The sequence below is a fragment of the Psychrobacter urativorans genome (genome assembly GCF_904846675.1).
GTDB classification, from domain to species: Bacteria; Pseudomonadota; Gammaproteobacteria; order Pseudomonadales; family Moraxellaceae; genus Psychrobacter; species Psychrobacter urativorans_B.
This window is the reverse complement of the sequence record NZ_CAJHBT010000009.1, coordinates 1-94,531: the sequence shown is the minus strand read 5'-3', so window position 1 is coordinate 94,531 and position 94,531 is coordinate 1. Positions and strand designations below refer to the sequence as shown.

Sequence of the window (94,531 nt, the reverse complement as noted above, 5' to 3'; positions counted from 1 at the left end):
CTCTTTGTTGTGGTAAACAAGAGTTTAAGGCGTTGCTTATTTTTTTCAACTATTCCCTAATTCTATACAGACCCTAATAGTTATTTATACGGTGACATTATGAGTTCTTTAGAGCTAAAAGTTCCTCCTGTGCTACAAGTGCTGGTTATAGGTGCTGCGATGTATGGCGTATCCAAAACATCTCCAGCCTTAAAGTTTGCGCTTCCCGGTTCAGGTTGGTTAGGAGGCGGTCTTGCTATCATAGGTTTGGGTATTGGGGTAATGGGCGTCACTGAATTTAAGAAAGCCCAAACCACTGTGAATCCGCACACTCCTGAAAAGTCTGAGCATTTAGTAACCAGCGGAATCTATCAATACAGTCGCAATCCCATGTATGTAGGCTTGGTATTTATTTTGTTTGGCTGGGCGCTATACTTGTCTCACTTACTAGCGTTTGCTTTAATCCTCATTTTTATCAAATATATGAGTCGCTTTCAAATTCAGGCAGAAGAAAAGGTCATCACTAAAAAGTTTGGCGATGCATATCGAGCGTATCTAGCACGAGTACGTCGTTGGTTGTGAGGGCTAATAAGTTTGTTTAGATATTAAGAATTATTAGAGGATAAAAATGCAACTCGAAATCAACGTCATTGACGCTTTTACCGACACCCTTTTTAAAGGCAATTCAGCGGCTGTTATTATCACTGATAGCTGGTTGAGCGATGATTTGATGCAGTCTATTGCGATGGAAAACAACTTGTCTGAGACCGCTTTTTTAGTTGCCGATGAGTCAGATGTTTCAGATAACAAAGACCAGTCAGATGAAGTAGCTACTTATCATATCCGCTGGTTTTCACCACTGACTGAAATTGATTTTTGTGGTCATGCTACCCTAGCATCAGCTTTTGTTCTATTCAACAAGAACCCTAGTTTAACCACCATTAAGTTTTTAGCGAAAGCCGTCGGTACTTTGTCAGTCATACAAACGGACTCAGGCAAAATTCAAATGAATTTTCCCAATACTAAGCCTGAGAAGGTTGACAGTATTCCTGAGAGTTTATTAGCGGGCTTATCCATCGCTCCCGTCGAAGTCTATCGTAATGCGCAAGCCTATTTTGTCATTTATGATTCTGAGTCTGACGTGTTGTCAGTAGACCGTGATAATGAAGTACTTGAGCAGCTTGCACCTTTGGATGTGGTGGTAACCTGTAAGGCTCAATCAGAAAACTTTAATAAATACGATTTTATCTCTAGATATTTTTGGCCAGCGAATGGCGGCGGTGAAGATCCAGTGACCGGTTCAATTCATACAGGGCTTGCGCCATTGTGGGCCGAGCGTTTGGGTAACAATGAGTTGTTGGCTTATCAAGCATCAAGTCGCGGCGGGATACTCGATTGCGTCGTTGTAAATGATAGAGTGCTTATTTCCGGTAATGCGGTGCAATATCTCACAGGATTTATTACGGTTTAAGATTATAAATATCTATTTTTTAAAGATTGCTGTTATGTATTATAGAAGCCTTACTGAAGGAGTAAGTTGTTTTGCCTGAATTAAAGACTATTGGCCTTTTTATTCTTACGGCGCTGGCAGAGATTATCGGTTGCTATTTACCTTATCTTTGGCTACGAGAAGGCAAAACAATCTGGCTTCTTGTTCCAGGTATACTTAGTTTGATGGCTTTTGTATGGCTGTTGACCCTGCATCCCACTGCTGTAGGGAGAGTCTATGCGGCTTATGGCGGGGTGTATATTGCGATGGCAATTCTGTGGTTATGGACTGTTAATGGCATTCGGCCAACGATATGGGATGTAGTAGGGTCTGCGGTGGCGCTGTTAGGGATGGCTATTATTATGTTTGCGCCACGCAGTAGCTAGGTTATTAGTCCCAGCTCATTGGTCGAAGCCTATCAATTAAAAAATGCTAATTTAACCATTATGTTTGATTAGCATATTTATGCATTTAATATTAATGTTTTCCTAGGATGCTATTGTCATCTTTCTTCGATTTTTTAGCCGCTTTTTTCTCTTTTGCCGTTAATAATGGCTTCTTTTTTACATTCTTTTTACTGTCTTGACCTTTACTCATGATGCTGTCCTTTTATGTGAGATGTTAATAAGTATTAAAATCAGTATAGCCCTAAGGCTCAGCAGTAGATAGCTACTGCCCGCTAAATTGACGATAGCGTTGATAAGCGCTTACTTACGGATACATGATGATTTGCTATAATGAGGGCAACGAGCTGAACGTTAAGTTTGGCTATCGCTATTGTTGTTTATAATCGTTCCTCCTATTCAGTGCTATGTCGCACAATGATGCTCACTATTTTGGTTAATTAATTATTATGCGTATCCGTAAACTTTTTAAATTTGAAAACGCTCATATCGTCCGCAACTGTAGCTCTGAGCGCTGCAAACATTCTATTCATGGTCACAGCTATCAGATTGAGCTGATTCTTGAGGCGCAGCGCCTCGATCACGGGCAGATGGTTTATGATTTTGGGCTGTTAAAGTCTTCTATTAAAGATATTATTGACAGCTTTGATCATGCTATCTGCTTTTGGAGTCAAGACGACCCTGAATATATCGCTGCTTGTAAGAAGTTCAGTGCACGCTGGATAAGCTTGCCGGTCTCACCATCGGCTGAGCAGTTCTCTCGTGTGATATTCTTTTGGGCGCAACAGATTCTACAGCAAACCCAAATGCAAAATGGCGAAGCCGATGTCGCTGTCTATTCTGTAATTGCTCATGAAACTGCGACGGGTTATGCGCAGTGTTTTGCTGAGGACGTAGCCAATGAACAAATGGGTAAGCTAGAACTTGATGCCTTTGAATTTAGCTCGCAAGTTAGTAGTGAGTGGGATGACCCAGAGCTGTATGCTAAGTTGATTCGTGGTGAGCGCTTTATTAATCCAACTGTGACTATGCAGGTACAGCCTGATGTTTAATAGCAATAATGTTGATAATGAGCTTTCCAAAATTAATCAGAAGTCGGTAACCGTAACGCTGCATTCTGAAACAGATACTCAGGCTTTAGCTGAGCGATTAGCCAAGCTGCCGCTATCCGGTAGCGTATGGCTGGCAGGTGACTTAGGTGCCGGAAAAACCACTTTAACCCGCTATTGGCTACAAGCACTTGGTCATGTTGGCGCGGTGAAGAGTCCAACTTATACTTTAGTGGAGCCTTATAGTATCCAGCACAGTGATGGCACAGTTAAGCTGGTTTATCACGCTGACTTATATCGCCTGCAAGATCCAGAGGAGCTGTCTTTTATTGGCTTCGATGAGTATTTAGATGAGCCCGATGCGCTGGTAATTATTGAATGGGCAAGTCGTGCCGACAGTTATTTACCGCCGCCGACATTATTTATTGACATCATTCAAGGTAAAAATATTCAAGGTGACATTATCCAAAGTGACAATGGCCAAGTTAATAAAGAAATACGGCAAGTTGAGTTGCGCTTATCAAAAGTAGGGCAAGCGCACGGCTTAGATTTATCAACGCTAAAGGCTTAACTACTCAATAAGGGTTTAATTTTTTGCTAAAGATCATATCTAAAAATTATTGGTTTTTCAAAATATATGACTTTATATAATGCTAAATAAAAATGTTAGATAAAACTGCCAATACTCGTATCACGAAACTATCACCGCTGCTCATTAATCAATTGGCAGCGGGTGAGGTCGTAACGCGTCCGTCAGCTGTGGTAAAAGAGATGCTCGAGAATGCGATTGATGCTGGCGCGACCAATATTGAGGTGCACATTACCCAAGGTGGGATGGGCATGATCAAGGTGGTAGATAATGGGGTAGGTATTCACCCTGACGATATGGTGATGGCAATTACTCGTCATGCGACCAGTAAAGTTGCCGATATTGCTAATTTGCAGGGCATTACTACCTTAGGCTTTCGCGGTGAAGCGCTGGCAGCAACGGCAGCCGTTGCGCGTTTGACCCTTACTAGTAGTCATGATGACAGCGGCATTGGTCGTCAGCTGCAAGTCGCTGGCGTGTTAGCCGATGAGGCTAAGCTAATTCCTATTGTGCATAATCGCGGCACCACCGTTACGGTAAAGGATCTCTATTTTAACGTGCCCGCCCGCCGTGGTAATCTGAAGTCTATTGCTACCGAGTTTAATCATATTGAAACCATTGTTCGAGAAGTTGCGCTCGCACGTGCTGATGTGACGCTCAGTCTTTTTCATGATGGTAAAAGACGTTTATTATTATCAACAAGTTCCAGTGAAAATCTCGCGCTCAAAAATAATAACAAACGCTTACCGTTATCCCGACTTGAACAAGCGCTTGGGTCACCTTTGTCTGATAATGCCGTTGAAATAAGAGTAGATTTATCAAGTCTATTACAGCAATCAGCGATGTCAGCAACAGCTGGAGTGAATGAAAATATTGCTAAACAAATAACAGACAAGCAAGCGACTATCGGTGGTTGGTTGTGGCCTATGCATGATGACCAGCAGGCGTTACCGAAGCTATTATATGTTAATGGACGGCTGGTTAAAGAGCTGATAATTAGCAATCAGCTACGGCAACTGGCAACCAGTGCTCAGCTCAATGGGCTTGGTTATGCGCTATATTTTGAGCTACCGAGCAATTGGTTAAATATCAATGTCCATCCGACTAAGCAGCGGATAAAAATTAGCCCGTTGAATAATATCATGGCGCACTTGAGTCATACTATTGCTCTTAAGCTTAAAAGCGTCAGTATTCCTAAAGAGCTAGCCACAACTCATGTAGAAAGGATATCAGATAACGAGAAGCCACTTAGGGATATGCTACCTAAAGATGAGCTATTTGAATACCTGCCAATTAAAACCAGCTCTCTACGTCAGCAAGTGCAGGCACCAAAGCAGCCATATCAACTCTCAGCAACGCAACCGCCATCACGAAAAATATCAGCTTATAGTACTAAAAAGACAGCGGAACATCAGCAACTAGATGCGTTTAATTTAGTGGTTTCTTCTTTACCGCAGTGCTTAGCTGTTGTCAATAATTTGCCTGACAGTGATAAGGCGGTTAGTGATAAAGCAGTCGCCTCTGCTAGAAGCGCTGACGCTAATTTACCAGTATTACCTTGGTTATTGTTTCATGCTCAAGGACAATATTTGCTAATAAATTCCCAGGTATGGCAGCAAGGCTTACAAGATATTGCTGATAACCAAGTAAGCGTGCAGTCTCTCATTTCAGGCAGTATGTTGGACTGTGAGCTATTTGTTTCAGATAACGGTACAGCTAGTGCCGCGTCCATTGATAAGCAATTAGCGATAGTTAGAGGTCAGTTATCCGCACAAGACTTAGAGAAGTTTACGTTAGCTTTTACGAAGATGTTAAGTATGAAAGCTTTTAAAACCATAACTACTGAGCAATTAATAACACTAATGCTGTCTTCTTAGCCCATATAAAGACCATAATTTTTTGACTCAAATTAAACATATTAAAGCTAACTATAAGAATGAGTCACATAACAAGCCATCTATATAACCAGTAAGAGAAAATCTATGCCCCTGTCATCTGAGTCATTAACTGATAATAGTGTGGTGTGTTTAATGGCACCAACTGCCAGCGGTAAAACTGCGCTGGCTTATGAGCTCTATGACAGCGGACGCTATGAGCTAGTTTCAGTAGACTCAGCGCTGATTTATCGTGATATGAATATCGGTACTGCTAAGCCAACGGCTACTGAGCTTGAACGTTATCCGCATCATCTTGTCGATATTATTGATCCGACGCAAAGCTATAGCGTGGCTGAATTTGTTACTGATGTAGCAAAGCTTATTGATCGCTGCCATCAAAACGGCAAAATACCGCTACTGGTCGGCGGAACCATGATGTATTACATGGCGCTACTTGATGGCTTATCACCGGTACCGGATAGCAATGATGAGGTACGCCAGCAGGTTGAGGAGTGGCGACTAACTGAGGGTATTAGCACGCTGTACGATTATCTTGGCAATGTAGACCCTATTAGCCATCAACGACTGAAACCAGCAGACACTCAGCGTATCACTCGGGCAGTTGAGGTATATCTGCAAACTGATATGCCGCTCAGCGAATGGCAGCGTCAGCCTAAGCAGGCATTGGCACATAATCCTGCCCAGCGCTGGCACGCGCTAGCAGTGATGCCGGATCGTCCATGGTTACATGAACGTATTGCCCAGCGTTTGGATATCATGTGGAATGAGGGGTTGGTTGCCGAAGTGATGGACCTACTTATGCGCTATCCGCTGACGCCAAATATGCCTGCTATGCGCTGCGTTGGTTATCGGCAAGTATTAGAATATCTTGTTCACACTCAGCATCCGATATTCGAGGCGCCGCATTTGGATAAGGCACAGTTTTATGCCGTTTTTTCTCAACCTAATGAGACCAGTTCTTGTCAAACCAGCCAAAATAATACATCACGAAAGACCGCATCTACGTTTAAGCCTAACAATGAGACCAACACTGAGCATCAGGCGCTTGCTTGTCATCAAATGCAAAATAAGGCATTATATGCCACAAGGCAGCTGGCAAAACGTCAGTACACCTGGCTACGTAAGCTGACCCAACTGTCGAATGATGACTCAGATACGTCGATCTCATCTGAGTCATCCAGTCATACGAATAACAATATGATGATACAATCATTCATCACGATGGCGCAGGCAGGTGATTATTTGCGAATATAATTAGTTATAGGTAACGGTAAGCAGCTATCTATCGGACAATTAATAGATATTTTAAACAATAGCTTATTAGTTGCTGGTTTATATAAATGTTAACTTTATATAGATAATAACTGAGGTTCACAGTAAGTTTCTGCGTTAAAGATAATAGAAAAATAACTGACAATAAGTATCAAAGCCTAATTGTGATAGCTGTTATAATATTAAAATAATTCAAGCGGTCGTTTGAAAAGGTTATGAGCTATCATAAAACTAATAATTATTATTAAAATCATCTTAGAAACAGCCAGTTACATAATTTTCTAAAAAATTATTATAGTAACGATAAAGTAGAATTAATTAATAAGAGTGAGTGCTTGTTTAGATATGTTTCATAAATAAAAATTATTATTATATCTGACCATAACCATTATAATTGAACCAACACTCATAATATAACTATATACACTATTTAGGAGAGATTTCATGTCAAAAGGACAAACCCTACAAGATCCGTTCTTGAACTCGTTGCGTAAAGATCGCATTCCTGTGTCTATTTTTTTAGTTAATGGTATCAAGCTACAAGGTCAAATTGAATCATTTGATCAGTACGTGGTATTACTCAAAAACACCGTAAGCCAGATGGTCTATAAACATGCCATCTCAACTGTCGTACCAGCGCGTAATCCGCGTGTTAGCGGTACAACTGCGGCACCGGGCCAAATACAAGGCAGTACTTCAAGTTACCAAGGTGGCGGTTTTGAGCGTGGTAGTAATCCCAGCAATACGGGCAGCGGTTTTGAAGAGCGCGGCTTTGCGTCTAACCGCAGCAGTTTTAATCGTGGTGGTTTCGGTCAAGGTCAGGGCCAAGAGCACAGCTTTGAGCGGGGTAACTTTGGTCAAGAACGCAATTTTGAGCGTGGCGGATTTGGTCAGGACCGTGGTTTTGAAGGCCCAACAGACAACACTGACTCTCAAGATAAAGCAGATAATAATAGTGATAACAGTAATAACGATAGCTAAAGAATGTTAATGATAGCGGATAATATTTTTAAATAACGTTTTCTATCTTGTGTAATAGATGCTATCTAGACGTCGGTCATTACAAACTGGCTGTTATAAATGAGTTATTACAAGAAGACCTGCTACCACAGTGGGTCTTTTTGATTTGTGAGTAACTGAAACTGAAGGTTTTACTGTTTTGACTATCTTTTTTGATAGCACTGCCAGTAATTGTGATAGACATTGGTGTGTATAATGCGTTCACAAAGTATTGTGAGTTAGTTAATAGATGGGCTGAATAGATAGGATTGTGCGCTATATTATTAATATTGAGCATAATATAGTAAAATAGCTATAGTAAATTAAACACAATAAAATACGTTATCAATTAATAATAAGTTCAATAATAAATGTCGAGCCCGCCTATGAATAATAATCCGCGTAGTCTAACCCATGAACAATTTATCAGTACTGCCATTGACGCTATTAATACTGAAAAAGCAGCGTTGGCATTATTGACTGAGCAGATAGATGATCGATTTGCTCAGGCTTGCGATATTATTTTGGCTTGCAAGGGTCGGGTAGTCGTGACCGGAATGGGTAAGTCGGGACTAATCGGGCGTAAAATAGCGGCGACGTTTGCTTCTACCGGTACACCGTCATTCTTTATGCATCCAGGCGAGGCCGGTCATGGTGACTTAGGTATGCTGGTAGCAGGCGATGTGCTGCTGGCCATTTCAAACTCCGGCGAGTCCGATGAGATTAGGATGCTATTACCAGTGGTCAAGCGCTTGGGCATTCCACTGATTAGCATCAGCCGTGATAAGCGTGGTATGTTACCGCGTGCTGCTGATATCATATTGACCTTAGGCCAGTTTGAGGAAGCGTGCCCATTAAAGTTGGCACCGACTTCTAGTACCACTGCGACTTTAGCGCTTGGTGATGCGCTAGCCGTAGCCTTGCTACATGCGCGTAATTTTACCTCAGAGGATTTTGCGTTATCGCATCCTGCCGGAGCGCTTGGACGTCAGCTATTGACACGGGTTGAGGATTTGATGCATACCCTCTCAGAGAATCTACCTGTGGTCAATCAGCAAGCACCGCTACACAAAGCCTTGTTTACCATGACCAACGGGCGCTTGGGCATGACCGTAGTGATTGATGATGAGCAAAAAGTGGTTGGGGTCTTTACAGATGGTGATTTGCGTCGTGGTTTAGAGAAGCGTATTGATCTAGCGACACCGATGGGTAAGATAATGACCAGCAATCCGCGTCACATCAGCAAAACCATGCGTGCCTCAGATGCGCTAAGTGTGATGAACGAAAACGCGATCAGTCAGCTACTGGTGATGGATGAGCACGAACATTTAGAGGCGATTATCACTGTGCATGATTTACTGAATGCTGGGGTTAAATAAGCGGCGTAGCTGTTTATCTTTCAATCTTTTTATATCTTGATAATGTTATATTTTAAGACGGTTGTATTCTCATACTATAATACAGTTAATAAAATAATATAATTAATAAGAGACACATAATGCAAGACTTAATCAAAAAAGCCGGTCAAGTACAGCTCTTAGTGTTGGATGTCGATGGTATTTTGTCTAATGGTCAGATTATTTATGATGCCAATGGTGTTGAGACCAAAGCCTTTTCGGTACAAGATGGTGTGGGGGTTAAATCGTTAGCGCGTTACGGTATTTCGACCGCTATTATTACTGGTCGTAGTAGCCCTATGGTTAATAAACGTGCCGCTGAGATGGGTGTTGATTATGTCATACAAGGCCGTGATGATAAGCTGATCGCTTTAAATGAGTTGCTATCCACCCTTACTATTACGGCGGCTGACTGCGCTTATATGGGCGATGATTTGCCTGATATTAAAGCCATGCAAACCGTAGGCTTTGCTGCGACTGTACCTAATGCTCACTCAGAAGTCATTAAACGTTGCGATATGGTCACTACTCGTGCTGGCGGTTATGGCGCGGTGCGCGAAATATGTGACCTTATTCTAAAAGGTCACGGTCATTATAAAGACTTTATTGGCCACTATACGCTAGACATGCTAGATGATAATCAGGATGATTTGTCGTGAATACCCGTATTCTAATCGTCTTAGCATTAATTATTGCCGGTATTGCTGGCTGGTTCTTTCAGCAACAAGGTGATATAGCGCCGCCTGTTAGTATAGGAGCCTCAGACGTCGACTATGAAGCGACTGATATCAAGGCGGTACAGACCAATGAGCAAGGTGATACTGAGTATGAGCTTAACGCCGATTCGCTCACTCATAATCCAGTCACTAACCAAGATGAGATGTCAGGCATTACTATGAATTGGGAACCCTCAGACGAGCAGCGCTACCGAATTCAGGCCGGTAGTGCGGCTATTAATCAACAAACAGGTGAATTGCGTTTATCAGGCGGCTTTACTTTAATCAGTGAGGAAAAGGCGGATGCCGATATAGCGCCAATTAAAGTGATTGGTCAAACTCTTAAAGGCAATACCAAATCACGGCAAGTCTACAGTGATGAGCCCGTTAAAGTCGAGCAAGGAATGAACCGCTTTCAAGCATCCAGTATGAAAGCCAATTTGGAGACCGGTGAGTATGAATTTGGGCAAGTGGCTGTCAGCTTCACACCCGCCGAACGTAAAGATAAAGCGTTGTTTTAGTTGTTGTAAATTAAGCCATTATAACTGGGGCTTTGATTAATATTTATATGCTGCGCTTAATAATGATTTGTCTGACCTTATTATCTACTAATTATCACAAGAGTAATTATTTATGAAATTCGACTTTTTGCCTGCTATGCGCTCACTATCCACGCGCCGCATTCAAGTGCCGCATTATTTGCGCACAGTGTCGACGGTCATGCTGCTGGCATTACCGCTCTATAGTCATGCGTTGCCGTCAGATGCTAACCAATCTATTAAACTATTGGCAGATAAGGCAACCTATAGCGAGCGTACGGGCGTGACTAGCTATTCTGGCAATGTCATTATTACCCAAGGGTCGCTAAAACTGACTGCTGATAACATTACAGTGAATCTGTCCCAAGAGCGTAGCATTAATTCAGCGGTAGCAACGGGTCGTCCAGCGACGATGCAACAGATTGTCACCCAAGAAAAGGGTCTAGCAAAGGGACAAGCCAATAAGATTGACTATAATGCTGTGACCGGAATTGTCACCTTGACAGGCAATGCTAGATTGGTACAAAACGGCGCGAGTTTCGCTGGTAATGTCATTCGTTATAGCTTAAAAGCAGGTGACGTGGAAGCGACCGCTGGTGGTAATCAGCGCGTTGAGTTGGTATTCCCGCCCAATAATAATGCCAGTCAGCGCGGCATTCGGTAAATAATATCTTAATACTATTAGTCCGTTTATCAGTCCGTCACGTTTTCTAGTTGGATTTTGAGCCAATATCAAATTTTGTAATAGCATGAGTATGGTATGAGTGATAATAGTAATCTTAATAGCAGCGACAACAAGAATATAAGCAATACTGACGGTAAGCAGTCACCATCGCTAGTCTCTAACGCGCCGAAGTACGTGACGTTTCAAAGTGCGTCAAAGAAGTCAAATGTATTAAAAGAATCAAATACATCGAGCGAGTCAGATGCGTCAAGCACATCAAGTACTGAGCCAGTAGTGGCGCGCTTGGTCATGCGAAATTTGGGTAAACGCTATAGTAAGCGTTGGGTCGTCAAAGACGTCTCCTTCTCTGTCGAGCAAGGGCAAGTAGTGGGGCTGTTAGGTCCTAACGGTGCTGGCAAGACCACTAGCTTCTATATGGTGGTGGGTCTGGTCAATATGGACAAAGGCCGTGTCACTTTAGGCAAAATGGACCTATCAAAATATGCCATGCATGAGCGCGCGCGCGCTGGTATTGGCTATTTGCCGCAAGAAGCTTCTATTTTTCGTAAGCTGTCTATTGAGGACAATATCTTAGCTATTTTGCAAACCCGTAAAGATTTATCTGCCAGCGAGCAGCGCCAAGAGCTTGAAAAACTGATTGGTGAGTTCCATTTAGAACATGTTCGTCGGTCGCTAGGTATGGGTGTTTCAGGCGGTGAGCGCCGCCGTTGTGAGATTGCCCGCGCTTTAGCAGCCAATCCTAAGTTTATCTTATTAGATGAGCCTTTTGCTGGTGTTGATCCGATCTCTGTCGGTGATATTAAAGAGGTCATTTTAACCTTAAAAAATCGCGGCATTGGGGTGTTAATCACTGACCATAACGTTCGTGATACGCTAGCCATTTGCGAAAAAGCGTATATCGTCTCAGAAGGCGCTATTATCGCTGAGGGTACACCACAAGATGTTTTAGACAATGAATTGGTGAAAAGTGTTTATTTGGGTAAGGATTTTCAAGCATAAATGGCTAGTCTATTGTTAATATTCCTAGCCCTCTTGTGTGTTTTTCATTACTTAATCCTTATTGAAGCTAAGCACTTTGTTCATTAATCATTCTTTTTTCACAAGTTCGCATGTCTTGTCATATATACCATCGTCAACGTGAGTTGCCCTACATAAATTAAATCACCCCTATTTACATTCATACTCACACAAGCATGAACCAAAAACTTAATCTATAAGTTAACTTACTGTCCATAAAACAGTGACAGACGTGTCTAAAAAATTCGTATTATTATTTATAATTTATGACTAACCTATAATAGTTTATATTACTTATTATTAATTTTGATCTATAACCTGAATAAGGCTCGTATTTCATGGCAAAAAATAAAAGTAGCTATGTCTGCCAACATTGTGGCGCGCATTTTGGTAAATGGGTAGGGCAGTGCGCTGATTGTGGCGAATGGAACACCTTAGTCGAAGCCCCCAACGTCAGCATGCCGCATCATAATAAGAGTGCGCCCAAACCTCATGCCAGTCGCGCTGCGCCACGTAGTGCTAATGGTGGTGCGCCGACAGGTAACTATTCAGGAACGCACAGTGCGGTCATGCCACTTAATGCGGTCAGTGTGACCTTAGATGCGCGCATGCCGACAGGTATCAGCGAGTTTGATCGAGTATTAGGCGGTGGGTTGGTAGCTGGTTCTGTGGTACTAATCGGCGGCGACCCTGGTATCGGCAAGTCAACCATCTTGCTACAGACAGCCACTAATATGGCGCGTGCTGATTCATTGGCCGGTAGTGCCCTGTATGTGACCGGTGAAGAGTCCTTAGCGCAGGTTGCCATGCGTGCTAAGCGTTTAGATTTACCGGCGGATCGTTTGCGAGTATTGGCTGAGACCAATGTTGAAACTATTTGTGCGGCATTGACGCAAGAGCAGCCAGCCATCGCTATCATTGATTCGATTCAGACCATCTATACCGATGCGATTAATTCTGCACCGGGCGGAGTCAGTCAAATTCGTGAATCAGCAGCTATCTTAACCCGTTATGCCAAGCAAACTGGTACCGCACTATTTTTGGTCGGTCATGTAACTAAAGAGGGTACACTGGCAGGGCCACGAGTCCTCGAGCATATGGTAGATACGGTATTGTACTTTGAAGGCCAGTCTGACTCACGCTTCCGGATGATTCGGGCGGTCAAAAACCGTTTTGGTGCAGTCAACGAGCTGGGTATTTTTGGTATGACCGATATGGGGCTCAAAGAAGTTGCTAATCCTTCCGCTATATTCTTGAGTCGTTATGACAAGCCAGTAGCAGGATCAGTCGTAATGGTGAGCCGTGAAGGTACGCGTCCACTATTGGTTGAGGTGCAAGCATTGGTTGATGATTCTCAAGGCCAGCCAAGACGTATGGCACTTGGGCTTGATTTTCAGCGTTTGTCCATGCTCCTTGCAGTGATGCATCGCCATGGCGGTATCCATACCAGCGGTCAGGACGTTTATGTAAACGTCGTTGGTGGGGTAAAAGTGATGGAGACGGGTTCAGATTTAGCCGTATTATTAGCTTGTGCCTCCAGTATTAAAGAGAAGCCTCTACCATCGGCGCTAGCCGTATTTGGCGAAGTGGGCTTATCAGGTGAGATTCGTCCGGTACCTAACGGTCAAGAGCGTTTAAAAGAGGCAATGAAGCACGGATTTACTCATGCTATCGTGCCTAAGTCTAATGCACCTGCTGATAATAATGTGCAATTTAAGAATATCACCATCATTGCCGTAGAGCGATTAGATGATGCTATTCAAAGAGCGTTTGAGTTATAGCAGTCATAAACCAGTACTAGCAGTCAAAAATGAGAGCAATAAAAAGCGCCTTGCTACTATTTAGCAAGGCGCTTTTTTAGATTTTTAATTTATGTTTTTAGTAAACTCTAAAACAAATATACTTTTAAAACTATGGCCCTGAAACACGTTCAATTGAGACGTTACCAACACCTTCAGCCGTCATACCTAATTGCTTAGCAGCACCATAAGAGAGATCTAATACACGATTACCTGAGAACGGGCCACGGTCATTCACTTTTACTACTACCGATTTGCCATTGTTTTTATTGGTAACTTTAACATAACAGTTCAAAGGCAGTGAACGATGAGCAGCGGTTAAGCCGTTCATATCAAAGGTATCACCACTGGCAGTTTTGCGACCATGGAACTTACGACCATACCAAGAAGCGAGGCCAGTTTGTTTGAATTTGCTCACGGAATTAGAGGCTACAGCTGTTAAGCGCTCTAATACGTCTTCGTCATTAGATAGTTGGCTGGTATTATTGGCGAGCAATGAGCTGTTAAGCGCTAACGATGTCGGCTGCCGCGCAGATTTAACTAAGCTTGATGCATTATCATGCTGACGTGTAAGCTCACCGAGCACACGATCTATATGGGAGGCGTTATCTTGAGACAAAATCGCAAGGGTGGTTTTTGCTTCTGCTGCATGTGCACTGGAGGCCATTGCAGAGCCTGCAAATAAACACATTGACATTGTAAGTAAACCAGATAAACGCTTATTCATAAATACCTCTATACTTATACCTTAAAACCTAATCTTAAAACTCTCAGATTGAGCATGGCATCATTAGACCACTCTAACGATGCCATGCTCTAAAGCTTTTAACGTCACTCTATTGAATAAATAGTGAGTAACATTGAAGTAAGCTTCAATAGGTTCTAAAGTATGGATAATTTTTTCATTTCATCATCATAAGTTTGCAGACGGTAACGAAAATCTGCTGAGTCTCATGATATGCTTAAACGATAATTAATATAATCTTTCTTACAGAATATGTGATCTTAAAAATATGACAGTACTAAGCAATTAATGGATATTAATTCACTGAATCTTGACAGTCTGTTACAGTTTTTTGATGGTAGTAATTATTGACAAATCTTATCTAGTGAGTGATTTAATTAATATAATGCTTTGTTCGTAAAACGTTAATTAAGTAGTGCCTTTGAAAACCTAGTAACCCACTATACTAGTAAGCTACTACTTAAATATAGTTAAATGCTATCTTTCTTAGTAGCTATGTATTGGTTGTGTATCAAAAATACAGTAAAAGAGAATAACGCAATTTTTTATAAAAAACAAGCAGTAAATTAATTAGTAATTATTAATAATAGACGTAGCATTAGTGTATAAATTGGGTAACAATTGATATATTACAGTAACAATAACATATGGTTATAAAAAATTACTAACCATCGGTACGATATTTATGATTAAGTTGTTTAATAGTCTAAACCTACTGCTCACGCGTATGACCAACTGCTTATCGTAAAGTGACTTTATGTAGAATGACTTTATAATATTAAAAGAAATGCCGCTTTTATTTATTTATCCGTCCCTCTTATTTATTTACTCTAATTAAATAGAATGATTTATTCTATTTCTTATTCTAACCCTTTTTATTTGTGTGCAGCGCTCGCTTATTTCAAGTCTTGAACACAATTTCCTGGATACAACATAAGGCTTCTTAATTGGCAAACACTCTATTTACATCCACCTGACTATATATGAAATGTCATGCCGTATGGTTTAACAAGTCTCATAAATTAGAAGCCTAGATTAATTGATTCTATGAGTATGAATAGACATTAGCAAACCAAACCCAGCCATCAGAGTCACAACTGCAGTACCTCCATAGCTTATAAAGGGCAGCGGAACCCCAACGACTGGTAAAATGCCACTCACCATACCCACGTTGACAAATACGTAAACGAAAAACGACATTGTAATCGCCCCAGCTAGTAGGCGGCTATAAATATCTGGTTGGGCAAACGCGATATACAACGAGCGAATCAGTAAGCAAGCATAGATAAGTAGCAACAGTATCACGCCAAGTAGACCGAATTCTTCAGAGAAAGCAGCAATGATAAAGTCAGTATGACCTTCAGGTAAAAAGTGTAGATGTGATTGTGTGCCATCCAAATAGCCTTTACCAGTCAAGCCACCAGCGCCAATGGCAGTTTGGGATTGAATAATATTCCAGCCCGCACCTTGGGCATCAATTTCAGGATTAAATAGCGTCAATATCCGCATGCGCTGATATTCGTGTAATAAGAAGTACCATGCAAAGGTTCCAACAGGAACCATTAACGCTATAGCACCTGTAATCATCCACCACGATAACCCTGCCAAAAAAAGTACAAACAGGCCGCTGGCTGCCACTAATAGAGAGGTGCCAAGGTCAGGCTCTTTTGCAATCAGTACTACGGGCACTATGATAAGACTTAAAGTCACCGCGACACTGAACAGCGACGGCGGTAAATCGCGCTTGGACAAAAACCATGCGCACATCATCGGCATGCCAAGTTTCATAAACTCTGACGGCTGTACACTCCCAAATCCGGGCAAGTTAATCCAGCGTTGGGCTCCCATCCGTACCTCGCCGATGATATCAACCAGTACCAACAGCATCAATCCTAGAACATAAAATACAGGCGTAAAAGTACGATAGAGGCTTGGCGGTATTTGCGCTATTATGAACATCACCACCAATGCGACTCCATAACTGACCAATTGGCGGATAATCATATCGCTATCTTGAGCCGATGCACTATATAAAATCGTTAGGCCAATACAACAAATGGTCAGCAGCAATACGGTCAACCACGGATCAATATGAATGCGCTGCCATAGCGTTGGTTCATGATGGTGACCGAAATGGTGACTTTGGCGTGAAAAGCGATACTGGGGGTTAGAAGACATAGGCTAAAAGTGGCTTTAAAGGAATAGATTATAAAGGAGAGCAGCAGATTATAAAGAAAGAACAGATAAAAACTAGACGAAAAATAATGCTAAGGTAAGCTTTATCGATCTTTTATACATTGACCTAGTAATTAATTGAAATAAAGTAACATGCTAGTAATAAAGTAACGTGATTATAAAAAATTATGAGGATAAGTGTAAATAATAAACCTTCTATGCCTCAAAATAGGCGATAGTTTAGCCTGCTTATCCGAAATTTGATAGTATCGTTAAAATGTTCTTAGTAGTGACTGCCAGAAATGACAAAAGTAAATGACCGTGTGCATATGCATATTGATAAGTCTATCTTGACTTCCTTGGTGGCTACTGCTGTCAAACCTATTACCGTCAGACCTATCATCATCAAACCTATCATCATCAAACCTATAGTGGCGCTCTTCATTCTCAGTATGAGTAGTGTTAGCGTTCATGCGGCTATTTTAAGTCAGAGTAGTGAGCGACGTATTCAAGTTCGGCAGGACAGCAGCAGTGTTTATATTAATCGTGCCCCGATAGTAAATAAAAGTACTAGCAACGCTAACGTCAGAGGAGATAAGCTGACTAGCGATAGCATGCAGGGACTTATTCAACAAAAGCAGCGCGAATTTGAATTCGATGCCAAGCTGTCTATAGAAGAAAGCAAACGTGTCAATGTCAATAAACGCCCGTCCGTCTATAATGATACTTATAATACCGTCTACAGCACAGGCAATAATGACTATAGTAGTGTGGCCAGTATGGACTTTAATAGCTGGCTAAACAGCGATCGCTACCGCGCCCAACAGATTGCAAACTATCAGCGCTATTTAAGTACTCAAGTTGGGGCGCAAAATGTTCCCCCAATGCAACAACTACTCACCACCGCCCGTAGTTGGGAGAAATGTGGTTATGAACCCTATCAGCTGCCCCCGCAAGAGCTATGGTCCAATATTGTGCCTACTTTACGACTTTATAGTAACCTAAAAAACCAAGGTGTCTTGCCAGCAAGTACGGAGATTCGTTCAGTATATCGCAGTCCAGGGCTGAACGATTGCGCAGGCGGTGCCAATAGTAGCAAACACATGACCGCTGGTGCGATAGATATTTGGGTACCTGAATATGACGATAACCAATGGCGTCTCAGTAATATGCAAGATGGCCTTTGTCAGTTTTGGCAATATCAAGGTGAGACTTATGGCTTTGGGCTGGGGTTATATTCAACTGGCGCGATTCACTTAGATACCCAAGGCTATCGCAAATGGGGGTTTAATAATGCCAGCAGTAGCTCGCCATGCCGTTATTAACCAAGTACTTCAGACCGAGCATCTCAATTAAAATCCATCAATACAAACTGTATAACAGTAATCTGAGTAGAATAAAATCTATCAAATACAGATAAATATTGGCTAAAAATACAAGTTTAAAAACTGACAGACGGTTAAAAATCCGGATGAATAGATACATAGTTAATCAAAAAGTCTCAAATCTATGGAGAGTTATGCTTTAATGGTCACAAATTATTGTTCATTGCTATAGCTGACGCTCGTTGCTTCTTTTCTTATTTTGAAAGATTTAATATGGAAAAGAGCCGTCGAGTGAACTTAAGTGAGATTTATGAAAAATTTGTGGTCCGTATTAACGAAAACACATAATTTTCATCTAGGTAAATACATAATGGTGCCATTAAAGATGATGCATCTACTTCTATTGATTGGTGCGGTGTCAGCGCTATTGATTATCAATGCATGCAGTCGAAAAGAGTCTGCAGCTGACCAAGAAGTGGACTTACCCTACCCAGAAAAATAAACATATATGGCTGAGACTGAAGCCAATATTAAAAACTCTTATGCACGACTAGCAGCCAAGCGTGCAGATATCTGTCCAAAGATGTTACAAAAGGACGTCGATACAAATACTATTGAACGCATTGCAGAAGTTATGGTTGATGAGCATTGTGATTATTTCTTATATCCGCGTACAGGTCAGCAGATTGCTATTACGGTTAATAACAGTCAAATTGAGGCGCTATTAATTGTTCCTGCTGTGCATGACTTTGCTGATGGTGCCTATCAGGTTGCCTCTTATGACAAGCATGTGATTCGCCTGTCTTATTATGGGGCAGCCCATAAGCCTGAACGCCTACGCTATGATGTAGCAATTAGCCTCATCGACTAAACTATTAACCTTCAAATATCTTACCTGAACTGACTAATGGCATCCTTTTTAAGGCTTGGCTGTTTTGCTATCCCATGGATTGTCCTGTCCAACAGTCACAATCAAAAACTTATCCGGCTGTAGGGTGTCACGCATGGTTTGATTAACTGATGCGAGCTCTACTTTTTCAATACGGCTCATATAATCGGTCAGATAATCATCCGGTAACTGATAAAAATTCATCATGCCCAGCAAACCGTTAATGCCAGCATTACTGGCAAAGCCCATCGGAAAGCTATTCTTTAAGTTATCCGTCGTCAATTGCATCTCAGCACTAGTGATACCATTGTCCAAAGTATCATCTATTACTGCCACGCTAGCATCAATCGCCGAACGTGCTTTATCATTGCGGGTAGCAAAACCAATTTGATAAGGGCCACGCGCTAGCATCGGATTCATAGAGCCAGATATACCGTAAGTATAGCCAAGGTTTTGCCGAATTTCGGTCATCAGCCGCGCATTGAAATCACCGCCTGCCAATACATCATTGCCGACTGCAAAGTTGGTTTGCTGTTGCTGGGCTTTGGGGTCAGTGGCGCGTTTCTCGCCCAGTTGTCCCATTAGTACGGTGGTTTGGGTGCTGGGGAAGGGGATATGAATATGCTGAGCTTTGGTCAGCGCTTTGGGTTCAGGTAGGACCGCCGCCGCTTTACCGGTTGCTAAGTCAGCAGTAAGATCTTCGGCCAGTTTTTTGGCTTGAGTAAGGGTTAAGTTACCAGTCATAGCTAGTGATGCATTGGCGGCAACTAAGTAGCGCTTTTGGAAGTTTGTTAAGTCCTTTTTCTGAATACTAGGGACGGTCTCAAGAGTGCCAGAAGAGGGGTGGGCGTAAGGGTGTGTGCCATATAATGCTTTGCTAAAAGCCAGGCTGGCAAGACTACCAGGGTCTTGTTTTTGCTGCTGTAATCCCACTAATAACCGTGCTTTGTTACGGGCTAAAATTTGGGTGTCAAAGCTTGACTCGGTAAGCATTTGAGTCATTAAATCAATAGCTGATAATAGGTGTTCGTCATCAGATAAACTACGCAGTGAGACGATAAACATGTCTTTATAAGCACTGCTATTTAAATTAACACCCAAAGTTTCGATTGCCCGTGTAAAGTCATCTTCATCCAAGCGTTTGGTGCCTTGGGTGAGCATAGTAGCGGTCATATTAGCAATGCCAAAACCATCCGCACGTATATCACCATCGTGGGCACTGCCAGCATTAAAACGTAGGTCAATATCGACAATAGGCAAAGCCTCAGCACGCACAAAAGAGACTGGCACACCAGACTTGGTTCGGAAATGTTGAATTTTCGGTACGGTCACTTGTAGAGGTTTGACGTTATCAAGGCTGCGCAGTTTTGATAGCGCCACGATAGGTGCATTGGCATCGATGTCGGCTGTGGACGCACGATTTTCCGTCATATCCGCATCAGCGTAAGCAGGAACAATCGATGCTGTTAATCCTGTGGCTAATCCAATAGCCATACTTACGCTTAGATACAATAGCCGTGTCGATTTAGGCTTTATAGATTGAGCTAACTCTACTATGCTGGCTGCAGAGTATGTAGAGGTTCTTGTTAAATGAGATATAGAAGTCTTATGTGTCATGATTGTCTTCTTAATAAAGGGCTTCTTAATAAAGAGCTTTTTGATAAAAGGTTCACAAAAAATTGCTGAGTGCCAAATAGGTGAAGTGTTTAACTAAAGCTCATTTTTTACTTATTTGTCTTCGGGGCTTTAGCTTTACTCGTTTTGTCTGCGGGCGGTACCACATACATTACCGTCAGGTTGTCTTTGACCAGATATTTTTTACTAGCGGCTTTAATATCAGCGACAGTCACGCTATCAAGTTTGGCAGGTAAAGTCGCAAGTAGCCTATCATCAAGACCGATAGATTGTAGCGAGCCAATCATTTGCGCTTGTCCCTCCATACTGTCTTGGGCATAGATTAGACCAGTGACAGTATTGGTCTTGGCACGACTGATTTCATCACCGGCAATCGGGTCAGTGGCAAGTTTATTAATTTCAGTGATGATAGCTTGTTGCGCTTGCTCTAAGCTCACGCCTTCACGGGGGGTCGCTTGGATCAAGAACAGCCCATCACCTCTATCTAATAAATCATAAGAGGTGCCGACGGTGGTCAATAAACCTTGTTCACGAATGAGTCTTTTCTCTAAGCGTGCAGATAGGCCACCATCTAATACGTCTTGTGCTAAAGATAAAGCATAAGCTTGTTTTTCATCGTTATTTGGAGAAGTCAGTAGGCCAGGCACGTTATAACCCATCAATAATACCGGCACTTGTACCGCCTGCTCGGAGCTGACTTGTTGATAGCCCCGGAATCCTTGTTGAAGGACGGCAGGGCGTGTAGGTAGTTTGCTAGTTGGTAATTCGTCAAAGTAGCGTTTCACTTGTGCTAATACCTCTTGCGGCTCAACGTCGCCGACAATGACCAAGGTGGCATTATTAGGGGCATACCAAGTGTTATACCAGTCTTTTAATTCTGGCAGGGTAATAGACTCAAGCTCGCTCATAGGTCCAATGACGGATTCACCTTTAGGACTATCAGGCAAGGCCAGTAAGCGAAACGACTCGTAAGCTTTTGCAAGCGGGTTGTCATCAGTACGCTGGCGGCGCTCCTCCATGACCACTTGATGCTCTTTGGCAAATTCTTTGGCATCAAAACGTAAATTTTTCATACGGTCGGCTTCAAGCTCTAGCGCTAATGGCAACCGATTTGCCGGAAACAGCTCGTAGTAGCCGGTATAGTCGTAGCTGGTAAAGGCATTATTAACGCCGCCAAATTTAGCAATCAAGCGCTCAAAATCATCGCTTGACACGTCAGCTGTGCCTTTAAACATCATGTGCTCAAGTAAATGTGAGATACCACCTTTATCGAGCGGTTCATCCGCCGACCCGACCCGATACCAGATTTGAGTCATCACCACTGGTGCGCGGTGGTCTTCTTTAACGATAATCTTTAGACCATTGTCCAACTGATATTCATGGCGACCCGACAAATCTATCGCTAGTGCTGATGGTTTGTTGGCTGAACCTGATGTTTTTGACACTGTTTCGACTGAAGTCGTGTTAGGTTGCGCATTTTGCTGAAAGTTACTGGTTTGGCAAGCGCTGATGGTGGTGGCAACTGCTAAAGCGCAAGCAACATGCAGCATTATAGATGATGACATAGGATTTTCTACTTATAAAAATGACGACTAAATACAGTAATTTCAAATATAAAAAGCTGTTGAGTATAACAAGCAGCTAAATATAGCAATGGGCAACGTTATATAGAATTTTTTATATCAGAAATTAAAATGGCGGTGGGTTCAAGCGCTTGCAGAGTGTTACAACCTACCGCTGAAAAAGACAAAGCCGCGATAATGAGCGTGAAGGTTATCTTAGTCGCTTTTTCATGCCTGACTTTTTTATGCGTAGCTTTCTTATGCTTAGTGTTCTCATAAGTGGCATTGCTTGATTGGTGATTAAACTTCAATAAATGCTGAGGTTCTAAGAAACGTGATTGCATTGAGGACAACATAATAGACCCTACTTATATAAAATAATTATTGAATGTACTGGCATTAAATCTTGCCATAAAAGCTAAAGAAGGTCATAAAGACTTATGTGTGCCAACCATGACACTAGCAGTCGGTTTAAACTCGTGAGTGGTACTACAGCCTGTAGACGATATGGCCATTGTCGCCACCAACAGAGCCAAGCTTATGCTGGCAAGTTTTTTATTACAAGTAAATATCGATAACATAAGTTTTCCCAATAAAAGACTGCTAGACGATGTTCAAATAATTTGAATAAGAAATGTTTGAATAAGAATAGGCGAAGTTTAGCATGTTCAAGGTCATATATTTGTGTCCAAACCTTAAGATAAGCTTTCTTACGCTCTTTCTTATCAGCTTTCATATGAACTTTAGGAAGGATTGTCATGCCTATCTATCAGGTAACTGAGCGGCCGCCAAATTATGCTAAACTAGGCTAAAAATGAGTGCCAATACCGATATCGCTAATTATGCGACTATAGGCTGATATAAATGGCACCATACACATTTTACTGACAGTGCTAACTTTTAGGCGAACTTATGAATAATCCAAATAATAGCAATCGCGTGGTCATTAATTTAGATGGCGGCCTTGATGATTTAGATGACGATGATATTACCTTACCCAGCATGCCAGCGCAATCGGTGTCCATTATCGACGAGCCTGAGCCAAAATCGGACTCTAAGCCCGAAACTGAAACGTCTCACCAAGAAAAAGCCCAAGAGAATAAAGAGGGCATTACAGCCAATAAAGAGGTATCCAGCGCTAATGCCGCAGAAAGTATAGCTTTAGGTTCACCGATTGTATCACCAGAAGTCAAAAATGAGACTGAAAGCACACCGCCTAATGCCAGTGAATCAAAGAACCAGCCACAACATCAATCACAGCAACAGACAAGTAATGAGTCTGCGCAGACGACTATACCAAAAATGCCTTTGCAGGCGCAGCTAGGCGATAGTCCAAGCGTGAGCCCTAAAAGCCAAGCTGCCGAGCCATCTATACTAGTAGAAGAAGAGCAGCCAGAACAACAAGAACCTGAAGGTGAGGCGCAAGGTCGTCAAAAAGGCAGCTGGTTTAACCGTATGAAAACGGGGTTAACGAAGTCGCGTAAGAATCTAGCAGAAGGCATGGTCAGTATTCTGATTGGTGGTAAAGAGATTGATGATGAACTGTTGGAGGAAGTTGAGGACCAGTTGTTGGTCGCGGATATTGGCGTTAATGCAACCAATCGTATTATTAAGAGCTTAACTGAGCAGACTACCCGCGGCGACTTAATTTACGCCCATTCATTATATAAAGCCCTGCAAACTGAGCTGGTCGACATTTTAACACCAAAAGTTGCACCACTTGTCATTGATACCAGTAAAAAACCTTTCGTTATTTTAGTAGTTGGGGTCAATGGTGTGGGCAAAACTACGACTATTGGCAAACTTGCCAAGCGCTTGCAGGGTGAAGGTAAGTCGGTGATGCTTGCTGCCGGTGATACATTCCGCGCTGCTGCCACCGAACAGCTGCAAATTTGGGGCGAGCGTAATGATATTCCGGTCATCGCTCAAGGTCATGGCTCAGACAGTGCTTCGGTTATCTTCGATGCGATGCAGTCTGCCAAAGCCAAAAATATTGATGTTCTAATAGCCGATACAGCTGGGCGTTTGCAAAATAAAACCCATCTGATGGCGGAGCTAGAAAAAGTGGTACGTGTCATGCATAAAGCTGATCCCACTGCGCCGCATGAAGGCATGATTGTGCTCGATGCGGGCACAGGTCAAAATGCCATTAACCAAGTTGAGCTATTTAATAAGGTCGTACCGTTAACGGGTATCACCATTACTAAATTAGACGGCACGGCTAAAGGCGGTGTAGTATTTAATATTGCAGAAACCACCGATGTGCCTATTCGTTATATCGGCGTTGGTGAGTCGATTGATGATCTGCGTGCCTTTAGTCCGAAGCAATTCGTCGCGGCATTGTTTGAGACTGATGATAAGTAAAATTTTAATTGAGGCAGTATTATGATTGTGACCAGTGTAGCGTTATCGGATAGTGCTCAACTCAATTCATCATTTACTAATATCTCAATTTTACTGGCTAGCCATACGATAGCTGGTACACCAAAGCTTATTTGCTGTACGTGGTTACAAGCTAATGAGAGCTGGCAGGACAGTATAAAATTGAGCGCTTTAGTGAAACGCTATAATCTTAATAGTTTTAAGGTTCAATTTATAACAGCGGATCAGTTGGATGATAGCGATTCTGAACAGCAGTTACTGTTAGCAGCAGTTGCTCAATTACAGCAATACTTACGAGGAAAGCGTCAAAATTTTGATTTACCACTTGATACCTCTTTAGGTACGCCATTTCAGCAAAAAGTTTGGCAAGCTTTACTAGGTATCAATCATGGTGAGACTATCAGCTATAAAACACTAGCAGAGCGCGTTAATAGTCCAAAAGGCTATCGTGCAGTAGCCAATGCCAATGGAAAAAACCCATTGAGTATTATAATTCCCTGTCATCGGGTGATTGCCAGTGATGGTAAGCTGGGCGGTTATACCGGCGGGTTAAATAAGAAAGAGTGTTTACTAGCGCTTGAAGGTGTTGAATGTAAATCGTGAGGTTGAACAGCTCAACTTTAAGGAACCCAATAAAAAAGCCAAACACCAAATTGCATTTGGCTTTTTTATTAGGTAATAGGTTTTTATTGAGATTTAGCTTATAAGTTTTTCTTATAAATCATCAGAGTATAAAACTCAGTTATTGCTCAAGCTCTGCCATGACTGAATCTGAGAAATTTACATTACTATAAACTTCTTGCACATCATCTATGTCCTCTAACATATCAATCATTTTCATGACTTTTTCGGCATCATCTATGTTATCAATCTCAGCCGTGGTTGCCGGCGCCATAGTCACTTCAGCATTGTTAGAGACCAATCCGGCCGCATTGAGCGCATCTTTAACGTGCCCAAAGCTGTCCACTTCAGTAATGACTAACAGGGTCTCACCATCGTTTTCGATATCTAGCGCACCAGCATCTAACGCCGCGAGCATCACTTCATCCTCTAAGCTGATATCGTTAAAGCTAATTTCACCGCGCTTAGTAAAAAGATAAGCGACTGAGCCTGAGGTACCAAGATTGCCCTCGTGCTTGGTAAAAGCATGACGGACCTCACTCACGGTTCGGTTGAGGTTGTCAGTCATGGTTTCGACTAATACTGCTACACCGCCAACTCCATAGCCTTCGTAGCTAACTTCTTCCATATTATCATTATCACCGCCGCCAGTACCGCGAGCAACCGCACGATTGATCGTGTCTCTAGTCATATTAACGGACAGTGCTTTTTCGATAACGGCACGAAGACGCGGATTTTTATCGGGATCGGCATCACCTTGCTTGGCAGCTGAGACAATTTCACGGATAATCTTGGTAAATACTTTACCTCTTACCGCATCCTGACGGGCTTTGCGATGTTTGATATTTGCCCACTTCGAATGACCTGCCATATTATGTCCTTAGGTTTTTTACTATTTATCACACTAATAAAACAGCTGTTAATAACAGTCGTTTATAGTGATTTTTATGCCTTTTATTTTGCGATTGGCATGCTTGTTCACCGTCATAAGCTTACGCGTAAATTAATTATTTGTATGTCGTTAAGAACGGTTTTTTGCTACACTATGACAACCTGAGTGTCGTCATGATTGCCATAAGTGCATAATATTATAAACCACTTCTGTGCAATTTGACTAATCGTCACTGACTCATACCACTTTAAAACAACCAATCCTATGAAATTATCGACTTTACGAACCTACTGAGTCTATGAAGCAACTGACTGCTGAAACCATTACCCACCTCCGCAAGCGCATTCATATCATTATTGAAGGCACAGATACCCGTTTGGGTAAGCTTTTTGATGTGACATTATTGATTGCGATCTTGACCAGTGTAGGCGTAGTGATGCTCGATAGTGTGTTATACATGCGTTTGCAGTATGGCACGCTGTTTTTTTATGCCGAATGGTTTTTTACCATTTTATTTACTATTGAATATGTTTTAAGACTGTTTTCAGCGCCTAACCGCTTGCGTTATATTTTTAGCTTCTTTGGGGTGGTGGATTTATTATCTGTATTACCCAGTTATTTAAGCTTGATGTTTGTAGGCGTACAATATCTATTGGTTGTTCGCATTTTGCGAATATTACGCGTGTTTCGGGTACTTGGGCTTAAAGCTTACATGCAGCAAGCGGGATTTTTGGCCTCTGCCCTTAGAACTAGCCAGCAAAAAATTATTGTGTTTTTCTTATCTTTGGTACTGTTAGTCACTATCTTTGGCGCAGTTATCTATGTGGTTGAAGGGGCAGAAAATGGATTCACTAGCATACCGGTGTCTATTTATTGGGCGGTTGTGACTGTAACCACAACTGGCTATGGCGATATGTCACCTAAAACCCCGATTGGACAAGCGATTGCGTCTATGGTGATGATAGCTGGTTACTCCATTATTGCTGTACCGACGGGTATTTTTACTGCTGAGCTGGCGCGTAATATGCGTCCACAACTCAATCCCATTGCTTGTCCGAATTGTGGTAAGTTTGGCCATGCAGTGGGTGCAACCTTCTGCGATCGCTGCGGCCATGCGCTGCATGTATAAGGGCTACTAGTAGGAATACTTCTCTAAATTATTATAGATATAACTGTCTATTAAATTGAGCGTTTGTTAATTGAAGCTCTCGTTAACTCAGGCATTTATTGATTTAAGTATTCAGCGACTAACGGTGATAAATCAATCTCCACACCTAAATTAACTAAGTTCCAGTACTGTCCTGAAACGGTTCGGTCAAGCATCATGGTGGTCGCTGAGGGCTGAAATTGACCAAAGTATTTAAGCGAGGTGCGCATCTGAGCAATGGCTTCATGGTGCACTTGACTGGTGGCAAAATCAAATGCGCCTTCTTGATAAGGCGGAATAGATAAAGGTTTGAGACCAATAGCCAGCCATTTTTGATAAAACTCACCTGGAATATCAGTATTGTCATCACGGCGTACATCTAGGGCAATTAGGTCTTGCTCGAGTGCGGTTACATCCCCCTTAATAGCGTGCTGGGCAAAGCGGCGAAACAGCTGTACTTCACTATCACTATAGCTACGAACGCCGCCAAAGTCATAGGCGATCACGCTACCGTCAGGAAGAAAGGCAAAGTTGCCTGGATGTGGGTCACAGTGCATTCGATATAATCCGAACAGCTGACCGGCGCTAAAATGAAATAACTGTTTGGCAATTTTTTGTTTAATATCATTATCCCACGTTGCCGCGACAGTTAGGGTCTCGCCCATCTCTTCAGTCAAGCTCAAAACGCGCTTGGATGAGTGACTACTGATGACTCTTGGGATGATGAGACCGTCATCTCTAGAATGAAACGCGCCGAATACCCGCAAGTTCTGTGCCTCTTTTGTATAATCAAGCTCGTCATGTAGGCTTTGGCGAATCTCATTGAATAGCTGGTCTTGTAACGTGCGGCTCATATTGAGCACACCTGCTATTTTTAGTGCCATGCGCACCTGTTTTAAATCGCTATCGCAGTTCTCATCGACATCTGGATATTGGACTTTAACCACTACCTTTTGTCCAGAGGGCAGGGTAGCTTTGTGAACTTGACCAATAGAGGCGGCAGCAAAAGGCATCTCTTCAAACTCGGTAAATAGCTCATTAATAGGGGCTTTTAGCTCGCGCTCAACTTGGGTGCGTATCTGCGAATAAGGCATCGGCGGCGCGTCTTTTTGTAGTTTTTCTAACGCCGTTGCCACTTCAGGTGGAAAGACATCTTTATACTGTGAGGCAATTTGACCCACTTTCATTACCGCGCCTTTCATCTCACCTAATGTCTCGGCAATTTGGATGCCGACGTCTTGCATCATCTCCGAGCGCGCTTGCAGACGTTTTTCTTCGTCACTAGAGAGGTGCTTTAATGAATTCTTTGCCGCCTTGCCTGCAATACTTGCAGTCATACCAGCCAACTTCATAAAGCGTTTTCCGGACGATTTTGCCATTCATATCACCGTATATTATTGATAATGTATTGAGTTGTTGATGTATTAATGATTGCTATTATTGGTTCAAAACTGCTCTTGTCATTTATTCTTAATAAAGTATTTATATTTTAATCAAGCCTTACCTATTTAACCAGTATGCTTAAGTTACTAAAGTTATCAGGCCTTTTGAATTAATAGGATACTGGCTTTCAGTTTTTTAAATGCCATTTATATAAGTTTTAGTCATGCAATGCTTAGTTAGTTTTTAATTGCTTGAATTTCAATTATCTAATATTATTTGATAGGTATTAACCAGCCAATAATCCAGCGCTATCTGATAACCTAGATGTCCCAAACCACAAATGACTCCAACGGCCACATCGCTCAAATAAGAAAGATGCCGAAATGACTCACGCGTATGAACATTAGACAAATGCACTTCGATAAATGGCTTTTGAGTAGCAAGTAGCGCATCACGCAGCGCTACGGATGTATGGGTAAAGGCAGCAGGATTAATAATAATGGCATCAACTTGTTCACTAGCGTCCGCTAATAAGCCATAATGCTGAATATCATCAATCAGTTTGCCCTCATGGTTGGACTGAATGCAAATAAGCTCAATATCATGCTCAGCTGCTCGGGCTGTTAACCGTGCCTCAATATCAGCAAGGGTAGTGTGACCATAAATTTCAGGCTCACGCTTACCAAGTAGATTAAGATTCACCCCATTTACGAGTAGCAATTTGCGAGTAAGAGACGGGTCTATATTAGGCAATACTGACGGCTTTTGTGATAAGGGTTGAGAAGATGCGCTCATAGTTTTCTCTGTAATTATAAAGAATATAAGTATTTTTTAAAATTGCATTATTAAAAGAGACTTATATTCTTTATATGGAGTCATTGTCATTAGATTGTTAGTAATAGGCTCATAAAAAATGTTATTTTCCGAGTTTGATTTAATAATGCCTATGATATTCATTTAACTACCACCTTTATGATAACAGTTTGCCTGCCGTTTTATAAAAAAATTACAGAAAGTGCCATATTGTCGTTAAAAATCGTGTCAAAAGCCTTTATGTTACCAAAAACCCGTGCTATGATATTTTTTAAGCGATTCATATTGCAAGCTTGTTACTGATATGCTTGCAAGTAGCTTTTATTTAAATAACTGGTATTTAAGTCACTCTAGTATAAGTAATCGTTAGATACGTAATTTTTATTTATATAATGGGTCTTAAATTCTGATTTCATGACTTTACTTAGACTCCGTTTATATGCAATGTTGCAAAGGAATTTGGGGCTAAGCACATTTTTTAGGAAATACTATTATGTCAGCTCGTGAACAAGGTATCGTTAAATGGTTTAATGACTCAAAAGGTTTTGGTTTCATTCAACGTGACAGCGGCGAAGATATTTTTGTCCATTTTCGTGCCATTCAAGGTGATGGCTATCGCTCATTGCAAGATGGTGAAAAAGTAGAGTTTAGCGTTACTGAAGGTGAAAAAGGTCTTCAAGCTGAAGAAGTCAGAAAAGTAGAAGAGTAAGTCATTCAGTCATTATTGCTGTTTAGCGTTAATGACTGGGCAAACTACTGATATACTATTGAGTCAAGCCTGTCTTATCTTACCGATATTGATATTATTGTAATGTCTTCGGTAGCATACAGATATTAGGCTTGGCTTTTTTACGTTTGATAGCTTTCTATATTTAATTGCCAAGCGGTCACTACAAAAGGATAATTCTTTGAGTACTTTCACCACATTTACTGACTTGCCCCTCTCAGCGTCAACTTTACGAGCGATAAATGACTTAGGCTTTAACGAGCTGACCGCCATCCAAGCGCAAATATTGCCGCATACCTTAGCGCATCAAGACGCTATTGGACAGGCGCAAACGGGTACTGGCAAGACGGCAACATTCTTGCTGACGATTATGGAAGCACTGCTCACGCGTCCTTTTGCTACCGATGAAGAACGTTATTTAGCTGAGCCGCGTGCCGTTGTGATGGCACCTACTCGCGAGCTTGCCCAGCAGATATTTGATGATTGTATCGAATTGACCAAATATACCTCGTTACATAGTGTCTGCATTATGGGCGGTACTAATTATGAGACCCAGCAGCATGAGCTTGAACGTCAATATGTAGATATTTTGATTGCTACTCCCGGACGTCTGATTGACCTCATGAATAAGGGCATGGTGTATCTTGATCGCGTTGAAGTATTGGTATTAGATGAAGCAGACCGTATGCTAGATATGGGCTTTATCCCTGATATTAAGCGTCTGGTCGGTCGTATGCCGCCCAATACAGACCGTCAAAGCTTATTGTTTTCTGCAACCTTTAATCAAGATGTGATGAATCTAGCGTATCGCTGGTTACATGAGCCTCAGTTTGTTGAAATTGAGCCGGAACATAAGACCAGTGATCTGGTAGACCAGCATTTTTATCTACTCACAGAAAGCCAAAAGTTAGAAGCGCTAGAACGTATTATTTCTGATACGGCGGTGAATAAAGTTATTGTCTTTGCTAATCGTAAGGATCAGGTCAAGCGTCTTTATCATAAACTGCGTCAAGCCCATAACATTGTGATGCTATCAGGGGATGTGATTCAGCAAAAACGTGAAAAATATTTACAGCGTTTCAAAGACGGTCATGCGTCAATATTGGTAGCGACCGATGTCGCAGGGCGCGGTATCCATGTTGACGATATCAGTCATGTGATTAATTATACCTTGCCAGACCAACCGGATGATTATGTACACCGTATTGGCCGCACGGGTCGCGCTGGACAAACGGGTATTAGCATTAGCTTTGTGAGTGAAGATGACGCTTTCAATATACCTGCGTTAGAGAAGCATTTAGATACTAAGTTTACGCTTGAGCAGTGGCAACAGTAGTCGCTATAACTCAAATATCAGGTTTAAAATAAAAGCCCTCGACATTGTGATTGATGTTGAGGGTTTTGTTGTTTTTGCTGACCGTATATTTTTAAAGAGAGGGCGCTGATCGCCGTTATTACTGAGTAGGTTCCATGGTAGCGGCAGGGTCATCGCCTATGTTATGGTCTTTTGGCATATTGCCCACATCGTGATTTGTGGACGTATTCGGCTCATTTAGCATAGCCGAATGGTTGCTATGATCCATTTGCATATCACCACCACCGTGTCCACTATTCCCGCCATGCATGCTAGTCATAGCGATAGGGACGACAATAACCGCAAGTCCTGATAGCACCATAATAGCGCCATTCATTTGCCGCAAGCGCAAGCGCCCGATTTGATTGCGCATCCAGCTGACTGTTCCATGGGTAGCAACTAACATCGGCACCGTGCCCAAACCAAAGGCAAACATTAGCACTGCACCTGTTAAGGGGTCATGACCAACGACTGCGATCAGTAGCGCGCCATAAACCAGCCCGCAAGGTAAAAATCCCCATAATAAACCCGCCGTTAATGCCCGCGGGAAAGTAGTAAGTGGGAAGACTTTTTTGCGTAGTGGCGCTAATACTTGCCAAAAGCGCATACCGAAGCGTTCAAGCTTGGTTAAAAATGGCGCGCCAAGCATTGTCATGCCCACAAACACTAAGACTAAGCCCAGTAGAATACGCGGGATATTATTACCTACCATCATAGGAGCTAGGACAGTCGTACCGATTAAACCCGCAATTAATCCTAAAGAGGCGTAACTGAGTAAGCGCCCAAGATGATAAGTGGCAATCAAAGCTCGACGCTTGGCGGGGCTGGCGTCTTTCATCGACAAGCCGAAAGCTGCTACCAAACCGCCACACATACCTAAGCAATGCGGGGAACCAAAAAATCCCATCAATAATGCCGCAACGAGTAAGGCTGTGGTCATGGGAAGCATCTCCTAGAATGAATGAAACTGTCTATCTATGCTATCTGTGTATTATATGCTAGCTCTCTGGCTTATCAGTAAGCTTCACTTATCGGTAAGCTTCTTACTCTCACTAACGCTATCAGCACTATTAATATCAGCCATATCAGTAGTCTGAGCATCTGTAGTACTATCTGTCTCGTTTTGTGAAGAGGTTTGAGACGAGGGTTGGTTTGCCTGTTTCGGGATATGATTAGGATCATGAGCTTGGATGGTTTGCCGGCGCTCTTGGCGGTCATCTAAGATAATACGCTGCGAGGCGTTGTCCAAATCTTCAAATTGATTGGATTTTACCGCATAACGTACTGCCCAAATAGCGACCACAAAGAGCATTAAACTCAATGGAATTAATAAAAATATACTGAGCATGATAGACCTCTTGGCGGGCGATTTTCGTATAAGCAGTGCGCCTATTATACGCTGTTTAGCCACATAATGAATGATTAGTACACATATCAGTCATGAGTAAATTGATGGTAGGTATAAGTAGGCTTTAATGGAAATATTTAATCAAAGCGTTTAATTAAAAGTCTTCACGCTTTTGCCTCTGGGCGTTAGTAGTTGCTCCGTGGTGACATCTTTAGCACGGCGACAGTCTGACTGCGGTCGCAGTACATCGCGTAGATAGGCGGCAACTTCATATACTGCGCGGCGTGAATGGCTTAAGTTTTGAGCAGGTTCCATCCAATCACGCTTGACGGGTAATGGGGCGTTAATCGGGGTGCTATTGATGTTACTTAACGCAAACTGCCGACGAGCACGAGCCATATGATAGCTGTCAGTAATAAGGTAGATATGATGTAAGGGAATGCGCTTGGCAGTAAAGCGTGCATTTTCGCAAGTGTTCATGCTTGCATTCTCACTAATAATCCCATCGATGCCATGCTCAAGAAGCCATTGCCCAAACCAAGGCGCTTCAGCCCCGCTCAATACTACAGGCAGTGGTAGATCATGGTAAGCAGCCGCTGCGGTACGAACACGATTGAGACTATATCCGTTTAAGATGATGTTATTTTCATGATCATTGGTAAGGCCGCCACCAAGAATCACATATGCGGTAGGCGATGAGCTCATCGCTGGCCCAGTCATAGTCGGCAGCGGTAAATGGTTCAAAATATAAACAACAGTACGCGAAAATACTGGGGTGAATAAACTAATCAGCACCACGATAATAATGGCTGAGCCGAGCACAAAAGTAATATTAATAATACGAAATACTTTAATCGTACGCTCAGCTGAGCGCAGATAATAACGCCAAAAGCGCTTAGACCACCGCCGTTTAAACCACATACTTGCCATGCCCAATCGACCCATTGGCGTTAACCCAAACTGGCTCACGCGCTAAGGTGATCGAAAATTTTTCATAAACGCAGCTGGCAATATGGTTTTGAGCGTTGGCGACATCCTCTTGAGTGGCGTGGCAGGGGTTGTGATTGGTCAAGACCAGCGCTTGTTGGTTATGAGTGAACACCGGAGCGATGCCGCCGCCTTTTAATCCTACCTGTTCAATAAGCCAGCCTGCCGCAACTTTAATGGTAGCATCCGGCATAGGGTAGCCAACAATGTTAGGATAAGAGGTTTGCAGCGAGCTAAATTGGGTTTGATTGATAATAGGGTTTTGAAAAAAACTACCACAATTGGGCAATTGCTTAGGGTCTGGTAGTTTTTGCTGGCGGATATCGATAATTGCTTGCATCACATCCGCTGGCGTCGGTTGCTGGCGTCCGTGCTGCTCAGCATAAGTCTGTGCAACTGTTTTTACATCGCCGTAACTTGCCAAAATTTTAGTCGCGTCAGTATGTAAACGAAAGCCCACGCGACTAATTAGCCACATATTAGGCGTCCGTTTAAAAATACTATCACGATAGCCAAATTCGCAATCTGTGGCCGATAAATGATGCCAAGTATTACTGGGCAAATGATAAGCGCGGACATATTGTAGGCAGTCATCCAACTGCACACCATACGCCCCAATGTTTTGGACAGGAGCGGCACCGGTTAATCCAGGTATCAGCGCCAAATTCTCCAATCCGTACCAGCCTTGAGCGACAGTATGCACGACTAGATCATGCCAGTTCTCACCAGCCATAACTTCGATATCTATATAATCTTGCGTCTGTGCAATAATGTCAATACCACGCATCTGGGGGCGCAATACAGTAGCATGCAGCTTTTCTGGCAGGAGCACATTACTGCCGCCTGACAATACAAATAATGGCTTACGCTCATCAACGCTCGCTAAATAAGCCGCCATGAAATCATCGAGCTGCGCCTCATCCGTTAAGGTCACAACGGTGTCCGCCACGCAAGCTAGTGCCATAGTATTCGCACGCGATAAATCACACGCTAGATTATATGATGAGCTATGTTCAACACTGAAAGTAGGGCGCAAAGCTGGAGTCATAAAACGGCCTATTTGGCGAATAAATAAGAAGTCGATAGTATTTAATCGGTAAGGTGATTAAGCCATAAAGCACAATAATTATAAAGTATTTAGACTACATGATACTTAAATTACAGTAAAATTAAATAGTTTCAAAAGTGAGATAATAATCAATACAGAGAATATTATAAATGATGCCCAGTATAAAAGTAGGTGAACTAACTAAATTTTATTAGACTACCGCGTTTGGCTTTACACTCGCAAGTAGTCGTCAAAAATAAGTGGTAGTTAAAGAACGAACAGTCGCTAAAGAACCGAAAACCTAAGTGGTTTTCCAGCTTTTAATCCAAGCTTGCGAGCTGGACTCAATACGTTCAATCACTTCCTCAAAAGCATGACTATCGCCTTGATAGGGGTCGGGTACATCATCGCCGGCATAGGTTGGGTCTTCTTCACTAAATAATGACAGTTTGGCCAAAGTATTATCCGTATTTGTAATGCCATCTTTAATGACTTGTAGGTCGGCTAGGTTCTGTGCGTCCATAGCCAAAATCAAATCAAAGTTACGAAAGTCATCTGCAGTCACTTGGCGTGCTTTTAGCTTACTGATGTTGTATCCGTGTGCTTTTGCATGACGCTGCGCCCGCTCATCGGGTGCATGACCAATATGCCAGTCCCCTGTACCTGCTGAGTCTACCTTCATAGCAAGCCCCGCAATAGCTGCTTGCTGACGGAAAATTTCTTCGGCGGTCGGTGATCTGCAAATATTGCCCAAACAAACCAACAATACAGACGATGGAGTAGACGCTTTAATCAGCATAGTATGACCTTTCATGACAGCAAAAAAAACATGCCATAAGAAACCAGCACTGATAGTGCGGCTTATTAGCATGCAAGTAGTTAAGTAAATCAGCTCTCAGCGTAACGGTTAATAAGGTGCTTGGCAAGAGTCTAAACCAAATAACAGGGTCATTCATTGAATTGATCCTGTTGTCTAGCTTACCACTAATACTGAGCTTACCTAATATTTAGATAAACTCTTCTTTTTCTTTAATCCTGATTGCTTTTGAAACGCTGCAAATCACGACGCTCTTTCTTATTGGGCTTATTATCAGGACGGGCAAGATTGGCGAGTTTACGCTGCTCGCTATGATAAGCGCGACGCTCAATGCTATCATCAGTCTCTGTATAGAGCACTTGAGCGGCACTGGCATTGCCGCGCTGGAGGGTCAGTGCCTCGACGATGACGGTTTTTTCAGTCATAGCAGTGGCGGAGCCTTGCCTAATGTTAAGCTCATCGCCAATAGCGACCTCTTTACTGGTCTTGACGCGACTGCCCGCATAATGCACACGTCCACTTTCGATGGCTTCTTTAGCAAGGGTGCGGGTGCGATAAAAACGCGCGGCCCACAGCCATTTATCAATGCGCATACGCACGGCATTAGGTTGACTGTGACTAGGCTGATTGTGATTCTTATTATGTTTACTCATTAAAAACTCACTGATATCAATAACGTAAGACAATAATGGTGGTTTTTTTATCAATTAAAAGAGCGGTGCACTATCAAAACATTGAATAAATCGCATATTTCTTTGTACTGCCATGAGTTACTTGCACCACTGCTGTTCACAAGGAATACCGTCATTATTGCCATCCATTTTGGTATTAGGATAATGTTGTACGAAATAGGTTGCTTCTGCACATGACGTCATTTGTGAACAGCGCTCTCACCATCACAGGTGAAGCTTTACAAGCCTATTAAATCTATTACTACTTTAAAAAAAACTGATAACCAATATTGTCATTGATAGTCGTACACTCATAGCCGATATCGAGTAGCGCATCTTGTAGCAGGCGTGAATTGCTCTCAGAGGCTTGTAGACCTACCAATACTCGACCTTCAGCAGCGCCATGATTGCGATAATGGAACAGGGTAATATTGAAGTCATCGCCCAATTTCTCTAAAAAGGTTAATAGCGCACCCGGTCTTTCAGGGAAAGTTATTTTTAATAATTGCTCGTTTTCTACATGAGCATGACCACCAATCAAATGACGAATATGAGATTTGGCGATATCATCCTCGGTTAAATCATGTGCCGGATAGCCATCTGCTGCTAATTGCTTGCTAATCGTTTGACGCTCTTTATCGCCTTCTTTTAAGGCAATACCAACAAAGATAGCCGCAGGATCCATCGAATCTGGTGATAGTTGGTTGTCTGCACGGTAGTTAAATTCGGTGATATTACGGCCGTGTAGGCTACGGCAGAAGTCTAAGAATGCCCCCGTCTTTTCAGGAATAGTCACTGCAAAGATAGCTTCTTTTTTCTCGCCAATCTCAGTACGTTCAGCGATATAACGCAAGCGGTCAAAGTTCATATTAGCGCCACAAATGATGCCGACGCAATTTTTATCTTGTAGATTATTGGCTTTGATATATTTTTTCATACCAGCAACAGATAGCGCCCCAGCTGGCTCAACGATACTGCGATTTTCTTCAAACACATCTTTGATAGCGGCGCAGACTTCATCATTGGTACAAGTAATCACTTCCGGCTCGACAATAGGTCCTGAGTGATCGCTTTTTCGGGTACGGATAACGTCAAACGGTAACTCGCCAATTTGTGCTACGGCCACTCCATCAACGAACAAGCCGACTTGTTCCAGTTTTACCCGCTCGCCAGCTTTAAGAGCCGCTTGTAGACAGGCAGATTGCTCAGCTTCTACTGCGATGACTTTCACGTGAGGCGCCACTTCGCCTAGGAATGCGGCAATGCCTGAGATAAGACCGCCGCCGCCTACTGCCACGAAGACATAATCCATATTGCGCCATTGCTGGGTCAGCTCAAGTCCAATGGTACCTTGGCCGGCGATGACCAGCTCATCGTCGTATGGCGGAATAAAGGTTAAACCTTCACGCTCAGCGCGGTCGATGGCGTAGCGGTTGGCCTCATCAAAGCTATCGCCATGCAAATCGACATTGCCGCCTAAGGCCTTGACGGCATCAACTTTAATATCAGGCGTGGTGGTCGGCATGACGATAACGTTCTTTAAAGACAGTTTCCGTGCAGAATAAGCCACGCCTTGCGCGTGATTGCCGGCGGAGGCACAGATAACACCATGCGCCTTTTGTTCGTCGCTTAATTGACTGATACGGTTATAAGCCCCGCGTAATTTAAACGAAAAAACCGGTTGCAAGTCTTCGCGCTTAAGACGAATATCATTAGCAAAACGCTGGGTCAGTTTGGGTGCAGGCTCAAGTGGGGTTTGAATGGCGACGTCATAAACGGTGGCTTGCAAAATGGCTCGTACCCAGTGTGACAGCATAATGACTCCTAATATAAGTAATTAATAAACAGATAATGAATGAGTATAAAAGTGAAATAGATTAGCCTATGCTGATTTTTGGCATCTTGCAAGACGCAAATGCAATATTTAATATCATTTGCGCTGGGTAATCTGCTTTATAGCTTGCTTTGTAATAAAAGTTACTTATAAATAGAGTTTAAATAGCGACTAAATAGTGCCTAAATAATAACTATATGGCAACCAAACAGTGTCTCAATTAAAATCAGCATCACGCTGACATCCGTCATAGCCAGCGGTTAGCGATATCAGTTATAATAGCCACGCATTTTACCTCTTTTATAGTGATAAGTTTACCTTGCCAAGGATTTATAATGAGCGATCAGCACGCACAAAAGCAAGCCGCTGCCAAGGCCGCATTACGTTATATCGAAGACGATATGATACTAGGCGTAGGAACGGGCAGTACCGTGAACTGCCTAATTGAGTTATTGCCCAGCCTCAGGCTTGCCGGTGCAGTTGCCAGCTCACAAGTCACTGAAGATAAGCTTCGCGCCCTTGGAATAGAGATAGTCGATTTAAACTTTGCGGGTACACTGGATGTTTATATTGATGGCGCGGATGAAGTGAATGCAAATCTGCAATTGATTAAAGGCGGCGGCGGGGCACTCACTCGTGAAAAAATCGTTGCTGCGGCTTCTAATAAATTTATATGTATGGTCGATGACAGCAAAATGGTTGAGCTCCTTGGGCGCAAATTCCCAGTACCTATTGAGGTGTTACCACAAGCACGCTCTTATGTGGCGCGCCAATTAGCACAGTTGGGCGGCGAACCGGTCTATCGTGAAGGCTTTGTCACCGATTATGGCAATGTTATTTTGGATACTTATGATTTGGATGTTAGCAATCCACTTGAGCTTGAGCAACAATTAAATAATATTGTTGGCGTAGTCTGTAATGGGATCTTTGCGGCTAACCAAGCGGATATTTTATTAAAAGCCAGTATTGCTGGGGTTGATACTCTAGCGCGTTAATTTTTTATTAATAATCTAAACTGCAAGATATTTAAACAATAAAAAAGGCAGATTACATAAGTAATCTGCCTTTTTGACGCTATTATTTTAGAATAATAGTGTTTTCACAATATCTTTAGGTAGGCAATTTAATCTTATCTTTTAATAAAAACTCCATTAAGGCTTTTTGCGCATGTAGACGGTTCTCGGCTTCATCCCAAACTACCGAGCGTGGATCATCAAGCATGTCATGGGAGATCTCTTCGCCGCGATGGGCTGGCAAGCAATGCATAAACACCACTTCTGGATCAGCTTTGTCTAGTAATGACGGCGTGACTTGATAAGGTGCAAATCGGCGCGCACGGGTGCTCTGTTCGGACTCTTGACCCATACTGGCCCAAACGTCGGTAACGATAAGATTTGAGTCTTTTGCCGCCTCTTGTACATCTGGGACCAAGCTCACGCAATGAGAGAAATGCTCCATTAGTTTTGGATCAGGCTCAAAGCCATAAGGGGCAGCCACGCGTAATTGGAAGCCAAATTGATTGGCAGCTTGCATGTAAGATGCGCACATATTATTGCCGTCACCAACCCAAGTGACAATCTTATTTTCGATACTACCGCGATGCTCATAATAGGTTTGCATATCAGCAAGCAGCTGGCAAGGGTGAAATTCATCAGTTAAGGCATTGATAATGGGTACGTTGGAATATTCTGCAAAGGTTTCAACTTTTTCGTGGCCAAAGGTGCGAATCATAATAATGTCAACCATGCTAGAGATAACTCGAGCTGAGTCCTCAAGCGGCTCACCGCGACCAAGCTGAGTGTCATTTGGCGATAAAAATATAGCGCTACCACCAAATTGGCCCATGCCAGTCTCGAAAGAGATACGGGTACGAGTTGATGATTTTTCAAAAATCATACCCAGCGTACGGCCAACAAAGGGCTGATAAACCTCGCCGGCATGCTGCATTTTACGCAATTCGCTAGCGCGTTTGATAAGATTTTCTAGTTCTTGTTTGGTTAAATCAGATAAGGTTAAAAAATGGCGCAAACTCATAGCAATCCTAGCAGGCAAGCAAAATAAACGAAACGTTATCAGCCGTCAGTGGCAGGGTGGAACGCTCATGTCTAAATAGCCATGCCGTGGTGACAACAAACTTTTAGTATAGCGCAATTACGAGCAATGTAAACGTCAGATTGCACCAAAATAAATATAGCTCTCGACCACTTAAAGGATGGTTGCAACTAAGCGTGGCAACTAAACTTAGATACGTTTTGGACGAGCGCTCAATCGGCACAGTAGCTCATAGCCAATAGTACCGGCATGGGCAGCTACTTCGTCAACGTGCGGCATAGTGCCCCACAGGATCACTTTACTATTTAGGGCAATATCTGTAGGAACATCACTCACATCAATGACAATCATATCCATTGCCACTTGGCCGCGGATAGGGCATATAAAGCTTTGCTCACTTGCTTCATCGATGAGGCAAACATAAGCGCCTTCATTGAATAGGCGCGGATAGCCATCACCATAGCCGATACTGATGAGGGCAATCCTAGTCTCTTTAGGAGCAGTCCAGCGGCTGCCATAGCCGATAGCGTCGCCCACGTTAAGCGTCTGCAAGGCTATGATTTGTGCGCTAAAATCCATTGCTGGTTGTAAGTCTAAGTCAGTAGCACATTTATAATTAACTGGCGAGCTGCCATATAACATAATGCCGGGGCGTACCCAATCGTAATGGTAGTCAGTAAAATTGACAATACCGGCCGAATTACATAGTGAGCCTTTAATATCAGAATAGACAGTCTCTTGCAATATCTTTAGCATGCTAGAGAAACGCTGTATTTGGACAGTATTTAAGGGATGGTCACGGTCATTAGCATTAGCAAAATGAGTGGTTAGAATCAGCTGATAACCTGCAGCATGTAATTGTTCCGCTACTGGTACGATAGTATTATCATCAAAACCCAGACGGTTCATGCCAGTATTGTATTTTAGCCATACCTGCCGCGTTGGGCTATCTACCTTTGGTATATTATCAAGCGCCCATTGTAGCTGCGGTGCATGGTGAATCACGCAGCTACAATCATAGTCGATAGCCTGTTGCCACTCATCAGCGCAAAACACCCCTTCAATTAAGCCAATTATTTTATCCCAACCCAATTGCCTTGCCTCCAACGCTTCAGAAAAAGTAGCAACACCCAGCCCATCTGCTTGCTGCAATGCTGGCAGGACAGCCTTGACCCCATGACCATAGGCGTTGGCCTTGACCATGGCCAAAACTTTGGCGTTAGGAGCGCGTTGTTTGACTTGATTTAAATTATGAGTGATAGCGGCAGGATGGATGGTAATCGTAGCGGTGCGCATAGTTGACTTCTTGGTTGGCAGGGTGGTAGAGCTCTTGATGAGTCAAAGCTATTCTCGTTAACAGCGATTTACTATCAGGAGCAGCTTCTTATTAATTGCGTTCTTAAATGCTTGATGAAATATGCTTTGAGTACTTTATTAAACTTAAAATGCTTCGTTAAAGGTCGGTCATCAGTGAGCATTACTCATCATCAAAACTAGCGCCTTGATAATATTCAGGGGTTAAGTTAGTAAAGCGCGTAAACTGTCCTTCAAAAGCCAAGCGTAAGGTGCCGATAGGACCATTACGCTGCTTACCTATAATAATTTCAGCGATGCCTTTGTGGTCTGAGTTTTCATTATAAACTTCGTCGCGGTAGATAAACATAATCAAATCGGCATCCTGCTCGATGGCACCAGACTCACGCAAATCTGACATAATAGGACGCTTATTCGGACGGTTCTCCAAGCTACGGTTAAGCTGCGATAGCGCAATCACTGGGCATTCAAGCTCACGCGCTAGGGCTTTAAGGCTACGTGAAATCTCCGAGATTTCTCCCACACGGTTAGTATCAAGACCCGGAACCTTCATTAATTGTAGATAATCGACAATGATAGCGCCTAACTTACCGTCATGGTTTTTGGCGATACGGCGGCAACGAGAACGCAATTCTGATGGTGGTAGGGCGGTACTGTCATCAATATATAGCTGCTTAGATTGCAAATGTTGAATAGCGTTCATCATCTTGGCCCATTCATCTTCATTCATTTGGCCTGAGCGCAGATGGGTTTGATTAATCGCGCCCCATGATGACAATAGACGCATGACGATTGATTCCGCTGGCATCTCCATCGAAAACACCACCACCGGCAAGTCTTCATTAAATAAAATACCTTCTGCCAAGTTCATCGCAAAAGTAGTTTTACCCATAGAAGGACGTGCCGCGACAATAACCAAATCGCCTGCTTGTAGACCTTGAGTTTTATTATTAAGCTCAGCAAAAGGGGTTTGTAGACCAATCATGCCATCAGGGTTAGATTTAAGCTCTTGAATCTTATCAATAACGTTGGTCAATACTGAGGTGATGCCAACGGGCCCGCGCTGCTCAGCACGCTTATTATGCTGCTCATTGATGCTAAAAACTTTGGCCTCAACGCTATCTAAAATATCACTCACTGACTGGTCTTTCGGGTTATAAGCTAAAGTCAGCATGTCATTGCCAGTGGTGATTAGCTGGCGTAAGGTTGATAACTCACGCACACGCTGAGCATAGGCGGTCAGGTTAAATAGAGTCGCAGGGCTTTGGCTTAAAATATCGGCTAAGTAGCTGTCACCGCCAGCGCTTTTGAGCAGTTTTTGAGCTTCAAGCCAATCATGAACCATTACCGTATCATACGGCTCGTTTACTGCTGCTAGGTGGGCAATAGCTGCAAAAATATGCTGATGGCGTCCGGCATAAAAGTCGTCATTGGTGACAATGTCAGCAATCTTGTCATACGCTTCTTCAATACTCATCAAAGAAGCCAACAATGCTTTTTCGATATCAATATTATGCGGTGGTTGCTGATTGAGTAAGTCGTCAGTTTTTTCGGTGTCTGCCATGAGTGCCTAATTTATGTATAAGTCAGTATTTTATAAGTCGGTATTCAAAACTTAATATAAGAAAAGTAATCATTTTCGGTCAAGAATGTGTTGTTTGTCTACGATTGGTGTACTAAAACGTATCTTAAATTTTAGTAGATTGATGCTACAATCAGAAGCGGAAGTCTACCACATTATGGCTGTTCTGAGTTCTGTTATGCCAAATTTCTGTATAACAATCAGTCAGCTCACGCGCTTGAATTACCAATTCAGATACGAATTACAAAATTAAAATTTAAATAAAAAACACAATAAAAACCGATATTTACCCTACTAATAAGGATGTTTATATTATGCAAAAACTACCGTTACTGATTACTACTGGCGAACCTGCCGGCATTGGCATGGACGTGGTATTGCTTTTAGCACAAGAAGGCAAGTTACAAGATTTTGCACGGCCTATTTGGGTAACGGCGGATGCTATTGCTCTGCAAGACCGTGCGGATAAATTAATGGCAGCAGGTATATTAACAACCTGTCCACAGTGGCAAACTGTCGAAGACATTACTGAGCTAACCACTGCCAATGATAGTGATAGCGATAAACTAAATAACGATAAAGTAAATAGCGATGCGTCAAATAGCGCCTTTATAGTACTGAGTATTCCTTGCCCAGCGCCGGTCGTTGCCGGACAGATTGATATCAATAATTCAGCGATGGTCGCTAAGCAGTTAGAAGTCGCGCATCAGCTAGCGGCAAGTAACACAGTAGCGGCTATTGTCACCGGTCCATTACAGAAATCGGCACTGATTGATGCTGATATTAAGCTGTTAAATGGCACCATGTTTAGCGGTCATACTGAGTTTTTTATGCAGCAAAGTGGCTGTGATAAAGTAGTAATGATGCTGGCTAATGAAGCGATGAAAGTGGCGTTAGTAACCACCCATTTAGCCCTCAAAGACGTTCCTGCGGCTATTACCAAAGAAAATGTCCGGCAGACGGTACAAATTGTACTGGATGATATGCAGTCAAAGTTTGGTCTGACGCATCCACGCATTTTAGTTTGTGGTCTTAACCCGCATGCAGGCGAAGGTGGGCACTTAGGCATGGAAGAGATTGATATCATCAATCCGGTCTTGCAGGAGTTTATAGCAGCGGGGGCGGATATATCAGAGGCGATGCCAGCGGATACACTATTTACACCAAGGCATCTTAACGAGTGTGATGGCGTTATTGCCATGTTCCATGACCAAGGTCTACCGGTCTTAAAGTCTCACGGTTTCGGTGATACGGTTAATTTAACCTTAGGTTTGCCTTATATTCGTACTTCAGTCGATCATGGGACGGCTCTTGATTTAGCAGGTCGCGGCGGTGCGAGTGCTACTAGCTTATACCAAGCTTTAGTGATGGCCGATGAGATGGCCAATAAAGCACTGCTGCCAGCATAAAAGTTGCCATTATTAATAGGCATCTAGCGTCATCAATAGTTATAGCCTGTTAAGCAGGTTTTTATTAAAGGCTATAAAGAATTAATCCCATTGCTAAATACAGCCTGATTATTAGCTGTGGTATAATTTAACGTTAATAATAATTAAGAACTTTTTATGTCCATAAATTCGTTTGACGCTAAGACACTCGCTGCCAGTTTGCGAACAGCCAAACACCAACCACGAAAACGCTTTGGTCAAAACTTCTTACATGACGGCAGCATTATCCGCCAAATTGTTGATAGTATTCGCCTAAACCGTGATGATAATCTGATAGAAATTGGTCCCGGTATGGGCGCTTTGACTGAGCCGCTACTGGCTGAAGTTGATGCTATGACTGTAGTTGAGCTGGATCGTGATTTGGCCGATAGCTTGCGTATTCGTATCGGCGCCAACAGCCATCCCAATTTTACGATTGTCAAAGCTAATGCTATGCATGTCGATTATCGTGAGTTTTATAGCCCCGAGCGCGGTAAGCTGCGGGTGGTAGGTAATCTACCTTACAATATCTCCACCCCGATATTGTTTCATTTGCTCAGTTATGCCGATGTCATCGAAGACATGCATTTTATGCTGCAAAAAGAAGTGGTCGAGCGTATTACAGCTGATGTGGGCAGCAAGATCTATGGGCGCCTATCAGTTATTATGCAGTATCATTGCGATACTGATTATTTGTTGACGGTGCCTAGAGGCGCGTTCAATCCGCCGCCGAAAGTTACCAGTGCAGTCTTTCGTCTGATGCCGCATATCAACAAGCCAGTGGTCGCAGAAGATGAAGAGTACTTTGCCCTTGTGGTGCGTGAGACTTTCAATCATCGCCGTAAGACCCTACGTGCTATCTTCAAGAAATCAACCTTACTGCCAACCCTCAGCGAAGATGATTTTGCTGCTTGTGGTATTGATCCACAAGCCCGTCCAGAAACGCTAAGCGTCAGTGACTTTGTGGCGTTAAGCAATCAGGCTCAGCAAGTAGGAGTCTAATTTTTAACGCTATAACTTGAGTTTTTAAACATAAATACCAGTCCTATATTTCAATAATAAGAAACAATTGAGTGATTATGATTTTTCGTCAACAATATGTCATCGGCGACTTACAAGGTTGTTATGGCGCGTATCGTCAGTTACTTAAAACATTGAATTTTGATCCCAGCCAAGATAAATTATGGTTTGCCGGTGATTTGGTCGCGCGCGGGGAGGATTCGTTGAATACCTTGCGCGATGTCAAGGCGCTGTGTGAGCAAGGGGCGGCAGCAACCGTCCTTGGCAACCATGATTTAAACTTGCTGGCGGTATGGCGCGGTGCGACTAAGATACGCAAAAAAGACAAGACCGCGCCGATTTTTGCAGCGGATGATACAGAAGAGCTATTGGAATGGTTACGCTATCAGCCAATACTGGCTTATCCTGATGCGCATACGGTGTTGGTACATGCCGGTATTCCGCCGCATTGGAGTTTAGATGATGCCGCAGATTATGCGCATCAGTTAGAAACACAGCTGCAAAGCAGTTTGTATCAGCTTGATAGAATGCTGCCGCATTTATATCGCAAAACAGCAGATGATTGGCATGAGGGTATTAATGGTTTTGACAAGATACGGGCCATTGCCAATTATTTTACTCGCATGCGCTTATGTAAGCAGGATGGTACGCTAGAGTTTACGTTCAACTCCAGCCTTAATGATGCGATGCCGGATGACTTTTTACCATGGTTTGAATGGCAAGTACCACGTGAGCGTAAGATATTATTCGGCCATTGGGCAGCGCTAAAAGGCAACGTTGATTTGCCTTATGCACGAGCGATCGATGGCGGCTGCGTTTGGGGTAATCATCTATTGGCGTATCGCTTAAGTGATGGCAAAGTCATCACCTCAAGCGCAAAATGTCCTAAGCCATAGATAAGCTGAAGTTATCCTATCTAACCTTATTGGTCGCTCAATACTATCCAAATTAATTGGGCAGTTTGGGCGGCTTTTTAGGTTTTGGTAAGGGAGTCTTGGCATCTCCAGCAGCTTTGCTGTCGGGGTTTGAGGTATAAATACTATTGTCTGAGCTATGATTTTTGCCACCACCAATCGCTCCTAGCGTCTTAGTGGTTTTATCATATTGAATGTCATCGCTGTAGGGGACGCTATTTAGCTCTTCATCTATTAGCCCATCGTCTAGGTCGACTACCTTTTTGGGTGCACCATTAGATAACGTGGTATGGCTTGCTTGCCCTGCACTGGCTTCATCATTTTGAGGTTGGTTGCCGTAATAGATGTCCGTTGCGCTCGCTTTCATAGATTCAGGGAGTACTTTGACATCCGATAAGCGGCGCACTACATAATTACTGGGCAGCGGTTTGCCACCTTTTTGCGCAGAGTTGTCCTCAAAAATCATATGACCTCTGCTATCAATACGCGCATATTTCATTGGCTTATTACGCGGCCAAAAAAAGTCTGAGGGATGGGTAATAACATGGCTAAAAATAAGCTTGGTCAAACGGCTCCATTCAAAGACACGCACTTCTTTAGAGCGCAGCGCCACGAGCAATGCCAGAGAAAAGCTCACCATTAAGTTCACCATACCAATCAGCGCCACCCCAAGAATGGACAATAAAATTAACGGCCAGCTCATTTGCGTGGAGGATAAGTTGAATAAGCCATGTGCTAAGTTGGCTGAAGCAAAGGCAATATGGCGAATATCAATCGGCAACCCAAACAAGAAGCCAATAGTGGCGGTACTGCCTAAAAAGACCCCAAAAATAAAGTTACCCATAATAGCGCCAAGATTGGCTTCTATAAAGCCGCATAAGCGCTGCAGCCAGGCTTCAGGCAATAGGATTTTTAGCAGACGATGCCGACGTATACGCGCACCAATTTGGTTATAAATGGCTAAATTATCATAGTAGCCCGCAATAAGACCGGATAAGAATAAATAGACCCCAGCGATAGCAGCATGCGGCAGTGCTAATGAGCGGAAAGGGTCAAGGTCATGGAGCAAATGCGCTGCCTTATCAGTATTAATCATCGGTGCACCGGTATATTGTAAAAATGCATAAGAGATAATCAATGCGACCGGTATAGCGAGCATAATGTTGCCCATAATAGCGATAAACTGCGTACGTAAAATATCCACTACCAACTCAGACAGTTTAGTAAGCTGATGCGACTTTTTACCAGAGCCCTCAGATATAGTTGAAGCTATAGCGGCCGCGGTCATCGCTGGCTGTTTAGTAGCGACAGTACCGTGGATAACATGGATAAACACAAAGCCCAACCCATAAATCATACTATTCACAAAAGCGCGAACCATCGGCGCAATGGCTAACTCATAGGCCAATATCTTAGTGGTCGCCATAAAGGCAATAACAAAGCCGCCGATAGACGCCTTTTTAAACATCTGCTGATAGCCAGATCTATCCGTGCTGATATAGTGTTCACCAACGCGGCTGGCATTTTCGGTCACTTTTCGTGACAACAGCTTAGTATTATTATCAATCAGATAGCCAATACTATAACGACGATTGGCAGTAACCACTAGCGTTTGAATCAGCTCAATGATGGCGCCATCACGCCTAGGGCCATCGACAGAAACCAGCTTGGTCAAGATGCGCACGCGTTGCAAGCTTTGATCAAGGCGTAGCATCATGTTGGTTAAACGTATGGAGATACCCGTTTTATAAATACGCTTGCGCACTGTGGCGACGATGTCTTCACATTGCTCAAGCATGACCAATAGGGGTGCTGAGCTAACGGCTTGCTCAGGGATAATATCAGTCAAATTATCCAACTCGTGCGCTTGCCGATATTGATTGACGAATAAGACCGCTTCCTGATTTTGTGCGACAAAAGCCGCTGAATAATTAAGTATTTGCGGATAAGATTCCATCAAGTCTGGATGCAGACCAATACCACTAATACGATAAGATAAAATAATAATCGCGTTCAAAATATTGTTTTTAGCGGTGGCAACTAAATTTAAACGTTCTTCTTCAACTTTGAGTAATTCAACCAGTGCATCCCACTTGTCTTTATCTATGCTCGCCAGCCAGCGCTCATCAGAGCGTTTATCGAATAAATAACCAATCAGCTCAACCACCGAATCATCTTGGGGTAATAACGGTAAAAACCGGTGACCGATTAAGCGCCGAAAACTACTAAAAAATCCTTCATCTGACATGATACCGGTATCGGTATACAAGGCAATTTGGCGATATTGAGTAATGAGCGTTAATACAAAGCTAGCCAGCCCGTCCGCATACTCTGGGTGCTGCTGCAAAATATTAATGAGTGTCTGAATATTTTTATTGGCAAGCACCAGCTCCTTATCATTGACTCGAAGCTCATCAATTAAGCGTTTGAGCACTGACGGATCAGGCACATCACTTAAGGCAGTTATCTGCTGTAAAATGCGTTTTATCTCTGGCACACTGTAGCCTTTATTGTTATTTGAATGGGTATGACTCGCACAGAATTGATGCCAATAAAACCAATTGAAGAATTGGTTAAATAGCGCTCAAGGATAACTATTAATTAATAAGTATTTTTTATAGCTAAGTGTTTTATGAGCGAGAAGGGACGCGCAGGCAATAACTGTATAGTTTGAGGTATTTTAATCTGAACCGCATATTGATAATCAATTATTTTGTTAGTAGTTGTTTTTTGGCAAAAAAAAGGACAGTAACGAGACTGTCCTTCTTGATATTTTATTATTAATACGGTAATGAATAACTATTTAAAATGCTAAACAGAGGCACCAAAGTAATCAAGATCGAAGTTCATCATCGGATCACTACCCGCTTTTACCATTTGCGCATGAGCGTCAATACGCGGCAAGATACGACCGACGAAGTAATCCGCAAGCTTGGCTTTATTGGTATAAAACTCGCCCTCTTTACCGTCAGCGGCTTCTACCATCATGGCGAACATGTACGAGTAGCATAGATAGCCGAACGCATGCATGTAGTCGACTGCACAGCCATTGATTTCACTTTTACGGACACTAATATTAGCAAGGACAGTTTTAGTCAACTCTTCAACAGTATCGGTCGCCTCTAAGGTGGCTTGCTTGATACCGTGGTTCGCTTGCATCGCATTAACAAAATCTCGAATTTCACCTAAGAAATTGGTGATGTATTTACCATCGTTACGAGCAACTTTACGGCCTAATAAGTCAAGCGCCTGAATACCATTTGCGCCTTCATAAATCTGTGCGATACGGGTATCACGTACGATTTGCTCCATGCCCCATTCTCGAATATAACCATGACCACCAAAGACTTGCTGGCAATCGATAGTGGCCTCTAAACCTTTATCAGTTAAAAAGGCTTTGGCAACGGGCGTTAATAAGGCCACACGAGCAGCGGCAATTTGCGCAGCTTCTGGGTCCGTGCTGAATTTTTCGGTATCGAGTTGCTTGGCGACATACATCGCAAAGCAACGTGCCGCCTCAGAGTTGGCCTTGGCATTCAACAGCATCCGGCGCACATCAGCATGATAAATAATAGCATCCGCGGGCTTTTCAGGGCTTTGAATTTGGGTATCGCTACGACCTTGACCACGATCCATGGCATAGAGCGCCGCATTTTGATAGGCCAGCTCAGAGCCACCCAGACCTTGTAGACCCATAGTCACGCGTTCATAGTTCATCATAATAAACATGGTTGATAGACCGGTATTTTCAGTTCCAACCATCCAACCTTTAGCCCCATCGAAATTCATGACGCAAGTGGCTGACGCTTTGATGCCCATTTTATGCTCAATAGAGCCTGCTGCTAGCGTATTGCGCTCGCCTAAGCTGCCGTCTTCATTGACCAAGAATTTTGGAACGATGAATAGGGAAATACCCTTGGAGCCTTCTGGCGCATCTGGGGTTTTTGCCAATACCAAATGAATAATATTTTCTGTTAAATCGTGCTCACCGCCGGTAATGAAAATTTTGGTACCAGAGATATTAAAGCTGCCATCATTATTAGGCACGGCTTTGGTTTTAATAATACCCAAATCAGTACCGGCATGAGGCTCAGTTAAGCACATCGTACCTGACCATTCGCCCGAATACATTTTTTCTAGATAGGTTTGCTTTTGCTCCTCTGAAGCCGCCGCATTTAGGCACAGGGTTGCGCCAACAGTGAGGTTGGGGTAGAGAGCAAAAGATTGGTTGGTGGTGTAAATCATCTCTTCGGTCAGCATAGTGACCATTTTTGGGAACCCTTGACCGCCGTATTCAGGATTACCCCCAAGGCCAACCCAGCCTGACTCAGCATATTGCTTATAGGCGTCTTTAAAGCCTTCAGGAGTGGTTACCACACCGTCACCTTGATAGGTTGCGCCTTCTTCATCACCGCTGCGGTTAATAGGCAGCATGACGTTCTTAGACAACTTTGCCATTTCTTCTAAAATCATATCGACCGTTTCCATGTCAACATGAGACAAATTATCATTATTTTTCCAGAACTCATGGGCTTTAAAAACATCCGTTAATATGAAGCGCATGTCATTGAGGGGAGCATTATAAATAGACATAAATATTCCTTTGATCCAAATGAATAAGAATTAAGTTTGTTAGGTTTTTCAATTGTTTTATTGGTTTAATATTAATAATTGATAGCTAAAGTTTAGCAAATTTGCAGATAGGCTTGTGTATCTCTTCGTGAATTGTGCGTGCACCGAAAGTTACTATTCATTGCAAGAGCACTAATAAAGCGGTCATCAATCAAAATCGGCAACATACCGAAGCATGTTGCCGATTAAAGCTACTTTTATTAAAATTACCGTGATTAGCATTTTGCTAAATTAAGAGTTGAGACCTTCAGTTAAAACGCAAATTGATCAACGTCCATGCTCATGTACGGCTCAACGCCAGTAGCGATACGCTGTACGTGAGTGGTAGTGCGCGGTAATAATTTGGCAAAATAGAACTGTGCTGTTTTCACTTTGGCATCATAGAATGCATGTTCGCTGCTACCATTGGCGATTTCAGTTTGAGCAATCAATGCCATACGCGCCCAAAGGTAAGCAAGGGTGACGTAGCCACTAAAGTACATGTAATCAACAGCTGCGCCGCCTACCGCTTCAGGGTTTTCAGTCGCCTGCATACCGATACGGGCAGTGAGGTCGCCCCATTCTTTCAGGTGCTTGGCAAGTGGACGGATGAATTGTCCCATCTCATCTTTGTCTTTATTGTCTTCACAGAATTTCTGGATAATCTGTACGAAGTTTGCGAGTAGCTTACCTTGTGAACCTAAAACTTTACGACCCAATAAATCTAGCGCTTGAATTTCAGTAGTACCTTCGTATAAGCAGGCAATACGGGTATCACGGACGTTTTGTTCCATGCCCCATTCACTGATATAACCATGACCACCATAAACTTGGATGCCGTGATTGGCAGCTTCTAAACCTGTTTCGGTTAAGAAGGCTTTGGCAATAGGGGTCAATAATGATAGCATTTGATCCGCAAATTCAAGGTCATCACCTTCGCCTTTAGCAACGGTATCTGCAAAATGGGCAAGGTAATATACCAATGCACGACCACCTTCAGCAAAGGCTTTTTCGGTCAATAGCATGTTACGTACGGCTGGATGAACGATGATAGGGTCAGCGACTTTATTCGGTGCTTTAGCGCCTGATAGCGAGCGCATGGCTAAACGGTCTTTGGCATAAGATAATGAGCCTTGGAACGCATATTCAGCGGCGGTTAAGCCTTGAACGGCCGTACCGATACGCGCGACGTTCATGAAGGTGAACATACATTGTAGACCACGGTTTTCAGGGCCGATTAGATAGCCGGTAGCGCCGTCGAAGTTCATTACGCAGGTAGCGGAGGCTTTAATGCCCATTTTGTGTTCGATAGAGCCACACGTTACTTTATTAACATCACTTAAGCTGCTGTCTTCATTGACCATTACTTTCGGTACGATGAATAGCGAGATACCTTTGGTACCAGCAGGAGCACCGGGTAGGCGGGCTAACACAATATGAATAATGTTATCGGTTAAGTCATGTTCACCGGCTGAAATAAATATTTTCTGACCGGTAATGCTATAGCTACCATCATCGTTAGGTTCGGCTTTGGTACGGATAATACCCAAGTCCGAGCCGGCATGCGCTTCAGTAAGACACATCGTGCCTGACCATTCGCCAGTGACCATTTTTTCTAAATAGATGTCTTTTTGGGCGTCAGTACCGTGATGCTCGATGGTTTGAATCGCGCCATGCGATAATCCAGGATACATAGAGAACGACCAGTTAGCAGTGCCCACCATCTCGTTAATAACGGTCGATAATGAAAACGGCATATTTTGACCGCCGAACTCTTCTTCAGCAGACAGTGCAGGGAAGCCCAGTTCACAGTACTGCTGATAAGCTTCTTTAAAACCTTTTGGCGTGGTGACTGTACCATTGTCGAACTGGCAGCCTTCCGCATCACCGCTTTGGTTAAGAGGTGACAGCTCATTTTCAGCAAAGCTTGCAGCCATCTCAAACAGGCTGTCCATCAATTCGCGATCCGCTTCTTGAAATTTTGGAAGACGCTTGTAGTGACTTTCGCTATCAAGTAGCTCATGCATGACGAATTGGATATCACGTAGAGGCGCTTTGTATTGCATAACTTCCTGTCCTTTTTTGAATATAGTGTCTAGTATGACCGATTATTAATCTTGCAAACACCCATTTTTAAGCGCCTATCTTGAGGTACTTTAATTCAAGCAGTTTTCTTAATGGAGAGTGCAAAGTTCACAAAAGTCATATTTACCTATAAAAGATAGGCGCTCACAGGGAATTATACAAGTTTGGGGATGAGACTGATAAGTCATGAACCTCTCTTGCATCCTATCGTTAATAAATACTAATAGATAATATGTTATCGCTATAAATAAGCAAAAAGTAATTTTATTAGTAAGTTATACGCAGTCTTGCTAACTGATAGTAAACACTTGGTGGAAGGCCGCATGACAGTTGAGCATTTGTCCATAGTGCGCTCTTGCTCAGATAAAAACAGCCGTATAGATACCAAACGGTCGGTTAAGTATAAAGACTCTGTGATAGCCAAGTATCCGCTCATAGGCTGCATTAACGGAAATATAGCACAAATTAGCATCTAATATAGAGATGGCATTCTTAATACACTCGCATAATTGAGTAAGTAATTACTGCTTAATGGAGTCGGAAATCAAGGTAAAAGTGCACACAATATCGGCACAGAAAAAGTCAAGACAAGTGCTACAAAGTTAAAAAAGATGCTGACGGTAAAGATAAAGGAAATAGCAATAGTAAAATAAAGGGTCGTATTTCTTATGGTAAGGTGTATTAGGTGCTCTTATCTTGTTTTATTTTTATATAGGTGCGTGCTTAACGTTTAGTAGTAGATGATTAATACCGGATTAGGTTATGAGCGCATGCAGAGTAGCGAGTGCGACTACCGGTGCGGTTTCGGTACGCAGCACTCGTGCCCCTATTTGCCATGGTGCAAAACCTGTGTGCTCAGCTTGCGTGCACTCCTCATCACTAAGCCCACCTTCAGGACCTATTAACAACTCAATGTAGGGTTTGTCTTCTGCTAATACTGATAATAATGCTGCTGGCATCAAGGGCTGATCTGCGACTGGAACGCTCATCATTAGGCGCAAATCCACTTGGTCATTGAGAACTTGATAATATGGGTCTGTACTAAGGGTTGCCATAATAGGACTGACCGCCATGCCCGTGTTTAAACTGTCTTTATCTATACCTGGCTTATTTAGAGAGGGTAGCCAAGTCGCCATTGGTAATGGCGCAAGAATAAGAGGCGGGCGGTTTAAGCCGCATTGCTCACAGGCTGCTATAGCGACTTGTTGCCAATGCAGCAGTTTTTTTCCCACTTGCGCAGGCTTGAGGGATACCTCGCCATGTTGGCTACTGAGCAGTTGAATGGCGGTTACCCCAAGTTCAGTTGCTTTTTGGATAGCGTAATCCATGCGCTCACCACGGCTCATCACCAAGGCAATTTTGCTAATGATAGGTGCGCTCCGATCGTCGCTCATATGCGCTAATAATGTCACGGTCGCTTGCTTTTTACTGATGGTTTGCAAGCGAACGTGGTACTCACCCCCAAAGCCATCAAATAAAACGCCCTCATCACCGATATTTGCCCGCAGTACACGGCACCAATGATGGACAATACTGTCGGTTAACGCCACATCACCACCTATTGGCAAGGTGCCTAATCTTGGCAGATAAGAGTACTCGGCTCGATTATCATTGATATTGTCATCATCACTGCTGGTAGCATAAAAAAAACGGCGCATGATAAGTGATTCCTAATGATTGAATAATAGACAGTTTTAGAGTTAAAAAAATGATACTTAACTATGAAAGTAAATCATGTTAGCTATAATGAGGCTATTGTATAATAAATGACACACAAAATAAAAATCAGAATAAAGTTTAGTCTCGATACAGGTAATAGTGTAAAAGAGAGGTGAGAATTTGGACCATAAAAAAACTGGCGTTCTTTGGAACGCCAGTTTATTAAGTAACAATAAGCGTGATAAGTCCTTACCCTTAAAGTTTGTACAATAAAGGTTTATATATTCTATGTTCCAAGTCCCAAAGCTTCAACCAAGCGTTTATTTGGTTCAACCTTATTCATGCTATAAAAGTGCATGGCCGGAACACCCTCGGCAATTAAACGCTCACACAAGCGATAAACCACATCAAAGCCAAACTCGCGAATGGCCTTACGGTCGTCACCAAAGTCAGCAAGCTGCTTACGCACATAACGTGGTATATCAGCGCCACAGCCGTCGGCAAAGCGTACCAAATTGCTAGAGTTAGTAATCGGCATGATGCCGGCGACTAGCTGTTGCTCAGTGGTATCAATGCCGCGCTGCTCTAAAGCATCACGCAAGTATAAATAGCTGTCGGCATTATAAAAGAACTGGGTAATCGCCGCGTTCGCGCCCGCATCAAACTTGCTTACCAAGTTATCAATATCGAATAAAAAACTACGCGCTTGTGGATGCATTTCAGGGTAAGCGGCCACTTCAATATTAAAATGATCGCCTGAATGCTCACGAATGAACTTGACCAAATCGACCGCGAATGGCAGCTGACCCATTCCTACTTGCCCTGAGGGTAAGTCACCACGCAGGGCTACTAAGCGTTTGATACCTAAGCCTTTATAATGCGTTAGTAGCTCAGATATTTCGTCTTTATCATCACCAATGCAGGATATATGTGGGGTGATTTCAGTCTCACCGCGATTGCATAACGCTTGCACGATCTCTAAAGTGCGGCTACGCGTTGAGCCACCAGCACCATAAGTTACCGAAAAATACGCGGGGGAGAGTTTATTAAGCTCGTCAAAAGTATTGAGTAACTTCTCATGTCCCTGCTCAGACTTGGTAGGGAAAAACTCAAAAGAAAAAGCAGGCTTACTCACAATCACGCTCCTCAGTACTCATATTAGTATTTATAGGTATCAGGTTTGAACGGACCTTCGACAGGAACGCCTAGGTATTCAGCTTGCTTGTCAGTTAGCTTGGTTAATGTACCGTTAAAGCCTGCAACCATCGCAGCAGCAACTTCTTCGTCGAGCTTCTTCGGCAATACTTTGACGTATAAGTTGTCAGTACGCTTATCGGTTGGCAATTCAGCAAACTTCTCTTCAAACAGGTACATCTGTGCCAATACTTGGTTCGCAAATGAGCCGTCCATTACCCGTGATGGGTGACCAGTAGCATTACCCAAGTTCACCAAACGACCTTCCGCCAATAAAATCAGGTAATCATTCACATCGTCTGAGCGGAAGATTTGATGAACTTGTGGCTTAACTTCAACCCAGCGCCAGTTTTCACGCATAAACTGGGTGTCGATTTCAGTATCAAAGTGACCTATATTACAGACTACTGCACCAGGTTTTAGGGCCGCCAGCATGTTTTTGTCACAGACATGATAGTTACCGGTAGTCGTGACAATCATGTCGGTATCTTCAAGCAGGCGGGTGTTGATGTTTTCCGCGCCGCCAGTATTGTCGCCATTGATGTACGGTGATAATACTTCATAACCATCCATACAAGCCTGCATAGCACAGATAGGATCAACTTCTGATACCCGAACAATCATCCCTTCTTGACGTAAACTCTGTGCTGAGCCTTTGCCCACATCGCCATAACCGATCACTAAAGCGCGACGACCCGCAAGGAACATATCTGTACCGCGTTTGATCGCATCGTTTAAGCTATGACGGCAGCCGTATTTATTGTCATTTTTAGACTTAGTGACCGCGTCATTAACGTTGATAGCAGGGACTTTTAGGGTGCCTTTATTCAACATCTCAATTAAGCGATGCACGCCGGTAGTGGTCTCTTCTGAGATACCGTTGATGCTATCAAGCATTTGCTCATATTCATTATGAATCAGTGCGGTTAAGTCGCCGCCATCATCCAAAATTAAGTTAGCATCCCAAAGTTTACCGGATTCTTCACCACCAACGTGGACTTGTTGACGTAGGCACCACTCGTACTCTGCCTCAGTTTCGCCTTTCCAAGCGAAGACAGGAATGCCTGCAGCAGCAATCGCAGCAGCAGCGTGGTCTTGAGTTGAGAAGATATTGCATGACGTCCAACGTACTTCTGCACCAAGCGCCACTAAGGTCTCGATAAGCACCGCAGTCTGAATGGTCATGTGGATACTGCCGACGATTTTTGCGCCTTTAAGCGGTTGATCCACTTCATAGCGACGACGCAGACCCATAAGGGCAGGCATTTCGGCTTCGGCAAGGGTGATTTCACGGCGGCCGTAATCAGCTAAGCTAATATCAGCGACTTTATAGTCAGTGAAAGAGGGGTCGATCGTATGGGCAGATGGGGTAGTAGACACTGCGTCCATAATATGCTCCTATCAGTGGTTAACGTATGATAAAAAGAATAAAAACGCAGGTGCCGTTGTTTGTGCTGTTTAATGCTAAAATCATTCGTATTAAACAGTTTACCGAGCCTAACATGACGAATTAATCAGCATAGCTTGTTCATAAATCTCAAACGTAACTATTAATTCATATGGCGCAACACCTCTCGGAGGTCGTTATTGTAATGTATGGGACGCGGATTGTCACCTATTGGCTGCGGTAAATGCTAGGCGCTCATACGAATTAATTTTTTGAATAGTTAAAGTTCAATTAATGGACATAAAAAAAGATCATCAATTGATGACCTTTTTTTTAATAATACAAATTTTACTTAATGTAGAATAATCTTAGAACCAGTTATAGGTTAATGAGGTAAAAAAGTTAGTACCTTCAGTATTGTAACCTGGTGCTGTCACATATTTTTCGTTAGTGATATTGTTTAAGCGCGCAGTCATAGTCAGATTAGGATTTAACTGATAGTTACCACTTATGTTAAACAATCCATAATTTTCAACGAATTGTGATTTAGTATTGGAAACATTATAATAATAATCACCTACATATTGATATTCAGCCCGAATATCTAAGCTTGGCAGGCGATAACCGGCATAAACTAAGCCTTTATGTTCAGGGCGAATAGCTAAGAAGTTACCGTCGTCGCTGCCACCACTATTGTCTTTAGCTTTCTGATAGTCGTAGCTACCCCCCAATAAATAATTATCGATTACCCAGTCTGAAGTTAACGATAGACCTTCGATTTTGGCTTCATCAATATTTTTAATACTACCGTAAGGATTTTCAGGCGTAGGAATGCCATCACTAGCTATTAAGTCTTCTACTTCGTTACGATAACCAGTTAAGCGCGTAAGCTGAAGTAACGTTTCATATTCAACAAAAGCTTCATAGTTATCACTGCTTTCAGGTTTCAGATCAGAATCTCCACCGTAACCTGGGTATATATCATTAAATGTAGGCGCACGAAAACCCTTAGCGTAGCTAGCACCAGCACGAAGGTTGGGGTTAATATGATACGCACCACCTAAATTGTAAGTCGTTTTATCACCATATTGTGAGTTATCATCGAAGCGGACGTTAGCTTGCGCATCAAACTGATTACTAGCTACAACATAGCCTAAAAATGCACTGGTTACATCGCGATCATCAACTTTATATGCGTCAGAATCAAGGCTTTGGCTAAGATACTCTAGTCCATAGATGCCTTGGCCAATAGGCAATATATGTTGACCAACCAAGCTAACTTGGTCTTGCTTGGTGTTATAAAAACTAGGATTGCTATCGTAGTCATCGCTCTTATCAATAGAATGACCGTATTGTAGCTTTACCGAAGAGCCTGGTAGATAGCGCCAATCAACAAATACTTGCGCAGAACCGTTTTCTTGATCCGAGTATGCATCTACCATACTATCATCAAACTCAGTAGTTGACTTACTGTACAAGGCGCTAACACCTGTAGTCCATTGCTCATTAATACGCTGAGTTAAGGCGACACTAAAATTATTACTTTCAAAGCCATCGTCATCTTTATTGTAACCATACGCCCCTGGTAAGGTGGCATTGATACCATCGGTTTCATTGTGACTGGCTGAAAGGCTTAGCGCTGTACCATTGCTATTATTAAGTTGGGCACTAGCGCCGTATAAGTATTGGTTATGCGAGCCGACACCCGCGGTCACAGAAAAGTTGCTTTTCTCAACGTTGGACCCTTTGGTGAAGACTTGGATGACACCGCCCATAGCGTCTGCGCCATAAATACTGGATCCTGAAGCACCATATAAGATTTCGATACGATCGATTTGATCAGCAGGCAGTAAGCTAAGGGTAGCACCGCCGCTAGTTAACGAGCTATAACGTATACCATCGATAAGTACTAAGATTTGCTTATTATCATAGCCACGCATATAAAAGTTAGATAGGGCACCGGGGCCCCCATTAGTATACTGACTAATACCTGGCTGACGCTTAAGTACTTCAAGAGCGCTTTGACCTTGATAACGTTGCAATTCCTCACTATCAACAACCCGTGTCTGAGCAATAGTATTACTAACCTTAGTCGGTGTACGCGTGGCAGTCACCACGACTTTATCAAGCTCAACTTGTGGCAGTTCGTTATCACTGATGACGTTTATGTCCGCGCTGGCAGACGTGGCAGCTGTTGCGCTAGCAGCAAATACGCCAAGCGCGCTTAAAATACGCAATCGAAGATAGGTGGTCGAAGACGAACGTGATAAAACCATAATCAATCCCAAAGTTACCCTGTTAAAAAATTATAAAAGCGAAAATTAAGACGCCAAAAGTTACAAAAAAAGTAGACAATCTAAACAGCGCTCATTATCCATAAAAGTGATACAGTTATGAACTGTTTTAGCTTAATATTTCTTCACGGTAAGATGAGTAAGTTTCATGACAGCAGTGATTTATTCAATTATTCGTTATAGTGCACAGCGGTTGTCAATAATTGTTATTATAGCGCCAGCTATTTTTATTTCATTGGTCAGTGGTTTGGTATCAGCCCGTCGAATGCTGACGATAAGATTTTAAATTTAATTTGAATAAAGCTAAGAGGTTTGTTTTGTCTATTAAGCGTTATCTGAGTCCTACTGGCTCGTCTCCCTTCTTCATCTCACGATTTATAGCAGCATTGCTACTGGCATTGCTGTTCAGTCTAGTTTCTCCTAATGCCGTATTTGCTGCTGAAGGCGGTGTGCTGGGTATCGGTGGTGGCAATGGCGATCAGGATGAGAGTACAAGTGAGCCGGCTGCGGACTCGTTCGGACGCGATACGCCGCGTAATACAGTGCAAGGTTTCATTAGTGCGCTTAGTGATAATGACAATCTGCTGGCTAGCAATTATCTTAATCTGTCCAAATCTGATAATCCAACCACTGCCGTGCGCCAGTTTAAACTAGCCCTAGATGCGGGTGGGCGTTTTCAGCCAGATTTGCAGCTTAACAATACTCCTGAGGGTAACTTAACTGACCAGCTGCCACCCAGCCAAGAAAAAGTCGGTAATATCAGTATTGATGATAAGAGCGTGCCGCTGTTATTAGAGCGGGTAGTCTCCAAAAAAGGCGAGCAGTACTGGCAGTTCTCAAGTGAGACCATCCGCTCTATTCCGGAAGTGTTAGAAAATACTAAGCCGACCCTAATATCGCGATATACCTCTGATACGCTGGATAATAAAAAGCTGTTTGGCTATCAATTGACTGACTTAGTCGCAGCAGTGACGCTAACCATTGCTAGCTTTGTGCTGACCTATGTGCTGGTATGGTTATGGTATAACTTGTTAAAACTGGCCTATCCACGGGTACGCGGTATGCCGCTGCCATTACCGAATAAAGTGATATTGCCGCTTTCTATCGTCATCATGGCGCTGATTTTATCAGAAATCATGGTCTATGCTGGCGTGACAGTCACGCTACGGGAACCAGTCAATCGCTTTACTGAGATTACCTCATGGGTAGCGATGACTTGGTTATTGCTACGAGTCATTGACGCAATTTTTACCCGCGCTGTGAATTTAAGCTATAAGAAGAACTATACTGAGCGCGTCTCTATATTAGGTCTGATGCGCAAAGTAGTTAAAGCACTGCTATTGATATTTGCCATTATTGTTATCTTTGGCAATTTAGGCTTTGACTTAACCACTGGTATTGCAGCGCTTGGGGTTGGTGGTTTGGCCTTAGCTCTTGGTGCGCAAAAAACCATCGAAAACCTCGTTGGTAGCGTAGTAGTAGTGGCAGATTCGCCAGTCCGGATAGGAGATTATTGTCAGTTTGGTACTCAAGCGGGTACGGTCATTGATATTGGTATTCGTTCATCACGGGTGCGTACACTGACACGCACCATAGTGACTGTCCCTAACGGTGACTTTTCATCTATGCAGATTGAGAATTTTACTTCACGGGATATGTTTCGATTTTTTCACCAGTTATATCTTAAGCGTACCGCTGATATCGAAGTGGTATTTAAGATGGTGCAGGACTTAGATAAGCTTTTAGATGAGCACCCTCTCACCAACCAAGAATGGAATCAAGTCAATATCTTAGAGCTACGTCAAGACTGTTATGTGATTCAATTACAGGCCTATTTGAATGCTATTGATATTGTAGATTTTTATAACAAACAGAACGAGGTACTCGTTGATGTTCTACAGAAAGTAAAAAAATATAATGTCGAGCATGCCCTGCCTACTCAGCAGTTGATTATTGATCAAAGCGAGCTGGAGCACCATTCAGAAAACAGTAATGAAGACAAGACCGCTGACGATGCTGATTATAATAGACTCGATGCTGATGCCAGTAGCGTTACTAGTACGGATACTAGCTCCGACAGTAATAGTAAGCAGCACGTTGACACTACTAATTTAAGTGAAGATGCCGACAGCAAGGGTGCTAAAGTAGCTGATAAGCGACCACATCAATCAGACAAAAAGAAAAGTGTTTTGAATAAATCTAAAAAAAATATCAATCTTAGATTAACAAAACGTAAATTCAAGCATTTCAAACGTATCAATAAACATAATAGTAAAAAAAATAGCCTCTCTATATGGAACCAACCATGGTGTTAATTTTATTCGCAACCAGTCGCATAATAAATTATAGAGAGCCTCAAATCAGTCAGTCATTCACGCCCATCCATCATACAGGTACAGCCTCTTTATCATTCATCTGACCATAATGTGCCCATAGTAGTAAACTTGCGGCGCTAAGATGCGGCGACCAATCATGGCTCGCTATTTTTAACTGTTTGGGAGTTGGGCGTTCTTTTAAATCTAATAAATCCATCGCAGCCACTTTAACGGCCAAATCATCGACAGCGAGGACATCAGCGCGTCCTAATGATAATAGCAAATACATTTCAGCCGTCCAGCGACCAATCCCAACAACGGCTGTGAGTATATCCACCACATCTACATCTGTCATTGTTGCCAGCGCCTTAAAATCTATATCATGTTCAACTAATGAGCGCGTATAACGGATTTTTTGTCTAGACAAACCGTGCGCCTTTAATGTGTCATCTTCTGCTTGCATAATTGCTTGTGGAGAAGTTAAGTCGCTATCAACCAGTCGTTGCCAAATACTGCTCGCCGCCGCAACGGACAATTGCTGTCCTACCATCGCGCGCATCAATTGCTTAAAGCCACCGGCATTGCGGCGTAAATCGGGTGTTCCAACTTGTTCATAGATAGCAGCAAACTTCGGCTCGATAGCAATCAGTGCCTTAATATGGGCGGTTAGTTCTTCTTGGTTTTCAATTGTTTGTACGCTCATAAGTGTCTCATTTAATATCAGGGTATTATTTGATAAGCTATCAGTTGTTTTGATATTCCAAGCAAATTTAGGAATAAAAAAGGACTACATTTCAGTAGTCCTTTGTTATTTAAGTAATCAATTTATAAATAACAAACTTACAAGTTACTCAGCATCAGGCTTATTCTTTTTTAACAGTACCAATACGGCACCATTACCACCGTCTTTTGGCGGAGCAGAACAAAATGCCAATACTTCTGGCAGCTGACGTAACCAACCATTGACACAAGTCTTAAGGATAGCCTCACTACCTTTACCATGGACGATTTTTACCATCGTTTCATTGTTTTGCTTGGCTTGGCTTAGCAGTTGAGTCATCGCCTCGCGAGCCTGTTCAATCGTGCAACCATGAATATCTACTGCATCATACCAACGCAGTTTACCTTGCTTTAACTGAGTAAAGATCTTATTTTGCAGAGTAGGATTCTTATAAGATAAGTAAGCTTCACCAGCGACAGGATTAAGCAGCGCTTGCATGTCTGACAGACCCGCACCTAATTCTGCAGCGTCACTACCTTGTGCAGCGGCACGTTTTGATAAGGTCGCTGCATCAGGTTTTTTGGCTTTTGCTGCATTAGCAGGCGAGCGCACGTTTTTATCATCGAGCTGATTGACGCCATGCATCGCTTGCATGAACAATACTTTGTCATCATCGATATGGTTGCTATCTAGCTGTTTAACCGTTTTTTTGACTTGTTTTTGGCTAAGCAAAGAAACCGGTTCCGTTGGTTTTTGATTGTCGCCATCAGGGGATGTGGTATCGCGACCTTTGCTGAGTTGTCCTTTAAGCTCTTGGAGCTGGTCTTGCATGTCTTTTGAGAATAGAGAATTTGCCATAAGAGTTAACGTGTCTGTTTATTGAGTGGTTTATTGAGTAAGATTAGCCAAAAAATAAATTAGCTTATTTCGTAATACTTTACGCGCTTGCAGGTACGCTCGCAAGTAAGGATTGTAACGCTTGTCCTGGGTGATCGGTCTTCATAAACTGCTCGCCAATTAAAAAATGTCGAATATTATGACCTAGCATTAAGCGAATATCGTCCGCGCTATGAATACCACTTTCGGTAACGATAAGCGCTTGTGATGGATTGGCGTTATTCGTGTCATTGTTGGAATCATTGTTATTGTTAGCAGTATTGTCGTCGGCCGCTAGTGCTTGTAATAAAGTGTTTTTTAAATCAAGCGTAGTCTGCAAGTCGACCTCAAAAGTGTTTAGGTTGCGGTTATTGATACCATAAATGTTATGTGTTGAGCGCGGTAGCTGTAAGGCACGTTCAAGCTCGTCTGCTGTATGCACTTCAATCAACACATCCATGCCTAAACTGATGCTTAGCGCATGCAATTCTTGTACTTGCGTGTCATCTAAGCAAGCCATAATAATCAATATACAGTCGGCACCCATTAAGTATGATTGATAAATTTGATAGACATCAATCATAAAGTCTTTGCGCAATATCGGTAGCTTGCAGGCGTCGCGTGCTTGGATAAGGTAACTGCCATCCCCTTGAAAATAATCACGATCGGTCAATACCGATAAGCAGCTGGCTCCAGCTTGCTCATATTGCTCAGCAAAAGCGGCAGGTTCAAAGTTATGATTGATAATACCTTTGGAGGGTGAGGCTTTTTTAATCTCAGCGATAATACCAATATCAGCGCCGCGCAGGGCGGCCGCAAAGCCGCGACGTGGACGGGTATCAGTGGCAACTTGTGCTTGCAACATCTCAAGTGACAGCACACTGCGTGCGGCGTCCACTTCATCACGTTTGGTGGCGACAATACGCTGTAATACGGATGGAATACCCGTGTGTGTTTCTAATTTAGTATTGTTGGCATGGTTAGCATTTAGGCTTGTAGTCATGAATATATCCGGCTATCAGTCAGTTTAATGGGGCAGTCATCAGTGTCTTATATTGCTTATAAAGTGAGATGACAGTGAATTGAGTAGCCGTCAGCTTAAGCAGGAGCAGCCAGCAGTTGGGTGTAATTAGCTAATGATTCAAGTTTGGTCAGCGCGGCGCCATTTGCGATAACTTTCTGTGCTTGGCTGACACCATCAGGATAAGTGCTGGCAAGTCCTGAGGTATAAATCGCGGCACCGGCGTTGAGGGCAATCATGTCGCGCGCTTTGAGTACCGCGCGCTCAGTAGTATCGCTACCTGATAACGCGGCGCGTATGAGCTTAAGGCTTTGCTCAGGGGAATCTACATCAAGTCCGATGAGAGTTTGGGATTCAATACCGGCATCTTCTGGCATTAGCTCATAGACTGATATCTCACCGTTTTTTAGTTCCGCCACGGTGGTTGAGGTGGCAAGGCTGATTTCATCTAGACCATCTTTTGCACCGACTACCATCACATGGCGGGCGCCTAAGTTTTTCATGACTTTCGCTAGCGGTTCGCATAGCTGCGCGGTAAAGACGCCAATGACCAAGTTTGGAACCCCAGCAGGGTTGGTTAGTGGCCCTAAAATATTAAAAATCGTCCGTGCTTTAAGCTCACGGCGCACCGGATTGGCGTAACGCATCGCGCTATGATGATTGGGCGCAAATAAAAAGCCAATGCCTTGGTTCTCGATGCAATCAAGCGCTTGCAGTGGTGTCAGTGCCAAACTAATACCGGCTTTCTCAAGTAAGTCTGAGCTGCCGGATCTGGTAGACACCCCTCGGTTGCCGTGTTTGGCAACCTGGGCACCAGCCGCCGCCGCTACCAAAGCTGAGGCAGTGGACACATTAAATAAATTGGCACCATCACCGCCAGTACCGACGATATCAACGAGATAGTCGCAAGCATTGGGCGCAATATTGGCTGCCAAATCGCGCATAGCACTAGCGGCAGCGGTAATCTCATCAATAGATTCGCCTTTCATTCGCAGACCGGTCAATATAGCACCCATCATGGCATTGCTACATTTTCCTTGCATAATAATCAGCATGACTTGATGCATCTCGTCAAATGTTAAATCAATATGCTGAAATATTCTATCTAAGGCGCTGGTCAGTAACTTATGAATTTGCTCATCGGAGAGCTGGGTAATATTTTTATTAGTCTCTTTAGTGGTGTTTTTAGTAATAGTTTCAGCAGTTGTTATGCTCTGGTCATCCTGTAGGCTAGCCGTGGTCATCAATATCTCACTTATTATTATTTTTTATCATTAGGGTTTAAAATTTTAGTTCAGAAAACTATAAGCAATTAGCTTACTTGTGGCAACTCATCTGTGGTCAATACCGCCAAGTTATGAATCTGCAAGAAATTGTTGAGCAGCTGGTAGCCGTCTTCACTTAAGATAGATTCAGGATGAAACTGCACACTTTCAATTGCAAATTCTTTATGGCGAAAGCCCATAATCTCTTCAATACTACCGTCTGTATTTTGCGTCCATGCAGTCACTTCTAAACAAGCAGGCAGGCAAGTTTTGTCAATCACCAAAGAGTGATAGCGCGTGGCTTGGCTTGGGTTAGGCAAGTCCACAAACACGCCCTGATTATTGTGATAAATAGCAGATAAGCGTCCGTGCATCACTGCGCCCGCTTTGATGACTTGACCGCCAAATGCTTGGCCAATTGCCTGATGACCCAAGCAAATACCCAATATAGGTATCACTCCTTTAAAAGTATCAATCACTTCTAGCGAAATACCAGCGCGGTCTGGATCACAAGGGCCAGGGCCTATGACAATGATATCAGGAGCAAGGGTTTTAATATCATCGATTGTGATCTGATCATTACGCCAAACGGTGATGTCCTGTTGCAATTCACCGAAGTACTGTACGATATTGTACGTAAAGCTGTCGTAATTATCGATCATCAGAATCATTATGGTTTCAACCTATTATTGTGGTTTTGGTTTGGATATCTTACCATTATTTCGCTATCTATCAAATACAGCGTACACCTAAGCTAAACGATAATGGGTTATTACTTTTTTCTAATAAATGTTATCTTTAAGCAATTAAAGAATATAGCAAGTTTAACCACCATTACTAGCAGTTATATAGGCCATATTTCCAAAAACCTAATGCAGATACCATAACAGTTCAGCATTATTGGTCAGATATTGTTAAAATAGCGCTAGCGTTGACCAAGCTTGTAAACTGTTTAGGAAAAAGATAAGTCAATAAGTTGGCAAATCGCTACCAAAGCATCATAAGTCGTTTTGATAACGAGCACAGCAACTTCCAATCGCCATAACATGATAACCACGAAGGAAACGATTCATGTCGAATAAATTACTAGATCTTATCCAATCCTCTAATGCCAAATGGGTTGATTTTCGCTTTACCGATACCCGTGGTAAAGAACACCACATTAGCTTTCCTGCCTCTACCGTCGACGAAGAAGTGATGGAAGATGGCAAAATGTTTGATGGCTCATCAATCGCTGGTTGGAAAGGTATTGAAGCGTCAGATATGATTTTGCGTCCTGACCCGCAGACTGCATTTCTTGACCCATTCTTTGATGCAGTTACCGTCGTCGTCACCTGTGACATCATCGAGCCAGCAACGCTCCAAGGGTATGAGCGTGACCCACGCTCTATCGCTCGCCGTGCTGAAGAATACTTAAAGTCAACCGGTATCGGTGATACGGCCTATTTCGGTCCTGAGCCAGAGTTCTTTGTATTTGACGACGTAAAATGGTCGATCGAGATGTCAGGCGTTAGCCACAAAATCACTGCTGAAGAAGCGCCTTGGTCTACTAACACTGACTACGAATGGGGCAACATGGGGCATCGTCCACGCGTTAAGGGTGCTTACATGCCCGTACCGCCAATTGATAGTGCTCAAGATATGCGCACGGTCATGTGTGAGCGTCTAGAAGAAATTATTGGCGAAGGCAGCATTGAGGTGCACCATCACGAAGTGGCTCCTTGTCAGTCGGAGATCGGGGTAGCGTTCAACACCTTGGTATTAAAAGCGGATGAGGTACAACAGCTAAAATATGTAGTACACAACGTCGCGCATCAGTTTGGCAAAACGGCAACCTTTATGCCAAAGCCTGTCGTAGGTGATAATGGTTCGGGGATGCATGTTCATATGTCTATCTCAAAAGATGGTGTAAATACCTTCTCTGGTGACGAATATGCCGGTCTGTCTGAGACGGCACTATACTTCATCGGTGGTATCATCAAGCATGCGCGTGCATTAAACGCAATTACCAACCCTGCGACCAATAGCTATAAGCGTCTGGTACCGCATTACGAAGCGCCCATTAAACTGGCATACTCGGCATCTAACCGTTCAGCATCTATTCGTATTCCACACGTCAGCAGCCCAAAAGGCGTTCGCGTCGAAGCTCGTTTCCCTGATCCAGCGGCCAATCCCTATTTAGCATTTGCAGCATTATTGATGGCAGGCCTTGACGGTATTCAAAACAAAATACATCCAGGCGAGGCGGCTGATAAAAACTTATACGATTTGCCACCTGAAGAAGAAGCACAAATCCCAACTGTCGCTGAAAGCTTAGAAGTGGCGCTACAAGCCTTAAAAGATGATCATGAGTTCCTATTAAAAGGCGATGTCTTCACTAAAGAGATGCTAGAGGCCTATATAGCGTTGAAAGAAGAAGAAGTACAGCGCCTTAATATTACTGTGCATCCGGTTGAGTTTGACTTGTACTATAGCTGCTAATATCTAGCTAAATTCTCGAGACTTATCAAGTAATAAAAACCAGCTAAGCGGGTCTTGGTTGGTTTTTTATGGTAGTTAGCAAGATAGTAATTTTAAGATAAAAATAATATATTTGTCCTTTTATAAACATAACGGTTATTACCTTAAAAAAATCGCATAATAGTGGTTATAACTATGTGTCTATTAACAATGCATCTATCAACAATGTGCAACGACTAGGTTGACTTATTATGACTCTATTTTCCATAAGCTCACGCTTGGCCAAGCGAATAACGGCTATGCATAATAATGGTGTGCTGCTAAAAATCAGGATATTGACAGGCTTATTAATAAGTGCAGCAAGTCTTTATGCGCCATTACTCAACGCGGCACCTATTTATAAAATTATTGATGAACAGACAGGTCGAATAACTTTTACCGACAATGCGCAAAAGTATGAGCAGCAAGCTGGCAAGCAGATTAGCCAAATGGGGATTACTACTGAAACAACTGGCCCTACAAACAGTAGCGCTAGCAACGCAGTCGCCAGTAATACACAAACAGCACCAGCCCCGCTGGCCACTCAAACTCCCAAAGCGGTGCAAGTTAATTATCAATTGACTATGACGGAACCAAGCGAGGAGCGCGCTTATCGTCGGCCAGCACAAAATATTGTGGTAAACGTCCAGCTAAGGCCCGCGCTACAAACGGGCGATACGGTAAGTATTTATTTGGATGACAATCAGGTGGCGCAAGGTTTAAACGCGTCTATTGCAACAATAGATGTCTTACCAGGTGCGCATAGCGTCAAAGCGGTGGTTAGGAATGAGAAAGGACTGGCTATTAAAGAAGTCGAACGTACTGTTTACGTTATTCAAAATACCGCAACTTTGCAAAACAATAAGAAAATTGGACAACAGTTATTGGCTTATCAGCAACTGCCATGGCACCAAAAGGTTTTGCTAAAATTACGTCAAGACAATATTAATAATCAGCTAGAGCAAAAACAATAAGTACGAAAAAAACATGCAAAAGTAGTAGGCTCAAACACGCGTAAAAAGGGACAAATGCGATATTTAGCAATTGTCCTTTTATTATATTTTCAACAGCTTAAATAAAACACTATGAGCTTACTTAGACAGCTCAATCGTTCCATTAGCAGTGACCGAGATGGAGCTATTGCCAGACTCGAAACTTTGGTTTGGCACTGAATCTTCCATGGTTGGTGCTTCCACCCTCATGCTGCTATACATAGGACGTGGATAGTTGTTACCGGTATTGAGATTGACAGTAACGACACGATAGCCGCGGGCATCCCATGCGCGGGTTAAGTTTTTTGCTTGCTGTTGAAAGGCGCGGGAAGCATCGGTCATTAGCTTTTGCTCAAGGGCGTCTTTTTTAATGTCCGATACGCCAAAGTTTAGGTTCTCCATTACTAAGGTTTCTTGCAAAGCAGCGATCAGTTGGCTGGTCGCCACAAAGTCGGTACTTTTTAGATCTATATTGGCCTGACCCGTCCAACCAATGATTTTGTCATTTTTATCATAGCGTGGATAGGTGCGCTGTTGTCCGGTGTTGACTATGACACTAGGGTAGCGCTTGGCGATGACTAAAGCTTTATTTATTGAAGTATTAAGATTGATTGCTAGAGTTTTGGCATCGGTGGCTTGCAGTTTTTTATACAGGCTGGCGCGCACTTCATCATTTGGCACTTCTTCTTTGACTTCCGTTTGGAAGCTTAATTGATCATAGCCAGTTGGTTCAGCGTGTGCGCTGCCCATCATTGCCGTAAGTAGACATGTAGCGCTAGAAGCGATAGCTGCCTTGTTAAGTAGCGTATTTTTCATCGTAAAGTCCTTAGTAAAAAAAGATCAAGTAAAGGTGGCCGGTTCTGCTGTGAAGGTTTTGCCATTAGGTTACGGGGTTATACAACTAAAATTTGGTTTATATAAGCTATGATACTAACAATTTTGCGATAGGGGTTGTAATAATGCAAAAACCTTGTATAATTTGCAACTGGTGGCTCCATTGGTAGCCTCGCAACATTGAATTATGAAACCCGCCAGGACCGGAAGGTAGCAACGGTAATAGTTCTAATGTGTGCCGAGGATGTGCTTTTGGAGTCGCTTTTTTTTGCCTAAAATTTGGCAATAAAGATTAAAACCCTTGACTGGTATATTAAAGCCCTTAATCGAAGAGGCTTTTTTTTGGTCAATATTTTACTCGATCTTCAAAGTCAATCGTTTAATACAACGCGGCAGGATAGCGTGCAAATAGCTTATAATAGTTATCAGCTATGGCTCAGTACCTTGCATACCGTGATATTACACGATACGATAATCAGTCAAGTTGAATACAACTGTTTAACAGTCCTTGCAGAGCGCTGGCTCAGTATACGGCAGCTTTTCGATTGACCATTTCGATTATTAAGGCATTTAACAATAAAGACTTTGAGTCTTTATTCCATCGTTAAGTAAGTCGTCATAAATAAGTGATTGTAAATAATCAGGATAGTAGCTACCCATGAGCGATACCCAAGACCATGTACTCTTAAAGCAACGGCAAATGCAACAGCGCCAAATTTTGGCGATGATGGGCATCGGACAATGGGTACAGCCGGATTCGCCAACCATGAATATAGCAGATATTCCGGCTGTAGAAACAGATTCAAGTATCTATATTAATAACCATACTGATAATTATTCTGTAAAAGAGCAGCCGCCTAGCGATCAGCAACCGACGACATTACAACCGGTATCTATAGACGCTGCTACTGACGAGAATTATCCAGACTATGATTTAGCAGCTACTCAACCGTTTTCTAGCACGAATGATATCGAAAAGCGGGCTTATGCTGACGATATCACTTCATCACCCCTGCCAACGCCAGTAACATCACCATCATCCGCCGTATCGCAAACAATAGAGCCACTTCTAGAAAACCTTAGTGTTAAAGCGATTTCTAATCCAGTGACCGTTGCTCCATTTGATTTGCAAGCGGGGCGTTACGGCGACTGGGTGTTGTTGGCTGATATTCAGGCATTGACTAATGACAGCCAAAAGCTATGGCAAAACATCACTCAAGCGTTATCTGTCTCTTGTGAGACCAGCTCTTTTCCCATTTGCACAGGTATGGATACTGTCGAGCTTGCAAATGCCAGTCTTGCTGGTTATATTTTTAAGATTGGTAGAAGTGAAGAGGTTCGAGTGGCGGTATTGACGCCGTTACCAGAAGGATTGACCCATCCTAACTTTGCTACTGTACCCACACTAGATGAAATGCTCGCTGATGCCAGTCTTAAGCGTCAGTTATGGCAACAGCTGTCGAGTCCGTAATAACAGCTACACGATACAATGGTCTAACGGATTACTGATTGATTGAAGTAAGCGAATCAATTACAGTAAGATAAATGATTTATATAAACTAAATAATCATAAAAAATGTATATGGCGAGCATCTCCCTTAGTAGTTACCTATTTATAGATTAATATCTATATTTTGTTTAGGCACTGTGCTAATTTAAAATATTACAATTGTTGAGGTGTGTTAACTGTTGAGATTTATTTAAATTATTACCGTTTTTTATTACTACTTTGTATTTAGGATAATAACCATGACCACTCCAGATTCTCCACATCGTCTACCCAACTTTTCTGCAGGACCTGCCACTATACCCACGCCGGTGCTAGCTCGCGCTCAAGATGAAATGCTTGACTGGCAAGGTCGCGGCTTATCGGTGATGGAGATGAGTCACCGCAGCAAGGATTATATGGCCATTACTAAAAAGGCTGAAACCCAGTTACGCTCATTAATGGACATTCCAGATAACTATAAAGTGCTGTTTTTACAAGGCGGCGCAAGTTTGCAGTTTTCAGCCATTCCATTGAACTTATTAAATGGCGGTCGCGGCGACTATCTGACCACAGGGGCGTGGTCAGGTAAGGCAATTAAAGAGGCTGAGCGTTATGCTGCGCTGGGACTGGGTGAGGTTAATCTAGTTGCGACTGGCAAAGGCAATAACTTTACCGATGTGCCCGCGCAAAGTGATTGGAATCTCAGTGATAATGCTGCTTACTTCCATTATTGTACCAATGAAACTATTCATGGTTTGCAAATATTTGAGCCACCACAAGTTGATGCGCCAATTATCGCCGATATGTCGTCATCTATTCTGTCTCAACCAATAGATGTCTCTAAGTTTGGAATGATTTACGCTGGGGCTCAAAAGAATATCGGTCCTGCAGGCTTAGTCATTGTGATTATTCGTGAGAATTTATTGGGGCAAGCCAGCGATTGGTGTCCCCTAATTCTTAATTATGAGCACCAAGCAGAAAAAGAATCGATGTCGAATACGCCAGCGACTTACTCTTGGTATTTGGCCGGTTTAGTCTTTGACTGGTTAGAAGAGCAAGGCGGGGTTGCCGCTATTGGCAAAATAAATCAGCAAAAAGCAGCACTATTATATGAAACGATTGATAATAGTACCTTTTATAATAATCCAGTTGCCCACAAGCATCGCTCTATCATGAACGTTCCGTTTACCTTAGCGGATAGTACTCTTGATAAAGAGTTTTTGGCGCAGTCGGAAGCCGCCGGTCTCCTGAATCTAAAAGGTCACCGTGATGTCGGTGGCATGCGGGCCAGCATTTACAACGCTGTGCCACTTGAATGGGTACAACAGCTAGTGAGATTTATGCAAGAATTTGAAAAAAAGCACGGTTAAATTGCACACAATTAACTCGTTATACTTATCTCGTCATAAAGTATAGTAAGTTGAATGTTAAGTCCCAACTATCGATATTATGATTAAGACAAGTGCTTGTGTACTTGTCTTAATTTTTTGCTAAAGATACTTGCTTAGTGGCTTACTAGAGTTTTATTTATTAAAAATTTATTGGATATTAATGTTAAGGAGATAGTTTTGAAAACATCAGCTGCAAATATCGCGCACACTATAATGACAGCATACTGCTCAAAAAGTAGTGTGCTATTAATGGGTGCATTATTGGTCAGTCATGCACAGGCGGCGACCCAACATGTGGTGGAGTCAGGGGAGACAGTAAAAGATATTTCAGCACGTTATGATATTACAAAAACAGAGTTAATCGATGCCAATGGTGCAATCTTAGGGGTTAGTGGCGTAGAAAAAGGCCAAGTGTTAGAGATACCAGATAAAGATAAGCGCCATAACCTACATCGAATTAAATCCGGAGATAGTTTAAGTAGTCTCGCTAAACAATATAATATCGACCTTACTGAGCTGGCACGTGTTAATAATTTAAGCCCGCAATCGGGACTATTGATTGATACTACCCTCGTTATTCCTGTGAGTAAAAATTCTGCTAGCCCTGATGTGAAGTTAGCAGCAGTAAAGGAAGCAGTGACACCTCCGCCCATCACAGATATTAGCGAAGACCTAACTAAAACAACCGCGCCTGTTAAAGTTAAGGCAGTAAAGAATGTTCAAGCAGCAGAAGTAACGCCTGTTGTTCCAGCTAAAGCACCTACCATACAGCCTAAGACAGCACCTAGCGTTCAAGTTAAAACCAAACCCAAACCGACTAGCACCCCTGCATCTACGACTGCGCATGACGATAGTAAAAACTTGAATACTAAAAGTGAAGAAAATCACTTGGTCAAGTATGGGGAAACTCTAGCAAAAATCGCCAATAAATATCAAATAGATGTGAATACCTTGGCACAAGCAAACGATATGAAAGTGAGCGATACCTTATATTTTGGTAGGTCTTTAACCGTTCCCGCGGTGGCAAATAAAGCAAATAATAAAGCGACAACGACCGGTAAAGCGGCGAGCGCTGCAGCACCGATAGTGGCATCTAAAACAACAGTACCTAGAAAATATAAAGTACAGCCGGGTGATACACTAACAGGTATCGCTAATAAGTTTAAGTTAGACTTTAGGACGATAGCAAAACTAAGCGGCATAGAATACTCTGCGCCTCTAGAGATTGGACAACTATTAACGTTGCCCGGTGAAACTGTAAAAAAGACAAGCCCTAATCCCTATAATAAAAAGCTATGATAAAGAATGGCCTACTAAATACAGCTTTATTAAGTATAGCCATCGGCTGGATGCCAGTCGGTATGGCAGCGCCAATTACGACCACAGCATTTGGGCATAATAGTACTGCTGAGTATGTTGATGCGCATCATATGCCCTATGCCAACCCCAATGCACCAACGGGCGGTACGTTATCGCTTGATGCGCGCGGCACTTTTAATGCGGCCAATAAGTGGATGACCACTGGTGTGGCAATGATTGGTACTGATTATCTATACGATACTCTGATGACCAGCTCTTTAAACGAAGCCTTCACCATGTATCCACAGCTGGCGAGTAGTGTCACTTATGATCCTGACGATAGCAGTTGGATTATTTATCATATCGATCCCGCCGCTCGCTTTTGGGATGGCACGCCGGTTACCAGCGCCGATGTTAAGGCAACTTATGATGCCTTATTGACTAAAGGACCGATGTTTATTCGTAGCTATTTGGGTGATATTAAAGAGATACAGACCCTTGATAAGCAGCGAGTAAAATTCGTATTTGCCTCTGATGACAATAAAGAAATTCTACTCACAGTCGGTCAATTTCCAGTCTTTTCCAAGTCCTCTATTGATACCAGTTTTGAGAAAATTAGCTTGACCCCGCTTATGGGAAGTGGCCCTTATCAGCTCGGACACGTTGATGCTGGACGTTCAGTCAGCTATGTACGTGACCCTAATTATTGGGGCCGTGATTTAATGATTAATCGCGGTCGTTATAATTTTAATATGATTAAGTTCGTCTATTATCAAAGCGATGAGATTGCCTTTGAAGGTTTTAAGTCGGGTCAATACCGCTTTCGTCCCGAAAATAAAGCCGCTAATTGGGCGACTGGTTATAACTTCCGTGCCGTCAAAGCTGGAATGATTAATAAAGAGTCTATAAGCAGTCAAAATCCAGTGCCGATGCAAGGTCTGGTTATGAATATGCGTCGGCCAATATTCCAAGATATTCGGGTGCGCGAGGCCTTAACCGCCGCTTATGACTTTGAATGGATGAATAAGACTTTATTTCATGGGCAATATGAGCGCTTGCAAAGCTTCTTTTATGGCTCAGAGTTAGCCGCGACTGGCACCCCATCAGCGCAAGAGATGCAAGTACTAACACCTTTATTAGCTGAGCTCGAGCCGATGCAACGGCAAGCAGTGTTGGAGGATTGGCAATTACCAACCAGTGATGGCGGCGGTTTTAATCGTGAAGGATTATTAAAGGCGCGGCAATTATTGTTAGATGCCGGATTCTATTATAAAGATATGCACCTTTATCAGCCTGATGGTAAGTCTGCTAAAATTGAAATGCTGATGACCGGTGATACAATGGGCCGTGTATTGTTACCTTATCTGCGTAATTTGCAGCGGTTAGGTTTTGATGCCACCTTACGCCAAGTCGATGGGCCGCAATATGCAGAACGCAAGCGCCGTTTTGATTATGATATGACTGTCGATGTGTTCGCTCAAAGTCTGTCTCCTGGGGCCGAACAAGCGACATTTTGGGGGAGCACTGCAGCCGATGAAGTCGGTAATTACAATACTATCGGTATCAAAAATGCAGCGATTGATAAGGTAATTACTGCGCTCGGTGATGCTGAGAGCCGTGATGAGATTATTCTATATACGCAGGTGCTTGATCGATTGCTGCGCGCCGGTCACTATTTGGTACCGCTATACGGCAGGTCTGAGACTACAGTAGCTTACTGGAATCAATACCGACATACCGAAAAACTACCTACCAATGCCGTTGGCGTTGATTATTGGTGGGTTGACAAAGAAGCTGAAGCGCGTGTTGATAAGTATCTGCGAAAATAAGCGGTTGGCTTAATAGCCTGCTATATTATAGGTATAGTTTTTATAGACATGACTTTTATAAATATCATTTTTCATAAAGATGGCTTTTAATAAATAAAACCTCTAATAAGGATTTAGCATGAGTATTCGTATCCATCCCGTCAAAGCGTTTAATGACAATTATATTTGGACATTAATCAATGAGAGCAATAAGCAAGCCATTGTGATAGATCCTGGCCAAGCTGCGCCAGTTATCGAGTATCTAGAAGCACAGGGGCTGGAGTTGACCTCAATTTGGACGACTCATCACCATCATGATCATATTGGCGGCGTGGCTGAACTGCAAGAGCATTTTCCAATGACTCACCTTGTTGCGCACAGTGAACATAACGTTGATGAAGATCAGACCATTAAAGATGGTAGTACCGTTAGCGCTTGGGGCTGCTCCGCTCAAGTTTGGGATGTCTCAGGTCATACCGCCAGTCATATGGCCTATATTTTAGATGTTGATGGGCTTAAGCATTGCTTTTGCGGCGATACCTTATTTAGTGGGGGCTGTGGTCGTGTCTTTACCGGCACAATTGAGCAGCTATATGAAAGCTTTAAGCGTTTAAATAGTTTGCCTGTTGATGCCTTACTGTATCCAGCGCATGAGTATACGGCCAGTAACATGCGCTTTGGACTATCTATCGAACCTGAAAATGATGACATACAGCAAGCCCTGTTACAGGCCGAAGAAAAAACAGCAGAGGGGATACCGACTTTACCAGTAACTTTAGAACATGAGCGTGCGGTCAACGTATTTTTACGTGCGGATAAAGCCAGTGTGATAGCAGGGGTAGAGTCTAAGGTGAAGCTTGAGGATGACAAACCATTAACGGTATTTGCAGCATTGCGTACGCTTAAGAATAATTTTTAATGGCTATTGTTTTATTTTTGATCGTCATTTTTAATCACTACTTTTAATTGCCAATTTTAGCTATTGCCATGTTTTTTACTTTAGGAAGTCGCCATCATGGGTCGTTATATCTTAAAGAGGTTGCTACTGATATTACCGACGCTATTTTTAATATTGCTGGCGAACTTTGTGGTTGTACAAGCGGCCCCCGGTGGTCCCGTTGAGCAGCAATTAGCACTGATAGAACAAGGTGCTAAAGACAATGCGCTCAATGCTAACATTGGCGCGGGTAGTGCCGGCGCTAATAATAGTACCTATCAAGGTACACGTGGTCTATCAGAGGAGATGGTGGCAGTTATCAAAGCTCAATATGGCTTTGATAAATCGGCTCCTGAACGCTTTTGGTTAATGTTAAAAAACTATGCGCGCCTAGATTTTGGTGAGTCGTTCTTTAAAGGACAGTCAGTTACAGATTTGATAGTAGAGAAGCTACCGGTATCGATATCGCTTGGGCTGTGGAGTACGCTGCTTATTTATCTGATTGCCATTCCGTTAGGTGTTTATAAAGCCATGCATCATGGCTCGGCTGTTGATAAAGCGACTGCTATGCTGCTAGCGGTAGGGCATGCGATACCGGTTTTTGTATTTGCGGTGATTTTATTGGTATTTTTTGCAGGTGGCAGTTATTGGCACATCTTTCCGCTACAAGGACTGACCTCAGAGAATTTCGATCAATTATCTGTTATCGGTAAGGTTAAAGATTACTTTTGGCATTTAGCGCTACCGCTGCTGGCAAGTACCGTTGGCGGTTTTGCGAGTCTGACTTATTTGACTAAGTTTAGCTTTTTAGAGGAATTAGGTAAGCAATATGTACTGACTGCGCGTGCCAAAGGCTTAGGCGAGCGCCAAGTATTGTATGGTCATGTATTTCGTAATGCCATGCTGATTATTATCGCCGGTATTCCAGCCGCTATCGTCGGAATATTTTTTGCCAGCAATTTTTTGATTGAGATTATCTTTAAGCTTGATGGCTTAGGGCTGTTAGGTTTTGAAGCCATTCAACAGCGTGATTATCCGGTGATATTTGGCACGCTGTTTATCTTTACCTTAGTTGGATTGTTATTGCAGCTTATTAGTGATTTAAGTTATCACTTAATTGATCCGCGCATTGATTTTGAGGGGCGCTAATGTCAAGCCATCATACGCCTTCTACTAACTCCATAGATAATCAGCTCCTTGATTCTGAATTGCCTAATCCTAAGTCGCCTTACGCGGCTGATTCCCCTCTATCCAAATCAAAAAAACGCCGTCTAAATCCTATTTGGCAGGCACGTCTTAATCGCTTTCGTCGTAATCGTCTTGGCATGATATCGTTAATTATCTTTGCGCTAGTCTTTGTGATTTGTATGGCTGTTAATGTGATTGCCAATGACAAACCATTATTAGTCCAATACGACGGCGAGTATTATTTTCCAGTAATGAAAGCTTATCCAGAGACTACCTTTGGTGGTATATTTGAGACTGAAACTAATTATAAAGATCCTGCGGTACAAGCACTAATTAACGCTGAGGGTTATTATTTAATGCCGTTTATTCCATTTGCCGATCAGACGCCCAACGTTGAATTGGGTATTCCTTATCCAGCCGCACCCAATAGCCAAAATTGGTTAGGCACCGATGATATGGGGCGCGATGTGCTGGCAAGAATACTCTATGGCTTGCGGTTATCTTTGATCTTTGGGTTAGCACTAACCATAGCTGGGGCGATTATCGGTATTATCATTGGTGCCATTCAAGGTTATTATGGTGGTTGGGTTGATTTAGCCGGTCAGCGCTTTATGGAAGTGTGGGGCGGGATGCCGCAGCTGTTTATGATTATTATTTTGGTCAGTCTATTTAGCCCCAGCATCACCGTCCTATTTGCATTGATGTTGTTATTTAGTTGGATGGGCTTAGTGGGCTTAGTGCGGGCAGAATTTTTGCGTGCCCGTAATTTTGATTATGTTCGCGCCGCTCGTAATTTAGGGGTTTCTGACACTCAAATTATGCTTCGGCATATTTTACCTAATGCGTTGGCATCAAGCTTATCGCAGTTGCCCTTTATTTTAACTGCCAATATTATTGCACTGACCTCACTAGATTTCTTAGGATATGGGCTACCGCCTGGTTCACCCTCTCTTGGGGAGTTGATGGTACAAGGGAAAAATAATCTTGATGCACCGTGGCTCGCCTTATCCGGATTCTTTAGTTTGACTCTGATTCTATCGTTGCTTATCTTTATTGGTGAAGCGCTGCGCGATGCATTTGATCCGAGGTGCTCTTAATATGACAACGACCAACATCAATGCCAATCACAACACTGTGATGCAAAATAATAGCTTGTCGCAAAACAATATTAATAAGCTCGACACTAATAAGCCCAAAGCTGCAATAATTTTAATGGTTGATAATTTAAGTGTTGTCACGCGTACAGGGGTGGTTTTGGTTGATAACTTGTCCTATCAGCTGCGACAAGGCGAGACCTTAGCTATTGTTGGTGAGTCCGGTTCCGGTAAGTCGATTGCCAGTTTGGCATTATTGGGCTTACTGCCCGAAAGTCTCGTTATTACTGGCGATGTGCAGCTGGCAGGGTTATTAAATAAAAAATCACCAAGTAAAACTCTATCAAATAAAACATCGCCAGATAAAATAGGCATGACCAGATTACCGATAGCTAATGATAGCGCACGCAATAAATTGTTAAAAATAATTCGTGGTCAGCGTATCGGCATGGTATTTCAAGAACCGATGACGGCGCTCAATCCACTACATACCGTCGCCAAGCAAATTGCTGAGTCGCTGCGACTAAGCGGCACACCCAAAAAGCAATGGCGTGCGCAAAGCATTACCCTATTAAACGATGTCAATATTACTGACCCTGCTGATAAGTTAAATCGTTATCCGCATGAACTGTCAGGCGGGCAGCGCCAAAGAGTAATGATTGCGATGGCGTTGGCACAACAACCTGATATTTTAATTGCCGATGAGCCAACAACCGCGCTTGATGTTACCTTGCAGCATGAGATTTTAGCACTGCTGGATAATCTTAAGCGTGAGCATAATATGGCGATGATTTTAATTAGCCATGACCTTAACCTTGTGCGTCGTTATAGCGATAACATTATCGTTATGCGTCAAGGGCAGACCATTGAGCAAGGTGATACGGCTACGATTTTTGCTAATCCAAAAGCCAATTATACGCGTACCTTGATGCAGCAAGACTTTGGTACAGCGCTTAGTATAAAAGGTATTCCTTCTCAAAATAAGCAACTGCCAGTACTGCAAGTAAGTGGTTTACAAGTAAAGTTTGCCGTAGAAAAAACCTTATTTGGCAGTACCAAACGCTGGTTTGATGCGGTAAAATATTTGGATATGAGTTTACAGGCAGGGCAGGCACTAGGTATTGTTGGCGAATCCGGCTCTGGTAAAACCACTATTGCGCTAGCGTTAAGTCAGCTACTCAGTAATCAGGCGCAGGTTAACGGTCAGATAATGATTAATGGTCAAGATATTACGGCATTGTCTAAAAATGAGCTGCGCAAATTCCGTGCTCAAATTCAGATGGTATTCCAAGATCCATTTGCCAGTATTAATCCACGCATGACGGTATTGCAGATTATCGAGGAAGGTCTACTGGTACAAGGTGTTGATAAAGCGACACGTCAGCAAGCGGTTATTGATAGCTTTGAGACTGTACATTTACCTAGCGAGTTTGCGCAGCGTTATCCTCATGAGTTATCCGGTGGTCAGCGCCAGCGAGTAGCGCTTGCTCGAGCTTTGGTTATGCAGCCAAGTCTGCTTATTTTGGATGAACCAACTTCTGCGCTTGATAGTACCACGCAAATGACAGTGGTTAATTTACTGCGTGAAATTCAAGAAAAACTCCAAATTAGCTATGTCTTTATCAGCCATGATTTAAAAGTCGTGCGCGCTTTATGCCAGCACATTATGGTACTAAAAGACGGTATATGCGTGGAGTCCGGAGCTACTGAAACACTCTTTAATCATCCACAGCATCCGTATGCCCAGCGCTTATTGCAGGCGAGTACTATATAACCCTATTACTTACTTTGCTTTCCCTAAGCTAAATATTTTGCAAGTAGCAGCCTATTAAATAATGGTTTATGATAAGCAATAAATACTGATTATTTTACATAAAAGCAGACCATGATTTTTATAAGCCATAATATCAGCCTCGATGATCATGAGGTAGAACTTAACGCCATACGTGCTCAAGGTGCCGGCGGTCAAAACGTCAACAAAGTATCCTCTGCCATTCATCTACGCTTTAATATTAGAGCGTCAAGTTTGAGCGACTCTCAAAAACAGCGTTTATTAACCAGCAAAGACAGCCGAATTAATAAAGAAGGCGTGCTGATTATTAAAGCGCAGCAATTTCGTACCCAAGAAAAAAACAAGACCGATGCCTTTGAGCGCCTGCAGCAATTTATAATAAATGCTACCCACGTTAATAAAACCCGCAGACTCAGTAAACCGAGTAAGAACGCCCGGCGCAAACGTATGGACCAAAAAACGCAGCGAGGCAGGACAAAATCGTTGCGAGGTAAAGTTGATTTCTGATTTTACTGGTTCTGTTTCTAATGGTTTTAAGTCTATTTTCATTACCAAAAATCCCCCATTATCAAAAATCCACTTTAAATGCTGCTATTCGCTTGGTAACTTGCCACGCCATCCTTATATTACCAAGATTGCTATATAGTTAAATGTTTATACACCTAAGTCTTCACACCCATTTTCGGGCTAATCGTGCTGTATTGGCACTTGTTTTTATTTTTTATTGGATTTTATGAAACACAACCTCGAGGCGGGCACGGACTCTATCCGCACTCAATATATTCGAGTGTTCTTGATGGGTATTAGTGCATTCATAGTGAATACCACAGAATTTGTCCCTGTGGCCCTGTTAAGCGATATTGCCCAAGATTTTTCAATTACTACTGCAGAGACCGGTTGGATGCTAACGCTGTATGCATGGATTGTCGCTGCCATGTCATTACCGCTGATGCTGCTTACAGGTAAGCTTGAGCGCAAGCGCTTGCTATTGGCACTGTTCGCCGTATTTATTGCCAGCCATGCCTTGTCCGTTTTTGCGTGGAGTTTTCAAGTATTGCTGATCAGTCGCGTTGGTATTGCTTTATCACATGCGATATTTTGGTCGATTACAGCGGCGATAATACTCCGCGTTGCGCCTGAAGGTAAAAAGGCTCTAGCACTTAGTGTGCTTGCTACTGGTACGTCATTAGCGATGGTGCTGGGTGTTCCCTTAGGACGACTGATTGGTCAATGGTTTGGCTGGCGAGCTACCTTTGGCGGTATTGGGGTAATTGCCTTTGTGGTGTTTATTTTACAAGCCAAGCTGTTGCCAACATTGCCAAGTATGTTCGAGGGGTCTGCCAAAAAAGTTCCAGAATTACTTAAAAATCCATTATTGGTTGGTCTGTATCTGTTCTGCTTTTTGGTTTTTACGGCTCATTATTCCGCTTACTCTTATATCGAACCTTTTATGCGTCAGGTGGGCTCAATCAGTGAAAACTTGGCTACCTTCGTGCTACTGCTGTTCGGTGGGGCAGGATTGATTGGCAGTTTTATATTCAGTCGTTGGGGAGATAAATCTAATACGATGTTAATATTGGTATCGATAGTACTGATACTCCTGTCGCTGGTCACGCTATCGTTGGCAGTTACCTCAATATGGACGCTTAGCCTAAACTCATTACTATGGGGCGCAGCACTCATGCTGCTTATCATCTCCATTCAAGCGCGGGTCATTATGATTGATCTTAAGGCTCAAGATATGGTGATGTCGATGTTCTCTGGCGTTATTAACTTAGGCATTGGCACCGGTGCCTTGCTCGGTGGCTATGCCGTCACGCATATCTCGCTGTCGAGTGTGGGGTTCGTTGGTGCTGCTGTCGCTAGTGTAGCGCTGCTACTTATGATGTTTATGATAAAACGTTTTTCTGCATTACGTTAAGCGGAAAGGTTGAGCTTTTCATCGTCAAATACACTTAAAAATTAACCAAAAAAAGGACGCATAAGCATCCTTTTTTGTTTTTAACTGATGTTTTAAATTTTAATATTTTAAAAAGCGGGTTGGCGTTTAGGTACTGCGTTCAAGAACTCATTGCGTGCTTGGTTATCATGCACATATTCGCCTAGCATCGCCGTACTTCGAGTCGTTGAATGCTGCTTATTGACTCCGCGCATCATCATGCACATGTGAGCGGCATCCATCACCACGGCGACGCCACGACAACCAGTCACATCCATAATAGTTTGCGCTACTTGCTCGCTAAGGTTCTCTTGAATCTGCAAACGACGGGCAAACATATCGACGATTCGAGCAAATTTCGACAGCCCAAGTACTTGCCCGTTAGGCAGATAACCAATATGAGCAATACCGTGAAAGGGTAGCATATGGTGCTCACACAATGAATAAAATTCAATGTTCTGTACCAATACTAGCTCGCGATTGGTGGATGGAAATACCGCATCATTGACCACTTCATCTAAACTCTGATGATAGCCTTGGGTTAAATGCGCAAAGGCTTTTGCCGCGCGCATGGGGGTATCTCCAAGACCAGGACGTTCTAGATCTTCGCCAGTTGAGTTAATCAATTGACGATAGGACTCAATGTTTTGTTGATAATCTGAAGTTATTATTGGGGTATTACTCATAAGTTTGGCAGCCATCCAAAATGTGGGTATAGCTTAACGCTGAATCCTATTTTGTAAAGGATTTTGTGAGAAGAGTGCAAGCTGGGAGGGCTGTGATTATACTTGAAAGTTGCTCAATTTCATACTGATATAGAGAATTCTTAATGGTTTAATGACGCTTAACCTATAATTAATAGCCAATAGTTTACGACTGTTTACTTAATTTGATTCGTGTATAATAAGACATCTTTTCATTCCTCCATTCTGCAGCTTATCTCAATCAATGCTGCAGCGATTTTAATTATCACATCGAATCTATAAATTACATTCGATCGGTCAACAAGGACATATTATGCTACTTCAAGGACAACGTTTTGTCGTCACCGGCATTGCCAGCAAACTCTCTATCGCCTGGGCTATCGCCGAAGCATTGCACCGTGAAGGGGCATCTTTAATTCTAACCTATCCGAATGATAAGATTAAAAAACGGGTGGATATGGCAGCAGAAAAGTTCGAAGCGGACTTGGTACTTGAGTGTGATGTGGCCTCTGATGACTCTATTGCCACTTGCTTTGAGCAAGTCACTGCTCATTGGGGCGACGGTATTGATGGCGTGGTGCACGCGATTGGCTTTGCCCCGATGGATCAGCTTAATGGCGACTTCACCAGTGCCACTACTCGCGAAGGCAGTCAGATTGCCCATGATATCTCAAGCTATAGCTTTGTTGCTTTAGCAAAAGAGGCACGAGAGCTGCTGGCAATGCGTCATGGTTCTATGTTGACTTTGACTTATGAAGGTAGCATTTCTGTATTGCCAAATTACAACGTAATGGGCATGGCAAAAGCCAGTCTTGAGGCCAGCGTTCGTTACTTAGCAACTTCAATGGGCGGAGAAGGTATTCGCGTGAATGCTATCTCAGCCGGTCCTATTCGCACCCTTGCAGCGAGTGGCATTAAGTCATTCCGTAAAATGCTCGATATCAGTGAAAAAATTGCGCCATTACAGCGTAATATTAGCCAAATGGAAGTGGGTAATGCCGCGTTGTTCTTGTTGTCGCCATGGGCATCGGGTATTACTGGTGAAATTATGTTCGTCGATGCTGGTTTTAATACCGTTGCTATCAGTGAGCAGTTAATGATGCTGGATGAGCCAAAAGAGTAGTATAAATTATTCACTTAAACGGTTAATAGTGAGTGAATAGCTATGGATTTACCATTAACTAAGCACTGACGTTTAAGCGCTTGTTGTTATAGATATCAGGAAGGCAGCCAAAAGGCTGTCTTTTTTGGTTATACTATGGGCTTTTTTTGCTGACAAGCTCATAGGTGGCGGAATCATGATAACGAGACTTCCGAGTTGGATACTGTGGGGCGGGGCGGTGCTGGCCTTTAGCGCTGGCTGTGTCAATACCGCCGCATTGATGGGTTTTACCAATCTATCGGTCTCACATGTCACCGGTAACGTCAGCTTGTTTTCAGCAGCTGTGGCTCATTTTGATGGGCCCAGTATTTTATATATTGGCGCATCACTGTTAGCATTTTTGGCTGGGGCAATATTAAGTGGTTTTGTCATTGGTCAGACGTCATTAAAGCTGGGCAGACGTTACGGTAGCGCGTTGTATATTGAAGCGGCATTATTGCTCACCAGCTATTTTTTATATCAGCAGCACGATTACTTGGGACAATTAGCAGCGGCAATGGCTTGCGGGCTACAAAATGCGATGGTGGCAACTTATAGCGGGGCCGTGATTCGCACCACCCACCTAACTGGTTTGACCTCAGATATGGGCGCAGCTATTGGCAACTGGCTGGCGGGACGAACCATTAGTAAGCCAACCCTCGGCTTTCAAGCTATTATTTGGTACTGCTTTTGCGGTGGCGGGGCAGTAGGTGCATTCTTGTACGTGAGAGTCGGCTACGGAGCGCTATTTGTACCGATTGCTATTGTGTTGACAGCTGCTTTTATTTATAACTATGCCTCTGATAACCTACCAGAAAAGCGGCAGCCTAGACGCAAAAAGCGTTCATCAACTAGATAAACGCTTTTTGCGTTACTCGTATAAGTGTAAATACTCTATTTTTAAAGGTAGAGTACAGCTGGGCTATCATTAACGGCTACTTATCTTCTTCTTCATGATCTTCGTGCTCATGCATAGCCTGCATCATATCAAGAGCGCATTCATCAGTGCGTTGTTGGTCTTTTTCGGCAAGATCATCTTGATTGATATCCTTCGGTGCCATTTTGGTCGTTGAATCAATTTTATTGCGCGCCATAAGATACTCCAGTTTGTTGTTATCAGGTTTAATGTAGAGGTTTGTCAGTAGTCGTTCATAAGCCACTACTCATTAAAGTTGTTTTATTGAAGCTATATTTAAAGCTTATACTAAGTATGGAATAGCATTTTGGTCTTGTACAGGGAGCAATGAGGCTCATTTGGTATTGATATGTAATGAGCTCTCTGTTTAACTGACAGATTGAGAAATGAATACTTATCGCTGACTACTGATAAATTAATAACTATTTCTATATCAAGTGTACAGAAAAATCAAGTGTATAACAAAATTTTTGGCAGAAAAGCCTCTACTACGATAGCGATTTATTGGTGCCAAAGACAACTTTAGAGTGATCATTTACCGCTAAAACCTGCTATTTAATTTATATATTTTTCTATCCTTCTCTCTCAGCACAATCGCAATAAGGACACTTTATGTCAGAGCAAAAACTAGACAGCCATCTTCCCAATGGTGGCAATGAGTATTTATTTACCGACACCTTTCCGAAGGGGACGGGTAAAGGGTTGATAGTGGTTGCGATTGCCGCGATTATCAGTGTGATCATTTATAATGTGTTACCGTTCGATATCAATGCTAATAAAGGCTTAGCCTTGCTGTTTTTTATCGGTACGCTATGGCTGACCGAAGCGGTGCATGTGACCATCACGGCGCTGTTGGTAGTGATTGTGGGCGCGCTAATTAGCATACCAGACTTTGATGCCAAAATCGGTTTACAAAGCTTCGCCAGCCCCATCATTTATTTGTTCTTTGGGGGTTTTGCTTTAGCAGCGGCTTTGCACGTGCAGCAATTAGATAAGAAGATTGCGCTCAAGATTCTATCGATGTCAGGCGGTAAGCTTAGTACGGCGGTATTCTTGATATTTGGGGTAACTGCATTTTTATCAATGTGGATATCGAATACGGCTACTGCTGCAATGATGTTGCCGTTAGCACTGGGTATCTTAACGCAAGTTGACCGCGAAAAAGACCGTGGCACTTTTGTGTTCGTGCTATTGGGTATCGCTTATTCTGCTAGCCTAGGTGGTTTAGGGACTATCGTTGGTTCACCGCCTAATGCGATTGCTGCTAAGGCACTTGATATCGCTTTTATTGATTGGATGAAGTTTGGTGTTCCGATTATGTTGGTGCTGCTGCCAGTCATAATAGGCGCTATGTATTTAGTTCTTAAGCCCAACCTTAATCGTAAAGTGACGCTTGCTCAAGATGAGGCTATTGCATGGACAAAGCCGCGCATAGTGACGATTATTGTCTTTATTGTGACAGCGCTGAGCTGGATATTTTCCAAAAAAATCGGTGCGGCATTTGATATTACAGATACTGATGCGGTTATCGCGCTTTCAGCCGCCGCCGCTGTGGTGAGCTTAGGCTTAGTGTCATGGAAAGAAGTTTCTGATAATACCGATTGGGGCGTACTCATGCTGTTTGGTGGTGGTATCGCCTTGTCAACAGTGTTAAAAGTCTCAGGCGCATCGCTGGTACTAGGTATGACGGTTGCAAATGCCTTGTCTGCTGCACCGATTATCGTGGTTATGATTGCCGTATCGGGCTTTATTATTTTCTTGACCGAGTTTGCCTCAAATACAGCCTCAGCCGCCTTGTTAGTACCGGTGTTTGCTGCTATCGCTGAGCAAATGGGCTTGCCAACAGAAGTGTTAGTCTTGGTCATTGGTATCGGTGCATCGTGTGCCTTTATGCTGCCTGTCGCCACACCGCCAAATGCGATTGTCTTTGGTACTGGCCTTATTAAGCAGTCAGAGATGATACGTGTCGGCGTTATTCTTAATATCATTTGTACGGTTATAGTTGGGCTATGGGCGTATTTCTTCTTACTGTAGTATTGCAGCCATAAATATAAAAACCCGATGTCTGTACAGTAGCTGGACATCGGGTTTTTTATGCAAAAACGAGAGCAAGTAAAACGGTTTTAATTAAAAACTATCCAGCATAATCAACCCAAATCCAACCATTCTCTAACCATTCCATCGCCTCGTCGAGGTCAATCCCTTCCATGTCATCAAGGGTCAAATGCGCGCCGTTCGCTAAGCGCAGCAATAGTGCTGTTGCCGTATCGTCGAGCCCATCGAGCCGCTGACCATTGGCGTATAGAGTTATACCTTCATTCGTTTGGTTGTACAGTAAGCGGTTGCTATAGTCTGCTTGTAGCGTGGCGCCATTAGTTAAAGCTGCTATCATCTCATCGGTATTCACTGTCTCTTCAGGTATGAGGACATCATATTGACGCTTGCTCACCACTTCACATACCGCTTCGCGGATAATATCAGCACCGCGGTCCGACTGTAGTAATTGTAATAATTGCTGAGTGATGGCATCAATACTTTCAGTCTGTAACTCACCTGAAGCTTGCGGCTCTTGCGGCAAAATCATTGGTATAAACAAGGTGCTATCATTAGTGGCCACATCAGCAAGGCTATCGATAACTTGCATCAGATTAGGACGACGGCAGCCGAAAGAGAAGGTCAGACAGTCATCTTGTGCCAGTCCGAAATGAGACAGTTTAGGTGGTACATACAGCACATCACCGGCCTCTAAAATTTCATCAAAGATAATCTCACCCATATCATCAAAAATACGAATCGGCTCGCCTTCGACAAACTCAGTCTGTTCATCACAAAATTTGCCTAGTTGCCAACGGCGCTGTCCATAGCCTTGCGCTAAGAATACATCATAATCGTCATAATGCTTACCAACTGAGCCGCCTTTAGGTGCATATGAGACCATAATATCATCACGTTGCCACTGTGGAATAAAGTCAAAAGCCTGCCATAACTGACCCAGCTCAGGCGACCACTGTTCTAAATTTTGTACCAATACCGTCCACTGCTCAGGTAAATTATCGAAGTCAGTTTCGGCCAATGGATTTTTTTTAAGTTGCCATTGCGGCGTATCGGTTTGTTTGTTTGGTGACTGGGTAATCAGTCTAGCCGTAGCGTCTTCATCTAATGCTAAGCCCAAAATATCATCCGGCTCAAACATACCGATAAGCTGGGGTAAGCCTTGCTTGATTAGTAGCGGCTTTTTTTGCCAGTAGTTGCGTAAAAATTGTTCTAGTGTTATGGAATCAGGTAAGCAAAGTTCGAGAGCGGTCATTGATAAATCCATGGCATTTAATTGGTTTGAAACTTTAATTGTTTTAAGATAAAGATTAAGTTTGCTTTAGAAAAATAATTTAATCGTTTATGATTGCCAGCTATTTAATGACTGATATTAAGTCAGCCAAACAATCATAGGAATTTTATGAAAAAGCTATCCCTTATCGCGCTACTTGCCAGCATATTTTTACTACAAGCCTGTGTGCACAAAATTGTTACTGTACCTGTCAAAGTTGCCTACAAAACTACTAAAGGCGTGGTCAAAGGCACCGCCGCAGTTACCAAAGCCATCATACCTGGCGGCGATGAAGACGATAATGAAGGCAAAAGGAATAAGAAGAATAAAAAATAAAACCTTACCCACCTACTATGTTTCAAAGGTAAACCATAGTATTAAGAATAAGGTTATAGATTAGAGTGACATAAATTAGTATTTGTTAGTAATTAAATTATGTCATTTATTTATTAAGCCTGTTATTTATTAAGCTTGGCAATCCAATCCTTGATAGAGTGCGCTTGTTCAGCCGCATTACCAATGTACGTGGCAGGTGTCATTTCACGTAAGCGCGCTTTATCGCTATCGCTAACCGCAGACAGCTCATCGCTTTCAACGAAAGTCAGCATCGCCTCACGGGTCATGGCGTTACCGCGAGTTAGGGCTTTAAGTTTCTCGTAAGGGTTTTCAACACGGTAGCGGCGCATGACGGTTTGAATTGGCTCAGCCAATACTTCTTGCGCATTATCTAAGTCATCATTCAAGCGCTGTGCATTCAATTCAAGTTTGCTGACGCCTTTTAAACACGCATCATAGGCAATCATGCTTTGTGCCAGACCGACACCGATATTACGCAATACAGTTGAGTCTGATAGATCACGCTGCATACGTGAAATCGGTAGCTTTTCACCCAAATGCGCGAGCATGGCATTAGCAACACCAAGGTTACCTTCTGAGTTTTCAAAGTCAATCGGGTTAACTTTATGCGGCATGGTAGAAGAACCAACTTCACCCTCTTTTAGGCGCTGCTTAAAATAGCCTAAGCTAATATATTGCCAAATGTCACGGTTAAAATCGAGAAGTATAGTATTAAAACGTTTGACAGCATCGAACAACTCAGCGATATAGTCATGTGGCTCAATCTGTGTGGTATAAGGGTTAAAGGTTAGCTCAAGACGCTCGTCAATGAACTGCTCCGCATGTGATTGCCAATCAACATCAGGATACGCTGTATAGTGAGCATTATAGTTACCAACTGCGCCATTGATTTTACCTAATAGCTCAACTTGACTAACTTGTTTAATTTGACGAGCAAGGCGATAGGCAACGTTAGCCATCTCTTTACCGAGGGTCGTTGGACTGGCCGTTTGACCATGGGTACGTGACAACATCGGCTGGTCCGCGTGGGTAATCGCCAAATCAACAATGCTATCTGTCACTTGCTGCATTTTATCGAGTACGATTGCTCGGCTATCTTTTAGCATCAAGGCATAAGATAGATTGTTAATATCTTCACTGGTACAGGCGAAATGAATAAATTCTAGTGAATCATTTAAAGCAGCCTGACCACGGAATTTATCTTTGATAAAATACTCAACCGCTTTCACATCATGATTGGTTGTCGCTTCGATATCTTTAATCGCTTGCGCATCGCTTTCACTAAAGTTAACAACGATAGCGTTTAAAAATGCATTGGTATCTGTATCAAATGCTGCTAGTTCACCAATTGCATCATTATCAGCCAATGACTGTAACCAGCGGATTTCAACCGTGACACGGGCTTTAATCAGACCGAATTCAGACAGATAAGGGCGCAAGCTGTCAGCTTTCGATGCGTAGCGACCATCAATCGGGGATAGGGCGGTAAGTTGACTCATAGCAATACCTCAAGTGGTTATCAGGAGTGAAAGAACTTAAAAAATAAAACAGCATTTGAAAATTAAGAAAAACCGAAAATGGTGTTAAAATCCGCATGGCGCATCAATAGACGCGATTACGCCGCCTCCCAAGCAGACCTCATTAATATAAAATACCGCCGACTGACCAGGGGTGACTGCGCGTTGTGGTTCATCAAATACCACTCGTACTTCACTACCGTCCTTGTTAGTAGCGGTGACGATGCAAGCTTGATCTGGTTGACGATAGCGCACTTTTGCCATACAGCTCAAACCTTCAGTGCTGAAAATATCAACAGGCGGCAAGCCATCGACCCAATCAAGCTTATAAGCGTGCAACTCTGTACTCATCAGCATTGGATGCTCATGTCCTTGACCGACGATCAGACGATTTTTATCTAAGTCTTTTGCCAATACAAACCAAGGTTCTTCGGGACGGTCTTTAACACCGCCGATACCAATACCGCCGCGTTGGCCTAAGGTATAATACATTAACCCGTCATGAGTTCCGATAATCTTATTATCGTCAGTCAAAATATTGCCCTTTTGGGCGGGCAGGTACTGTTGTAAGAAGTCTTTAAAGCGTCGCTCACCAATAAAGCAAATGCCGGTAGAGTCTTTTTTATTTGCTGTGATGAGGTCGTATTCTTCAGCAATTTGACGGACGACTGGTTTTTCAAGCTCACCAACTGGAAATAGAGTCTTAGTAAGTTTGTCGCCACCTACCGCGTGTAAAAAGTAGCTTTGGTCCTTATTATTATCCAAACCGCGTAATAATTGGGCCACGCATATGCCATCAGCATTAGTATAGTTGACACTCCGGCGCGTATAGTGACCGGTGGCAATATAGTCGGCACCAAGGGTTAAAGCATAATCTAAAAATGCTTTAAATTTAATTTCTTTATTGCATAAAATATCAGGATTGGGCGTACGACCCGCTTTATATTCCGCTAAAAAGTGCTCAAAGACGCGATCCCAATATTCCATCGCAAAGTTGGCAGTATGCAGCTTGATACCAATTTTATCACATACTGATTGTGCATCAGCTAAGTCATCCATCGCCGTACAGTATTCGGTACCGTCATCTTCTTCCCAGTTTTTCATGAAAAGACCTTCGACCACAAAGCCTGCTTGCTGGAGCAAGACAGCGGACACGGAGGAATCGACCCCACCTGACATACCAACAATCACCCGCGTAGTGGCCGGATTATCAATATCGGTAAGGGTTAAGGCGCGATGGGCGTTAAAAGAGTGTGGAACTGGCGTGGCTGGTGTATCTGGCATGGTTGACATAGCTAACATAACAAAGCGCTCAACAACTTATGGTAAAGTAAGCGTCATATTATAACAGCTAATTGAAACCGGTGGCGACTTGCGCCGTCTAACCACGCTCAAAACTCGCATAATAATCATTGATAGACTTTCATTGATAGACCTTGGAATAATTGTTTTAGAGTTTTTCACTTCACCTTTAATAGCTTTTGGAATAATCATGATAAAAATTGGTCAAGGTATCGACGTTCACGCTTTTCATAATACGGGCGAGCAGCAGCAATATGTTGTGCTGGCAGGCGTGCCCATTGAGCATAGTCATAGCTTGCTTGCGCATTCTGATGGCGATGTGGTACTCCATGCCCTTGCGGATGCCTTGCTTGGCGCCTTAGCGCTTGGCGATATTGGTCAGCATTTCCCAGATACTGACGAGGCGAATGCCGGTCTTGATTCTCGAGTTTTGCTGCGCTATGTGTATGATAAAGTTCAAATAGCCGGTTACGCGCTTGGCAATGCTGATATCACCGTGATGTGTGAACGCCCAAAACTTGCTCCCTATAACCAGGCCATGCGTGACAATATCGCCAGCGATTTGCAAACGGCGGTCAGTAATGTCAGTATCAAGGCCACCACCACTGAAAAGCTAGGCTTTACCGGTCGGCAAGAGGGCATCATGGCCAATGCCGTGGTATTATTAGTGCCCGGTATTTAGTATGCAATTCTTGAAAATTTAATTTTAGATAAGAAATATAGAATTAAGCACATTATTAGTGCTTGTAATAAGGCGGCTGTTGCCCCATCTAGCAGCCACCTGTACATTTTAATATTTAATATAACCATCATTTAATACCATTAATATAACCACTGCCTAATGCATAGGAGCTTTTATGACTGAGCAAACCCCAAATACCGCTGCGAACGATGTTGAACAGCTGATTCGTGACCAAATCAAAGACAACAAAGTTATTCTTTATATGAAAGGCACACCGCAATTTCCGCAGTGTGGCTTTTCAGCGCGCTCTATCGAAGTATTGACACAAATTGGTCGTCCATTTGCATTTGTTAATATTTTAGAAAATCCAGAAATCCGTACGACCTTGCCAAAGGTTGCTAACTGGCCAACGTTTCCACAGCTATGGATTGATGGCGAATTGATGGGCGGCTCAGACATCATTTTACAAATGTATCAATCAGGCGAGCTAAAGCCATTGGTTGAATCAAATAGCCCAGCCGCTTAGTATTTAGACTTATTTATTCAGATATATGTGGTTTTCAAATAAATATATTTTTAGTCTAAAAAACAGGTAAGCCCGAGGAGTCTATTAAAATAGACTCCTCGGGCTTTTTATTGTCTTGGCAATTTATTGTTTTCACAGCTTTTAACCCCATATAGTGCTCAAGACCAATACCGTATTCATGCAAAATAAATAATAAGAGAGATCTATGAATAATCAATCAACTGAGCCACAAGCCGTTAATCAAGAAGAGCTTGAGCAGCAAGCAATTGAGCAGCGCCGTGAACACTTAAAAAAAGAGTCGACACGTATTATTGATATTGCCAATAACGAGCCGAATTCAGCTTTGAAGTGTATTCATCAGCTCAGTGTGGCAGGCGGCGCGACCGAGGGTACTTATATTGCAATCGAGCAGCGCATTGTTGCTGATCAAGATGCAGCAGGGGCTTATCATTTAGCATTACTGGCACAAAATACACCAGATTTACCGATCGACGCCCGTCAGCTTATCGAACTGGTGGTTAATAAGGGCGATAATCAGCAGCGCATAGCATTACTTAAAAATCTGCCATTACCGCCTGTCGATATGATTAAAGAGCAGATTCTAGCCAGTGATGATGGTGATGCGATTGGGGAGATGAATGCTTATCTGCAAATCAATCCTGAAGGTTATGGTAGCCAGCATATGCTTGCCAGTGGTCAATCGGATCGTATTGTACCGCTCAGCCCGAGCAACAATATGAATGATGGTAACGACTATTGAATAGTATATTCAATATAACAATAGCGTTAAACGCCTACTAGGGTCTGTATAGAATTAGGGAATAGTTGAAAAAAATAAGCAACGCCTTAAACTCTTGTTTACCACAACAAAGAGA

Annotated in this window: 81 protein-coding genes, 1 other RNA gene and 1 pseudogene; 46 read left to right on the top strand and 37 right to left on the bottom strand. The window is 42.9% G+C overall.

All coding sequences use genetic code 11. From position 1 onward, the window contains the following. Window positions 1–99: 99 nt before the first annotated feature. The 14 genes from JMY06_RS06230 to radA all read left to right on the top strand — a co-directional run bounded on the left by JMY06_RS06230 (window position 100) and on the right by radA (window position 13,814). Complete coding sequence (locus tag JMY06_RS06230; RefSeq protein ID WP_201617216.1) at window positions 100–561, top strand: methyltransferase family protein; 462 nt, start codon at window positions 100–102, stop codon at window positions 559–561. A 46-nt stretch (window positions 562–607) separates the two neighbouring features. Beyond that, complete coding sequence (locus JMY06_RS06225) at window positions 608–1,450, top strand: PhzF family phenazine biosynthesis protein (RefSeq protein WP_201617214.1); 843 nt, start codon at window positions 608–610, stop codon at window positions 1,448–1,450. A gap of 71 nt (window positions 1,451–1,521) precedes the next feature. Then, window positions 1,522–1,854, top strand: a complete 333-nt coding sequence (locus tag JMY06_RS06220; RefSeq protein WP_201525959.1) for a YnfA family protein — start codon at window positions 1,522–1,524, stop codon at window positions 1,852–1,854. A 467-nt stretch (window positions 1,855–2,321) separates the two neighbouring features. Continuing rightward, the gene (locus tag JMY06_RS06215; RefSeq protein WP_201525960.1) at window positions 2,322–2,924 is read left to right on the top strand and encodes a 6-pyruvoyl trahydropterin synthase family protein; all 603 of its coding nucleotides are present in this window, start codon (window positions 2,322–2,324) and stop codon (window positions 2,922–2,924) included. Further along, on the top strand, window positions 2,917–3,492 hold the full coding sequence (gene tsaE, locus JMY06_RS06210; RefSeq protein WP_201617212.1) for a tRNA (adenosine(37)-N6)-threonylcarbamoyltransferase complex ATPase subunit type 1 TsaE: 576 nt from the start codon (window positions 2,917–2,919) through the stop codon (window positions 3,490–3,492). Before JMY06_RS06215 ends, tsaE begins: the two co-directional genes overlap by 8 nt. 92 nt (window positions 3,493–3,584) lie before the next feature. Continuing rightward, window positions 3,585–5,387, top strand: a complete 1,803-nt coding sequence (mutL, locus tag JMY06_RS06205) for a DNA mismatch repair endonuclease MutL (RefSeq protein WP_201617204.1) — start codon at window positions 3,585–3,587, stop codon at window positions 5,385–5,387. A gap of 105 nt (window positions 5,388–5,492) precedes the next feature. Next, on the top strand, window positions 5,493–6,662 hold the full coding sequence (gene miaA, locus JMY06_RS06200) for a tRNA (adenosine(37)-N6)-dimethylallyltransferase MiaA (protein ID WP_201617202.1): 1,170 nt from the start codon (window positions 5,493–5,495) through the stop codon (window positions 6,660–6,662). 462 nt (window positions 6,663–7,124) lie between these two features. Next, a complete protein-coding gene (gene hfq / locus JMY06_RS06195) occupies window positions 7,125–7,661 on the top strand; it encodes an RNA chaperone Hfq (protein ID WP_201525964.1) in 537 nt (178 codons plus the stop codon). Window positions 7,662–8,065: 404 nt separating this feature from the next. Continuing rightward, the gene (locus tag JMY06_RS06190; protein ID WP_201525965.1) at window positions 8,066–9,058 is read left to right on the top strand and encodes a KpsF/GutQ family sugar-phosphate isomerase; all 993 of its coding nucleotides are present in this window, start codon (window positions 8,066–8,068) and stop codon (window positions 9,056–9,058) included. 119 nt (window positions 9,059–9,177) lie between these two features. After that, window positions 9,178–9,735, top strand: a complete 558-nt coding sequence (locus JMY06_RS06185; RefSeq protein WP_201617200.1) for a KdsC family phosphatase — start codon at window positions 9,178–9,180, stop codon at window positions 9,733–9,735. Next, complete coding sequence (gene lptC / locus JMY06_RS06180; protein ID WP_201617198.1) at window positions 9,732–10,313, top strand: LPS export ABC transporter periplasmic protein LptC; 582 nt, start codon at window positions 9,732–9,734, stop codon at window positions 10,311–10,313. The genes JMY06_RS06185 and lptC overlap by 4 nt, the downstream gene beginning before the upstream one ends. 199 nt (window positions 10,314–10,512) lie before the next feature. After that, window positions 10,513–10,995 (top strand): lipopolysaccharide transport periplasmic protein LptA, encoded by a 483-nt coding sequence (lptA, locus tag JMY06_RS06175; RefSeq protein WP_227672210.1) that lies wholly within the window; start codon window positions 10,513–10,515, stop codon window positions 10,993–10,995. A gap of 309 nt (window positions 10,996–11,304) precedes the next feature. Beyond that, complete coding sequence (lptB, locus tag JMY06_RS06170) at window positions 11,305–12,015, top strand: LPS export ABC transporter ATP-binding protein (RefSeq protein ID WP_201617224.1); 711 nt, start codon at window positions 11,305–11,307, stop codon at window positions 12,013–12,015. Between the two features lie 356 nt (window positions 12,016–12,371). Continuing rightward, on the top strand, window positions 12,372–13,814 hold the full coding sequence (radA, locus tag JMY06_RS06165; RefSeq protein WP_201617194.1) for a DNA repair protein RadA: 1,443 nt from the start codon (window positions 12,372–12,374) through the stop codon (window positions 13,812–13,814). Window positions 13,815–13,944: 130 nt separating this feature from the next. On the opposite strand, the gene JMY06_RS06160 is transcribed toward radA, so the two are convergent. Then, window positions 13,945–14,559: a septal ring lytic transglycosylase RlpA family protein gene (locus tag JMY06_RS06160; protein ID WP_201525970.1), complete on the bottom strand. Its 615-nt coding sequence runs from the start codon at window positions 14,557–14,559 to the stop codon at window positions 13,945–13,947. A 1,053-nt stretch (window positions 14,560–15,612) separates the two neighbouring features. Next, window positions 15,613–16,755, bottom strand: coding sequence for a rod shape-determining protein RodA (gene rodA / locus JMY06_RS06155; RefSeq protein ID WP_201617192.1), 1,143 nt, complete (start codon window positions 16,753–16,755; stop codon window positions 15,613–15,615). A gap of 299 nt (window positions 16,756–17,054) precedes the next feature. On the opposite strand from rodA, the gene JMY06_RS06150 reads away from it, so the two are divergent. Continuing rightward, entirely contained in the window at window positions 17,055–18,077 is a 1,023-nt protein-coding gene (locus JMY06_RS06150; RefSeq protein WP_320157851.1) for a D-Ala-D-Ala carboxypeptidase family metallohydrolase, read from the top strand. A gap of 508 nt (window positions 18,078–18,585) precedes the next feature. Then, window positions 18,586–18,948, top strand: coding sequence for a hypothetical protein (locus tag JMY06_RS06145; protein ID WP_201617190.1), 363 nt, complete (start codon window positions 18,586–18,588; stop codon window positions 18,946–18,948). 48 nt (window positions 18,949–18,996) lie between these two features. On the opposite strand, the gene JMY06_RS06140 is transcribed toward JMY06_RS06145, so the two are convergent. The 3 genes from JMY06_RS06140 to JMY06_RS06130 form a co-directional block, all read right to left on the bottom strand. Next, complete coding sequence (locus JMY06_RS06140) at window positions 18,997–20,460, bottom strand: M16 family metallopeptidase (RefSeq protein ID WP_201617188.1); 1,464 nt, start codon at window positions 20,458–20,460, stop codon at window positions 18,997–18,999. Window positions 20,461–20,690: 230 nt separating this feature from the next. Continuing rightward, window positions 20,691–22,166 (bottom strand): M16 family metallopeptidase, encoded by a 1,476-nt coding sequence (locus JMY06_RS06135; RefSeq protein ID WP_201617186.1) that lies wholly within the window; start codon window positions 22,164–22,166, stop codon window positions 20,691–20,693. Window positions 22,167–22,264: 98 nt separating this feature from the next. Beyond that, entirely contained in the window at window positions 22,265–22,519 is a 255-nt protein-coding gene (locus tag JMY06_RS06130; protein ID WP_201617184.1) for a hypothetical protein, read from the bottom strand. A gap of 946 nt (window positions 22,520–23,465) precedes the next feature. Between JMY06_RS06130 and ftsY the strand changes: the two genes are divergently transcribed. Beyond that, window positions 23,466–24,527, top strand: coding sequence for a signal recognition particle-docking protein FtsY (gene ftsY / locus JMY06_RS11815; protein ID WP_413786894.1), 1,062 nt, complete (start codon window positions 23,466–23,468; stop codon window positions 24,525–24,527). 21 nt (window positions 24,528–24,548) lie between these two features. Further along, the gene (locus JMY06_RS06120; protein WP_201617180.1) at window positions 24,549–25,148 is read left to right on the top strand and encodes a methylated-DNA--[protein]-cysteine S-methyltransferase; all 600 of its coding nucleotides are present in this window, start codon (window positions 24,549–24,551) and stop codon (window positions 25,146–25,148) included. Window positions 25,149–25,287: 139 nt separating this feature from the next. Here JMY06_RS06120 and JMY06_RS06115 read toward each other — a convergent pair whose 3' ends face one another. After that, window positions 25,288–26,037, bottom strand: a complete 750-nt coding sequence (locus JMY06_RS06115; RefSeq protein ID WP_201617179.1) for a YebC/PmpR family DNA-binding transcriptional regulator — start codon at window positions 26,035–26,037, stop codon at window positions 25,288–25,290. A 319-nt stretch (window positions 26,038–26,356) separates the two neighbouring features. Here JMY06_RS06115 and JMY06_RS06110 point away from each other — a divergent pair, with 319 nt between their 5' ends. Next, a complete protein-coding gene (locus tag JMY06_RS06110; RefSeq protein ID WP_201525979.1) occupies window positions 26,357–27,187 on the top strand; it encodes an ion transporter in 831 nt (276 codons plus the stop codon). Window positions 27,188–27,282: 95 nt separating this feature from the next. Here the strand turns inward: JMY06_RS06110 and JMY06_RS06105 are convergent, their stop codons facing one another. Together JMY06_RS06105 and aroQ are read right to left on the bottom strand one after the other, a co-directional pair. Continuing rightward, a complete protein-coding gene (locus tag JMY06_RS06105) occupies window positions 27,283–28,584 on the bottom strand; it encodes an ABC1 kinase family protein (protein ID WP_201617177.1) in 1,302 nt (433 codons plus the stop codon). Between the two features lie 262 nt (window positions 28,585–28,846). After that, window positions 28,847–29,383, bottom strand: a complete 537-nt coding sequence (aroQ, locus tag JMY06_RS06100) for a type II 3-dehydroquinate dehydratase (RefSeq protein WP_201617175.1) — start codon at window positions 29,381–29,383, stop codon at window positions 28,847–28,849. Window positions 29,384–29,894: 511 nt separating this feature from the next. Between aroQ and JMY06_RS06095 the strand changes: the two genes are divergently transcribed. Both JMY06_RS06095 and JMY06_RS06090 read left to right on the top strand, forming a co-directional pair. Continuing rightward, a complete protein-coding gene (locus JMY06_RS06095; RefSeq protein ID WP_201525982.1) occupies window positions 29,895–30,110 on the top strand; it encodes a cold-shock protein in 216 nt (71 codons plus the stop codon). Between the two features lie 199 nt (window positions 30,111–30,309). Then, on the top strand, window positions 30,310–31,464 hold the full coding sequence (locus JMY06_RS06090) for a DEAD/DEAH box helicase (RefSeq protein WP_201617173.1): 1,155 nt from the start codon (window positions 30,310–30,312) through the stop codon (window positions 31,462–31,464). Between the two features lie 118 nt (window positions 31,465–31,582). On the opposite strand, the gene JMY06_RS06085 is transcribed toward JMY06_RS06090, so the two are convergent. The 8 genes and pseudogenes from JMY06_RS06085 to ilvA form a co-directional block, all read right to left on the bottom strand. After that, window positions 31,583–32,422, bottom strand: a complete 840-nt coding sequence (locus JMY06_RS06085; RefSeq protein WP_201617171.1) for a sulfite exporter TauE/SafE family protein — start codon at window positions 32,420–32,422, stop codon at window positions 31,583–31,585. 84 nt (window positions 32,423–32,506) lie between these two features. Next, on the bottom strand, window positions 32,507–32,830 hold the full coding sequence (ccoS, locus tag JMY06_RS06080; protein WP_201617169.1) for a cbb3-type cytochrome oxidase assembly protein CcoS: 324 nt from the start codon (window positions 32,828–32,830) through the stop codon (window positions 32,507–32,509). Window positions 32,831–32,980: 150 nt separating this feature from the next. Next, window positions 32,981–33,751 carry a YdcF family protein gene (locus tag JMY06_RS06075; RefSeq protein ID WP_201525986.1) on the bottom strand — a complete coding sequence of 257 codons (771 nt, stop codon included), beginning with the start codon at window positions 33,749–33,751 and terminating at the stop codon, window positions 32,981–32,983. Next, a complete protein-coding gene (gene murB, locus JMY06_RS06070; RefSeq protein WP_201617162.1) occupies window positions 33,741–34,865 on the bottom strand; it encodes a UDP-N-acetylmuramate dehydrogenase in 1,125 nt (374 codons plus the stop codon). The genes JMY06_RS06075 and murB overlap by 11 nt, the downstream gene beginning before the upstream one ends. 301 nt (window positions 34,866–35,166) lie before the next feature. Continuing rightward, window positions 35,167–35,664: a low molecular weight protein-tyrosine-phosphatase gene (locus tag JMY06_RS06065; protein WP_201525988.1), complete on the bottom strand. Its 498-nt coding sequence runs from the start codon at window positions 35,662–35,664 to the stop codon at window positions 35,167–35,169. A 230-nt stretch (window positions 35,665–35,894) separates the two neighbouring features. Beyond that, entirely contained in the window at window positions 35,895–36,335 is a 441-nt protein-coding gene (locus JMY06_RS06060) for an RNA-binding S4 domain-containing protein (protein WP_201525989.1), read from the bottom strand. Between the two features lie 117 nt (window positions 36,336–36,452). Beyond that, window positions 36,453–36,589 (bottom strand): annotated as a pseudogene (locus JMY06_RS06055) (excalibur calcium-binding domain-containing protein); the annotation flags it as partial. A gap of 26 nt (window positions 36,590–36,615) precedes the next feature. After that, the gene (gene ilvA / locus JMY06_RS06050; RefSeq protein ID WP_201617152.1) at window positions 36,616–38,169 is read right to left on the bottom strand and encodes a threonine ammonia-lyase, biosynthetic; all 1,554 of its coding nucleotides are present in this window, start codon (window positions 38,167–38,169) and stop codon (window positions 36,616–36,618) included. Between the two features lie 353 nt (window positions 38,170–38,522). On the opposite strand from ilvA, the gene rpiA reads away from it, so the two are divergent. Further along, the gene (gene rpiA, locus JMY06_RS06045) at window positions 38,523–39,182 is read left to right on the top strand and encodes a ribose-5-phosphate isomerase RpiA (RefSeq protein WP_201617150.1); all 660 of its coding nucleotides are present in this window, start codon (window positions 38,523–38,525) and stop codon (window positions 39,180–39,182) included. Window positions 39,183–39,297: 115 nt separating this feature from the next. Here rpiA and argF read toward each other — a convergent pair whose 3' ends face one another. From argF to dnaB, 3 genes are all read right to left on the bottom strand, one after another. Further along, window positions 39,298–40,221, bottom strand: coding sequence for an ornithine carbamoyltransferase (argF, locus tag JMY06_RS06040; protein WP_201525993.1), 924 nt, complete (start codon window positions 40,219–40,221; stop codon window positions 39,298–39,300). 207 nt (window positions 40,222–40,428) lie between these two features. After that, window positions 40,429–41,535 (bottom strand): alanine racemase, encoded by a 1,107-nt coding sequence (gene alr, locus JMY06_RS06035; RefSeq protein ID WP_201525994.1) that lies wholly within the window; start codon window positions 41,533–41,535, stop codon window positions 40,429–40,431. Window positions 41,536–41,716: 181 nt separating this feature from the next. Next, window positions 41,717–43,117 (bottom strand): replicative DNA helicase, encoded by a 1,401-nt coding sequence (gene dnaB, locus JMY06_RS06030; protein WP_201525995.1) that lies wholly within the window; start codon window positions 43,115–43,117, stop codon window positions 41,717–41,719. Window positions 43,118–43,449: 332 nt separating this feature from the next. Between dnaB and pdxA the strand changes: the two genes are divergently transcribed. From pdxA to JMY06_RS06015, 3 genes are all read left to right on the top strand, one after another. After that, on the top strand, window positions 43,450–44,544 hold the full coding sequence (pdxA, locus tag JMY06_RS06025) for a 4-hydroxythreonine-4-phosphate dehydrogenase PdxA (protein WP_201617148.1): 1,095 nt from the start codon (window positions 43,450–43,452) through the stop codon (window positions 44,542–44,544). 156 nt (window positions 44,545–44,700) lie between these two features. Continuing rightward, a complete protein-coding gene (rsmA, locus tag JMY06_RS06020; protein ID WP_201617147.1) occupies window positions 44,701–45,564 on the top strand; it encodes a 16S rRNA (adenine(1518)-N(6)/adenine(1519)-N(6))-dimethyltransferase RsmA in 864 nt (287 codons plus the stop codon). Window positions 45,565–45,641: 77 nt separating this feature from the next. Further along, on the top strand, window positions 45,642–46,478 hold the full coding sequence (locus JMY06_RS06015) for a symmetrical bis(5'-nucleosyl)-tetraphosphatase (RefSeq protein WP_201525998.1): 837 nt from the start codon (window positions 45,642–45,644) through the stop codon (window positions 46,476–46,478). 52 nt (window positions 46,479–46,530) lie between these two features. Here JMY06_RS06015 and JMY06_RS06010 read toward each other — a convergent pair whose 3' ends face one another. The 7 genes from JMY06_RS06010 to JMY06_RS05980 all read right to left on the bottom strand — a co-directional run bounded on the left by JMY06_RS06010 (window position 46,531) and on the right by JMY06_RS05980 (window position 59,708). Continuing rightward, complete coding sequence (locus tag JMY06_RS06010) at window positions 46,531–48,993, bottom strand: site-specific recombinase (RefSeq protein WP_201617145.1); 2,463 nt, start codon at window positions 48,991–48,993, stop codon at window positions 46,531–46,533. Window positions 48,994–49,307: 314 nt separating this feature from the next. Beyond that, window positions 49,308–51,089 carry an acyl-CoA dehydrogenase C-terminal domain-containing protein gene (locus tag JMY06_RS06005; protein WP_201617144.1) on the bottom strand — a complete coding sequence of 594 codons (1,782 nt, stop codon included), beginning with the start codon at window positions 51,087–51,089 and terminating at the stop codon, window positions 49,308–49,310. A gap of 290 nt (window positions 51,090–51,379) precedes the next feature. Beyond that, window positions 51,380–53,173 carry an acyl-CoA dehydrogenase C-terminal domain-containing protein gene (locus JMY06_RS06000; RefSeq protein ID WP_201617142.1) on the bottom strand — a complete coding sequence of 598 codons (1,794 nt, stop codon included), beginning with the start codon at window positions 53,171–53,173 and terminating at the stop codon, window positions 51,380–51,382. Window positions 53,174–53,947: 774 nt separating this feature from the next. Beyond that, a complete protein-coding gene (locus JMY06_RS05995; protein WP_201617140.1) occupies window positions 53,948–54,850 on the bottom strand; it encodes a 16S rRNA (uracil(1498)-N(3))-methyltransferase in 903 nt (300 codons plus the stop codon). A gap of 287 nt (window positions 54,851–55,137) precedes the next feature. Next, window positions 55,138–55,989, bottom strand: a complete 852-nt coding sequence (locus JMY06_RS05990) for a methylenetetrahydrofolate reductase (protein ID WP_413786893.1) — start codon at window positions 55,987–55,989, stop codon at window positions 55,138–55,140. Window positions 55,990–56,009: 20 nt separating this feature from the next. Beyond that, a complete protein-coding gene (gene ahcY / locus JMY06_RS05985; protein WP_201617136.1) occupies window positions 56,010–57,434 on the bottom strand; it encodes an adenosylhomocysteinase in 1,425 nt (474 codons plus the stop codon). Window positions 57,435–57,800: 366 nt separating this feature from the next. Beyond that, a complete protein-coding gene (locus tag JMY06_RS05980) occupies window positions 57,801–59,708 on the bottom strand; it encodes a TonB-dependent receptor plug domain-containing protein (RefSeq protein WP_201617134.1) in 1,908 nt (635 codons plus the stop codon). A 335-nt stretch (window positions 59,709–60,043) separates the two neighbouring features. On the opposite strand from JMY06_RS05980, the gene JMY06_RS05975 reads away from it, so the two are divergent. Beyond that, the gene (locus JMY06_RS05975) at window positions 60,044–62,041 is read left to right on the top strand and encodes a mechanosensitive ion channel family protein (protein ID WP_227672204.1); all 1,998 of its coding nucleotides are present in this window, start codon (window positions 60,044–60,046) and stop codon (window positions 62,039–62,041) included. Window positions 62,042–62,111: 70 nt separating this feature from the next. Here JMY06_RS05975 and JMY06_RS05970 read toward each other — a convergent pair whose 3' ends face one another. The 5 genes from JMY06_RS05970 to JMY06_RS05950 all read right to left on the bottom strand — a co-directional run bounded on the left by JMY06_RS05970 (window position 62,112) and on the right by JMY06_RS05950 (window position 66,595). Continuing rightward, complete coding sequence (locus tag JMY06_RS05970; protein ID WP_201617132.1) at window positions 62,112–62,744, bottom strand: DNA-3-methyladenine glycosylase family protein; 633 nt, start codon at window positions 62,742–62,744, stop codon at window positions 62,112–62,114. Window positions 62,745–62,888: 144 nt separating this feature from the next. Next, on the bottom strand, window positions 62,889–63,620 hold the full coding sequence (locus tag JMY06_RS05965; protein ID WP_201617130.1) for a Smr/MutS family protein: 732 nt from the start codon (window positions 63,618–63,620) through the stop codon (window positions 62,889–62,891). 79 nt (window positions 63,621–63,699) lie between these two features. After that, window positions 63,700–64,641 (bottom strand): indole-3-glycerol phosphate synthase TrpC, encoded by a 942-nt coding sequence (gene trpC, locus JMY06_RS05960; RefSeq protein ID WP_201617128.1) that lies wholly within the window; start codon window positions 64,639–64,641, stop codon window positions 63,700–63,702. Between the two features lie 95 nt (window positions 64,642–64,736). Then, the gene (gene trpD / locus JMY06_RS05955; RefSeq protein ID WP_413786891.1) at window positions 64,737–65,906 is read right to left on the bottom strand and encodes an anthranilate phosphoribosyltransferase; all 1,170 of its coding nucleotides are present in this window, start codon (window positions 65,904–65,906) and stop codon (window positions 64,737–64,739) included. Window positions 65,907–65,971: 65 nt separating this feature from the next. Further along, on the bottom strand, window positions 65,972–66,595 hold the full coding sequence (locus JMY06_RS05950; protein WP_201526011.1) for an anthranilate synthase component II: 624 nt from the start codon (window positions 66,593–66,595) through the stop codon (window positions 65,972–65,974). Between the two features lie 400 nt (window positions 66,596–66,995). On the opposite strand from JMY06_RS05950, the gene glnA reads away from it, so the two are divergent. Together glnA and JMY06_RS05940 are read left to right on the top strand one after the other, a co-directional pair. Next, the gene (gene glnA / locus JMY06_RS05945) at window positions 66,996–68,405 is read left to right on the top strand and encodes a type I glutamate--ammonia ligase (RefSeq protein WP_201526012.1); all 1,410 of its coding nucleotides are present in this window, start codon (window positions 66,996–66,998) and stop codon (window positions 68,403–68,405) included. Between the two features lie 230 nt (window positions 68,406–68,635). Next, entirely contained in the window at window positions 68,636–69,397 is a 762-nt protein-coding gene (locus JMY06_RS05940; protein ID WP_201617124.1) for a DUF4124 domain-containing protein, read from the top strand. A gap of 117 nt (window positions 69,398–69,514) precedes the next feature. Here JMY06_RS05940 and JMY06_RS05935 read toward each other — a convergent pair whose 3' ends face one another. Next, the gene (locus tag JMY06_RS05935) at window positions 69,515–70,231 is read right to left on the bottom strand and encodes an SIMPL domain-containing protein (protein ID WP_201617122.1); all 717 of its coding nucleotides are present in this window, start codon (window positions 70,229–70,231) and stop codon (window positions 69,515–69,517) included. A gap of 179 nt (window positions 70,232–70,410) precedes the next feature. Between JMY06_RS05935 and ffs the strand changes: the two genes are divergently transcribed. From ffs to JMY06_RS05880, 11 genes are all read left to right on the top strand, one after another. Continuing rightward, an RNA gene (gene ffs / locus JMY06_RS05930) (signal recognition particle sRNA small type) lies at window positions 70,411–70,507 on the top strand. 400 nt (window positions 70,508–70,907) lie between these two features. Then, entirely contained in the window at window positions 70,908–71,720 is an 813-nt protein-coding gene (locus JMY06_RS05925; RefSeq protein WP_201617114.1) for a hypothetical protein, read from the top strand. A gap of 278 nt (window positions 71,721–71,998) precedes the next feature. Then, complete coding sequence (serC, locus tag JMY06_RS05920) at window positions 71,999–73,108, top strand: 3-phosphoserine/phosphohydroxythreonine transaminase (protein ID WP_201526016.1); 1,110 nt, start codon at window positions 71,999–72,001, stop codon at window positions 73,106–73,108. Window positions 73,109–73,306: 198 nt separating this feature from the next. Then, window positions 73,307–74,428, top strand: a complete 1,122-nt coding sequence (locus JMY06_RS05915; RefSeq protein WP_201617112.1) for a LysM peptidoglycan-binding domain-containing protein — start codon at window positions 73,307–73,309, stop codon at window positions 74,426–74,428. Continuing rightward, window positions 74,425–76,257 carry an extracellular solute-binding protein gene (locus JMY06_RS05910; RefSeq protein ID WP_201617110.1) on the top strand — a complete coding sequence of 611 codons (1,833 nt, stop codon included), beginning with the start codon at window positions 74,425–74,427 and terminating at the stop codon, window positions 76,255–76,257. The genes JMY06_RS05915 and JMY06_RS05910 overlap by 4 nt, the downstream gene beginning before the upstream one ends. A gap of 118 nt (window positions 76,258–76,375) precedes the next feature. After that, complete coding sequence (gene gloB / locus JMY06_RS05905) at window positions 76,376–77,155, top strand: hydroxyacylglutathione hydrolase (protein WP_201526019.1); 780 nt, start codon at window positions 76,376–76,378, stop codon at window positions 77,153–77,155. Window positions 77,156–77,251: 96 nt separating this feature from the next. Then, a complete protein-coding gene (gene yejB, locus JMY06_RS05900; RefSeq protein WP_201617108.1) occupies window positions 77,252–78,322 on the top strand; it encodes a microcin C ABC transporter permease YejB in 1,071 nt (356 codons plus the stop codon). Beyond that, complete coding sequence (locus tag JMY06_RS05895) at window positions 78,322–79,458, top strand: ABC transporter permease (protein ID WP_201617106.1); 1,137 nt, start codon at window positions 78,322–78,324, stop codon at window positions 79,456–79,458. Before yejB ends, JMY06_RS05895 begins: the two co-directional genes overlap by 1 nt. A 40-nt stretch (window positions 79,459–79,498) precedes the next feature. After that, the gene (locus JMY06_RS05890; protein ID WP_413786892.1) at window positions 79,499–81,229 is read left to right on the top strand and encodes an ABC transporter ATP-binding protein; all 1,731 of its coding nucleotides are present in this window, start codon (window positions 79,499–79,501) and stop codon (window positions 81,227–81,229) included. 111 nt (window positions 81,230–81,340) lie between these two features. Further along, the gene (gene arfB, locus JMY06_RS05885; RefSeq protein WP_201617102.1) at window positions 81,341–81,754 is read left to right on the top strand and encodes an alternative ribosome rescue aminoacyl-tRNA hydrolase ArfB; all 414 of its coding nucleotides are present in this window, start codon (window positions 81,341–81,343) and stop codon (window positions 81,752–81,754) included. 226 nt (window positions 81,755–81,980) lie between these two features. Further along, window positions 81,981–83,168 (top strand): sugar transporter, encoded by a 1,188-nt coding sequence (locus JMY06_RS05880; protein WP_201617100.1) that lies wholly within the window; start codon window positions 81,981–81,983, stop codon window positions 83,166–83,168. A 107-nt stretch (window positions 83,169–83,275) separates the two neighbouring features. On the opposite strand, the gene folE is transcribed toward JMY06_RS05880, so the two are convergent. After that, entirely contained in the window at window positions 83,276–83,872 is a 597-nt protein-coding gene (gene folE / locus JMY06_RS05875; protein WP_201526025.1) for a GTP cyclohydrolase I FolE, read from the bottom strand. 331 nt (window positions 83,873–84,203) lie between these two features. Between folE and JMY06_RS05870 the strand changes: the two genes are divergently transcribed. Both JMY06_RS05870 and JMY06_RS05865 read left to right on the top strand, forming a co-directional pair. Continuing rightward, window positions 84,204–85,013, top strand: coding sequence for an enoyl-ACP reductase (locus JMY06_RS05870; RefSeq protein ID WP_201526026.1), 810 nt, complete (start codon window positions 84,204–84,206; stop codon window positions 85,011–85,013). 175 nt (window positions 85,014–85,188) lie between these two features. After that, on the top strand, window positions 85,189–85,890 hold the full coding sequence (locus JMY06_RS05865; protein WP_201526027.1) for a YoaK family protein: 702 nt from the start codon (window positions 85,189–85,191) through the stop codon (window positions 85,888–85,890). Between the two features lie 76 nt (window positions 85,891–85,966). Here the strand turns inward: JMY06_RS05865 and JMY06_RS05860 are convergent, their stop codons facing one another. Continuing rightward, the gene (locus JMY06_RS05860) at window positions 85,967–86,125 is read right to left on the bottom strand and encodes a hypothetical protein (RefSeq protein WP_201526028.1); all 159 of its coding nucleotides are present in this window, start codon (window positions 86,123–86,125) and stop codon (window positions 85,967–85,969) included. A gap of 434 nt (window positions 86,126–86,559) precedes the next feature. Here JMY06_RS05860 and JMY06_RS05855 point away from each other — a divergent pair, with 434 nt between their 5' ends. Further along, entirely contained in the window at window positions 86,560–87,981 is a 1,422-nt protein-coding gene (locus JMY06_RS05855; protein WP_201526029.1) for an SLC13 family permease, read from the top strand. 100 nt (window positions 87,982–88,081) lie between these two features. On the opposite strand, the gene JMY06_RS05850 is transcribed toward JMY06_RS05855, so the two are convergent. Next, window positions 88,082–89,254, bottom strand: a complete 1,173-nt coding sequence (locus JMY06_RS05850) for a cupin domain-containing protein (RefSeq protein WP_201617098.1) — start codon at window positions 89,252–89,254, stop codon at window positions 88,082–88,084. 147 nt (window positions 89,255–89,401) lie between these two features. Between JMY06_RS05850 and JMY06_RS05845 the strand changes: the two genes are divergently transcribed. Continuing rightward, a complete protein-coding gene (locus JMY06_RS05845; RefSeq protein WP_201617096.1) occupies window positions 89,402–89,608 on the top strand; it encodes an NF038104 family lipoprotein in 207 nt (68 codons plus the stop codon). Between the two features lie 122 nt (window positions 89,609–89,730). On the opposite strand, the gene purB is transcribed toward JMY06_RS05845, so the two are convergent. Next, the gene (gene purB, locus JMY06_RS05840) at window positions 89,731–91,128 is read right to left on the bottom strand and encodes an adenylosuccinate lyase (RefSeq protein WP_201617094.1); all 1,398 of its coding nucleotides are present in this window, start codon (window positions 91,126–91,128) and stop codon (window positions 89,731–89,733) included. 84 nt (window positions 91,129–91,212) lie between these two features. Continuing rightward, window positions 91,213–92,439, bottom strand: coding sequence for a tRNA 2-thiouridine(34) synthase MnmA (mnmA, locus tag JMY06_RS05835; RefSeq protein ID WP_227672205.1), 1,227 nt, complete (start codon window positions 92,437–92,439; stop codon window positions 91,213–91,215). A gap of 199 nt (window positions 92,440–92,638) precedes the next feature. Here mnmA and ispF point away from each other — a divergent pair, with 199 nt between their 5' ends. The 3 genes from ispF to JMY06_RS05820 all read left to right on the top strand — a co-directional run bounded on the left by ispF (window position 92,639) and on the right by JMY06_RS05820 (window position 94,416). Further along, complete coding sequence (gene ispF, locus JMY06_RS05830; protein WP_201617092.1) at window positions 92,639–93,130, top strand: 2-C-methyl-D-erythritol 2,4-cyclodiphosphate synthase; 492 nt, start codon at window positions 92,639–92,641, stop codon at window positions 93,128–93,130. Window positions 93,131–93,305: 175 nt separating this feature from the next. Further along, the gene (grxD, locus tag JMY06_RS05825) at window positions 93,306–93,656 is read left to right on the top strand and encodes a Grx4 family monothiol glutaredoxin (RefSeq protein WP_201617090.1); all 351 of its coding nucleotides are present in this window, start codon (window positions 93,306–93,308) and stop codon (window positions 93,654–93,656) included. A 205-nt stretch (window positions 93,657–93,861) separates the two neighbouring features. Continuing rightward, on the top strand, window positions 93,862–94,416 hold the full coding sequence (locus tag JMY06_RS05820) for a hypothetical protein (RefSeq protein ID WP_201617088.1): 555 nt from the start codon (window positions 93,862–93,864) through the stop codon (window positions 94,414–94,416). The last annotated feature ends 115 nt before the right edge of the window (window positions 94,417–94,531 follow it).

Bases quoted from the DNA above. Each gene is read 5' to 3' on its own strand.
- JMY06_RS06230 (WP_201617216.1), top strand. From the start codon at position 100: ATGAGTTCTTTAGAGCTAAAAGTTCCTCCTGTGCTACAAGTGCTGGTT.
- JMY06_RS06225 (WP_201617214.1), top strand. From the start codon at position 608: ATGCAACTCGAAATCAACGTCATTGACGCTTTTACCGACACCCTTTTT.
- JMY06_RS06215 (WP_201525960.1), top strand. From the start codon at position 2,322: ATGCGTATCCGTAAACTTTTTAAATTTGAAAACGCTCATATCGTCCGC.
- tsaE (WP_201617212.1), top strand. From the start codon at position 2,917: ATGTTTAATAGCAATAATGTTGATAATGAGCTTTCCAAAATTAATCAG.
- mutL (WP_201617204.1), top strand. From the start codon at position 3,585: ATGTTAGATAAAACTGCCAATACTCGTATCACGAAACTATCACCGCTG.
- miaA (WP_201617202.1), top strand. From the start codon at position 5,493: ATGCCCCTGTCATCTGAGTCATTAACTGATAATAGTGTGGTGTGTTTA.
- hfq (WP_201525964.1), top strand. From the start codon at position 7,125: ATGTCAAAAGGACAAACCCTACAAGATCCGTTCTTGAACTCGTTGCGT.
- JMY06_RS06190 (WP_201525965.1), top strand. From the start codon at position 8,066: ATGAATAATAATCCGCGTAGTCTAACCCATGAACAATTTATCAGTACT.
- JMY06_RS06185 (WP_201617200.1), top strand. From the start codon at position 9,178: ATGCAAGACTTAATCAAAAAAGCCGGTCAAGTACAGCTCTTAGTGTTG.
- lptA (WP_227672210.1), top strand. From the start codon at position 10,513: ATGCTGCTGGCATTACCGCTCTATAGTCATGCGTTGCCGTCAGATGCT.
- lptB (WP_201617224.1), top strand. From the start codon at position 11,305: ATGCGAAATTTGGGTAAACGCTATAGTAAGCGTTGGGTCGTCAAAGAC.
- radA (WP_201617194.1), top strand. From the start codon at position 12,372: ATGGCAAAAAATAAAAGTAGCTATGTCTGCCAACATTGTGGCGCGCAT.
- JMY06_RS06160 (WP_201525970.1), bottom strand. From the start codon at position 14,559: ATGAATAAGCGTTTATCTGGTTTACTTACAATGTCAATGTGTTTATTT.
- rodA (WP_201617192.1), bottom strand. From the start codon at position 16,755: ATGTCTTCTAACCCCCAGTATCGCTTTTCACGCCAAAGTCACCATTTC.
- JMY06_RS06150 (WP_320157851.1), top strand. From the start codon at position 17,055: ATGACAAAAGTAAATGACCGTGTGCATATGCATATTGATAAGTCTATC.
- JMY06_RS06145 (WP_201617190.1), top strand. From the start codon at position 18,586: ATGGCTGAGACTGAAGCCAATATTAAAAACTCTTATGCACGACTAGCA.
- JMY06_RS06140 (WP_201617188.1), bottom strand. From the start codon at position 20,460: ATGGCTATTGGATTAGCCACAGGATTAACAGCATCGATTGTTCCTGCT.
- JMY06_RS06135 (WP_201617186.1), bottom strand. From the start codon at position 22,166: ATGTCATCATCTATAATGCTGCATGTTGCTTGCGCTTTAGCAGTTGCC.
- JMY06_RS06130 (WP_201617184.1), bottom strand. From the start codon at position 22,519: ATGTTGTCCTCAATGCAATCACGTTTCTTAGAACCTCAGCATTTATTG.
- ftsY (WP_413786894.1), top strand. From the start codon at position 23,466: ATGCCTTTGCAGGCGCAGCTAGGCGATAGTCCAAGCGTGAGCCCTAAA.
- JMY06_RS06120 (WP_201617180.1), top strand. From the start codon at position 24,549: ATGATTGTGACCAGTGTAGCGTTATCGGATAGTGCTCAACTCAATTCA.
- JMY06_RS06115 (WP_201617179.1), bottom strand. From the start codon at position 26,037: ATGGCAGGTCATTCGAAGTGGGCAAATATCAAACATCGCAAAGCCCGT.
- JMY06_RS06110 (WP_201525979.1), top strand. From the start codon at position 26,357: ATGAAGCAACTGACTGCTGAAACCATTACCCACCTCCGCAAGCGCATT.
- JMY06_RS06105 (WP_201617177.1), bottom strand. From the start codon at position 28,584: ATGGCAAAATCGTCCGGAAAACGCTTTATGAAGTTGGCTGGTATGACT.
- aroQ (WP_201617175.1), bottom strand. From the start codon at position 29,383: ATGAGCGCATCTTCTCAACCCTTATCACAAAAGCCGTCAGTATTGCCT.
- JMY06_RS06095 (WP_201525982.1), top strand. From the start codon at position 29,895: ATGTCAGCTCGTGAACAAGGTATCGTTAAATGGTTTAATGACTCAAAA.
- JMY06_RS06085 (WP_201617171.1), bottom strand. From the start codon at position 32,422: ATGACCACAGCCTTACTCGTTGCGGCATTATTGATGGGATTTTTTGGT.
- ccoS (WP_201617169.1), bottom strand. From the start codon at position 32,830: ATGCTCAGTATATTTTTATTAATTCCATTGAGTTTAATGCTCTTTGTG.
- JMY06_RS06075 (WP_201525986.1), bottom strand. From the start codon at position 33,751: ATGTGGTTTAAACGGCGGTGGTCTAAGCGCTTTTGGCGTTATTATCTG.
- murB (WP_201617162.1), bottom strand. From the start codon at position 34,865: ATGACTCCAGCTTTGCGCCCTACTTTCAGTGTTGAACATAGCTCATCA.
- JMY06_RS06065 (WP_201525988.1), bottom strand. From the start codon at position 35,664: ATGCTGATTAAAGCGTCTACTCCATCGTCTGTATTGTTGGTTTGTTTG.
- JMY06_RS06060 (WP_201525989.1), bottom strand. From the start codon at position 36,335: ATGAGTAAACATAATAAGAATCACAATCAGCCTAGTCACAGTCAACCT.
- ilvA (WP_201617152.1), bottom strand. From the start codon at position 38,169: ATGCTGTCACACTGGGTACGAGCCATTTTGCAAGCCACCGTTTATGAC.
- rpiA (WP_201617150.1), top strand. From the start codon at position 38,523: ATGAGCGATCAGCACGCACAAAAGCAAGCCGCTGCCAAGGCCGCATTA.
- argF (WP_201525993.1), bottom strand. From the start codon at position 40,221: ATGAGTTTGCGCCATTTTTTAACCTTATCTGATTTAACCAAACAAGAA.
- alr (WP_201525994.1), bottom strand. From the start codon at position 41,535: ATGCGCACCGCTACGATTACCATCCATCCTGCCGCTATCACTCATAAT.
- dnaB (WP_201525995.1), bottom strand. From the start codon at position 43,117: ATGGCAGACACCGAAAAAACTGACGACTTACTCAATCAGCAACCACCG.
- pdxA (WP_201617148.1), top strand. From the start codon at position 43,450: ATGCAAAAACTACCGTTACTGATTACTACTGGCGAACCTGCCGGCATT.
- rsmA (WP_201617147.1), top strand. From the start codon at position 44,701: ATGTCCATAAATTCGTTTGACGCTAAGACACTCGCTGCCAGTTTGCGA.
- JMY06_RS06015 (WP_201525998.1), top strand. From the start codon at position 45,642: ATGATTTTTCGTCAACAATATGTCATCGGCGACTTACAAGGTTGTTAT.
- JMY06_RS06005 (WP_201617144.1), bottom strand. From the start codon at position 51,089: ATGTCTATTTATAATGCTCCCCTCAATGACATGCGCTTCATATTAACG.
- JMY06_RS06000 (WP_201617142.1), bottom strand. From the start codon at position 53,173: ATGCAATACAAAGCGCCTCTACGTGATATCCAATTCGTCATGCATGAG.
- JMY06_RS05995 (WP_201617140.1), bottom strand. From the start codon at position 54,850: ATGCGCCGTTTTTTTTATGCTACCAGCAGTGATGATGACAATATCAAT.
- ahcY (WP_201617136.1), bottom strand. From the start codon at position 57,434: ATGGACGCAGTGTCTACTACCCCATCTGCCCATACGATCGACCCCTCT.
- JMY06_RS05980 (WP_201617134.1), bottom strand. From the start codon at position 59,708: ATGGTTTTATCACGTTCGTCTTCGACCACCTATCTTCGATTGCGTATT.
- JMY06_RS05970 (WP_201617132.1), bottom strand. From the start codon at position 62,744: ATGAGCGTACAAACAATTGAAAACCAAGAAGAACTAACCGCCCATATT.
- JMY06_RS05965 (WP_201617130.1), bottom strand. From the start codon at position 63,620: ATGGCAAATTCTCTATTCTCAAAAGACATGCAAGACCAGCTCCAAGAG.
- trpC (WP_201617128.1), bottom strand. From the start codon at position 64,641: ATGACTACAAGCCTAAATGCTAACCATGCCAACAATACTAAATTAGAA.
- JMY06_RS05950 (WP_201526011.1), bottom strand. From the start codon at position 66,595: ATGATTCTGATGATCGATAATTACGACAGCTTTACGTACAATATCGTA.
- glnA (WP_201526012.1), top strand. From the start codon at position 66,996: ATGTCGAATAAATTACTAGATCTTATCCAATCCTCTAATGCCAAATGG.
- JMY06_RS05940 (WP_201617124.1), top strand. From the start codon at position 68,636: ATGACTCTATTTTCCATAAGCTCACGCTTGGCCAAGCGAATAACGGCT.
- JMY06_RS05935 (WP_201617122.1), bottom strand. From the start codon at position 70,231: ATGAAAAATACGCTACTTAACAAGGCAGCTATCGCTTCTAGCGCTACA.
- JMY06_RS05925 (WP_201617114.1), top strand. From the start codon at position 70,908: ATGAGCGATACCCAAGACCATGTACTCTTAAAGCAACGGCAAATGCAA.
- serC (WP_201526016.1), top strand. From the start codon at position 71,999: ATGACCACTCCAGATTCTCCACATCGTCTACCCAACTTTTCTGCAGGA.
- JMY06_RS05910 (WP_201617110.1), top strand. From the start codon at position 74,425: ATGATAAAGAATGGCCTACTAAATACAGCTTTATTAAGTATAGCCATC.
- gloB (WP_201526019.1), top strand. From the start codon at position 76,376: ATGAGTATTCGTATCCATCCCGTCAAAGCGTTTAATGACAATTATATT.
- yejB (WP_201617108.1), top strand. From the start codon at position 77,252: ATGGGTCGTTATATCTTAAAGAGGTTGCTACTGATATTACCGACGCTA.
- JMY06_RS05895 (WP_201617106.1), top strand. From the start codon at position 78,322: ATGTCAAGCCATCATACGCCTTCTACTAACTCCATAGATAATCAGCTC.
- JMY06_RS05890 (WP_413786892.1), top strand. From the start codon at position 79,499: ATGCAAAATAATAGCTTGTCGCAAAACAATATTAATAAGCTCGACACT.
- arfB (WP_201617102.1), top strand. From the start codon at position 81,341: ATGATTTTTATAAGCCATAATATCAGCCTCGATGATCATGAGGTAGAA.
- JMY06_RS05880 (WP_201617100.1), top strand. From the start codon at position 81,981: ATGAAACACAACCTCGAGGCGGGCACGGACTCTATCCGCACTCAATAT.
- folE (WP_201526025.1), bottom strand. From the start codon at position 83,872: ATGAGTAATACCCCAATAATAACTTCAGATTATCAACAAAACATTGAG.
- JMY06_RS05870 (WP_201526026.1), top strand. From the start codon at position 84,204: ATGCTACTTCAAGGACAACGTTTTGTCGTCACCGGCATTGCCAGCAAA.
- JMY06_RS05865 (WP_201526027.1), top strand. From the start codon at position 85,189: ATGATAACGAGACTTCCGAGTTGGATACTGTGGGGCGGGGCGGTGCTG.
- JMY06_RS05860 (WP_201526028.1), bottom strand. From the start codon at position 86,125: ATGGCGCGCAATAAAATTGATTCAACGACCAAAATGGCACCGAAGGAT.
- JMY06_RS05855 (WP_201526029.1), top strand. From the start codon at position 86,560: ATGTCAGAGCAAAAACTAGACAGCCATCTTCCCAATGGTGGCAATGAG.
- JMY06_RS05850 (WP_201617098.1), bottom strand. From the start codon at position 89,254: ATGACCGCTCTCGAACTTTGCTTACCTGATTCCATAACACTAGAACAA.
- JMY06_RS05845 (WP_201617096.1), top strand. From the start codon at position 89,402: ATGAAAAAGCTATCCCTTATCGCGCTACTTGCCAGCATATTTTTACTA.
- purB (WP_201617094.1), bottom strand. From the start codon at position 91,128: ATGAGTCAACTTACCGCCCTATCCCCGATTGATGGTCGCTACGCATCG.
- mnmA (WP_227672205.1), bottom strand. From the start codon at position 92,439: ATGTCAACCATGCCAGATACACCAGCCACGCCAGTTCCACACTCTTTT.
- ispF (WP_201617092.1), top strand. From the start codon at position 92,639: ATGATAAAAATTGGTCAAGGTATCGACGTTCACGCTTTTCATAATACG.
- grxD (WP_201617090.1), top strand. From the start codon at position 93,306: ATGACTGAGCAAACCCCAAATACCGCTGCGAACGATGTTGAACAGCTG.
- JMY06_RS05820 (WP_201617088.1), top strand. From the start codon at position 93,862: ATGAATAATCAATCAACTGAGCCACAAGCCGTTAATCAAGAAGAGCTT.